Source organism: Microvirga sp. 3-52, from assembly GCF_018383585.1.
Classification (GTDB): Bacteria; Pseudomonadota; Alphaproteobacteria; order Rhizobiales; family Beijerinckiaceae; genus Microvirga.
The window spans coordinates 880-113,756 of sequence record NZ_JAHAMK010000005.1 but is presented as its reverse complement, the minus strand read 5'-3'; the positions used below and the strand labels follow the sequence as shown (position 1 = coordinate 113,756).

110 protein-coding genes (1 of these 110 running past the window's edge) are annotated in these 112,877 nt (G+C 64.8%); 45 read left to right on the top strand and 65 right to left on the bottom strand.

From position 1 onward, the window contains the following. The 7 genes from KHP60_RS06245 to KHP60_RS06215 form a co-directional block, all read right to left on the bottom strand. On the bottom strand, positions 1-337 hold the 5' portion of the coding sequence (locus tag KHP60_RS06245; RefSeq protein WP_213562714.1) for a F0F1 ATP synthase subunit B'. The gene continues 212 nt to the left of window position 1, outside the view; the window shows 337 of its 549 coding nt (coding positions 1-337); the start codon lies at positions 335-337; the stop codon falls past the left edge of the window. 118 nt (positions 338-455) lie between these two features. Beyond that, complete coding sequence (locus KHP60_RS06240) at positions 456-680, bottom strand: F0F1 ATP synthase subunit C (RefSeq protein WP_099508815.1); 225 nt, start codon at positions 678-680, stop codon at positions 456-458. 57 nt (positions 681-737) lie between these two features. After that, positions 738-1,466 carry a F0F1 ATP synthase subunit A gene (locus KHP60_RS06235; RefSeq protein WP_213562713.1) on the bottom strand — a complete coding sequence of 243 codons (729 nt, stop codon included), beginning with the start codon at positions 1,464-1,466 and terminating at the stop codon, positions 738-740. Positions 1,467-1,520: 54 nt separating this feature from the next. Continuing rightward, positions 1,521-1,892, bottom strand: coding sequence for an AtpZ/AtpI family protein (locus tag KHP60_RS06230; RefSeq protein ID WP_213562819.1), 372 nt, complete (start codon positions 1,890-1,892; stop codon positions 1,521-1,523). A gap of 205 nt (positions 1,893-2,097) precedes the next feature. Then, on the bottom strand, positions 2,098-5,556 hold the full coding sequence (gene smc / locus KHP60_RS06225) for a chromosome segregation protein SMC (protein ID WP_213562712.1): 3,459 nt from the start codon (positions 5,554-5,556) through the stop codon (positions 2,098-2,100). Between the two features lie 45 nt (positions 5,557-5,601). Next, positions 5,602-6,240 (bottom strand): DsbA family protein, encoded by a 639-nt coding sequence (locus KHP60_RS06220; protein ID WP_213562711.1) that lies wholly within the window; start codon positions 6,238-6,240, stop codon positions 5,602-5,604. An 87-nt stretch (positions 6,241-6,327) separates the two neighbouring features. Then, entirely contained in the window at positions 6,328-6,837 is a 510-nt protein-coding gene (locus KHP60_RS06215) for a DUF721 domain-containing protein (RefSeq protein WP_213562710.1), read from the bottom strand. A 57-nt stretch (positions 6,838-6,894) separates the two neighbouring features. Here KHP60_RS06215 and mutY point away from each other — a divergent pair, with 57 nt between their 5' ends. After that, on the top strand, positions 6,895-8,013 hold the full coding sequence (gene mutY, locus KHP60_RS06210; RefSeq protein WP_213562817.1) for an A/G-specific adenine glycosylase: 1,119 nt from the start codon (positions 6,895-6,897) through the stop codon (positions 8,011-8,013). A 244-nt stretch (positions 8,014-8,257) separates the two neighbouring features. Here the strand turns inward: mutY and KHP60_RS06205 are convergent, their stop codons facing one another. The 7 genes from KHP60_RS06205 to KHP60_RS06175 form a co-directional block, all read right to left on the bottom strand. Further along, positions 8,258-9,154 carry a LysR family transcriptional regulator gene (locus KHP60_RS06205; protein ID WP_213562709.1) on the bottom strand — a complete coding sequence of 299 codons (897 nt, stop codon included), beginning with the start codon at positions 9,152-9,154 and terminating at the stop codon, positions 8,258-8,260. Between the two features lie 331 nt (positions 9,155-9,485). Then, positions 9,486-11,294, bottom strand: a complete 1,809-nt coding sequence (locus tag KHP60_RS06200; protein ID WP_213562708.1) for an iron ABC transporter permease — start codon at positions 11,292-11,294, stop codon at positions 9,486-9,488. Further along, the gene (locus KHP60_RS06195; RefSeq protein ID WP_213562707.1) at positions 11,291-12,268 is read right to left on the bottom strand and encodes an ABC transporter substrate-binding protein; all 978 of its coding nucleotides are present in this window, start codon (positions 12,266-12,268) and stop codon (positions 11,291-11,293) included. Before KHP60_RS06195 ends, KHP60_RS06200 begins: the two co-directional genes overlap by 4 nt. Positions 12,269-12,417: 149 nt before the next feature. Further along, positions 12,418-13,614, bottom strand: coding sequence for a site-specific DNA-methyltransferase (locus KHP60_RS06190; RefSeq protein ID WP_249688558.1), 1,197 nt, complete (start codon positions 13,612-13,614; stop codon positions 12,418-12,420). Positions 13,615-13,773: 159 nt separating this feature from the next. Then, entirely contained in the window at positions 13,774-14,412 is a 639-nt protein-coding gene (locus tag KHP60_RS06185) for a ribonuclease HII (protein ID WP_213562706.1), read from the bottom strand. An 11-nt stretch (positions 14,413-14,423) separates the two neighbouring features. Continuing rightward, positions 14,424-14,831 (bottom strand): GFA family protein, encoded by a 408-nt coding sequence (locus KHP60_RS06180; RefSeq protein WP_213562705.1) that lies wholly within the window; start codon positions 14,829-14,831, stop codon positions 14,424-14,426. Between the two features lie 242 nt (positions 14,832-15,073). Beyond that, a complete protein-coding gene (locus KHP60_RS06175) occupies positions 15,074-16,159 on the bottom strand; it encodes a PA0069 family radical SAM protein (protein WP_249688574.1) in 1,086 nt (361 codons plus the stop codon). Positions 16,160-16,379: 220 nt separating this feature from the next. On the opposite strand from KHP60_RS06175, the gene KHP60_RS06170 reads away from it, so the two are divergent. Continuing rightward, a complete protein-coding gene (locus KHP60_RS06170) occupies positions 16,380-16,871 on the top strand; it encodes a hypothetical protein (RefSeq protein WP_213562703.1) in 492 nt (163 codons plus the stop codon). Between the two features lie 339 nt (positions 16,872-17,210). On the opposite strand, the gene moaB is transcribed toward KHP60_RS06170, so the two are convergent. The 5 genes from moaB to KHP60_RS06145 form a co-directional block, all read right to left on the bottom strand. Continuing rightward, positions 17,211-17,765: a molybdenum cofactor biosynthesis protein B gene (gene moaB, locus KHP60_RS06165; protein ID WP_213562702.1), complete on the bottom strand. Its 555-nt coding sequence runs from the start codon at positions 17,763-17,765 to the stop codon at positions 17,211-17,213. Positions 17,766-18,047: 282 nt separating this feature from the next. Then, entirely contained in the window at positions 18,048-18,917 is an 870-nt protein-coding gene (locus tag KHP60_RS06160; protein ID WP_213562701.1) for a neutral zinc metallopeptidase, read from the bottom strand. Positions 18,918-19,008: 91 nt separating this feature from the next. Beyond that, positions 19,009-19,830, bottom strand: coding sequence for a uracil-DNA glycosylase family protein (locus KHP60_RS06155; RefSeq protein WP_213562700.1), 822 nt, complete (start codon positions 19,828-19,830; stop codon positions 19,009-19,011). Positions 19,831-19,980: 150 nt separating this feature from the next. Then, on the bottom strand, positions 19,981-20,547 hold the full coding sequence (locus KHP60_RS06150; RefSeq protein ID WP_213562699.1) for a methylated-DNA--[protein]-cysteine S-methyltransferase: 567 nt from the start codon (positions 20,545-20,547) through the stop codon (positions 19,981-19,983). Between the two features lie 82 nt (positions 20,548-20,629). Next, entirely contained in the window at positions 20,630-21,763 is a 1,134-nt protein-coding gene (locus tag KHP60_RS06145; RefSeq protein WP_213562698.1) for a transglycosylase domain-containing protein, read from the bottom strand. 478 nt (positions 21,764-22,241) lie between these two features. Here KHP60_RS06145 and KHP60_RS06140 point away from each other — a divergent pair, with 478 nt between their 5' ends. The 3 genes from KHP60_RS06140 (at position 22,242) to KHP60_RS06130 (ending at position 27,111) form a co-directional block, all read left to right on the top strand. Beyond that, on the top strand, positions 22,242-23,906 hold the full coding sequence (locus tag KHP60_RS06140; protein ID WP_213562697.1) for an electron transfer flavoprotein-ubiquinone oxidoreductase: 1,665 nt from the start codon (positions 22,242-22,244) through the stop codon (positions 23,904-23,906). Positions 23,907-24,231: 325 nt separating this feature from the next. Next, a complete protein-coding gene (locus tag KHP60_RS06135; RefSeq protein ID WP_213562696.1) occupies positions 24,232-26,022 on the top strand; it encodes a tetratricopeptide repeat protein in 1,791 nt (596 codons plus the stop codon). A 225-nt stretch (positions 26,023-26,247) separates the two neighbouring features. Further along, positions 26,248-27,111: a 4-(cytidine 5'-diphospho)-2-C-methyl-D-erythritol kinase gene (locus KHP60_RS06130; RefSeq protein ID WP_213562695.1), complete on the top strand. Its 864-nt coding sequence runs from the start codon at positions 26,248-26,250 to the stop codon at positions 27,109-27,111. A gap of 135 nt (positions 27,112-27,246) precedes the next feature. On the opposite strand, the gene KHP60_RS06125 is transcribed toward KHP60_RS06130, so the two are convergent. Next, positions 27,247-28,050 carry a MetQ/NlpA family ABC transporter substrate-binding protein gene (locus KHP60_RS06125; RefSeq protein ID WP_213562694.1) on the bottom strand — a complete coding sequence of 268 codons (804 nt, stop codon included), beginning with the start codon at positions 28,048-28,050 and terminating at the stop codon, positions 27,247-27,249. A gap of 514 nt (positions 28,051-28,564) precedes the next feature. Here KHP60_RS06125 and KHP60_RS06120 point away from each other — a divergent pair. Beyond that, the gene (locus KHP60_RS06120) at positions 28,565-30,595 is read left to right on the top strand and encodes a glycoside hydrolase family 113 (RefSeq protein ID WP_213562693.1); all 2,031 of its coding nucleotides are present in this window, start codon (positions 28,565-28,567) and stop codon (positions 30,593-30,595) included. Between the two features lie 15 nt (positions 30,596-30,610). On the opposite strand, the gene KHP60_RS06115 is transcribed toward KHP60_RS06120, so the two are convergent. After that, on the bottom strand, positions 30,611-31,630 hold the full coding sequence (locus KHP60_RS06115) for a polyprenyl synthetase family protein (RefSeq protein WP_213562692.1): 1,020 nt from the start codon (positions 31,628-31,630) through the stop codon (positions 30,611-30,613). A 114-nt stretch (positions 31,631-31,744) separates the two neighbouring features. On the opposite strand from KHP60_RS06115, the gene KHP60_RS06110 reads away from it, so the two are divergent. Both KHP60_RS06110 and KHP60_RS06105 read left to right on the top strand, forming a co-directional pair. Then, positions 31,745-31,969, top strand: coding sequence for a DUF2007 domain-containing protein (locus tag KHP60_RS06110; RefSeq protein ID WP_213562691.1), 225 nt, complete (start codon positions 31,745-31,747; stop codon positions 31,967-31,969). Beyond that, positions 31,962-32,702 (top strand): tRNA1(Val) (adenine(37)-N6)-methyltransferase, encoded by a 741-nt coding sequence (locus KHP60_RS06105; protein WP_213562690.1) that lies wholly within the window; start codon positions 31,962-31,964, stop codon positions 32,700-32,702. The genes KHP60_RS06110 and KHP60_RS06105 overlap by 8 nt, the downstream gene beginning before the upstream one ends. Positions 32,703-32,733: 31 nt before the next feature. Here the strand turns inward: KHP60_RS06105 and KHP60_RS06100 are convergent, their stop codons facing one another. Continuing rightward, positions 32,734-33,066 (bottom strand): hypothetical protein, encoded by a 333-nt coding sequence (locus KHP60_RS06100; protein WP_213562689.1) that lies wholly within the window; start codon positions 33,064-33,066, stop codon positions 32,734-32,736. A gap of 163 nt (positions 33,067-33,229) precedes the next feature. On the opposite strand from KHP60_RS06100, the gene KHP60_RS06095 reads away from it, so the two are divergent. The 5 genes from KHP60_RS06095 to KHP60_RS06075 all read left to right on the top strand — a co-directional run bounded on the left by KHP60_RS06095 (position 33,230) and on the right by KHP60_RS06075 (position 38,897). Continuing rightward, complete coding sequence (locus KHP60_RS06095) at positions 33,230-34,114, top strand: S49 family peptidase (RefSeq protein ID WP_249688557.1); 885 nt, start codon at positions 33,230-33,232, stop codon at positions 34,112-34,114. Between the two features lie 240 nt (positions 34,115-34,354). After that, positions 34,355-35,296, top strand: a complete 942-nt coding sequence (locus tag KHP60_RS06090) for a glycine--tRNA ligase subunit alpha (RefSeq protein WP_213562688.1) — start codon at positions 34,355-34,357, stop codon at positions 35,294-35,296. A gap of 134 nt (positions 35,297-35,430) precedes the next feature. Beyond that, entirely contained in the window at positions 35,431-35,796 is a 366-nt protein-coding gene (locus KHP60_RS06085; protein ID WP_249688556.1) for an endonuclease domain-containing protein, read from the top strand. Positions 35,797-35,811: 15 nt separating this feature from the next. Further along, positions 35,812-38,067 carry a glycine--tRNA ligase subunit beta gene (gene glyS / locus KHP60_RS06080; protein WP_213562686.1) on the top strand — a complete coding sequence of 752 codons (2,256 nt, stop codon included), beginning with the start codon at positions 35,812-35,814 and terminating at the stop codon, positions 38,065-38,067. 191 nt (positions 38,068-38,258) lie between these two features. Further along, the gene (locus KHP60_RS06075) at positions 38,259-38,897 is read left to right on the top strand and encodes a L,D-transpeptidase (protein WP_213562685.1); all 639 of its coding nucleotides are present in this window, start codon (positions 38,259-38,261) and stop codon (positions 38,895-38,897) included. A gap of 126 nt (positions 38,898-39,023) precedes the next feature. On the opposite strand, the gene KHP60_RS06070 is transcribed toward KHP60_RS06075, so the two are convergent. Then, entirely contained in the window at positions 39,024-41,096 is a 2,073-nt protein-coding gene (locus KHP60_RS06070) for a calcium-binding protein (protein WP_213562684.1), read from the bottom strand. A 210-nt stretch (positions 41,097-41,306) separates the two neighbouring features. Between KHP60_RS06070 and ppdK the strand changes: the two genes are divergently transcribed. From ppdK to KHP60_RS06050, 4 genes are all read left to right on the top strand, one after another. Then, on the top strand, positions 41,307-43,985 hold the full coding sequence (gene ppdK, locus KHP60_RS06065) for a pyruvate, phosphate dikinase (RefSeq protein ID WP_213562683.1): 2,679 nt from the start codon (positions 41,307-41,309) through the stop codon (positions 43,983-43,985). 2 nt (positions 43,986-43,987) lie between these two features. After that, on the top strand, positions 43,988-44,254 hold the full coding sequence (locus tag KHP60_RS06060) for a hypothetical protein (protein WP_213562682.1): 267 nt from the start codon (positions 43,988-43,990) through the stop codon (positions 44,252-44,254). A 19-nt stretch (positions 44,255-44,273) separates the two neighbouring features. Then, positions 44,274-44,624, top strand: a complete 351-nt coding sequence (locus KHP60_RS06055; RefSeq protein ID WP_213562681.1) for a GFA family protein — start codon at positions 44,274-44,276, stop codon at positions 44,622-44,624. Between the two features lie 214 nt (positions 44,625-44,838). Continuing rightward, the gene (locus tag KHP60_RS06050) at positions 44,839-47,553 is read left to right on the top strand and encodes a PAS domain-containing sensor histidine kinase (protein WP_213562680.1); all 2,715 of its coding nucleotides are present in this window, start codon (positions 44,839-44,841) and stop codon (positions 47,551-47,553) included. A 169-nt stretch (positions 47,554-47,722) separates the two neighbouring features. Here the strand turns inward: KHP60_RS06050 and KHP60_RS06045 are convergent, their stop codons facing one another. Then, positions 47,723-48,124 carry a hypothetical protein gene (locus KHP60_RS06045; RefSeq protein WP_213562679.1) on the bottom strand — a complete coding sequence of 134 codons (402 nt, stop codon included), beginning with the start codon at positions 48,122-48,124 and terminating at the stop codon, positions 47,723-47,725. Between the two features lie 149 nt (positions 48,125-48,273). On the opposite strand from KHP60_RS06045, the gene KHP60_RS06040 reads away from it, so the two are divergent. The 5 genes from KHP60_RS06040 (at position 48,274) to KHP60_RS06020 (ending at position 54,422) form a co-directional block, all read left to right on the top strand. Next, positions 48,274-49,098, top strand: coding sequence for a helix-turn-helix domain-containing protein (locus KHP60_RS06040; RefSeq protein WP_213562678.1), 825 nt, complete (start codon positions 48,274-48,276; stop codon positions 49,096-49,098). 138 nt (positions 49,099-49,236) lie between these two features. Further along, complete coding sequence (locus KHP60_RS06035; RefSeq protein WP_213562677.1) at positions 49,237-50,439, top strand: cell wall hydrolase; 1,203 nt, start codon at positions 49,237-49,239, stop codon at positions 50,437-50,439. Positions 50,440-50,526: 87 nt separating this feature from the next. Further along, positions 50,527-51,900, top strand: a complete 1,374-nt coding sequence (locus KHP60_RS06030) for a M10 family metallopeptidase C-terminal domain-containing protein (protein ID WP_213562676.1) — start codon at positions 50,527-50,529, stop codon at positions 51,898-51,900. Positions 51,901-52,106: 206 nt separating this feature from the next. Continuing rightward, positions 52,107-53,348, top strand: a complete 1,242-nt coding sequence (locus KHP60_RS06025) for an MFS transporter (protein WP_213562675.1) — start codon at positions 52,107-52,109, stop codon at positions 53,346-53,348. Between the two features lie 84 nt (positions 53,349-53,432). After that, positions 53,433-54,422 carry an MDR family oxidoreductase gene (locus KHP60_RS06020; RefSeq protein WP_213562674.1) on the top strand — a complete coding sequence of 330 codons (990 nt, stop codon included), beginning with the start codon at positions 53,433-53,435 and terminating at the stop codon, positions 54,420-54,422. A 126-nt stretch (positions 54,423-54,548) separates the two neighbouring features. Here KHP60_RS06020 and KHP60_RS06015 read toward each other — a convergent pair whose 3' ends face one another. After that, positions 54,549-55,496 (bottom strand): LysR family transcriptional regulator, encoded by a 948-nt coding sequence (locus KHP60_RS06015; protein ID WP_213562673.1) that lies wholly within the window; start codon positions 55,494-55,496, stop codon positions 54,549-54,551. A gap of 170 nt (positions 55,497-55,666) precedes the next feature. Between KHP60_RS06015 and wrbA the strand changes: the two genes are divergently transcribed. Next, the gene (gene wrbA, locus KHP60_RS06010) at positions 55,667-56,269 is read left to right on the top strand and encodes an NAD(P)H:quinone oxidoreductase (RefSeq protein WP_213562672.1); all 603 of its coding nucleotides are present in this window, start codon (positions 55,667-55,669) and stop codon (positions 56,267-56,269) included. 72 nt (positions 56,270-56,341) lie between these two features. On the opposite strand, the gene KHP60_RS06005 is transcribed toward wrbA, so the two are convergent. After that, positions 56,342-57,352 (bottom strand): L-threonylcarbamoyladenylate synthase, encoded by a 1,011-nt coding sequence (locus KHP60_RS06005; protein ID WP_213562671.1) that lies wholly within the window; start codon positions 57,350-57,352, stop codon positions 56,342-56,344. A 98-nt stretch (positions 57,353-57,450) separates the two neighbouring features. Here KHP60_RS06005 and KHP60_RS06000 point away from each other — a divergent pair, with 98 nt between their 5' ends. The 5 genes from KHP60_RS06000 to KHP60_RS05980 all read left to right on the top strand — a co-directional run bounded on the left by KHP60_RS06000 (position 57,451) and on the right by KHP60_RS05980 (position 63,028). Further along, the gene (locus tag KHP60_RS06000; RefSeq protein WP_213562670.1) at positions 57,451-59,229 is read left to right on the top strand and encodes an acyl-CoA dehydrogenase; all 1,779 of its coding nucleotides are present in this window, start codon (positions 57,451-57,453) and stop codon (positions 59,227-59,229) included. Positions 59,230-59,233: 4 nt separating this feature from the next. Continuing rightward, positions 59,234-60,085: an NAD(P)-dependent oxidoreductase gene (locus tag KHP60_RS05995; protein ID WP_213562669.1), complete on the top strand. Its 852-nt coding sequence runs from the start codon at positions 59,234-59,236 to the stop codon at positions 60,083-60,085. A gap of 275 nt (positions 60,086-60,360) precedes the next feature. Then, the gene (locus KHP60_RS05990; protein WP_213562668.1) at positions 60,361-61,356 is read left to right on the top strand and encodes a magnesium transporter CorA family protein; all 996 of its coding nucleotides are present in this window, start codon (positions 60,361-60,363) and stop codon (positions 61,354-61,356) included. Positions 61,357-61,365: 9 nt separating this feature from the next. Then, positions 61,366-62,115 carry an SOS response-associated peptidase gene (locus tag KHP60_RS05985; protein ID WP_213562667.1) on the top strand — a complete coding sequence of 250 codons (750 nt, stop codon included), beginning with the start codon at positions 61,366-61,368 and terminating at the stop codon, positions 62,113-62,115. Between the two features lie 316 nt (positions 62,116-62,431). After that, positions 62,432-63,028: a GNAT family N-acetyltransferase gene (locus KHP60_RS05980; protein WP_249688555.1), complete on the top strand. Its 597-nt coding sequence runs from the start codon at positions 62,432-62,434 to the stop codon at positions 63,026-63,028. Between the two features lie 121 nt (positions 63,029-63,149). Here the strand turns inward: KHP60_RS05980 and KHP60_RS05975 are convergent, their stop codons facing one another. Both KHP60_RS05975 and KHP60_RS05970 read right to left on the bottom strand, forming a co-directional pair. Then, positions 63,150-64,409 carry a class I SAM-dependent RNA methyltransferase gene (locus KHP60_RS05975; protein ID WP_213562665.1) on the bottom strand — a complete coding sequence of 420 codons (1,260 nt, stop codon included), beginning with the start codon at positions 64,407-64,409 and terminating at the stop codon, positions 63,150-63,152. Next, positions 64,402-65,130, bottom strand: coding sequence for a TlyA family RNA methyltransferase (locus tag KHP60_RS05970; protein ID WP_213562664.1), 729 nt, complete (start codon positions 65,128-65,130; stop codon positions 64,402-64,404). Before KHP60_RS05970 ends, KHP60_RS05975 begins: the two co-directional genes overlap by 8 nt. A 104-nt stretch (positions 65,131-65,234) precedes the next feature. Between KHP60_RS05970 and KHP60_RS05965 the strand changes: the two genes are divergently transcribed. Beyond that, positions 65,235-65,948, top strand: coding sequence for a superoxide dismutase (locus KHP60_RS05965; RefSeq protein ID WP_249688554.1), 714 nt, complete (start codon positions 65,235-65,237; stop codon positions 65,946-65,948). Positions 65,949-66,001: 53 nt separating this feature from the next. On the opposite strand, the gene dxs is transcribed toward KHP60_RS05965, so the two are convergent. From dxs to KHP60_RS05915, 10 genes are all read right to left on the bottom strand, one after another. Next, positions 66,002-67,942 carry a 1-deoxy-D-xylulose-5-phosphate synthase gene (gene dxs, locus KHP60_RS05960; protein ID WP_213562663.1) on the bottom strand — a complete coding sequence of 647 codons (1,941 nt, stop codon included), beginning with the start codon at positions 67,940-67,942 and terminating at the stop codon, positions 66,002-66,004. A gap of 67 nt (positions 67,943-68,009) precedes the next feature. After that, positions 68,010-68,258 (bottom strand): exodeoxyribonuclease VII small subunit, encoded by a 249-nt coding sequence (locus KHP60_RS05955; RefSeq protein WP_213562662.1) that lies wholly within the window; start codon positions 68,256-68,258, stop codon positions 68,010-68,012. 35 nt (positions 68,259-68,293) lie between these two features. Then, positions 68,294-70,987: a DUF2339 domain-containing protein gene (locus KHP60_RS05950; protein ID WP_249688570.1), complete on the bottom strand. Its 2,694-nt coding sequence runs from the start codon at positions 70,985-70,987 to the stop codon at positions 68,294-68,296. Positions 70,988-71,049: 62 nt separating this feature from the next. Further along, positions 71,050-71,568, bottom strand: a complete 519-nt coding sequence (locus tag KHP60_RS05945; protein WP_213562660.1) for a tyrosine phosphatase family protein — start codon at positions 71,566-71,568, stop codon at positions 71,050-71,052. A gap of 192 nt (positions 71,569-71,760) precedes the next feature. After that, complete coding sequence (locus tag KHP60_RS05940) at positions 71,761-72,354, bottom strand: HD domain-containing protein (RefSeq protein ID WP_213562659.1); 594 nt, start codon at positions 72,352-72,354, stop codon at positions 71,761-71,763. Beyond that, complete coding sequence (locus KHP60_RS05935; RefSeq protein ID WP_213562658.1) at positions 72,354-72,962, bottom strand: DNA-3-methyladenine glycosylase I; 609 nt, start codon at positions 72,960-72,962, stop codon at positions 72,354-72,356. The genes KHP60_RS05940 and KHP60_RS05935 overlap by 1 nt, the downstream gene beginning before the upstream one ends. A gap of 265 nt (positions 72,963-73,227) precedes the next feature. Beyond that, positions 73,228-73,674: an aminoglycoside 6'-N-acetyltransferase gene (gene aac(6') / locus KHP60_RS05930; protein WP_409366259.1), complete on the bottom strand. Its 447-nt coding sequence runs from the start codon at positions 73,672-73,674 to the stop codon at positions 73,228-73,230. A gap of 16 nt (positions 73,675-73,690) precedes the next feature. Then, the gene (locus KHP60_RS05925; protein WP_213562656.1) at positions 73,691-74,338 is read right to left on the bottom strand and encodes an FMN-binding negative transcriptional regulator; all 648 of its coding nucleotides are present in this window, start codon (positions 74,336-74,338) and stop codon (positions 73,691-73,693) included. 98 nt (positions 74,339-74,436) lie between these two features. After that, positions 74,437-76,383: a PAS domain-containing sensor histidine kinase gene (locus tag KHP60_RS05920; RefSeq protein WP_213562655.1), complete on the bottom strand. Its 1,947-nt coding sequence runs from the start codon at positions 76,381-76,383 to the stop codon at positions 74,437-74,439. A 108-nt stretch (positions 76,384-76,491) separates the two neighbouring features. Then, positions 76,492-77,370 (bottom strand): folate-binding protein YgfZ, encoded by an 879-nt coding sequence (locus tag KHP60_RS05915; protein WP_213562654.1) that lies wholly within the window; start codon positions 77,368-77,370, stop codon positions 76,492-76,494. A 74-nt stretch (positions 77,371-77,444) separates the two neighbouring features. Between KHP60_RS05915 and KHP60_RS05910 the strand changes: the two genes are divergently transcribed. Beyond that, positions 77,445-78,779, top strand: a complete 1,335-nt coding sequence (locus KHP60_RS05910) for a dihydroorotase (RefSeq protein WP_213562653.1) — start codon at positions 77,445-77,447, stop codon at positions 78,777-78,779. A gap of 177 nt (positions 78,780-78,956) precedes the next feature. Here the strand turns inward: KHP60_RS05910 and KHP60_RS05905 are convergent, their stop codons facing one another. The 6 genes from KHP60_RS05905 to KHP60_RS05880 all read right to left on the bottom strand — a co-directional run bounded on the left by KHP60_RS05905 (position 78,957) and on the right by KHP60_RS05880 (position 82,629). After that, a complete protein-coding gene (locus KHP60_RS05905) occupies positions 78,957-79,574 on the bottom strand; it encodes a hypothetical protein (RefSeq protein ID WP_213562652.1) in 618 nt (205 codons plus the stop codon). 12 nt (positions 79,575-79,586) lie between these two features. After that, positions 79,587-79,796 (bottom strand): hypothetical protein, encoded by a 210-nt coding sequence (locus KHP60_RS05900; protein ID WP_213562651.1) that lies wholly within the window; start codon positions 79,794-79,796, stop codon positions 79,587-79,589. Between the two features lie 182 nt (positions 79,797-79,978). Beyond that, positions 79,979-80,242 (bottom strand): hypothetical protein, encoded by a 264-nt coding sequence (locus KHP60_RS05895; protein WP_152714631.1) that lies wholly within the window; start codon positions 80,240-80,242, stop codon positions 79,979-79,981. A gap of 226 nt (positions 80,243-80,468) precedes the next feature. Then, complete coding sequence (locus KHP60_RS05890; RefSeq protein ID WP_213562650.1) at positions 80,469-81,053, bottom strand: TIGR02301 family protein; 585 nt, start codon at positions 81,051-81,053, stop codon at positions 80,469-80,471. Continuing rightward, positions 81,050-81,499, bottom strand: coding sequence for an NUDIX hydrolase (locus tag KHP60_RS05885; RefSeq protein ID WP_213562649.1), 450 nt, complete (start codon positions 81,497-81,499; stop codon positions 81,050-81,052). Before KHP60_RS05885 ends, KHP60_RS05890 begins: the two co-directional genes overlap by 4 nt. Next, positions 81,499-82,629: a citrate synthase family protein gene (locus KHP60_RS05880; protein WP_213562648.1), complete on the bottom strand. Its 1,131-nt coding sequence runs from the start codon at positions 82,627-82,629 to the stop codon at positions 81,499-81,501. The genes KHP60_RS05885 and KHP60_RS05880 overlap by 1 nt, the downstream gene beginning before the upstream one ends. A gap of 76 nt (positions 82,630-82,705) precedes the next feature. Between KHP60_RS05880 and KHP60_RS05875 the strand changes: the two genes are divergently transcribed. Continuing rightward, entirely contained in the window at positions 82,706-83,776 is a 1,071-nt protein-coding gene (locus tag KHP60_RS05875; protein ID WP_213562647.1) for a citrate synthase/methylcitrate synthase, read from the top strand. A gap of 7 nt (positions 83,777-83,783) precedes the next feature. Here the strand turns inward: KHP60_RS05875 and KHP60_RS05870 are convergent, their stop codons facing one another. The 3 genes from KHP60_RS05870 to pdxH form a co-directional block, all read right to left on the bottom strand. Next, entirely contained in the window at positions 83,784-84,185 is a 402-nt protein-coding gene (locus tag KHP60_RS05870; RefSeq protein ID WP_213562646.1) for a hypothetical protein, read from the bottom strand. A gap of 40 nt (positions 84,186-84,225) precedes the next feature. Next, entirely contained in the window at positions 84,226-84,948 is a 723-nt protein-coding gene (locus KHP60_RS05865) for an SDR family NAD(P)-dependent oxidoreductase (RefSeq protein ID WP_213562808.1), read from the bottom strand. 123 nt (positions 84,949-85,071) lie between these two features. Further along, positions 85,072-85,680: a pyridoxamine 5'-phosphate oxidase gene (gene pdxH, locus KHP60_RS05860; protein ID WP_213562645.1), complete on the bottom strand. Its 609-nt coding sequence runs from the start codon at positions 85,678-85,680 to the stop codon at positions 85,072-85,074. 99 nt (positions 85,681-85,779) lie between these two features. On the opposite strand from pdxH, the gene KHP60_RS05855 reads away from it, so the two are divergent. The 8 genes from KHP60_RS05855 (at position 85,780) to ribB (ending at position 93,285) form a co-directional block, all read left to right on the top strand. Beyond that, positions 85,780-86,205: an RT0821/Lpp0805 family surface protein gene (locus tag KHP60_RS05855; RefSeq protein ID WP_213562644.1), complete on the top strand. Its 426-nt coding sequence runs from the start codon at positions 85,780-85,782 to the stop codon at positions 86,203-86,205. A gap of 258 nt (positions 86,206-86,463) precedes the next feature. Next, entirely contained in the window at positions 86,464-87,399 is a 936-nt protein-coding gene (locus KHP60_RS05850) for a DnaJ C-terminal domain-containing protein (RefSeq protein ID WP_213562643.1), read from the top strand. A gap of 237 nt (positions 87,400-87,636) precedes the next feature. Continuing rightward, on the top strand, positions 87,637-88,461 hold the full coding sequence (gene fabI, locus KHP60_RS05845) for an enoyl-ACP reductase FabI (protein ID WP_213562642.1): 825 nt from the start codon (positions 87,637-87,639) through the stop codon (positions 88,459-88,461). 42 nt (positions 88,462-88,503) lie between these two features. Next, on the top strand, positions 88,504-89,097 hold the full coding sequence (locus KHP60_RS05840; protein ID WP_213562641.1) for a histidine phosphatase family protein: 594 nt from the start codon (positions 88,504-88,506) through the stop codon (positions 89,095-89,097). Positions 89,098-89,146: 49 nt separating this feature from the next. Then, positions 89,147-89,566, top strand: coding sequence for a hypothetical protein (locus KHP60_RS05835; protein ID WP_213562640.1), 420 nt, complete (start codon positions 89,147-89,149; stop codon positions 89,564-89,566). A 367-nt stretch (positions 89,567-89,933) separates the two neighbouring features. Beyond that, a complete protein-coding gene (locus tag KHP60_RS05830; RefSeq protein ID WP_213562639.1) occupies positions 89,934-90,326 on the top strand; it encodes a hypothetical protein in 393 nt (130 codons plus the stop codon). 110 nt (positions 90,327-90,436) lie between these two features. Further along, positions 90,437-91,552 (top strand): chorismate synthase, encoded by a 1,116-nt coding sequence (gene aroC, locus KHP60_RS05825; RefSeq protein ID WP_213562638.1) that lies wholly within the window; start codon positions 90,437-90,439, stop codon positions 91,550-91,552. A 443-nt stretch (positions 91,553-91,995) separates the two neighbouring features. Then, positions 91,996-93,285, top strand: coding sequence for a 3,4-dihydroxy-2-butanone-4-phosphate synthase (gene ribB / locus KHP60_RS05820; RefSeq protein ID WP_213562637.1), 1,290 nt, complete (start codon positions 91,996-91,998; stop codon positions 93,283-93,285). A gap of 189 nt (positions 93,286-93,474) precedes the next feature. Here the strand turns inward: ribB and KHP60_RS05815 are convergent, their stop codons facing one another. Next, complete coding sequence (locus KHP60_RS05815; protein ID WP_213562636.1) at positions 93,475-94,416, bottom strand: histone deacetylase family protein; 942 nt, start codon at positions 94,414-94,416, stop codon at positions 93,475-93,477. A 195-nt stretch (positions 94,417-94,611) separates the two neighbouring features. Between KHP60_RS05815 and KHP60_RS05810 the strand changes: the two genes are divergently transcribed. Beyond that, positions 94,612-95,199, top strand: coding sequence for a L,D-transpeptidase (locus tag KHP60_RS05810; RefSeq protein ID WP_213562635.1), 588 nt, complete (start codon positions 94,612-94,614; stop codon positions 95,197-95,199). Between the two features lie 687 nt (positions 95,200-95,886). After that, the gene (locus KHP60_RS05805; protein ID WP_213562634.1) at positions 95,887-99,138 is read left to right on the top strand and encodes a peroxidase family protein; all 3,252 of its coding nucleotides are present in this window, start codon (positions 95,887-95,889) and stop codon (positions 99,136-99,138) included. 289 nt (positions 99,139-99,427) lie between these two features. Here KHP60_RS05805 and KHP60_RS05800 read toward each other — a convergent pair whose 3' ends face one another. The 4 genes from KHP60_RS05800 to KHP60_RS05785 form a co-directional block, all read right to left on the bottom strand. Beyond that, complete coding sequence (locus KHP60_RS05800) at positions 99,428-99,616, bottom strand: hypothetical protein (protein WP_213562633.1); 189 nt, start codon at positions 99,614-99,616, stop codon at positions 99,428-99,430. Positions 99,617-99,747: 131 nt separating this feature from the next. After that, a complete protein-coding gene (locus KHP60_RS05795; RefSeq protein WP_213562632.1) occupies positions 99,748-100,218 on the bottom strand; it encodes a DoxX family protein in 471 nt (156 codons plus the stop codon). A 55-nt stretch (positions 100,219-100,273) separates the two neighbouring features. Continuing rightward, positions 100,274-101,119, bottom strand: a complete 846-nt coding sequence (locus tag KHP60_RS05790; protein ID WP_213562631.1) for a patatin-like phospholipase family protein — start codon at positions 101,117-101,119, stop codon at positions 100,274-100,276. A gap of 8 nt (positions 101,120-101,127) precedes the next feature. Then, on the bottom strand, positions 101,128-101,616 hold the full coding sequence (locus KHP60_RS05785; protein ID WP_213562630.1) for a MarR family winged helix-turn-helix transcriptional regulator: 489 nt from the start codon (positions 101,614-101,616) through the stop codon (positions 101,128-101,130). Positions 101,617-101,874: 258 nt separating this feature from the next. On the opposite strand from KHP60_RS05785, the gene KHP60_RS05780 reads away from it, so the two are divergent. Continuing rightward, a complete protein-coding gene (locus tag KHP60_RS05780) occupies positions 101,875-102,654 on the top strand; it encodes a DUF1499 domain-containing protein (protein ID WP_213562629.1) in 780 nt (259 codons plus the stop codon). 145 nt (positions 102,655-102,799) lie between these two features. Here the strand turns inward: KHP60_RS05780 and KHP60_RS05775 are convergent, their stop codons facing one another. After that, a complete protein-coding gene (locus KHP60_RS05775) occupies positions 102,800-103,711 on the bottom strand; it encodes an MBL fold metallo-hydrolase (RefSeq protein WP_213562628.1) in 912 nt (303 codons plus the stop codon). A gap of 220 nt (positions 103,712-103,931) precedes the next feature. On the opposite strand from KHP60_RS05775, the gene KHP60_RS05770 reads away from it, so the two are divergent. Next, positions 103,932-104,540 (top strand): biotin transporter BioY, encoded by a 609-nt coding sequence (locus KHP60_RS05770; protein WP_213562627.1) that lies wholly within the window; start codon positions 103,932-103,934, stop codon positions 104,538-104,540. Between the two features lie 78 nt (positions 104,541-104,618). On the opposite strand, the gene KHP60_RS05765 is transcribed toward KHP60_RS05770, so the two are convergent. Then, positions 104,619-104,909, bottom strand: coding sequence for a hypothetical protein (locus KHP60_RS05765; protein WP_213562626.1), 291 nt, complete (start codon positions 104,907-104,909; stop codon positions 104,619-104,621). 174 nt (positions 104,910-105,083) lie between these two features. On the opposite strand from KHP60_RS05765, the gene KHP60_RS05760 reads away from it, so the two are divergent. After that, the gene (locus tag KHP60_RS05760; RefSeq protein WP_213562625.1) at positions 105,084-105,782 is read left to right on the top strand and encodes a hypothetical protein; all 699 of its coding nucleotides are present in this window, start codon (positions 105,084-105,086) and stop codon (positions 105,780-105,782) included. A 55-nt stretch (positions 105,783-105,837) separates the two neighbouring features. On the opposite strand, the gene KHP60_RS05755 is transcribed toward KHP60_RS05760, so the two are convergent. Next, positions 105,838-106,245, bottom strand: a complete 408-nt coding sequence (locus tag KHP60_RS05755) for a DoxX family protein (RefSeq protein ID WP_152712643.1) — start codon at positions 106,243-106,245, stop codon at positions 105,838-105,840. Between the two features lie 610 nt (positions 106,246-106,855). Here KHP60_RS05755 and KHP60_RS05750 point away from each other — a divergent pair. Beyond that, positions 106,856-107,179: a hypothetical protein gene (locus tag KHP60_RS05750; protein WP_213562624.1), complete on the top strand. Its 324-nt coding sequence runs from the start codon at positions 106,856-106,858 to the stop codon at positions 107,177-107,179. A gap of 15 nt (positions 107,180-107,194) precedes the next feature. Here the strand turns inward: KHP60_RS05750 and KHP60_RS05745 are convergent, their stop codons facing one another. From KHP60_RS05745 to KHP60_RS25055, 10 genes are all read right to left on the bottom strand, one after another. Next, a complete protein-coding gene (locus tag KHP60_RS05745; protein WP_213562623.1) occupies positions 107,195-107,527 on the bottom strand; it encodes a hypothetical protein in 333 nt (110 codons plus the stop codon). A 530-nt stretch (positions 107,528-108,057) separates the two neighbouring features. After that, on the bottom strand, positions 108,058-108,381 hold the full coding sequence (locus tag KHP60_RS25060) for a tyrosine-type recombinase/integrase (RefSeq protein WP_311924681.1): 324 nt from the start codon (positions 108,379-108,381) through the stop codon (positions 108,058-108,060). 22 nt (positions 108,382-108,403) lie between these two features. Continuing rightward, positions 108,404-109,105, bottom strand: a complete 702-nt coding sequence (locus KHP60_RS05740; RefSeq protein ID WP_249688553.1) for a hypothetical protein — start codon at positions 109,103-109,105, stop codon at positions 108,404-108,406. A 281-nt stretch (positions 109,106-109,386) separates the two neighbouring features. Then, positions 109,387-109,887 carry a DUF1643 domain-containing protein gene (locus KHP60_RS05735; protein WP_213562622.1) on the bottom strand — a complete coding sequence of 167 codons (501 nt, stop codon included), beginning with the start codon at positions 109,885-109,887 and terminating at the stop codon, positions 109,387-109,389. Between the two features lie 1,076 nt (positions 109,888-110,963). Then, positions 110,964-111,173 carry a hypothetical protein gene (locus KHP60_RS05730; protein ID WP_213562621.1) on the bottom strand — a complete coding sequence of 70 codons (210 nt, stop codon included), beginning with the start codon at positions 111,171-111,173 and terminating at the stop codon, positions 110,964-110,966. Beyond that, a complete protein-coding gene (locus tag KHP60_RS05725; RefSeq protein WP_213562620.1) occupies positions 111,170-111,382 on the bottom strand; it encodes a hypothetical protein in 213 nt (70 codons plus the stop codon). Before KHP60_RS05725 ends, KHP60_RS05730 begins: the two co-directional genes overlap by 4 nt. After that, positions 111,379-111,750: an HNH endonuclease gene (locus KHP60_RS05720; protein WP_213562619.1), complete on the bottom strand. Its 372-nt coding sequence runs from the start codon at positions 111,748-111,750 to the stop codon at positions 111,379-111,381. The genes KHP60_RS05725 and KHP60_RS05720 overlap by 4 nt, the downstream gene beginning before the upstream one ends. After that, positions 111,750-112,265: a hypothetical protein gene (locus KHP60_RS05715; protein WP_213562618.1), complete on the bottom strand. Its 516-nt coding sequence runs from the start codon at positions 112,263-112,265 to the stop codon at positions 111,750-111,752. The genes KHP60_RS05720 and KHP60_RS05715 overlap by 1 nt, the downstream gene beginning before the upstream one ends. Next, entirely contained in the window at positions 112,262-112,567 is a 306-nt protein-coding gene (locus tag KHP60_RS05710) for a YqaJ viral recombinase family protein (RefSeq protein ID WP_213562617.1), read from the bottom strand. Before KHP60_RS05710 ends, KHP60_RS05715 begins: the two co-directional genes overlap by 4 nt. Next, positions 112,568-112,877, bottom strand: a 310-nt coding sequence (locus KHP60_RS25055) for a transposase (protein ID WP_249688551.1), incomplete at its 5' end; no start/stop codon positions are given.

The window sequence follows — 112,877 nt, the reverse complement described above, 5'->3', positions numbered from 1 at the left end:
CGGAGAGCTTGGCGCGGGTTTCTTGCGCGAGAGCCTGTGCGCGGCCCTTGGCTTCGGCGAGAGCCTTCTCGTAGGCGGCTCCGGCTTCTTCCGCGCGGGATTTCATGGCAGCCGCGTCATCCAGATCGTTGGAGATCATCGCGCGGCGGTTCTCGATGATTCCGCCCAGACGCGGCAGGACCAGCCGTGAGAGCAGGGTGTAGAGCACCACGAAGGTGATCGCCAGCCAGAGGAGCTGACCACCGAAAGTCTCCGTCATGAAGGGCGGAAAGCCGACCTCCTCATGAGTGCCGCCGTGGGCCTCTGTTGTGGCATGGGTCGTCTGAGCCTGAGCCATGGAGCAGATCCTAAAGGATAAGGAATCCTACAAACATGAATGACGGCGGTGGATCCGCCGTCACCCTTGTCGAGGCGAAGCGTTCGCACGCCTCGACCTCCCGATCACCGTCTTGAGATTAGGTGAAGAGCAGAACGAGAGCGACGACGAGGCAGAAGATGCCGAGACCTTCTGCGAGCGCCGCACCGATGAAGGCGCGGGCGAACTGGCCGTCGGCGGCCGACGGGTTGCGCAGAGCGCCGGAGAGGAAGTTACCGAAGATGTTGCCGACGCCCATAGCGGCGAGACCCATGCCAATGCAGGCGAGGCCCGCGCCGAGGTACTTGAAAGCAATCGGATCCATTGTGATCTCCTTGGGAAAACTGTGATCGGGAGGGAGGGGAGGTAACTCGGCGCAGACCTAGTGGCCCGGGTGCAGCGCGTCGTTGAGGTAGATGCAGGTCAACACCGTGAAGACATAGGCCTGCAGAGCGGCGACGAGGAACTCGAGCGCCATGAGAGCAACCGCCATGAGAAGCGGCAGCGGAGCGAGGATCGTCAGGGCACCGCCGGCAGCCAGGAGGCTGACGACGAAGCCTGCGAAGACCTTCAGCGCGATGTGTCCCGCGAGCATGTTCGCGAAGAGACGCAGGCTGAGCGAAATCGGGCGGGACAGGAACGAGATGAGCTCGATCACCACGATGAAGGGCAAAAGCCATCCCGGCACGCCCGACGGCACGAAGAGGCCGAGGAAGTGGGTGCCATGCTTCATGAAACCGTAGATCACCACCGTGCCGATGACGAGCATGGCCAGGGCGAAGGTGACGATGATGTGGCTGGTGACCGTGAAGAAGCCCGGGATCATGCCGAGCAGGTTAGCCGTCAGCACGAACATGAAGAGGGAGAAGACGAGGGGGAAGAACTTCATTCCCTCCTTGCCTGTGGCATCGACCAGCGTGTTCGCGACGAAATCGTGCAGGACCTCGGCCACCGACTGGGCGCGGCCCGGAACGACGGCGCGCTTGCGGGTCGCCAGCAGCAGGCCGCCCACGATCACGGCGGCTGCGCCGATCATGAACAGGGACGAATTGGTGAAGTTGATGACCGGAATGATGGGCTTGATCTGGAATTGTTCGATCGGGCTCGCCATGATCCGCTCTCAAAGTTCGATGTTATCAAATGCCGTTCGGCGTTCGAAGGTCCGTCACCGCTTGTCGTCATACCGGGCGGATTTCACCATCCCGGCTGCTCGCATCAGGTTGAGCATCCCGGCGCAGAAGCCGAGTATCAGACAAACGATCAGGCCCCAAGGGGACGTCCCGGCCAGACGGTCGACAATCCAACCCAGAATTCCACCGGCCGCGACCCCTGCGACGAATTCTGCCGAGAGCCTGAAGGCTTGGCCGAGAGCGCTGGAATCTGACGTCGGACGGGCACGAGGTTCTGACTCGGCTCGATGCGCGGAAGCTTGGGAGATCCGTGCGTCGAGAGACTTCAGTCTCGCTGACAGGTCGGCATCGTCGGCGCTGCCCGGTTTCCGCTCATTTTCACCGTTCCGCTCGTGAGGGTCCGCCATTGCGATCTCCTTTGAAGCGTTGCGGGAAAATGCTTGGAAGCCAGCCCCGAAAGCCGGGCGCACCATATGAGCGGGGGTCCCCCCTGTCAAGAACAGTCTGAAAAGATCTAAGTCTTTGAAAAGGCTTTAATATCAGTGTTTTCGAGCAGCCCTGGGTTGAAAGCGCACATGTTTTTGAGGCTGAAGCAAGGCAGGGCTGAAAGCCTTAGGCTACCTCAAGAATGCGCTCCGCGCTCTGCAGGTCGACGGAGACGAGCTGCGAGACACCTCGTTCGGCCATGGTGACGCCGAAGAGACGGTCCATCCTGGCCATGGTGATCGGGTTGTGGGTGATGACCACGAACCGGGTCTCCGTCTGGCTGGCCATGTCCTCGAGAAGCGCGCAGTAGCGCTCCACATTGGCGTCGTCGAGAGGCGCGTCCACCTCGTCGAGCACGCAGATCGGAGAGGGATTCGTGAGGAACACGGCGAAGATCAGCGCGGTGGCCGTCAGGGCCTGCTCGCCGCCGGAGAGCAGGGTCATGCTCTGAGGCTTCTTGCCGGGCGGCCGGGCGAGGATTTCGAGACCCGCTTCCAGCGGATCGTCCGAATCGACCAGGGTCAGCTCCGCCGTGCCGCCGCCGAAAAGGGTCGTGAAAAGACGCTGGAAATGGCTGTTCACCACGTCGAAGGCGGCCAGCAGGCGCTCGCGACCCTCGCGGTTGAGGCTGCCGATGGCCTGGCGAAGGCGCTTGATGGCCTCGACGAGGTCGTCGCGCTCGCCCGCGATGCTGTTGTACTTGGTCTCGAGCTCGGTGAGCTCCTCGTCGGCCCGCAGGTTGACGGCGCCGAGGCGCTCGCGGTCGGATTTCAACGCGTGAAGCTTGGATTCGATCTCCCCGTGGGAGGGCAGCTCGACGCCCTCCTTCAGGCCTGCGAGCTCGATGAGCCCCGCCGGGGTCGTCTCCAGGTTTTCCGCAATGTTGCGGGTGATCTCGGCAAGACGCGCAACAGCCGCCTCGTGGCGCGCCTGGGAGCCCGCACGGGCCTCGCGGGCGGCGGACAAGGCTTCCAGGGCGGCGCGGGCGGCGCGGTCCGACTCCGCCAGGCTCGTCTCGGCATCGGCCAGATGGTCGGCGGCTTCCTTGCGCTTCGCCTCGGCCTCTTCCACCTCGGCGATGAGGGCGCGGCGGCGCATGAGATAGGTGTCGGGTGCTTCCAGAAGCCGCTGGTGCTCGTCCTGCGCCCGCTCGAGGCGCTCGCCCAGATCCTCGAACGCCCTGGTGGCGCGCGCGGCGCGCTCGGTCCAGAGGCGGGTATCGGCGGCAATCGCCTCCTGCCGGCGGCGGCGGAGTTCCGCCTCGTGCATGAGAGATTGCAGGGCAGCCCGCGCCTCGGAGGCCGCAGCCCGACGTTCAGCCACGCGGGTGCGCTCTTCGAGCAGGCGGCTTTCGAGATCGGGCGCGGGGGCGAGGTCCTGCAGGGCGCTCTCGGCATCCTGCACGCGCTCCAGGGCTTCCGCCTCGCTCTCGGAGAGGCGGGTCAGGCCTTCCTGTAGGGCCGAGCGGCGCTGGCCAAGTTCGGCCTCCTTGCGCTCGGCCATGCTAAGCCGCATGCGGCCGGCGTCGAGCGCCTGACGGGTCTGCCGGGCGGCCTCGATGGCCTGCATCTCGCGGGAGGCCGCCTTGCGGACGGCTTCACCGGCCGCTTCCGCCTCGTGACGCAGGTGCTCGGCCTGCTCGCGGGCTTCCGCTGCTTCGCGCTCCAGATCACCGAGGCGGTTCTTTTCCACCAGCCGGCGGGCGGCCGGGGAGGGCGCTTCGGCCGCGGCCGTAAAGCCGTCCCAGCGCCACAGGTCGCCCTCCTGGGTGACGAGCCGCTGGCCGGGCTTCAGGAGGCCGCGCAGGCGCAAGCCGTCGACCTTGCTCACCACGCCGATCTGGCGCAGGCGGCGCTGCAGGGCGGCCGGTGCCTGGGCGAGATCCGCCAGGGACCGGACGCCTTCTGGCAGCGCCGGATCACTCTCGCCGGCATGGGTTTCGGCCCAGTGATGCGGCGCCGAAGGATTGACCGAGGCCTCGAGATCGTCGCCGAGGGCTGCGCCAAGGGCCGTCTCATAGCCCTTCTGGACCGTGATCTGGTCGACGGCCGGGGGCCAGAGGTCGCCGGTCGCGGACGTCACGAGCTTGGCGAGGGTGCGCGCCTCGGTCTCCAGGCGCTGCGCCTTGCGCTCTGCCTCGTTGAGGGGCTGGCGCAGGCGGTTCTCGGACTCGCGGGCGGCAGACAAGGTCTCGCGCGCCTCGATCACCGCCTCTTCGGCGCCTTGCGCCGTTTCCTCGGCGATGGCCGCTTCCTCGCGCAGGTCGTCGAGAGAGGGGCCATCTTCTGGCGAAGCGGAAAGCGCCGCGATCTCGCGCTCGAGCCGCTCCTTCTCGGATCGGAAACGGGAGGCGCGCTCCATCTCCTCGCGCACGGCACGCTCCAGGGCGGCGCGGCGGGCATTGAGGTCGGAGGTCTGGGCCTGCAGCGCGCTTAAGGTTGCTTCGGCTTCCGCAAGCTCGGCCTCGGCGGTCTGCAGGCGCTCCTCGGCCTCGGCGCGAACATCGTCCGCCCCGTCGGTGGTGAGCGATATCTCGGCGGCTTCCGATTGGAGGCGCTCGATGGTGGCCTCGGCGTCCGTGCGCTGCGCCGCCTCGCGGGCGATGTCGCGATTCAGGTCGCCGATATGGCGTTCCAGCTCGACGACGCGCTCCTTGGAGCGGCGCTCTTCCGATTCGAGCTCGTTGCGGGCATGGGTCAGACGCTGCAGGGCCGCCGCGGCGGCGGCTTCGGCCTGGCGCAGGGCCGGAATGCCATGAGCGGAGACGGCCTGGGCGGTGGCGGCCCGGGTCTGCTCCTCGGTGGCGTCGGCGACCGCCTTGAGGTCTTCGGCGACCTGACGCTCGGCGGTGGCGGCCTGCTCGCGGGCCTCGGCGAAGCTGATGGCGTACATCAGGGCTTCCAGCCGGCGGATCTCGGCCGAGAGGTTCTTGTAGCGGGAAGCCTGACGGCCCTGGCGCTTCAGGCTCTCGATCTGGCTTTCCAGCTCGCGGATCACGTCCTCGACGCGAACGAGGTTGTCCTCGGCGGCCTTGAGGCGCAGCTCCGCCTCGTGCCGGCGGGCATGAAGGCCCGCGATTCCGGCGGCATCTTCCAGGATGCGGCGGCGAGCCTGGGGCTTGGCGGAGATGATCTCACTGATCTGGCCCTGGCGGACGAGGGCGGGAGAGCGAGCGCCGGTGGCGGCATCCGCGAACAGGATCTGCACGTCGCGGGCGCGGACTTCCTTGCCGTTGACCCGGTAGGTCGAGCCTTCCTCGCGCTCGATCTTGCGCGAGATTTCCAGGAGATCCGTGTCGTTGAAGGCGGCAGGGGCCGTGCGCTCCCCGTTGTCGATGGTGAGCATCACCTCGGCCCAGTTGCGAGCCGGACGGCCGCCGGAGCCGGAGAAGATGACGTCGTCCATCCCCGTGGCGCGCATGTTCTTGAAGGAGTTCTCCCCCATAACCCAGCGCAGGGCTTCGACGAGGTTGGACTTGCCGCAGCCGTTCGGCCCGACCACGCCGGTCAGGCCCGGCTCGATCAGGAAATCGGTGGGCTCGACGAAGGTCTTGAAGCCTGCGATGCGAAGGCGCGTCAGCTTCATGGACGCGCCTTCCCGTCCCGCCCCTCAAGGGCAGGCTGAGGGAGCTTATTCTCCCAGGATAGGCTTGATGACCTTTTCAATCTCATCGATCGACAGGCTTCCAGGCTGACGCTGACCATTGATGAAGAAAGTCGGCGTGGAGTCCACACGGAACTGCTCCATACCCCGGTTCTTCACCGCGTTGACTGCGTCATATAGTTTCTGGTCCTTGAGGCAAGCGTCAAATTTTTCCTGTGAAAAACCGGCCTGGCGCATGAGCCCGCGCAGGGCATCGAGCGGCTTGTCCACAAAGGCCCAGTTCCGCTGCTGCTCGAAGAGCAGGTCCGTGATCGGATAATATTTGTCGTTGCCGTCGCAGCGGGCGAGCATGAAGCCGGCCGTGGCGAGCGGATCGAGGGGAAACTCGCGCAGGACGAAGCGCACCTTGCCGGTGTCGATGTAGCGCTTCTTCAGCTCAGGCCAGGTGGTCTTGTGGAAATTGGCGCAGTGCGAGCAGGTCAGCGAGGCGTACTCGATGATCGTCACCTTGGCGTTTTCCGGGCCGAGGGCCACGTCCCCGAGGGGACCCTGGACCGCAAGGTCCTGAACGGCCACGTTCTGGGCCCAGGCCGGCAGGCTCGCGGCGAGATAGGCGGCTGCGGCTGCGGTTCCGAGAAGCTGAAGCGTCTGACGCCGGGTGATCATCGTGGGGAGGCTCCTGAAGAGATTTCGTCCTGCGGTAGAATGACTTGCGGTAGAATGACTTGGCCTGCGAGGCAAGCGCCAGCCATCTCACGCTTTCGTGCGTGAACCGGAGCTGACGATGGCCTGCCCCAGCCGGTCGAGCGCCGCCTTCAAGGATTCCTCCTCGATGGGCTGCACGGCCCTGTCGACCTTCTCCCGGTCCGCCGGGGTGAGAACGGGCGCTGTCGGGCGCTTCTTCTCAACCCGCCGCACGGGCCCTTGTTTCAGCACCAGCTTCCCGATGCAGCGCCAGCCGTAATAGGTGTTCACCCGGTCGATGACCGTGGGCGCAAGGTGCTGGAGTTCGAGGGCGAAGGCGCTCTCGACCCGGATCACGAGGGTTGCCGGGTCCGGCCGCGTCTCGGGATCGGCATGGGGGCCTTTTCGCTTCCATTCGATCTTGAGTGGCTGCGTGAAGGCGGCGAGCCGATCGCCGACGATGTCAGGCCAGGCCATGATGATGTCGGAGGTGGCAAAGCCTTGCGCCGCCAGGCTGGGGGACAGGCAGACGTCGAGAAACTCGGCAAGCGGGCGGGCGAGAGGTCTCGGTCGTCTCATGTTGAATGTCCAAAAGCCGCGTTGGAATATGCGATGAGGATCGTTATTCCACATCACATGTTAACGCCCGCTTCGAGCGCGACCAAGCCCGATCCGCAGGATCTCCTCGTCTGGTACGACCGTCACCGGCGGGACCTGCCGTGGCGCGCCAAGCCCGGCGTGACCGCGAATCCTTACCGCGTCTGGCTCTCCGAGATCATGCTGCAGCAGACGACGGTCGCGGCGGTCAAACCCTATTACCTGAATTTTCTCGCGCGTTTCCCCACTGTCGAGGCCCTGGCCGAGGCGCCCTCCGAGGCGGTGATGCAGGCCTGGGCGGGGCTGGGCTATTATTCCCGTGCCCGCAACCTCCACGCCTGCGCCAAGGCGGTTGTGGATAAGCATGGCGGGTGCTTTCCGGGGACGGAAGCGGAGCTCCTGAAGCTCCCGGGCATCGGCGCCTATACGGCCGCTGCCGTGGCGGCGATCGCCTTCAACGAGAAGGCGGCGGCGGTGGACGGCAACGTGGAGCGGGTGATGTCCCGCGTCTTCATGGTCGAGGAGCCGCTGCCGAAATCCAAGCCCCTCATCCGCGCCTTGACCGAAGCCCTGGTGCCCGGGGACCGCCCCGGCGACTTCGCTCAGGCCGTGATGGATCTCGGCGCCACCATCTGCACGCCCAGGCGCCCGGCCTGTGCGCTCTGCCCCTGGATGGTGCCCTGCCGCGCTCGCGCCGAGGGTCTGCAGGAGACCTTCCCGAAAAAGCAGAAGAAGGAGAGCGGGCAGCTGCGGAAAGGGGCGGCCTTCGTGGTTCTGCGGGCCGACGACACGATCCTGCTCCGCACCCGTCCGCCGACAGGCCTGCTCGGCGGCATGGCCGAACCGCCGACGAGCGAGTGGGTTCCGGATTACGAGCCCTCCCGCGCCGTGCTCGACGCGCCCATCGAGGCACGCTGGCAGCGACTGCCGGGCACGGTGAAGCACGTCTTTACCCATTTTCCTCTGGAGCTGACGGTGCTCTTCGCCAAAGTGGCGAAGGGCACGCCCGCCCCGGAGGACATGCGCTGGACGCCGCGCCTGGCCCTGAACGAGGAGGCGCTGCCCGGCGCCATGAAGAAGGTGCTGGTGCATGCGCTGGGGGAGTTGCCGGGCGGGAAGGCCAAGACCTCGGGTCAAAAGCCGGCGAAGAGCGTGTGAAGCCCTTTCAGCACCGGGCGCTGTCTCCCTCCCCCTTGTGGGGCAGGGGAGGTCCGACCGGGCGACACCTTTCCCGTCATGGCCGTCCCCGGACTCGATCCGGGGATCGGTCCCGGTCATCCCGATCCGGTGAGGCTCGGCATTCCGCATGATCGGGATCACCGGCACCAGGCCGGTGATGACGGGGCGGTGTGGGCCTCGAAGATATCCATCGTGCGCAGAGTTCCGACTCTCCGACGCGCCTTCATCCGCCCGCCAGCGCCTTCTGGTTCTTCTTGAACAACGCGGCCAGCGCATTCGCTACCCGCGTCACGTTCGGACGGTTGCGGCTGCGCCGGTGCATGACGAGGAAGACATCCTCGACCAGGTCGCCCTCCGGCTTCGTCACCTGGATGAGGTCCGGATCCGAATCACCGAGCCAGCAAGGCAGGAAGGCGGCGCCCAATCCGGCTTTCGCCGCCTGGTAGCGGATCGGCATGTCGCCGATGCGCGCCGCGATGGTGCGCCCCTGCGCGAACTCTGCCACATAGGCCGCCTGACGGGAGAGGGTCGGGTCCTCCGGTGGCGCGATGACGGCTTCGGGATTTTCCGTACGGGCATAGATGGCAAAGGCGATCTGGCCGATCTTGCGTGCGACGAGATCGTCGCTGCCCTCCGGCAGGTGGCGCATTCGCAGGCCGATATCGGCCTCGCCCGAGGCGAGATCGAGCCGGCGGCGGGTCGGGATATAGGCGATCTCCACGGGAGCCGCGGCTTCATGCAGTTCCGCCGCGTAGAGGGACAGGAAGAGCGTTACCGAGGCCGTCGCCGTGATCCGCACCGGCGCATCGGGGTCGGGCCGATAGGCCGCGGCCGTGCGCGACACGATGGCGGCGGCCTCACCCATGGGAGCGGCGGCTTCGAGAACGGCCTGCCCGGCTTCCGTCAGTTCGAGGTTGTTGGGCCCGCGCTGGAACAGCGTGAGGCCCACCGTCTCCTCCAGCACCTTGATGCGCCGCGCAATGGTCGGCTGGCTCTGGCCCAATGCCTTCGCGGCGCTGTTCATCGATCCATGAGCCACCACGGCCAGGAAGATCCGTACGTCGTCCCAGGACGGTTCGGTGAAGGCGAGGCGGAAGGGATCGAGAGACGAAGAAGCCATGACAGGATGCTAAAGCGTTGAACCGGGTTCGGCATAGGGGAATGTTCCGGCCTTGAGGAAGAGCCGCACCATCGCGCAAAGACCGTTCTCCCGCAGCCCGCCAGGAGCATGTGAGACCTGTTCAGTTTTGATGAGGGGTTGGGTGCGTGCGTTGGCCCGTGACCGATCCTCCCACGTCATCACCGGCCTGGTGCCGGTGATCCCGATCGTGTGAAACGCAGCGCCTTCCAATCGGGATGGCTGGGACCGATCCCGGATCAAGTCCGGGGACGGCCATGACGAAGAGGGTGGTATTCCCGGCCGAAGCGTCGGCGAAGGGGAGGGGAATCCATCAGCTCAATGCCGGCTTCGGCTTTAGCAGGCCGATCGCCGGAACGCGGTCGGGTGCATGAACCGCCTTTGCATTCGTGTGTACCGCGTCTTCCGTCTCGCATTGCCAGGGCAAGGCTCCGGCCGGCAGATACCTGCCCAGCGCGTCAAGGAAGAGCATGGCGATTGTCACGACGCCGATGATGACGACCGCGACGGCGGAGGCTTGGCTCGCGAGGCCCGCCTCTTCCAGGTTATAGAGCACCACCCCGATGGTTTCCGTTCCAGCCGACCAGAGCAGGGCCGAGACGGTGAGCTCGCTGAAGGCGAGCAGGAACGCCATCAATCCACCGGCAACAGCGGCGGGGAGCAGGGAGGGGAGCACGATGCCGAAGAGCCTCCGTGCCAGGCGCGCGCCGTCGATGGCGGCGGCTTCCTCCTGGGCCACATCGATCTGCACCATTCCCGCCAGCACGGGTTTCAGCGCCACCGCGAGGAAACGGGCGAGATAGGCGAAGACGATGATCCACGGTGTCGCATAGAGCGAGAATCCCACGAGCGGCATCGGCTTCAGGAAGAGCAGAATGCACGCGATGGCGAGCACGATGCCCGGCAGCACATAGGAGATTTCGAGGAGGGACACCGCGAGTATTCTCCATCGCCCCATCAGGCGGATCAGCCCGTAGGCCACAGGCACGACGAGCGATGCCAGCAGGAAGGCTGCTCCGCCGGCATAGATGAGCGAGTTCGTGAAGGCACGGATCGTCACGTCCTGGCGCGCCAGCACCTCGACGAAGTTGTCGAGGGTGATCGTCGCAGGCGAGAGAGGCATGCCGTAGGACGGCACGAGGGCTGCCGCCAGCAGCGACAGGATCGGCAGGACGAGGGTCACGGCCAGGACGAGGCCGACGAAGAACTCCGTCGCGATGCGCGCACGGCCGAGAGGCCAGAACGGCTTCAGGGACGTGTCGTCCTCCAGATGGACCCCATCCTTCCGCGTCATGTACTGGCTTGCGGCGACGCAGACGATCGCGATGGCCGCGACGAGAAGGCCGAGAGCCGACACATCGCCGATCATGCCGGTGCCGAAACTCGACAGCCGACGATAGATGAGGACGGGCAGAGTCAGGTAATTCACGGGCGCGCCGAGCAGCGCCGGAATGCCGAAATTGCCGATTCCGGCCACGAAGGCGAGCAGGGCCGCGCTGACGACATGCGGGCGCAGCAGCGGCATCAGGTGGTCGACAAGGATGCCCGAGGGCCGGGCGCCGTCGATGCGGGCGGCTTCGACGACGGCCAGCGGGATGCGCTTCAACCCGGCGCTCATCACCACATAGACGAGCGGCGCGTGGTGCAGGCCCAGCACCAGGATGATGCCGCCGCGCCCGAGCATCGGATTGGCGCTGCCCGCTTCCGGCGCGAGGCTTAAACTGTTCAGGATGGGCGAGGCCGGGCCCGCCAGATGCAGAAAGGCGAGGGCGATCACCTGGGGCGAGATCATCACCGACAGGACGAAGAGGAACGACGCGATGCGCCGCCTGCGGACATCGGTGACGCCGAGGACGAGGGCCATGGCGGTGCCCAGCGGCAAGGCCAGGAGCGTCGACAGCAGCGCCGTTTCCAGCGTTGCGCGGGCCGCCTTCATGGCCGAGCGGCTGGAGAGCGCCGAGAGCATGGCATCGGGATTGAAGACACCGCCGGGAAACAGGGCTGCCAGCAGCAGCCGGACGGCGGGCAGGACATCGAAGGCGAAGACGATCAAAGCGACGAGAGCGAGAAGGCCGAAACCTCCCCGCTCCAGGAATGATCGGGTCTGATTGGGATGTCTCACTGTCCGAAGATGTCGGCGAAGGCCGCCTTGTTCCTGGTTTCATCCGCGAGCGCTTTCGCCGCGTCGAAGCCCATGATCCTGATCTGATCGCGCGCCGGATAGCCGGCCGGCAAAGCGACGGCGGGATGGGCCGCGATATAGCCCTGCTTCAGGGCCAGCTCCTGGCCCTCCTTCGAGAGCAGGAAATCCACGAAGGCGCGGGCGGCGTCCGGGTTCTTCGTGCTCTTGAGAATGGCGACGGGCTCCGACACGGCCGACACGCCTTCCTTCGGGAACACGAACTCCACCGGCGCGCCCTTGGCCTTTTCGCGGATCGGCATGTAGTCGACGATCACGCCGTAGAGCTTCTGGCCGCCGGCCACCTGCTTCAGCACATCGCCGTTGCCGCCGCCGGCGATGGCATCGTTGTCCTTGAGCGCCTCGTAATATTTCCAGCCGCCCTCCATGGTGCCGGTCAGGGTTGCGGCATGGATGAGGGCCGCTCCCGAGGTGAGGGGGCTCGGCATGACGAGCTGGCCCCTGACCTCCGGCCTGGTGAGATCCTGCCAGGAGGAGGGCTTGAAGGTCGCCTTCGTGTTATAGGCGATGCCCGTGGTAATCAGCTTGGTGGCGAACCAGAATTTCTGAGCATCGTGCGTGCCGGCGGGATAGGCCGAGACGTCGGCCTTCTCGTGCGCCAGAAGGCGGTCCTCCTTCTTCAGACCCTCCATGGTGACGCTGTCGGCGATGAGCAGCACGTCGGCCTGGGGCTGCCCGGCCTCGAACTCGGCGCTGAGCTTGGCAAGGATCTTCGGGGTGCCGTCGCGAACGAAGGTGACGTTGACGCCCGGGTGCTTCGCCGTGAAGGCATCGAGCGTCTGCTGGGCGTCGGTGTTGGGCTGACTGGTATAAAGGATGAGGTTGCCGGACAGCCCTTGCGCCTGAGCGAAGGCGGGCACGAGGGCGGCGAGCATGGGAAGAAGAATCCGCTTCATGGGCACGGGGCAGTTCCTCGCTAATGATAAGGCTGTCCCGCGCTAACGGTCCTGGATGACGCCTCTGTGACGAAAAGCTTAGTGCGGCAAACGAAAAGGGCCAGCGCACGGCCGGCCCTTTAACAGATTTGCGAGGTCGCAGTGAAGCCTCAGGCGGCCATTTGCGCCCGCACCTTGGACCGGAACTCGTCGATGGAGACGAGCTTGCCCTGCCGCTCCACGTGCCAGAATGTCCAGCCGTTGCAGGAGGGGAAGCCTTGCGTGAGCGCGCCGATCTTGTGGATCGAGCCGACGATGGCGCCGAGCGCCAGGGTGCCGTCGGCACGGACCACCGCCTTATGCCGGCGGCGTTCGTCCACCAGCGTCTCGCCCGCCTTCACGTGGCCGCTCTCGAGGAGCGACAGGAAGGGCACGCGCACTTCCGTGCGCTTTTCCGGCGCAGCCGCGATCGACACGTCGGAGAGAGGCTCGACCGCGTCGATTCGCGCCCGGGCCGCCTTGGCATAGGTCGAATCGCGCTCGAGACCGATGAAGTTGCGCCCGAGCATCTTGGCGACCGCGCCCGTCGTGCCCGAGCCGAAGAAGGGGTCGAGCACCACGTCGCCGGGATTGGAGGACGAGAGCAGGATGCGCGCGAGCAGTGCCTCGGGCTTCTGCGTCGGGTGGACCTTGCGGCCCTGAGCGTCCTTCAGGCGTTCGTCGCCTGTGCAGATGGGGAGGAACCAGTCCGAGCGCACCTGCACGTCTTCGTTGCCGGCTTTGAGCGCATCGTAATGGAAGGTGTAGCCCTTCGAGTCGGCGCTCTTCGAGGCCCAGATCATGGTCTCGTGCGCATTGGTGAAGCGGCGGCCCTTGAAGTTCGGCATCGGGTTGGCCTTGCGCCACACGATGTCGTTCAGGATCCAGAAGTCGAGATCCTGCAGGGCGGCGCCCACACGGAAGATGTTGTGATAGGAGCCGATGACCCAGAGCGTCGCGTTCTTCTTCATCACGCGGCGCACGGCGGAGAGCCAGGCGCGGGTGAACGCGTCGTAATCGGCAAAGCTCGCGAACTTGTCCCAGTCGTCGTCGACCGCGTCGACGAGGCTCTGGTCCGGGCGCGTCAGCGCCTGCTCGAGCTGGAGATTGTAGGGCGGATCCGCGAAGATCACGTCCACGCTCTCAGGGGGAAGCTTCTCGAGATTGGCGATGCAGTCGCCGAGAAGAATCTCATTGAGAGGAAGAGATTTCGGCAGGACGGAGAGGGGCGGTTTACGCCCCGTCCGAGGTGCCGGCGCAGACCGCCCGGTACGCGAGACATGGATCCGGGAGGCGGCGCCGGCAGCCCCGGTACGCAAGGTACCCATGGGTGATCACCGGTTACGCAACTGACACTCCGGATCATGGTCCGTTAGGGTAAAGATGAAGTTTCCAAGTGGAAAAAAGCGCGTCTTATTTTGGGTCGGCAAATCTTGCCGACTTATTGAAAAGATTGAGCTTTTCAGGTTAACGGGCGTTAAGCTCGGTTACAGGTCCAGTAACCCTTGGCGCAGGGGTGAAAAACTCAGGCGATGGAACGGGCAGGGACCCTCGCTCGCGATCACCGTGAGATGCGCCTTCGTGCTGTAGCCCGCGTTGCTGGCAAAACCATAGGCAGGATAAGCTTGTCCGAGCCTCGCCATCATGCGGTCGCGGACCACCTTCGCCACGATCGACGCCGCCGCGATCGAGGCGATTCGCGAATCACCCTTGATGACTGCTTCCGTCGAACAGGGGAGGCCGGGGGGATCGTTGCCGTCGACGAAGGCCATGTCGGGCTTGCAGGGAAGCGCGGCGAGCGCCCGGCACATGGCGAGCAGGGAGGCCTGCCGAATATTGATGGTGTCGATCTCCTGATGCGACACCGAGGCGATGCCGACATGGGACGTCGCGAGGATTTCCGGAAACAGCGCCTCGCGCCGGGCCGCCGTCAGAGCCTTCGAATCAGCCAGCCCCTGCGGCACGTTGCCGAGATCGAGCACGACTGCCGCCGACACCACCGGTCCCGCCAGCGGCCCGCGCCCGACTTCGTCGAGGCCGGCAATGCAGGTGAAACCCTGTGCACGGGCGGAAAGCTCATGCTCGAGTCCGAGGCCGGATTTGGGAGGGCGAATCAGGAAGGTCATGGTTCGCAGGCTTATAGGCGATCTGCTTCTTCCCGGGGACCGGGCCATTCCGCGCGGGCCACCGGGTCGACGATCGACATGCTTATCCCCTCCGTGGCCCGGGTCGGGATCGTCGAGGGATCGAAGCCGTCGAGGCAGAAGATGTTCACACCGTAATGGTCGGGCGCCGATCGCTTGCGGTGAAAGGTGTAGATGCCGCAGCGCGAGCAGAAGTAGTGCTTCGCTCGCCTCGTATTCCACCGATAGAGCGACAGGACTTCCTCGCCTGACAGGATGGTCAGGGCGCTCTCGTGGACTTTTGTCATCAGGGCGTTCTTCTTGACGCAGAGCGAGCAGTCACAAGTCGTCAATTCGACGATCTCCGCGTCGATGCAGAAGCGGACGGAGCCGCAATGGCATGACCCTGTATGGTGATCCATGGTGCACTCCGGCGGTTAGGCTTATAAGGAGAAGGGCAATATACTGATCGGCCGTCGCGTGACCAGAGCGATACTGGGTGAGACCTCCCCGTCATGGCCGGGCCTGTCCCGGCCATCTCGATACGGTGAAGTGCAGTGCTTCAATCCATCGGGATCACCGGCACAAGGCCGGTGATGACGTGGAGAGATAACTCGTTGTCTGCATCAGGTGCCGCGCTCCGTCCAGGACGATGCTCAAGGCGTCAAAACAAACTCAGCTGCCCCGTCTCCTTCGGCGGGACCGTGAACAGATCCTTGCGCAGCTTCAGGTTCCGCTTGTTCAGCCCGAGCCGTTCGGCAGCGGTCTCGAATCGGCGGCCGAGCATCCAGGCATAGGGGCCGATGCCGGACTGGCGGGTGCTCCATTCGGCATCGTAATCCTTGCCGCCGCGCGCCTCCTGCAGCAGCGTGAAGACGTGTTTGAGCTTGTCCGGGTAATGCTCGGCGAGCCAGTCGCGCATCAGGTCCTTGAGATCGTGCGGCAGGCGCAGAAGCACATAGCCTGCCTCCTGTGCGCCGGCTGCGGCGCAGGCCTTCAGGATCGCCTCGATCTCGTGATCGTTGATCGCCGGGATGATCGGAGCGACCAGAACCGATACCGGAATGCCCGCCTCCGTCAGCTTCCTGATCGTCTCCAGGCGCTTGGCCGGAGCGGCGGCGCGGGGCTCCATGCGTCGCGCGAGCTTCGGGTCGAGAGTCGTGACCGAGATCGCCACCTTGGCGAGCTGCCGTTCGGCCATCCTGCTCAAGATGTCGATATCGCGGGTGACCAGGGCCGACTTCGTCACGATGCCGACGGGATGGTTCATCCGGTTCAGCACCTCCAGAATGGACCGGGTGATGCGGAAGCGCCGCTCCACCGGCTGGTAGGGATCGGTGTTGGAGCCGAGCGCGATCGTCGTCGGCTGATAGTTCGAGGCCCGCAGTTCCTTCTCTAAGAGTTCCGCCGCATTGGGCTTGGCGAAGATCTTGGTCTCGAAATCGAGCCCCGAGGACAGCCCCTGGAAGGCATGGGTCGGCCTGGCGAAGCAATAGGCGCAGCCGTGCTCGCAGCCGCGATAGGGATTGATCGATTTCTCGAAGAGGATGTCCGGCGAATCGTTCTTGGTGATGATCGTGCGCGGCTTCTCGACGATCACTTCGGTGGGCAGGGAGGGAAGCTCCTCCTCGATCTCCCAGCCGTCGTCGAAGCCTTCGCGCTGCGCCGGCTCGTAGCGTCCGGACGGGTTCGCGGATGCGCCCCGGCCACGGCGGCGGTCCACCTCGACGCGGTACGCGGGATCGTCCATCCGCCGCCGCGCAGCCTCCGCCGCTTCCAGCGGGGTGCGCTTCGCAGGCCGGCTGCGGAAGGGATCGCGGACGGGATCTTTAGCGCGAACACTCATGGCGGCCTCGAACGAATCTGTCAGTGGAGGCCACAAGCTTAAGAACAAAACAGGAACAAAATCAAGAGGGCATCGGCAAGAATGTCCTAGCGACGGCAGGACGCGAAGAAGCTATAGTGTTCAGATGATTACTGTTCTCGTTCGCGTCACGCACGGGCCCGAGGCTCTGGCCGCCACCTTGAGCGCCCTCGTTCCGGCCGTCGCCGCCGGACTGGTCGGCGATGCCGTCATCCTGACGGACGAGCAGGATGACATCCTGACAAAGGTAGCCGATGCCGCCGGGGCGACCCTGGTGACGGCGCAAAGAGGTTCCTGGATCGAAGGAGCGAAAGCCGCGCGGCGCGACTGGCTCTTGTGCCTCGACGACGGCGACATTCCGCAGGAGGGCTGGATCCGCGTGCTCGACCGGTTCGTCGCTCTATCCAAGCCCGAACGCGGACTGGCCCGGATGCGGCGCCAGCGGGCCGGCATGGTCAACGCCCTGGTCAACCTGTTCGCACCCTCCTCGGTGCGGGGAGGGGATCTGGTCCATCGCCGCGTGCTCATGAACGAGGTGAAGGCCCGCATGCCCGTGCGGCTCTCGGCCACCATCGAGCGCGATCCGGTGTTTGGCTGAACATCCTCGGGGGTTAACTCATCGGCCTCCCACCTCATCCTGAAAGCCCGGCACCTAAAGATGTTGCGCGGGCAGGCCCTCCTCTCCCACAAGCCTCGGCTTGCCCGAGACGCGCTTTTTGTCTGCCGCCCGTTGGAAAGACAGAGCACAAGGAACTCTCCTCCCCCTTGTGGGGAGGAGTGGGAGGTGGGGGTGTGAGCGCTAGCCTATGAAGGTCAGGCGCCGACACCCCCACCCTTAATCCCTCCCCACAAGGGGGAGGGAAAACCGTGCCTTTCCTTCACGAGTCAGACACTCAGGATGAGGGCTTGGAGAAGTGCTGAATTCCGGGCCAGATTTTCACCCCTTCAACTTTCCCCGCTTCAGGTGCTCATCGAGGCGCGGCATGATCTCGACGAAATTGCACGGTCGGTGCCGGTAGTCGAGTTGGGTTGCAAGGATGCCGTCCCAGGCATCCTTGCAGGCGCCGGGCGAGCCCGGCAGCACGAAGATGAATGTCGTGCCGGCCACGCCAGCCGTCGCCCGGGACTGGATCGTCGAGGTGCCGATCTTGTCGTAGGAAATGCGGTGGAAGACGGCGGAGAAGCCCTCCATCCGCTTGTCGAACAGGGGCTCGATGGCCTCCGGCGTCACGTCGCGGCCGGTGAAGCCCGTGCCGCCCGTGGTGATGACCACGTCGATGGCGGGATCGGCGATCCAGCCCTGCACCGCGCCGCGGATCGCCTCGATGTCATCCGGCACGATGGCCCGATCCGCGAGCCGGTGGCCTGCGTTGGTGATCCGCTCGGCGAGCGTCGTGCCCGACCTGTCGTCCTCCAGCGAGCGCGTGTCGGAGATCGTCAGGACCGCGATGCCGAGGGATATGAAAGGGAGCGTGTCGTCGATGCCGGGCATGGGAGACTCTGGAATGCGAGTTCTTCATGTAACGCAGGAAAGCCTGCGCTTCCACAAGCATTCATCCCGAGCCTCTGCCGACACTCTGCCGGAACTGATCACCTCCACGTCATCACCGGCCTTGTGCCGGTGATCCCGATTGGGTGAAGCGCCGCGCTTTTCCGCATCGGGATGGCCGGGACCGATCCCCGGAACAAGTCCGGGGACGGCCATGACGAAGAGACTTTGCGAACGACTTCGGGTTCCGCTCTGCAGCCCCGGAATGACATCAGACGGTTTGCCTTAAAGCCGGCTTGCCCGGAACGTATCGCAGGCCTGGACCTGGCCGGTTTTCAGGCCCGTGGTGAGCCAGCGCATGCGCTGCTCGGAGGAGCCGTGGGTGAAGCTGTCGGGCACCACGCGACCTTGGCTCTGCTTCTGCAGGCGGTCGTCGCCGATGGCTTCGGCCGCGCGGATCGCCTCCTCGATGTCGCCCTGCTCGAGCGATTTCCAGCGCTGGTTGGAATGATGCGCCCAGACGCCGGCGAGGCAATCGGCCATCAGCTCGACACGCACGGAGAGCTGGTTGGCTTCCGCACGTCCGACCTGCTGCTGCCGCTCCTGAACGCGGGGCAGGATGCCGAGCTGGTTTTCGACGTGGTGGCCGACCTCGTGGGCCAGCACATAGGCATAGGCGAAATCGCCGCCGGCGCGGAAGCGGCGCTGCATCTCTTCGAAGAACGACAGGTCGATGTAAACGGTCTGGTCGAGCGGGCAGTAGAACGGCCCCATGGCCGATTGCGCGCCGCCGCAGCCGGAGCGGGTGGCATCCGAGAAGAGAACGAGCTTCGGCGCCTGATACTGCCGGTTGGCCTGCTGGGGCAGCACCGTGTTCCACACGTCCTCCGTGTTGCCGAGAATGGCGGCGGCGAAGCGGCCGGCCTCGTCCTGCGGCGCGCCCTGGCGGCCCTGCTGTTGCTGCTGGTAGCCGGAACCGCCGCCCGTCATCATCTCGGCGCCGCCGATCAGGATGCGCGGATCGATGCCGAGCGCCCAGCCGACGAGGCCGAGGATTACGATGGTTCCGATGCCGAGCCCGCCAGCGCCTCCCGGCAGCCCCATGCCGCGGCGGTCTTCCACATTGGACGAGGTTCGAAAGTCTTGCCAGCGCATGATCCACCTTCCAGCCGCGGTATCTTAGCTCCGCAGGATCTTAAGGCGTAAGCATATGGACCGGTTCCGGAGCGAGGCGGCGAGAGCCGCCTTACTCCCGGCCGTCGAGAGCCCGCCGCAGAGCCTGGAAATCCCGCCAGCCGAGCCGCTTCTGCAGCGGCTGGCGCAGGAGGTAGGCCGGGTGCAGGGTCGGCAGCGCCCTGATCTCCCGCCCGTCCTCGGTCTTGTAGGTGAACCAGCGGCCGCGGGTGCGCAAGATCCCGTCCTTGAGGCCGAGCAGGTTCTGGGCCGCGGGACCGCCGAGGCAGAGCACGAATTCCGGGCTCGCCAGCTCGATCTGCCGCGCGATGAACGGCTTGCAGATGGCGATCTCCTGCGGGGTCGGCGTGCGGTTGCCCGGCGGGCGCCAGGGGACGATGTTGGCCACGTAGACCTGGCTACGGTCGAGCCCGATGGTCGCGAGCATCCGGTCGAGCAACTGACCGGAGCGGCCCATGAAGGGCTTGCCGATCCGGTCCTCGTCCGCGCCGGGCGCTTCGCCGACCAGCATGACGCGGCCTTCCGGATTGCCGTCGGCGAAAGCGAGGTTCTTGGCGGAGAATTTCAGAGCGCAGCCGTCGAAGCCGGCCAGGATGGCCTCGAGCTCCTCAAGTGATTGCGCATGGCGGGCCTGCTCGCGGGCCATGCTCGCCACCTCTTCCGGCGCAGCAGCGGCCGCTTTCGGCAAGGCCCGGGGAGGGGGGGCGGACGCCGTGGCGGATGCGGGAGCCGCGGCCTTGGCCGGAGCGCGCTCGGCCTTGGGTTCGGCAAAGCGGTTATGCGGCGTCTCGTCGAGTGCAAGATCCACCCCCGCCTCGACATGGAAGTCGAGCAGCGCCTGGAGAGCATCGCGGTCGGAAGGGGCATCCTGCATGGATCTTATGTAAGCATTCCGAGGGCTGTGGACAACTCAGGCCTGAGAAGGACCCGACAGATTCCGTTCTCTCGTCATCACCGGCCCTGACGTCCGAGATATATCCATGGAACGCTTGGCGAGCAGTCGTCTCCTGTGTTTTGCCGGGCGCTAAGAAATCAGGTCGAAGAGCGTCGGGCTCTCGTCGCGTCTGGCGCCTTCGATGGCCAGGAGGCGGCGCTTGGTCGTCGCCCCGCCATTGGCCGAGAAGCCTCCGAGCTTGCCGTCCGCCGCGACGACCCGGTGGCAAGGCACGATGACGGCGAACGGATTGCGCCCGAGGGCCTGCCCGACGGCCCGGGCGTTGTCGATGCCGAGCCGGGAGGCAATCTCACCGTAGGTCAGCACCCGGCCCGGTGGAATGCTGCGGGCCACCTCGTAGACCCGGCGGTCGAAATCCGGCACGCCGTCCATGTCCACCGGCACGGTGGACAGATCGCGCGCCTCACCCTGCAGCAGGGCCGTGACATCTCCGATGACGCTTTGGATAGGCTGCGGTGGCGGGGCTTCGCAGATCCCGGGAAAGCGCTTGGCCATGCGGTTGCGCATCGCCAATGTATCGTCCTCGGGGAGCTGGAAGCCCACGACCCCGCGCTCGTTCCACGCCAGCCCGCAGAGGCCGACGGGTGTCTCGAAGAGCGTGTAGAACGCGGTCTGGCCGGGCGGACGATCCTGCATGCTCTGTTTGTAAACCGCTTGGAGATGTCGAACAACTCGGGATGGACTTGAGCGGCACCAGGATCGCCCGGATCGTCATGGGTCAATTGGGGATCACCAGGGGTTCTCCCGCCGCGAGATGGGCTGCATTGGGTGAGATGAGCCCATCGTCCGCCATGCGGGCCAGAACCCAATCCCTCCGGACCTTCGCCCGGCCCCGGTTCTCGGCCATGTCGAGGCGGTAATGGTTGGGAGCCTTCGGCAGAGCCGCCAGATAGGCCGCGTCCGCAAGAGTGAGATCGCGCGGCTCCTTGCCGAAATAGGATTGCGCCGCCGCGGCGATGCCGTAGGCGCTGCCGCCAAAGTAGATCTGGTTCAGATAGATTTCGAGGATCTGGTCCTTGGTCAGATTAGCCTCGATCCTGCGAGCCAGAAGCACCTCCTTGACCTTGCGCTCGAGGGAACGCGGCTGGCCCGGCAGCAGCACGTTCTTGGCGACCTGCTGGCTGATCGTGCTGCCGCCCGCGGGATTGTTGCCGAGACTCACGAGGTTCTGCACAGACGCGCGCAGGATCGCCCGCGCGCTCACACCGCTATGGTCGTAGAAGTCCTGATCCTCGGCCGCGAGAAAGGCCTTCACCACGTGAGGCGGGATCTCGCCGAGGGGGACGAAGCTGCGCTGCTCCACCGGGCGCCCGTTGCTGTCGGTCCGCATCAGGCTGGGCGGCTGATAGCTTGCGAGCGAAGCTGCATCCGGCAGGTCCTGGCCATAGCGCCAGAGGAGCAGGCCGGTTCCGGCCCCCATGAGGCCCAGAACGACAGCCGTCGCGGCCGCGCCGCCGACGAGGATTCGGCGCAGGCGCCCCGTGGCGACCTCATAGGGCGCCGCCAGAAGATGGGCCGGGATGGCGAAGGCCCGGGACAGCTTTTCGATCATGTCGGCCGACAGGTGGCGCTTCCGGCTCAGGATCTCCGAGGCGCGGGAGCGCGAGCCGAGCGTTGCGGCGACGTCCTTCTGCCCCTTGCCTTGAGCGCGAAGGGCGAGTTGAAGCACGCTGATCGGATCGGCCGAGGCCGTCACGCCCTGCTTCGTCTCGTAGGCGGCCACGAGAGCCGCCAGAACGTCCAGCCGGTCTTCCTCAGGAGAGTTCGGCTCGGCATTCATGAGCGTTTCGATCTCACGCAGGGCTTGCTCGTAATCCGCCTGGGACCTGATCGGCTGTACACTGACGGTCATCGCTCGTTGCTCCATGGGGCGTAAGGGCATTCACGGCTTGGATCTGGGCGATCTCGCGGGCAAAGTTGATTCGAACCAGGACCTCGCATCCCTCGTCGGCGAGGGTGAGCCTGATGCAGCCCCTCTCCTCGTGGGCCATGGCGGACCAATGCCGAACCATCTCGGCTGGACTGCCCCAGGAGGCAGCGGACAGCAGAGCGTGGAGAGCCCTGAGAGAGGGCCCCGTTTCCGGATGAAGGGTCCAATAGGCTTCAAGCCTTGAAGTGCCGATCACAAGCATGAAGAATCGATACATGTTCCCAAACTTGGGAGCAAGTTGAATTTTCCGCATAACCTTATGCGGAAAGAGAACTTTGAGCAGGGCTTCAATGAAGCTAGGAAGGTGTCTTGGTTAGAACGACTTGAGAATTCGAATACATCGTTCATATGTAAACCATATGTCCACTCAAGCGTTGAAGCCGCGTACCAGGAGGAAGCCATGGCTGATCTGCCCGCCCGTGAATCGATGGAATTCGACGTCGTCGTCGTAGGCGCGGGTCCGGCCGGCTTGGCCACCGCCATCCGCCTCAAGCAACAGGCGGCTGAAGCCGGCGCGGACATCTCCGTGGTCGTGGTGGAGAAGGGCTCCGAGGTCGGCGCACACATCCTGTCCGGCGCCGTGATCGACCCCATTGGCCTCGACGGTCTCCTTCCGGAATGGCGCTCGGATCCGGATCGTCCGCTCAAGACCGAAGTGACAGCCGACGAGTTCATGTATCTGGGCCATGCCGGCGGCGTGAAGATGCCCAACGTGTTCATGCCCAAGCTCATGAACAACCATGGTAATTTCGTCGGCTCGCTCGGCAACGTCGCCCGCTATCTCGGCCGCAAGGCGGAGGAGCTCGGTGTCGAGATCTATCCGGGCTTTCCGGCATCCGAGGTGCTGGTCGAGGACGGCAAGGTGGTGGGTGTGGCCACCGGCGACATGGGCATCAGCCGCAACGGCGAGCCCAACGCCAACTTCACCCGCGGCATGGAGCTGCGCGCCAAGTACACGATCTTCGGCGAAGGCGCCCGCGGTTCACTCACCAAGCAGATGGTCGAGCGCTTCGGCCTGAATGCGGGCAAGGATCACCAGAAATACGGCATCGGCATCAAGGAGCTCTGGCAGGTCAAGCCGGAGCACTTCCAGCCCGGCCTCGTGCGCCATTCCATGGGCTGGCCGCTGCCCAACAATGCCGGCGGCGGATCCTGGCTCTACCACTTCGACGACCATCTCGTGTCCGTCGGCTTCGTGGTGCATCTCAACTACAAGAACCCGACGCTGTCGCCCTTCGACGAGTTTCAGCGCTTCAAGACGCATCCGATGGTGCGCGACGTGTTCGAGGGCGGCAAGCGCATCGGCTATGGGGCGCGGGCCATCATGGAAGGCGGCTGGCAGTCGGTGCCGCGCCTGTCCTTCCCCGGCGGCTGCCTGGTGGGCGACTCGGCCGGCTTCGTCAACGTGCCGCGCATCAAGGGCAGCCACAACGCCATCCTGTCGGGCATGCTCTGCGCCGATCACGTGTTCGCGGCCCTGCAGGCGGGCCGGGCCCACGACGAGGTCGCTGCTTACGAGGAAGCCTGGCGCTCCTCGCCGATCGGCTACGATCTCAAGCGCGTGCGCAACGTGAAGCCGCTCTGGTCGCGCTACGGCACGGCGGCCGGGGTGGCGCTCGGCGGCCTCGACATGTGGCTCACCGAGATCTTCGGCTGGTCGCCCTTCGGCACGATGAAGCACGGCAAGCCGGACCACGAGTGCCTGCTGCCGCTCTCGTCCGTGAAGCCGATCCAATACGACAGGCCGGACGGGGTGCTGACCTTCGACAAGCTGTCCTCGGTGTTTCTGTCCAACACCAACCACGAGGAGGACCAGCCGGTCCATCTCAAGGTCAAGGACATGGGGCTGCAGAAGGGCTCGGAGCACGATGTCTATGGCGGACCCTCGCAGCGCTACTGCCCGGCGGGCGTCTATGAGTGGGTCGAGGGCGAGGGCGGGGTGCGCTACCAGATCAACGCCCAGAACTGCGTCCACTGCAAGACCTGTGACATCAAGGACCCGAACCAGAACATCAACTGGGTCACCCCCGAAGGCGGCGGCGGGCCGAACTACGTGAACATGTGAGGGCGTTGCCGCTCCTTATCCTCCCCCTTGCGGGGAGGGCAGGGAGGGGGTGGCTCGATTGGATAAGGCCGTCCCATCACACCCACCGCGTCATGGCCGGGCTTGTCCCGGCCATCCCGATTTGGAGAGCGTTGTGCCTCAGCCATCGGGATCACCGGCACGAGGCCGGTGATGACGTAGCGGTGTATCCGCGCCCTCACGCGGCTTTTACGTCCCCAGCGGCAATTGTCCCCTTGCGGCCATCAGAGGGAGACGCCATTCTCCGGCCTGATTTGGCGCACATCTCAACCGTCAAGAGATGCTGCGATGATTGGAGCCGCGCTTCGTGCCCATTTTGAAACTGCCTTTGGCCCATAAGGGCCTGCCTGCATTGATGTTTCTCGCCGCCGGCCTCATGACGGCCCCGGCCGTGGCGGCCAATACGGCCGAGGACGAGATTCTGCGGCCTGCCCAGAGTCTCGAGGGCAACTTCCTGTCGGCCTATGTGGCCGGCTCCGCGCGGGACACTGAGGCTGCAACCATCTTCTTCCGCGAGGCGATCCAGGAAGACCCCCGCAATCAGGAGCTTCTCGAGCGGGCCTTCGTGGCTTTCCTGGCCAACGGCTCCATGCCCGAGGCCGTTCGCGCGGCCGAGCGCCTCTCCGCCCAGGATCCGTCGAACAACCTGGCGCAGTTCGCTCTCGCGGTCCGCTCCATGAAGAGCCAGAAATACGCCGATGCCCGCGCCCGCCTTTCGAAGGGCACCCGTGGGCGTCAGGCGGACCTGACGGCAACGCTTCTCACCGCCTGGACCCTTGCCGGCTCCAAGGACGGCAAACAGGCGCTCGCCACCGTCGACAAGCTCAAGAACGAGCGCGCCTTCGACCAGTTCCGCGAATACCACGCCGCCCTCATCGCCGATGTGGTGGGCAACCCGACCGAGGCCGAGAAGCGCTTCAAGGCGGCCTATGAGGGCGAGCGCAACACCCTGCAGGTGGTCGACGCCTATGGCCGCTTCCTCGCCAAGCGCGGGCGCAAGGACGAAGCCCTGAAGATCTACAAGGCCTTCGACGAGGTGGCGCCGCGCCACCCGATCGTTCGCGCGGCCATGAAGGCGCTGGAAGAAGACAAGCCGCTCATGCCGCTCGTCGTCAATGCGCAGGACGGCGCGGCGGAGCTGCTTTACGGCCTCGGCGTCGTCGGCAACACGCAGGGCGACGAGCTCACCGCGATCATCTACCTGCGGCTCGGCCTCGACCTGAAGGGCGATCATCCGCTCGCCCTCGTCACGCTGGGCGACGTCTACGAGCGCCTGAAGCAGTACGACAAGGCCAACGCGATCTTCGAGCGCATCCCGAAGGACTCGCCCGTGCGGCCGAGCGCCGATATCTCCATCGGCCACAACTACGAGCTGATGGGCCGTGGCGACGACGCCATCTCCCATCTCGAGACGCTCATGAAGGAGCGCCCGGACGACGTTGAAGTGGTCATGGCGCTGGGCAACGTGCAGCGCTCGCGCAAGAAGTTCGCCGAGGCAGCCGAGACCTACGACAAGGCCATCAAGCTGATCGGCCAGCCGGAGCGCGGCCACTGGATCCTCTACTTCTATCGCGGCACGTCCTACGAGCGCTCGAAGCAGTGGGACAAGGCGGAGGTCGATCTCAAGAAGGCGCTCGAGCTCGTTCCCGAGGGGCTTCCGGCCGGGCGGGCGCAGGTGATGAACTACCTCGCCTATTCCTGGGTTGACCAGAACATGAACATCGACGAGGCCTTCAAGATGCTCACGAAGGCCGTGGAGCTCGCGCCCCGCGACGGCATGATCATCGACTCCCTCGGCTGGGCCTATTACCGCATGGGCCGCTATGACGACGCCGTGCGCGAACTGGAAAAGGCCGTGGAGCTGAAGCCGGGCGATCCGACCATCAACGACCATCTGGGCGATGCCTATTGGAAGGTCGGCCGCAAGCTCGAAGCCAAGTTCCAGTGGGACCACGCCAAGAACTCGGATCCGGAGCACGAGGACCTCGTGAAGATCCTCAAGAAGATCGACAACGGTCTGGACGAGGAGCCGAAGCCGGCCGCCGCCGAGAATGCGCCGCCGCCGGAGCCTGAGATGCCGAAGCACAACGGCGGGTAAGGCAGGTCCAAATTTCGCTTCTCCACGTCATGGCCGGGCTTGACCCGGCCATCCCGATGCTGTGAAGCGCTGTGCTTTACCAATCGGGATCACCGGCACAAGGCCGGTGATGACGGAAGGAGGGCGTCGATCCTTCGGGAGCCGGATTCCCGGGATGACGTTTGAGAGGGGCGGCTATGACGAGGCGCACTTCCCAACGGCTCCGCTCTCGGGCATGGAAGCGCCATGCCTCAGCCGCTCGCCACCCGCGCTCCCGCCAAGATCAACCTGACGCTCCACGTGCTCGGGCGCCGAGCGGACGGCTATCATGAGCTGGAGAGTCTCGTGGCGTTCGCCGGCACGGGCGACGATCTGCGGCTCGAGTCCGGGGCAGGGCTAGGCCTCCAGGCCAGCGGCCCGACCGCCTCTTTTGCCGGAAGCGGTGCCGACAATCTCGTCCTGAAGGCCGCGCGGCTTCTGGCAGACCGTGTGGAAGGCCTGCAGCTCGGCATCTTTCATTTGACGAAGCGCCTTCCGGTGGCCGCCGGGATCGGGGGTGGATCCTCGGACGCGGCGGCGGCCTTGCGGCTCCTGGCCCGTCTCAACGGCCTGCCGCTGTCTCATCCTGCCCTGCGCGAGGCAGCCCGCCTGACGGGCGCGGACGTGCCCGTCTGCCTGGAACCGAGCGCCCGCATGATGCGGGGAGCGGGCGAGGAACTCGGACCTCCAGTGAATTTGCCGCGCCTGTTCGCCGTGCTGGTCAATCCGCGCGTGCCTGTCGAGACGCCGGCGGTGTTCAAGGCTCTCGGGTTGCAGCCCGGGCAGGCTCTGGCGCGAGGGAGCCATCCGGCCATCGAGCGAAGCACGCTGGTCGATAGGCTCCTGGCTGCGCGCAACGATCTTGAACTTCCGGCGCTGCACATTCAGCCGCTGATCGGCGATGCGCTCGGCCTGCTCCGGCGGACGCGAGGCTGCCGCCTCGCTCGCATGTCGGGGTCGGGCGCGACGGTGTTCGGCCTCTACGACGATTGCGAGGCAGCGGCCGCCGCCGCGAAGGCGGTCGGGCGCGCACGGCCGGATTGGTGGGTGAAGGCGACGAGCCTTCGGTAAAACCAACCCGCCCTCGTCATCACCGGCCTTGTGCCGGTGATGACGAGGGCAGGGAGCGCCACGCCTCACTGAGTCGAGATGGCCGGCACAAGGCCGGCCATGACATGAGGAGTTGTCAGAGCTTCTCGGAGCCCCTTACCACGCCGGGATGATGGCGCCCTTGAAGCGCTCTTCCAGGAACTTCGCGACCTCGGGGGACTGGTAGGATTCCACGAAGGTCTTGATCTCCGGGCGATCGTCCCCCTGACGGGCGGCGATGAAGTTGGCGTAAGGATTGCCCTCGCGCTTCTCGACCGCGATCGTGTCCTTGCGGATGTCGAGGCCCGCATTGAGCGCGTGATCGGTGTTGATCACGGCCGCGTCGAGATCGGGCAGGGCGCGGGGCAGCTGCGCGGCGTCGAGCTCGGAGAATTTTATGCCTTTCGGGTTCTCGGCGATGTCGAGGAGGCTCGGCGACAGGCCCTGGCCCTCCTTGATCTTGATCACGCCTTCGGCGGCGAGAAGGTTGAGCGCGCGGCCGCCGTTGCTCGGATCGTTCGGGATGCCGATCTTGGCGCCCTTGGGCAGGTCGGCGACGGATTTCACCTTGGTGGAGTACAGGCCGATGGGCTGGACGAAGGTGAAGCCCACCGGGACGATCCTGTAGCCGCGGGCCGCGATCTGCGCATCGAGATAGGGCTTGTGCTGGAAGGCATTGGCGTCGAGATCCTTGCGCTCCAGGGCCTCGTTGACCAAGGCGTAGTCGGAGAAGGGTACGAGCTCGACGTTCAGGCCCTTGCTGGCCGCGACCTTCTTGACGACCTGCGCCACCTCTTCCTCGGCGCCGGACATGACGCCGACCTTGATGCTCTTCTGCTGGGCGGATGCCGGCAGCACGGCGGTCAGAGCGGCGAGCGCGAGGGTCGCGGACAGGAGAGCGCGGCGGGTGAAAACGGACATGGAAGTACCTTTCGGGCAAAGTGCATCCGGCCTTCAACTCGAAGCCGGATAGGTGGTTCGGTGGTAAGGAAGGATCAGGCCGGGAAGCGGCGACACCGCTCAGCCAGCAGGGGCCGAAGGGTGGGCATGGATGCCATCATGGTAGTCAGGCGCGTCATAGCCGATCGATCCTCGTGAACCACGAGGCGGAAGCCGCTCGTGGCGCTTTAGCCTTTGATCACGCGGGGCAAGCTGCTCGTCTCAAATCGCCGCGGCCTTGAGGGGGTGGAAGCCACCTCGAGACGGAATCTTTCTATACCGGCTGATTTTTATGTCAATCGATCTGTTCTGTAAAAAGAACAAGCCTGGCATGCCTGGAAGACGTACCCGGTTGCACCTTGATGCTTCGGCTGCGCCATGGCGACACTCGGCCATTCGGCCTAACGACAGATCGATGATAAACGTTATAAAATAATAAACGATTCGGCTGATATCCTTCGGGCAAATTGTCAGCCAGTGAGAGCAGGGGCCAGCTATGAGTGCTTCCGGTCAGATCTTCGAGTGGGAAAGCATTACCCAGCCTTCATATTGGGGCGGACAAATTCTCGACCCCAACGGCTTGAAAGCCATGAGCCAGATCGTGGCCACCGGCGCCAATACGGTCACGATCATTCCGAACTTCTTCCAAGCGGATAAATTCAGCAGCTCGATGGGATTGAGGCTCGGCGATCCAACCAATCCCTGGGACAACGAGAGCGACACCTTCGAGCAGGTCAGGCAATCCATTCTCGAGGCCAAGGCACGCGGCCTCAAGGTTGTGGTCAAGCCGCATCTGGAAACGAACAATCGCATCTGGCGCGCCGAACTCGCACCAACGGACCCCAAGGCTTGGTTCGACAGCTACAAGGCCATGATGGTCGACTATGCCAAGGTGGCGCAGGAAGCCGGTGCGGAAATGATCTGCGTCGGCACCGAGATGAACAGCATGATCGATCCGACCAAGACCTGCAGCGACGGCAAGACCTATACCCAGAAATGGATTGAGATCATCGAGGCCGTGCGCGCCGTCTATTCCGGCAAGGTCACCTATGCGGCAACCTATGACACGGTGCAGAAGGTCGGCTTCTGGGACAAGGTCGATTTCATCGGCGTCGACGCCTACATCCCGTCCTCGACCGTGAACAATCCCACTGTCGACCAGATCGTGGATGCCTGGGTCAAGCCGCATTTCAATTCCTGGGTTCGCGATACCCTACACAGGGGCAAATCCGTCGTCGAATATTACAAGGCGCTCTCGGAGCAATACGGCAAGAAGGTCATCTTCACCGAGGTCGGCTACAAGAGCATGGACGGGGCAAACAAGGACCCGGGTGTTTTCGGCGGTAGTGGGACCTATGACCCTCAGGAGCAGGTCGACTGCTATGAGGCTCTCTTCAAGGTGATGGAAAACTACGGCGGGCAATGGCTCGCCGGGTCGTTCCTCTGGAGCTATTACTCCTTCGAAAATCCCATGGCGCCGGTCGCTGAAGGTGGACGGGACGTCAAGTGGACGGACTACACCACGCAGCACAAGCCCGCCAACGCCGTGGTGACCAATCATTATTCGGGACCGGCCCATGTAACGGGCCTCGTCTGGAATGGCACAACCGGCGCCGACAAGCTCGATGGCGGCTATCACAACGATACGCTGAACGGCGCTGCCGGCAACGACGTGCTCTGGGGCGGCGCGGGCAATGACGTCCTCTCGGGCGGTGACGGGGTCGATGCGATGACGGGCGGAGACGGAGATGACGTCTATTCCGTCGACGCGAGCGGCGACACGGCGATGGAAGCCGCCACCGGCGGCACCGACCAGGTGATGTCCGGCATCAGTCATGCACTGGGCGCAAATGTCGAGAACCTCGTGCTGACCGGCACGGGCGCCCTTGCCGGTACCGGCAACGAGCTCGCCAACACACTTGCTGGCAACAGCGGCGCCAACCTGCTCGTCGGCGGGCTTGGTGACGACCAGCTCTTCGGCTGGGCCGGTAACGACCCGCTGTCCGGCGGAGCAGGCAGCGACCGGTTGTTCGGCGGGGTGGGCAATGACACGCTCAAGGGCGATGGCGGCGACGACATCCTCGTCGGCGGCGCCGGCAAGGACACGCTCACCGGCGGCAAGTGGAGTCGGGCGGACGCCAACAAGGACGCGTTCCTGTTCGACTTCAAGGTGACCAAGAGCAACGCCAGGAGCCACGCCGACACGGTGAAGGACGCCCAGTTCAAGTACGATGCGTTCTATTTCGACGATGCGGCCTTCGGCAACGCGACCATCGCCCGATACCTGAAGGGCAAGAACGCCGCGCTCGACCACGCGGTCACCATCAAGAAGGGCTGGTTCGCCTTCGACCAGGCCAAGGACCGGGACGACTTCTTCATCGCGAAGAAGATCAATGCCAAGACCTACAAGCTGTTCTTCGATGCCGACGGTTCGGGGGCGAAGCACAGGGCCCTGGAAGTCGCCACCGTCACCTACGACAAGAAGGTCGGCGGCGAGGTCAGCTACAAGGACTTCCTCTTCGTCTGACGAAGGAGCGCCTGTTCAATAGGCGCGGGCGATGCAGAAATCGACCGCGTCGAGCAGGGCCTGCTTCATCGGGCCCGACGGGAAGAGGGCGAGGGCATCGCGGGCCATGGCGCCGTAATGGCGGGCGCGCTCGACCGTGTCCTCCAGCGCCCGGTGACGGCGCATGATGGCGATGGCCTGTTCGAGATCCGCATCCTCGATCTCGCCCTGTTCGAGCACGCGCTTCCAGAAGGCGCGCTCCTCGTCCCTCCCGCGCCGGAAGGACAGGACCACGGGAAGGGTGATCTTTCCTTCCCGGAAGTCGTCGCCCACGTTCTTGCCGAGCGTCGCGGCCTTGCCGCCGTAATCGAGGGCGTCGTCCACGAGCTGGAAGGCGATGCCCAGGTTCATGCCGTAGGAGCGGCAGGCAGCCTGTTCCGCCTTGGGACGGTTGGCGATGACGGGCCCGACCTCGCAGGCGGCGGCGAAGAGTTCCGCCGTCTTGCCGCGGATCACGGCGAGGTATTCGTCCTCGGTGGTTTCGGTGTTCTTGGCGGCGGCGAGCTGCATCACCTCGCCCTCGGCGATCACGGTCGCGGCGGCCGACAGGATGTCCAGGGCGCGCAGCGAGCCCACTTCCACCATCATGCGGAAGGCCTGGCCGAGCAGGAAATCGCCGACGAGCACGCTCGCCTCGTTGCCCCACTTGATTCGGGCGGCGATCTTGCCGCGCCGCATGTCGCTCTCGTCCACCACGTCGTCGTGGAGGAGGGTGGCGGTGTGCATGAACTCGACGGAGGCCGCGAGCTTCACATGCCCGTCGCCCTGGTAGCCGGACAGGCCGGCGGTCGCCAGCGTCAGCATAGGCCGCAGGCGCTTGCCGCCTGAGGAGATCAGGTGGTTCGCCACCTCCGGGATCATCGTGACCTCGGAACCCGTGCGCGACAGAATCATCGCATTGACCCGTTCCATGTCGGAGGCCACAAGGGACACGAGCTTCTCGATGCTCGCATTCTTCTCGGGATGCTTGTCTTCGAACGGAACGACGACGCCCACGTCTTACTACCCGGGTTGCCGGCCGGCTTGGCCGGTAGGAATATCAGTCACCGTGGCATGGCACTTTCCATGCTGCAATGCAAACGCTTACCGCACGGGAAGGATCTAAGGCCGATGGTCGAAATCGTCCGCACCAACGATCTCGTTCTGATCGGCTTCCTACAATCTCTCCTGGAAAACGCCAAGATCCCCGTTCTGATCGCCGACATGCACATGAGCGCTCTGGAGGGCATGATCGGCGCCTTTCCGCGTCGGATCCTCGTGCCCGAGGATCATCGGGCCCAGGCGCGCCGCCTGATTGCCGAGGCCGGGCTCGAAGCCGAGTTGCGGCATGAATGAGGTCACGGAAGATCTCCTCCTGGGCGGGCGCGTCCGCCTCGTTCAGCCGGAAAAGGGGCACCGGGCCGGTACCGATGCGGTGCTGCTCGCGGCCTCGGCGCCGGTGAAGCCCGGCGACGTCGTGGTCGATGTGGGGGCGGCGACGGGGGCTGTCGGGCTCATAGCGGCGGCCCGGGAGAAGGGCGCCCGCTTCGTCTTCGTGGAGCGGGATTCTCACCTTGCGGAACTCTGCCGCCGGAACTGCCGCGACAACGGCGTTGAGGGCGAGGTTGCCGTCGCGGACGTGCTGGACAAGGCCTCGCGCGAGGCTGCGGGGCTGAACCCGGAGAGCGCCGATCTCGTCCTCACCAATCCCCCCTTCCTGGAAGAGGGGCAGGCCCGGATCTCGCCCGACCGGCGTCGGGCGGCAGCCCATGCCCTCCCGGCGGGCGGGCTGGAGGACTGGCTCAAGGCCTGCACGGGGCTTCTCAAGCCCAAGGGCCGCCTCGTCCTGATCCACCGGGCCGACCGGGTGGCCGAATGCCTTGCGATTCTGGAAAAACGGCTTGGCGGCCTGGAACTCCGCTTCGTCCATCCGAGCGCGGAACGGCCTGCGATCCGCTTTCTCGTGTCCGGCATGAAAGGCAGCCGGGCCCCGTTAAGCATCCTGCCGCCGCTGATCCTGAACGGGCCCGATGGACGCTTCACCCCGCAGGCCGAAGCCCTGCACCGAGGGGAAGCGAACCTTTCATGAAAAAGGGCGCCTGAGGCGCCCCTTCTCAGAATTACCAGCGATAGCCGGGTCGGCCGACCGAGCGGCAGACCTCGATCGGACGGCGCACCCACCGGTAGCCGTTCCAGACCCGCCGCGGCTCGACCCAGCAGCGGCGCGCCGTGCGGACCGGGCGATAGGCTCCGTAAGGACGTCCATAATAGGGACGACGTCCATAATAGGGACGACGTCCATAATCGGGGCGCCCGTACTGGACGCTCACGACCGGGGCAGGGCCGCCATAGCCGTAACCGCGATAATAGGGCTGCGCCTCGGCCGGCTGTACGGACAGAGCACCAAAGCCAAGAGCTGCAAAACCAAGAAGACCGAAAACAAGCTTGCGCATCAATATCTCCTCAACTCCGCCCGGACACCGGGTTGCAACGGTGTCACGACCGGGCTGTTGTCCATGATGAAGGTTTAAACGATCTTAACTGAACGCAGCCCGACAATTTCCCTAACGGTATGTTCATCTTGGGAAGCCGGGCCGTGCACCCTACATAACCGCCATGGCTCAAACATCGTTCTCCTCCATGCTCCCGGCACGTCTCCAATTCCTCCTCCCGAGCAAATATCGCACCTATGCTCATCCCATCGTGTCCGTGGTGCGCCTGTCGGGCCCCATCGGGGCCGTGCTGCCCCTGCGCCAAGGGCTCGCCATGCAAAACGTGGCGCCCCTGCTGGAGCGCGCCTTCTCGGTGCCGGGCGCGAAGGCTGTGGCGCTGGTCATCAACTCGCCGGGCGGCTCGGCCGCGCAGTCGCACCTGATCTTCAAGCGCATCCGGGCCTTTGCCGAGGAAAAAAAGCTTCCCGTCATCGCCTTCGTGGAGGACGCGGCGGCCTCCGGCGGCTACATGATCGCCTGCGCGGCGGACGAGATCTATGCGGATCCGGCCTCCATCGTCGGCTCCATCGGGGTCGTCTCGGCGAGCTTCGGCTTCCATGAGCTGATCGAGCGCATCGGCATCGAGCGCCGCGTGCATACCGCCGGCAAGAGCAAGGCGATGCTCGATCCGTTCCGGCCCGAGAATCCGGACGATGTGGTGCGCCTGAAGGGGCTCCAGCGCCAGATCCACGACGTGTTCGTCGGCCTTGTGAAGGAACGCCGGGGCGAAAAGCTCAACGATTCCTACGACGATCTCTTCTCCGGCGCCTTCTGGGTCGGGGCGGAGGCCCTCGATCTCGGCCTCATCGACGGGCTCGGCGACATCCGCACCATCCTGCGCCAGCGCTTCGGCGAGAAGGTGCGATTTCGCATGATCGAGCCCGCCCGCCCGCCGCTGCTGGGACGCCTGCTCGGCCGGCGCTCGCTCGGGCAGAGCAGCCTGATCGACCCTGGCGAGATCGTCGGCGCGCTCGAGGAGCGGGCCGCCTGGGCGCGGCTGGGGTTGTAAGCGCTCCCGTGTCATCCCCGGCGGTCCGCAGGACCGGGAAGGGGATCCGCTCCCATCCACACCTCACGTCATCACCGGCCTTGTGCCGGTGATCCCGACTGGAAGGGCGCTGCGCTCCACCGCATCGGGATGGCCGGGTCAAGCCCGGCCATGACGGCGAGTATACCCCCGACGCTTGACTTGGGCCGCCCGTCATCACAAGGGTTCGCCTGACATTTTCGAGACAAACCGGACGCCGATATGACGAGCGAACCCGCGCACATGAACCCTGCGCGCTCTTTCCAGGGCCTGATTCTCACGCTCCAGCGCTATTGGGCCGAACAGGGCTGCGTCATCCTCCAGCCATACGACATGGAGGTCGGCGCGGGCACCTTCCACCCGGCCACCACCTTGCGGGCTCTGGGTCCCAAGCCCTGGCGCGCGGCCTATGTGCAGCCCTCCCGGCGCCCGAAGGACGGGCGCTACGGCGAGAACCCGAACCGGCTCCAGCACTATTACCAGTTCCAGGTGATCCTGAAGCCGAACCCGCCGAACCTGCAGGAGCTTTACCTCGGCTCGCTCAAGGCCATCGGCATCGACACCTCCGTCCACGACATCCGGTTCGTCGAGGACGATTGGGAGAGCCCGACGCTCGGCGCATGGGGCCTCGGCTGGGAATGCTGGTGCGACGGCATGGAAGTGTCGCAGTTCACTTATTTTCAGCAGGTGGCAGGCTTCGAGTGCTCGCCGGTCGCTGGCGAGCTGACCTACGGCCTCGAGCGCCTCGCCATGTATCTGCAGGGCGTGGAATCGATCTACGATCTCAACTTCAACGGTCTCGAAGGCGACCGGAAGGTCACCTACGGCGACGTCTTCCTGCAGGCCGAGCAGGAATATTCGCGCCACAACTTCGAATACGCCGACACGGAGATGCTGTTCCGGCACTTCCGCGACGCGGAGGCAGCCTGCCGCAAGTATCTCGCGGACGGCGAGCCGAAGCCCGGCTCCAACGACAACCGCCATCTGATGGCGCTGCCGGCCTACGACCAGTGCATCAAGGCCAGCCACGTGTTCAACCTGCTCGACGCCCGCGGCGTGATCTCCGTCACCGAGCGCCAGAGCTACATCCTGCGCGTCCGCGAACTGGCGAAGGCCTGCGGCGCGGCCTGGCTGAAGACCGAGGGCGGGGGCGTGGCGGCGTGAAGCACCACCGTGTTCCCTCCCCCTTGAGGGGAGGGCTAGGGTGGGGGTGTCGACTCCGCAGGGCCGAGTTCCAAAGTCCCATGTCCCGAACGACGAAAGTAGGAACACTTCACTCCCGAGTCCTCCGCAGGCGGATGACCGATGCCGAGAAGCGTCTCTGGTGGCATCTGGAGCGTATTCCGCTTGCCGATACTCATTTCCGCAAGCAGGCCCCAATCGGCCCTTACGTCGCGGACTTCGTCTGTCATAAGGCCAAGTTGATTCTGGAAGTCGATGGAGGCCAGCACGGCCTCGAAAACGGCCTCCAAGCCGATGCGGCACGAACCGCTTGGCTAAGGATGCAAGGTTATAGGATTCTTCGATTTTGGAACCATGAAGTGTGGAGCCAGATCGATGTCGTGCTCGACACGATCTATGCGGCTCTTTACACCGCACCTTCGAACGGCGCTGGCGCCGACACCCCCACCCCTAACCCCTCCCCACAAGGGGGAGGGGAATAGAGCGGCGAACCAATTATGCCCGATCTTCTCCTCGAACTGTTCTCCGAAGAAATTCCTGCCCGCATGCAGCGTCGTGCGGCGGAGGATTTGAAGAAGCTTGTGACCGACGCGCTCGTGGAGCGCGGGTTCCTCTATGAGGGCGCCAAGGCCTTCGCCACGCCGCGGCGGCTGGCGCTGCAGGTCGCGGGCCTGCCCGTGAAGGGGCAGGACGTGCGCGAGGAGCGCAAAGGCCCGCGCGTCGGCTCACCGGAGGCTGCGATTCAGGGTTTCCTGAAAGGAGCGGGGCTGTCCTCCATCGAGCAGGCGAAGATCGAGAGCGATCCGAAGAAGGGCGAGTTCTACGTCGCCGTCATCGAGAAGCCCGGCCGCTCGACGCCGGACGTGCTGGCCGAGATCCTGCCCGGCATCGTCAAGAATTTCCCCTGGCCGAAATCCATGCGCTGGGGTGCGGCCTCGAAGGAGCCCGGTTCGCTTCGCTGGGTGCGTCCGCTCCATTCCATCGTCTGCACCTTCGGACCCGAGACCGAGGATCCGGACGTGGTGCGCTTCGAGGTCGACGGCATCGCCTCGGGGAATACGACCCGCGGCCACCGCTTCCTTGTTCCTGATTTGTTCCACGTGAAACATTTCGGCGATTATGTGCAGGGGCTGGAGCGCGCCAAGGTCGTGCTCGATGCCGACCGCCGCAAGGACATGATCCTGCACGACGCGAAGGATCTCGCCTTCGCGCAGGGCCTTGAACTCGTCGAGGACGAAGGCCTGCTCGAAGAGGTCGCCGGCCTCGTGGAATGGCCCGTGGTGCTCATGGGCTCCTTCGACGAAGCCTTTCTCGACATTCCGCCCGAGGTGATCCGCACCACCATCCGGGCGAACCAGAAATGCTTCGTCGTGCACGATCCCAGGACCGGCAAGCTCGCGAACAGGTTCCTGCTCACCTCGAACCTCGTCGCCGGCGACGGCGGCAAGACGATCGTCGGCGGCAACGAGCGCGTCGTGCGCGCCCGTCTCTCCGATGCGAAGTTCTTCTGGGAGACGGACCAGAAGGTGAAGCTGGAAGACCGGCTGGAGAAGCTGAAATCCATCGTCTTCCACGAGAAGCTCGGGACGCAATACGAACGCGTGGAACGCATCGCGGCGCTCGCCAGGGAACTGGCGCCCGTCGTCGGCGCCGATCCAGTGTTGGCGGAGCGTGCAGCCCGTCTCGCCAAGGCCGATCTCGTCACCGAGATGGTGGGCGAGTTCCCCGAACTGCAGGGCCTCATGGGGCGCTACTACGCGACCCTGCAGGGCGAGCACGCGTCCGTCGCGGCCGCCCTCGAGGAGCATTACAAGCCCCTCGGCCCCTCCGACCGCGTGCCGACCGATCCGGTCTCGGTCGCGGTGGCGCTCGCCGACAAGATCGACACCCTCGTGGGCTTCTGGGCCATCGACGAGAAGCCGACGGGCTCGAAGGATCCCTACGCGCTGCGCCGTGCGGCCCTGGGCGTGATCCGGCTGGTGCTGGAGAACGACCTCAAGCTGCCGCTGATCTCCCGGCTGGCGAAGCCCTTCGCGCGCGACGCGAAGGACGTTCTCTTCGAGGAGTTCCTGCAGGCCAAGAAGCTCGTCGAAGCCATCGAGGACAGCGCAATCGCCGGGCTCGTCAATCATCCGACCCTGCCGGATCTCGAGTCCATCTTCCGGCAGCGGCAACTGGGGAATTCGGAAAGCCTTGCGCGCATCATGTATGTGCGTGCGCTCGATCTCCTCTCCTTCTTCGCCGACCGCCTGAAGGTCTATCTGCGCGACCAGGGCGCGCGTCACGATCTCATCGACGCGGTGTTCGCGCTCGAAGGCCAGGACGACCTGCTCATGATCGTCCGCCGCGTGGAAGCGCTCGGGCGCTTCCTCGACACCGAGGACGGCAGGAACCTGCTTGCCGGCTATCGCCGCGCGGCCAACATCCTGCGCATCGAGGAGAAGAAGGACGGGCGTGCCTACAACGAGGCTCCGGATCTTCAGATCGTGAACGATCACGGACAGATCGAGGAGAAGGCGCTTGCCGTGGTCCTTCACGGGGCGAAGGAAGAGGCGCAGAAAGCCATCGAAGCGGAGGATTTCGAGGGCGCGATGCGCGCCTTGTCCCGTCTGCGCCAGCCCGTGGACGCGTTCTTCGACAAGGTGACGGTGAATGCGGAGGATGCCGCCCTTCGGGCCAACCGCCTGCGGCTCCTGAACGACATCCGTGAGGCGACCCGCACGGTGGCGGATTTCTCCCGCATCGAGGGATAAGGTGTCCGGCGACATGGCTCCCGCCCGTCGCCGGAAGTACGGCACACCCGGAACAGGCTGTTTCCACCCTGTTGGAGGCACTCCCCGGAGAGCCCCAAGGGTTAATTCATGTTAAGGTGTGGCGTGAGGGGCACAGCCAATCGGCCACCTAGGCTCTAGGTAGGCGGCAACCAATTCAATTCAGAAGACCGATGATGATTCGACGCCTCCTGATTGCCGCTCTTCTGAGCGCCCCCCTTGCTGCCTGCCAGACCGCCCAGCAGCCGGTCGCCACGGCGGACGATTCCGCCTGGTATGTCGGCATGATGCCGGACAAGCCCCACAACATCCCGCTGGTCGACCGCCGCAAGATGGACCCGAAATACGCCCGCCAGACGGTGGAGTACAAGGGCCCCGAGAAGCCGGGCTCCATCGTGGTCGATATCGACGAGCGCATGCTCTACCTCGTCCAGCCCGAGGGCAGGGCGATCCGCTACGGCGTCGGCGTCGGCAAGCAGGGCTTCTCCTGGAGGGGCATTGCGTCCGTTGGCCGCAAGGGCGTCTGGCCCAACTGGTCGCCCACCAAGACCATGGTCGGCATCAAGCCCGAGTTGCCGCGCTACATGGAGGCCGGTCTCGACAACCCGCTCGGCGCCCGCGCGCTCTATCTGCACCAGAACGGCGCCGACACGCTCTTCCGCATCCACGGCACCAACGAGCCCTGGAGCATCGGCGAACAGGTCTCCTCCGGCTGCGTCCGCATGCTCAACGAGGACGTCGCCGACCTCTACGAGCGCGTCCCCGTCGGTACGACGGTCTATGTGAAGCGCAACGGGCGGTACCGGGTCTGAGGACACGGGCAGCCGCAGGTTTTGGCCCGCCGGAGCGGAGGCTCCGGCGGGCTTTTCTTTATGGGCCGGGTTCGCCGGGCATCTTCCCAATCGTTCTGAACGGAGGCCTAGTGGCCGCCTCCGTTCTCAGACGAAGAAGACGTCCTTGTAGGCAAGGGCGGTGCCTTCTCCGGTCTGGAGCTTCACGGTGGCGATCTCCAGGGCCTTCTTCGTGCCCGAGCCGTCGGCATCGAAGAACAGCTTGTACGTCTTCGCGTTCACCTTCTTGGCGATGAAGAAGTCGTCCCGGTCCTTGGCCTGATTGAAGGCAAGCCACCCCCTCTTGATCGCAATCGCGTGGTCGAGCGCGGCGTTCTTGCCCTTCAGGTATCGGGCGATGGTCGTGTTGCCGAAAGCCGCATCGTCGAAATAGAGCGAGTCATAGAGCGGTCCGAAGTCGACGATCGTGTCCTTGTTCTTCACCGCAGTTCGGGCCGTGAGCTTGCTGTCGAACACAAAAGCGTCCTGGCCCGAGCCGCCCGTCAGAGCATCCCTGCCGGCCTTGCCGAAGAGAGTGTCGTTGCCCGTGCCGCCTGTAAGACGGTCGGCCCCGCTCGTGCCGCGCAGCACGAGGGGCGTGGGCTGCGGATTCGGAGGAGGCGTGACGGGAGGCTCGAGAGGCGGCGTCAGGCTCGCAAGATCGAGTGCCTCGCCGGTGAGCGTGAATCGGACGGCTTCGACATTGCGCAGCACATCCGCGCCGTCCCTATTCGCGACCAGATCCGTGACGGTGAACGTGCCGTCCGCATTCGCCACGATGGTGTAGCTGCTGCGTGCGCCGACAAACACCGCTGTGTCGCGTCCCGCGCCGCCATCCAGGACATCGTTGCCTGCTCCGCCGGTCAAGCCGTCGTCGCCGCCTTCGCCGGACAGCAGGTCTATCCCACCGCCGCCCGCCAGCACATTGGCTGCCGCGCTGCCCGTGAGCCTGTCGCTTGCGGATCCGCCGATGAGATTCTCGATCCCCAGGAGGATGTCGTTGCCCATCCCGGTGTCTTGCGGGAATTCGAGCCTCAGATCCACGATCGCGCTGGTCCCGCCGCTGAAATCCGCGGTATCGATGCCGCTGCCTCCATCCAGGACGTCGTTCCCGCCGCCGCCGCCGATCTGCGTGTCGTTCCCGTCTCTGCCGCTCAGGTTGTCCGCACCGGCGAGGCCTTTCAGGACGTTGTCGGCATCACTGCCCTTGATCGTGTCGTTGCCAACGGCGCCGGTCACGTTCTCGAAGTTCAGAAAGACGTCGGTTCCCCAGGCATTGACCTGGGCCGTCGTCAGGCTCAGATCGACCGACACCGCGACGCCGGGATCCGTCGACAGGTCGTAGGTCAGCGTGTCGATGCCGCCTCCGGCGTCGATCATGTCGTTGCCAAGACCGTCGGAAAACGTCTCGTTTCCGGAGCCTCCGAATGCTCTGTCGTTTCCGGAACTCAGCAGGACCGTTCCGGCGATCGTTCCCGAACGGCTGTCGAACACGTCGTCGCCGCCGCGCATGTCCATGTTGCCCGTGATGGCGCCGCGGTTGACGAAGACGTTGCCGGCTGCGTTGCCCACGAAGGCCAAGATATCAGCTTGAATTACCCCTATATTGGTCACCACCGTGGAGACGCCGGTCCCTTCGGGCAGTATGATTCCGTATCCGAGAGCCTTGATGGTGCCGCTATTGGTGATCGTACAATCGTTTCCGATGATCACCATCCCGTTCTTCGTCTGGAGCTCCCCGGCATTCTCGATGACTGCACCGTTCCCAAAGGTCCTGATACCGTCCTCCGCCGTGATCGAGCCGGTATTGACCACCACGCTGCTGCCGTCGCCGATACTGATGCCGACCTTCGAGGCGGTGATCGTGCCATGATTGACGACAGTGGCCTGTTTCTGCAGGGCGATGCCGTAACCGTTAATCGCGTCGATGGAGCCGGTGCGGGAGACCATGACGTTATAGGAATTTCGCGCGGTCGACGGATCGTAGATGCCGCCGCCGGCGGTCAGCGTCCCGTGAACCGTGATGGTCCCGCCGGCGCCTGCACTGGCATCGAGAGCGAAGCCCGTGCTGGTATAAGGGCCCGCGATGGTGATCCCCGGATTGACGGTGACCGAGCTGTGATCGGTAAGCAGGGTTAAGGTCGTAAACTGGTCGGTCGTGATGACGATTGGGGAGGGCACGCTCGTATCCTTTGAAACTACCTTTCTCCTAATAAAGTTGCAGACGCCGTGGAACTCTCGCTTTCGAGGGTAACGTAGCGCGACTGTTCCCTGAGCGTTCATGAACCGGGAGGCCGGAACCGTGGCTGTTCAGCTTGCGTTTGGGCTCTACATGCTTCAAGCCAACACCTGCGCGGCAGCAGGGCGTATTCAGAGCCAAGGGATCGAGCGATGACGCAGTGGGTCTATACCTTCGGGGACGGTAAGGCCGAGGGCCAGGCGGGGATGAAGAACCTGCTGGGCGGCAAGGGGGCCAATCTCGCCGAGATGTCCAATCTGGGCCTGCCGGTCCCTCCGGGCTTCACCATCACGACGGAAGTCTGCACCTATTACTACGACCACGGCCGCTCTTATCCTGAGGAGCTGAAGGCCCAGGTCGCGAACGCCCTGACCTATGTCGGACGCCTCACGGGCCGCACCTTTGGTGACGCCGAGAATCCGCTGCTCGTCTCCGTCCGCTCCGGCGCCCGGGCGTCCATGCCGGGCATGATGGACACGGTGCTCAATCTCGGGCTCAACGACGTCACCGTAGGCGCCCTGGCTACGGGCGCGGGCGACGAGCGCTTCGCCTATGACAGCTACCGCCGCTTCATCACCATGTATTCCAACGTGGTGCTGGACATCGAGCATCACCATTTCGAGGAGATCCTCGACGAGCTCAAGGACCGCAAGGGCTACTCGCTCGACACGGATATGACCGCCGAGGACTGGAAGTCCCTGATCCCGCGCTACAAGGCACTGGTCGAGAAGGAGCTGGGCAAGCCCTTCCCGCAGGACCCGCAGGAGCAGCTCTGGGGCGCCATTGGGGCCGTGTTCGGCTCCTGGATGAACAACCGCGCCATCAAGTACCGCGAGCTGCACGCCATCCCGGCGAGCTGGGGCACGGCGGTGAACGTGCAGGCCATGGTGTTCGGCAACATGGGCGAGACCTCCGCCACCGGCGTGGCGTTTACCCGCAACCCCTCCACCGGCGAGAGCGAGCTCTACGGCGAGTTCCTGATCAATGCGCAGGGCGAGGACGTGGTGGCGGGCATCCGCACCCCGCAGGACATCACCGAAAAGGCGCGTCTTGCGTCGGGCTCCGACAAGCCTTCGATGGAAGGCGCGATGCCCGAGGCTTACAACGAGCTGGTGCGCATCTACGGCATCCTGGAGAAGCACTACCGTGACATGCAGGACATGGAGTTCACGGTGGAGAAGGGCAAGCTCTGGATGCTCCAGACCCGCAACGGCAAGCGCACGGCGAAAGCGGCCTTGCGCATCGCGGTGGAGCTCGCCTCCGAGGGTCTGATCACCCAGGAAGAGGCCATCACCCGCGTCGAGCCCGCGGCCCTCGATCAGCTGCTGCATCCCACCATCGACCCCAAGGCAGAACGCAAGATCTTAGGCACTGGCCTGCCGGCCTCTCCGGGTGCCGCGTCGGGCGAGATCGTGTTCAACTCGGACGACGCTGAAGCGGCCAAGAAGGCCGGCCACAAGGTCATCCTGGTGCGGGTCGAGACCTCGCCTGAAGACATCCACGGGATGCATGCGGCCGAAGGCATTCTGACCACCCGCGGCGGCATGACCTCGCACGCGGCGGTGGTCGCCCGCGGCATGGGCAAGCCCTGCGTGTCCGGTGCGGGCTCGATCCGCGTCGATTACACGGCGCAGACGCTCACCGTCGCTGGCCAGACGCTGAAGAAGGGCGAGATCATCACCATCGACGGCTCGAACGGCCAGGTGCTGCTGGGCCGGGTGGAGATGCTGCAGCCGGAACTGTCCGGCGAGTTCGCCACCCTCATGGGCTGGGCCGACAAGGTGCGCCACATGAAGGTGCGCGCCAATGCGGAAACGCCGCTCGATGCCAAGACCGCGCGCAACTTCGGCGCGGAGGGCATCGGCCTGTGCCGCACGGAGCACATGTTCTTCGAAGGCGACCGCATCGTGGCCGTGCGCGAGATGATCCTCTCCGACGACGAGGCGGGACGTCGCGCGGCGCTCGCCAAGCTGCTGCCGATGCAGCGCAAGGATTTCGTCGAGCTGTTCACGATCATGAGCGGCCTGCCGGTCACGATCCGCCTGCTCGATCCGCCGCTGCACGAGTTCCTGCCGCATTCGGAGGAGGAGATGCAGGAAGTGGCGAAGGCGATGAACGCCTCCGTCGACAAGCTCAGGCACCGCGCCCGCGAGCTGCACGAGTTCAACCCGATGCTCGGCTTCCGCGGCTGCCGTCTCGCGGTGGCTTATCCGGAGATCGCCGAGATGCAGGCGCGTGCCATTTTCGAGGCGGCGGTGGAAGCCGGCAAGACGACCGGCCAGCCCGTCGTGCCGGAGGTCATGGTGCCGCTCGTGATGACGAAGCCGGAACTCGACTGGGTGAAGGCGCGCATCGTCGCCATGGCGGAGGCCGTGAAGGCCGAGAGCGGCGTTGCCATCGAGTATCAGGTCGGCACGATGATCGAGCTGCCGCGGGCGGCTCTGCGCGCTGGCGAGATCGCGGAATCGGCGGAATTCTTCTCGTTCGGCACCAACGATCTCACGCAGACGACCCTCGGCATCTCGCGCGACGACGCAGCTTCGTTCCTGGGCCCTTACACCCAGAAGGGGCTGCTGCCGGCCGATCCCTTCGTCACCATCGACCAGGAGGGCGTGGGCGAGCTGGTGAAGCTCGCGGTGGAGCGGGGCAAGAAGACGCGGCCGAACATCAAGCTCGGGATCTGCGGCGAGCATGGCGGCGATCCGGCGTCGATCCATTTCTGCCAGTCGGTCGGGCTCGATTACGTGTCCTGCTCGCCCTACCGGGTGCCGATCGCACGTCTCGCGGCCGCGCAGGCGGCGCTCGGCAACAAGGCCGCGAGTCAGGCATAAAAATGGCCCTGTCGCGCATCCGCTTGTTCTACATCATCGCGGTGCTGATCTCCGGCATCGCGGCGGGACTTCTCATATTGCAGCAGCCTCACCTGCAGCAGGCGGCCGTTCCGCCGGCGGCTTGGCCCTTTGCCGTTTCGCTGGTGCTCGATCTTGCTATCGGGCAACTGGCAGCCCAGGGTAGAGTTCAGCCGCTTACCATGGGAGATCGATTTGTCGCCGTAATCGGTGCAGGTTTGATCGTCACGGTGATGGTGGCTTTGGGATAAGAACGTCGGAGCGGGGAAAATGGCGCTGCACAAGGGTTCATGTCATTGCGGCAAGGTGGCGTACGAGGTTGAAACGGATCTCGAGCAGGCCTTCGAGTGCAATTGTTCCCATTGCAGCCGGAAGGGATATCTCCTGACCTTCGTGCCTCGGGAATCCCTGACCATTCTTCGTGGAGAGGAGAGCCTTTCCACCTATACTTTCAACACGCATACGATCCGGCATCGCTTCTGTGCCATCTGCGGCAGCGCGCCTTTCGGTCTGGGTCAGAAACCCACGGGAGAGGCGACGGCGGCGATCAACATCCGCTGCCTTGAGGATGTGGAGCCGTCCCAGATCAAGGCCATTCCGGTGGACGGCCGGAGTTTCTGACGCGGACCTGCCGGCGCCCAGGGATGGCCGAATCTGACCCAAGGGCAATTGAAACGATATTAAATATCAACTATAATGATCCTTCTCGCTGGGGCGGGCAGCTTTTACTTGGTCAGAACAGAAGGGGCAGGTCGGTGGAAGACCGACGCTGCATCGTCGAAAGCTCAGGATGCCGGACGGTCTAAGTGTTACGAAGGATGACGTCATTCGTGACTTGCGCGGCGCCCATGCTGCAGCCAACGGCTTTGATGCACCCGACGCGTCAAGCTCACAGCTTCTCTCCATCCTTCAGCAAGTCCCTGGATTCTTCTGCTTTCTGCGGTGCCCTGACGATGTCATCGCACTGGCGAACGATGCCTTTCGGCAGCTGACCGGGGGCAGGGACATCGCCAATCGTGCTCTGGAGGAGGTGCCGCTGGCCGGTTGGCCGGGCTTCAAGGAGTGTCTCACCCAGGCTCGTGCCGGCATCGCGCCCTCAGGCCCTCTTCGGGTGACCATCCAATCTCGAGCGGATCCCGAGAGCACGGCCGAGGAGCGGATTGTTGAATTCTCGTTTCAGCCCGTCCGGGGAGGGAGCAGGACCCTTCTCGGAGTCGCCGTTCATGGCAGCGACGTGACCGAGCACGTTCGGCGCGAGCGGGAATTGAGCGTCAGCAACGAGCGAGCGGAGGCCATCCTCGAAGTGCTCGGGGATGGCTTCGTCGCGTTCGATGAGGAATTCCGGGTCGTCAAGCTGAACCCCGCCGCTCTCAAGTATGACGGGCGTCGGGCCGATGAGATCATCGGCAAGATCCAGTGGGACGCGTGGCCCACATCGGCGGGCTCCGCTCTGGAGGCCGCGTATCGAAAGTGCCTCGCGGAACAGGTGCAGGTCTCACTCGAGCGCCGCTATCTCGGCTTCGGAAAGGACCGCTGGCTCGAGCTGCGGGCCTGCCCGGTGCCGGGCGGCATCGTCAGCTTCTATCGGGACATTACTGAGCGTAAGGCTTCGGAGGAGGCGCTGCGTGCCAGCGAGGAACGGTTCAGGGCTCTGGTCGAGGCCGTTCCCCATCAGGTGTGGGAAGCCGGCCCGAACGGATCGGTGGAGTGGTCCAACGGGCGCCTTCCCGAATACCTGGGCATCACTCTCGACAATCTCGCGAACGGCGCATGGGAGCGCATCGTCCATCCGGACGATTATCCGGTTGTGGTTCAGGCCTGGCGGCAGGCTTTGCAGGGCGGGACAGTCTTCGAGAGCGAGATCCGGCTGAGAAGGGCACGCGACAAGGCCTACCGCTGGTTCCTGTCGAAAGCCGTGCCGGTTCGGGATCCCGCCGGGAGCGTCATCCGATGGATCGGCACGAACACCGATATCCATGATCGGAAAAGGGCCGCGGAGGAGCTGGCCCATCTGAACGCCCGCCTGGAAAAGCGCGTCGAGGAAAGCACGCGGGACCGGGACCGCCTCTGGCATCTCTCGACGGACCTCATGCTCGTTGCGGACTTCAAGGGAACGATCATGGCGGCCAATCCGGCGTGGAGCCGCATGCTCGACTGGAAGAACGGCGATCTCGTCCGGGCATCCGTCCTCGATTTCGTTCATCCGGAGGACCAGGTGGACACTCATCAGGCTCTCAGGCGACTTTCCCGCGATCAGACCACGTGCAGCGTCCAGAGCAGGCTTCGCCACCGGGACGGGACTTATCGCTGGATAGCCTGGACGGCCGTGTCGGATGAACATTTCATCCATGCGGTCGGCCGCGACATCACCGCCGAGGAGGAGGCGGCCCAGGCGCTGAAACAGGCCGAGGAAGCCCTGCGGCAATCGCAGAAGATGGAGGCCGTAGGTCAGCTGACCGGCGGAATCGCTCACGACTTCAACAATCTGCTGACCGGCGTGATCGGCAGCCTGGATCTCATCCAGACCCGCATCGCGCAGGGGCGTGCAGGCGATGTGGGACGCTATGTCGAGGCCGCCATGTCCTCCGCGAACCGGGCTGCGGCGCTCACGCATCGCCTTCTTGCATTTTCGAGGCGCCAGCCGCTCGATGCGAAGACCCTCGTGGCGTCGATGGACGAACTGTTCCGGCGCACGGTGCGCGAGACGATCCGGGTCGAGCTGCAGTCCGGCCAGGATCTCTGGCTGACCCTCTGCGATCCCAACCAGCTCGAAAGTGCGCTTCTCAATCTCGTCATCAACGCCCGCGATGCCATGCCGGACGGAGGGTCCATCGTGATCGAGACGGCGAATGTCGAGCTGGATCATGCCTATGCCGCCACGCAGCAGGATGTGAAGCCCGGCCAATATGTTGCGCTGTCGGTGTCCGATACGGGTTCCGGCATGTCCGACGATGTGCTCGCGAGGGTCTTCGAACCGTTTTTCACGACGAAACCGATCGGCCAGGGCACGGGTCTCGGTCTCTCCATGGTATACGGATTCGTCAGGCAATCCGGCGGCCATGTCAGGATCTATTCGGCCATAGGCCAAGGCACGACCGTCAAGATCTTCCTTCCTCGATATCTTGGAGACGCCGAGCCTCAGGGCCCGTCCGCCACGAATGCCGTTGCGGCTCGCCCCAGGGCTCACGAGACCGTGCTCGTGGTCGAGGATGAGCGCGTCGTGCGGGAGCTCATCGTGGAAATGCTCGAGGAGCAGGGATATCGCGTTCTTCAGGCCGAGGATGGGCCGAAGGGGCTCGCGGTTCTCCAAACCGGGCAGCCGCTCGATCTCCTCGTGACCGATGTGGGCCTGCCGGGCCTGAACGGGCGGCAGCTTGCCGATGCGGCACGTGCAGAACAGCCGAATTTGAAGGTGCTCTTCATGACGGGCTACGTGGAGAGCAATCTTCTCTCTGCCGGATTTTTGGGGCCGGGCATGGAAGTCATCGCCAAACCTTTTCCCCTTGAAACCCTCGCGGCCAGGATCGAAGCCATCATTCACGGTTCTTAGAGGCGGCCCGTATCGGGACCCAAGAGCTTGCTGGCCTTGCGCGAGCAAACTGACGCTGTCATGGCCGGCCTTGCGCCGGCCATCCCGATACGGAAAAGCGCGGCGCCTCACACAGCTGAGATCACCGGGACAAGCCCGGTGATGACGTGGGCGGGAAGGGCGGCCGGATTCAGACGGCAACCGCTCGCGACCGGCGCAGTCCGACAAACTGAAACTCCGCGTACATCAGGACGACGAGCGCCTGAGCGATCACGAAGGCATAGCCTGCGCTGGTCGGCGCAACCCAACCGCTGACGAACAGCAGGAGGCTGTCAGCGGCCCAAAGGACATTGCCCAGAACCACCGCCCACCCGATGGGCTTCAGGATTTCCTCGCGCAGGCCGAGCCAGCCGATGAAGGCCGCGTAGGGCAGGAGAACCAGGCCTGCGAGGCGCAGGAGCATCTCCGGCAACCCGAAGACCGCGCTCAATGCTCCGGCGCCGATCAGCATCATGAGGCCGAAGGCCGCGCTGGTGGTGGCATCGGCCACGAGAGCCTGGCGAAGAAGCGGGGAGGATTGGATCGTCATCATGGCTGTCTCCTGTGGTTCGTCGGTTGAGAGCCTCAACCTGGCGTCAAGGATTCCGCAGGCCGTGAGCGCAGTCGATTACCTCCGAGGTCATGGAAGATCGGTCGGCATCAGGCTATGGTCCGCCCATGAAATCCGCGAGCACCCTATCCATGACCCCCGAACGACATGTCGGCGATTTCCTGCGCGAATGGCGCCAGCGCCGTCGCCTCAGCCAAATGGATCTCGCTCTCGAAGCCGAGATCTCCACCCGGCATTTGAGCTTTCTCGAAACCGGCCGCTCGCAGCCGAGCCGCGAGATGGTGCTGCTCCTGGCGGAGAAGCTCGACATGCCCTTACGCGAGCGCAACATCATGCTGGTCTCGGCGGGCTTCGCGCCGGTCTACTCGCAGCGCTCCCTCGACGATCCGGCTCTCGCGAGCATGCGTCAGGCGGTGGATCTCGTGCTGAAAGGGCACGATCCTTATCCTGCACTCGCCGTCGACCGGCACTGGTCGCTCGTATCTGCGAACGATGCTCTCGTGTCGCTCATCGGCGATGTCGATCCGGCGCTGATGAAGCCTCCCGTCAACGTGCTGCGCCTGAGCATCCATCCTGCAGGCCTTGCACGGCGTATCGTGAATTTCACCGAGTGGCGCAATCATCTGGTCCACCGACTGCACCGTCAGGTGGATGCGACGGGCGACGCGGTTCTGGCCAATCTGATCGAGGAGCTCCGCTCCTACCCGACGCCCGATGCGGCCGCGCGGGCGTCCAAGTCGAACCATGATTATGCCGGCATCGTCGTGCCGCTCCAGCTCATGACCGGGGAGGGGGTGCTCACCCTGTTCAGCACGACGACGATCTTCGGGACACCGGTGGACGTGACCCTGTCGGAGCTCGCCATAGAAGCCTTCTTCCCGGCCGATCCCGAGACCGGCCTTGCATTGAGGCGATTGGCCGAGAGGCGTCAGGCTGCCGCAGCAGCGATTACGTAAAGGGAGACCGGCCTTAACCACCCATCAACCTTAACCCGCGATAACTTTACGACATCGGAGCCCTCCTGCTGGATGCTCCGGATTGTTCGAGTTTTTTGCAGGGTGTAGCGCGTGCGTCTTCCGTATCGTCGATCTCGAGTGAAATGGATCTGCGCCACGACGGCTCCCTGGGCGCTGGCGACAGGTCTCCTGATCTCGTTCACGGCTTCGGCCAGCAACGACCTGCATTCCGGCGTGAGCTTCGCGCCGCGCAGCGCGACCGCCCGTCTCGTCGACACCGCGCTCATTCCGCCCACGGGGGCCTCAATCACCGATGGAAAGCTTGGAATCGAACGCGACATCCTTCGTTCCATGCCACGTTACGATCTGCCCGATGAAGCGGCCGCCTCCACGCCCCTCAAGGCCGACCGGAAGGCCGATGCGAGCGCCGATCCCATCGTCGACCGGTCTCTGAAGGGGAACCCGCTGGTGGCGCCGCATGCCACCCTGTCCCGCCGCGCCAAGCAGCTGCGTCCGACCCTCAATCAGGTAGGCAGCGCGCGGCTGCTCTACAGCCGCGACGAGCGGCTCCTGCCGCCCACCGTCCTCATGGAGGGCCAGCTCGAAGCGACGGACACGGAGCAGGTGTTCGAGCCCTGGCAGGCGCCGGAATACACCACGACCCGCCAAGCCACTTCCGTGCAATCGCCGGCGGCCGCCGCAGCAGGCTCCACCGGAGCCGCCGCGAGCCCGACGACGCCCATGGTGAAGCGTGCCATCACCCTGTCCTCGGCGACGCCGGCTCCCGTCGAGGCGACGCCCATCGAGATCGCGGCCGCTCCCGTGTCCCTGCAATCGCCGCGCCTCGACCGCGGTGACATCGACATGTCGATCCTGCCCAAAAGTGACGATCCCGACCGACCGCGCTATGCCGACCTGATCGATCCGGACAACCTGGGCAAGGAGCAGCGCTGCCTCGCCGAGGCCGTCTACTACGAGGCCCGCAGCGAATCCGTGGAGGGACAGGCGGCTGTGGCCCAGGTGGTGCTCAACCGTGTGAAGAGCGGGCTTTATCCCTCGTCGATCTGCGGGGTGGTCTACCAGAACCGTCACCGCCACCTCGCCTGCCAGTTCACCTTCGCCTGCGAAGGCAAGGCCCTGCGCATCCGCGACACCGAGTCGTGGGAGCGCGCCAAGAGTGTCGCGAGCGCCGTGCTCGAGGGCAAGACCTACCTCGCCGACGTGGGCGGAGCGACCCACTACCATGCCGACTATGTCCGCCCGTACTGGGCTCGCCGCCTGAAGAAGATGGACGTGATCGGACGGCACATCTTCTACAAATTGAAGCCTGGCCAGACCTGAGAAAAATTCACCAGGCGTGCGCTCCGGCACTTTGAAAAGCGTAATATTGTACTAAGAACGTTCAGGAGCGATGTTGAAGGCAAAGAAATGGTGGCGAGCATCCGAGGGTCTGTTCCGGGTTCCGGTTATGGCAATGCCTATCTGGATGCCCTCATCTGGGGCGGCTCGGCCTGGAATGCCGCGAGCGGGCCGATCAAGGTCTGGTTCGGCCAAAGCGGAGATTTCGCGACAGCCAATGCCCTTCACGACCCTGGCGATATCCTGACGAGCGGCGCGTCGGCTCAGACGTGGACCGCCGCCGAGAAGTCGGCCTTCGATTATGCGACGCAGGTTTACGAAAGCGTCTGCGGGCTGAAATTCGAACTCGCTGGTTCCGTCGCACAGGCCGATATCGTCTGGTGGAAGACCGCCCTGGGCAGCAACACGCTCGGCCTGCACGAATTGCCGGACAGTGACCAGATCTGGGGGTATTTCGACCCTGCGGTGCCCTCGTGGAGCAGCCTTTATTTCGGCGGCGACGGACTCAACACCGTGCTGCACGAACTGGGCCACGGCATGGGCTTGGCGCATCCACACGATGGCGGGACACGCGAGGACGCAACGACCTTTCCGGGCGTTGCGGATCCCTTTTCAACCGGGCCGAACGGTTTGAACCAGGGCATCTGGACGATCATGTCCTACAACCCTGGATGGGATCGTGTCGGCTATGACATGGCCTACGGCAACCAGGCGGGGCTCGGGGCTTTCGATATCGCCGCGTTGCAGGCTCTCTACGGGAAGAACGTGGAAACCGGCCGGGGAGGCGATGTCTACGCGTTGCCGACCTGGAACCTGAAAGTCGATGAGCGGGGATGGTTCTGCCTCTGGGATGCGGGCGGACGGGATACGATCACCGCAGCGCAGGCATCCGCAGGCGTCCTCATCGATCTGCGCGCCGCGACCCTTCGCCAGGACGACTCCTATGCGGGCGGCTTCGCCTCCTACGAAAAAGGGGTTGCCGGCGGCTACACGATCGCCAATGGCGTGACGATCGAGAACGCCACCGGCGGACGCTTTGCCGACAGGCTTCAAGGCAATTCCGCCGCCAACAGCCTCAAGGGCAACGCCGGGGCCGACACGCTCCTCGGGGATGACGGCAACGACATCCTCCATGGGGGGCAGGCAACGACAAGCTCTATGGCGGCGCGGGCCGGGACGCCTTCGTGTTCGACAGCAAGCCGAGCAAGGCGAGCAATCTCGACCGGATCTACGACATCGATCCGACCTACGATTCGATCCGGCTCGACGACAGGATCTTCACCGAACTGGGTTCGGGCAGTGCGTCCCGTCCGAAGGCGTTCACGGCCGACATGTTCATCAAGGCTTCGAGGGCGCAGGACCGGGAGGACCGGATCGTCTACGACAGGAAGACCGGTGCGCTCTCCTACGATGCGGACGGCACCGGCGCCGCCGCCCCGGTGAAGATCGCCACCCTCGGCAGGAACCTGAAACTCGGACACCAGGATTTCTTCGTCGTCTGAGCCAAGGGTCCGAGGTGAGAAAACCGGGGCCTTCTCGCAGCCATATCCATCACAAAGCGTCATACCAAAGCCTACAAACTTTCAATGTTGCTGATGCGAGACTTCGGTTAGGCTGCGCACCCCTGCTTCCCTCGAAGGGCCGTGAGCATGTCCGCTTCCCCCGCTCAATCCCGCGTCTCGCCGGAACTCATTGTCGTCTGCGGCTGCCTGATCGCCCTGATCACCTTCGGGCCGCGAGCTTCGGCCGGCCTGTTTCAGCTCCCCATGATCACCGAATTCGGCTGGGGCCGGGATACGTTCGGCTTCGCCATCGCGATCCAGAATCTGCTCTGGGGCTTGGGGCAGCCCTTCGCCGGGGCCGTGGCGGACCGATTCGGGGCGTTCCGGGTGCTCTGCGTGGGTGCGCTTCTCTATGCCCTCGGTCTCGTCGTCATGGCTTATGCGACCACGCCGGGCGTTCTGCATATCGGCGCGGGCGTGCTCATCGGCTTCGGTCTGTCCGGCTGCTCGTTCAACCTGGTGCTCGGCGCCTTCGGCAAGCTTCTGCCCGAGAAGTGGCGGCCCATGGCTTTCGGCGCTGGGACGGCGGCAGGCTCCTTCGGCCAGTTCCTGTTCCCGCCCATCGGCAACGTGCTGATTGATTCCTTCGGCTGGCAGCAGGCCCTGCTGGTCTTCGCCGCGAGCGTGCTGCTCGTCATGCCTCTGGCTCTCGCGCTCGCCACGCGGCCGACCGCTGATGCCGCCCAGGCAGGGGCGGCTGCGCTCCCGAACCAATCGATCCGCCAGGCGCTGACGGAGGCGTTCCAGCACCGCTCCTATGTGCTGCTCGTGCTCGGCTTCTTCACCTGCGGCTTCCAGCTCGCCTTCATCACCGTGCACCTGCCGGCCTACCTGAAGGATGCCGGCCTCTCGGCCGCCGTCGGCGGATGGACGCTCGCGGTCATCGGCCTTGCCAATGCGGTCGGCTCCCTCGGCTCGGGCTGGCTCTCCACCCGCATGTCGAAGCGCTGGCTCCTCGCCTGGATCTATCTCGGCCGCTCGGTGGCGATCGCCGCCTTCATCCTGGTCCCGGCCACGCCCCTGACGTCGATCCTGTTCGGCATCTCCATCGGCCTGCTCTGGCTCTCCACCGTGCCGCCCACGTCCTCCCTCGTGATGCTGATGTTCGGCACCCGCTACATGGCCATGCTCTACGGCTTCGCCTTCTTCTCGCACCAGGTCGGAGGCTTCCTCGGCGTGTGGCTCGGCGGGCTGCTCTACGAGATCAATGGCAATTACAGCGCAGTCTGGTGGCTCTCGGTTCTGCTGGGCCTCGCCTCCGCGTTGATCAACCTGCCGATCAAGGAGCAACCGGTCGTGCGCGGACCGGCCCTTCAGCCTGCGGAGTGAGCCAGCCTCTGCTGCGAAGGACTAAGGCCTTCGAGCTTGCCGTGATCCTCCTCCGCGCCACAAATGGGCAGGGGAGGAATCGGCATGAGCACGTTCAAGGCCATTGTCATCGACAGGAACGAATCAGGTCAGAGCGTCGGAATCCGCGCGTTCGACGAGGCGGAGCTCATGGACGGCGACGTGACCGTGCGCGTGTCGCATTCGACGCTGAACTACAAGGACGGTCTCGCGATCACCGGCAAGGCGCCGGTGGTGCGCCGCTTCCCGATGATTCCCGGCGTCGATCTCGTCGGCACCGTGGAAGCCTCCTCAAACCCCGAGTACAAGCCTGGCGACGCGGTGGTGCTCAACGGGTGGGGCTTAGGGGAAACCCATCTCGGCGCCTATGCCGAGAAGGTGCGTGTCAAAGGCGACTGGCTGATCCCGCTGCCGCAGGGTCTGTCGCCGCTTCAGGCCATGGCCATCGGTACGGCGGGCTACACGGCGATGCTCTGTATGATGGCGTTGGAACGCCACGGGCTGCGCCCCGATCGCGGTCCCGCCATCGTCACGGGCGCGGTCGGCGGTGTCGGGTCGGTCGCCGTGGCGCTTCTCGCCGGGGTCGGATGGCATGTGATCGCCTCGACCGGGCGGCCGGAGGAGGCCGATTATCTGAAAGGTCTCGGAGCGGCCGAGATCCTCGACCGCAGCGAACTCGCCGGCCCATCTCGACCGCTCGCAAAGGAGCGCTGGGCGGCGGGCGTCGACACGGTCGGTTCCGCGACGCTTGCCAATGTCCTGTCGATGACGAAGTACGGCGGTGCGATTGCCGCCTGCGGCTTGGCGGGCGGAATGGATCTTCCCACTACGGTCGCGCCGTTCATCCTGCGCAACGTGGCTCTGCTCGGGGTCGACTCGGTGATGGCTCCGAAGTCGCTGCGGATCGAAGCCTGGAGCCGGATCGCCCGCGAACTCGACCACGACAGGCTCGCGGCCATGACCTCGACGATCCCGCTCGATCGGGTACTCGAGGCCGGGCGCGAGATCGTCGAGGGCAGGATCAGGGGCCGCGTCGTGGTGGAGATCGCGGGCTGACAACTCCCCACGTCATGGCCGGGCTTGTCCCGGCCATCCCGCTGCGGAGAAACGCGGCGCTTCATGCATCGGGATCACCGGCACAAGGCCGGTGATGACGCGAGCCGGGATGCTGAGAATCGACAATCAAGCCGCTGGAGCAGGAGCCGCAACTTTCCTCCCGGCCCCCTCGATCCATCTCTTCTGCTTGGCGATCTCAGCCGCCATGAAATCCATGAAGGCGCGCACGCGTGCCGATTGGCGCAGGTCCGGATGGGTCAGGAGCCAGAGGCCCGCCGAGAAATCCTGGTTGATGTCCGACAGTCGGACGAGGTCGGGATTCGAATCCGCGATGAAGCAGGGCAGGGGACCGATGCCGGTTCCGGCCTGAACGGCCTCGGAGAGGCCGAGCACCGTGTTGACCTTGTAGACGACATTCTCCGGCGTCACGTGCTCGCGCACGAAACGGGAGACCTTCATGGTCGCCAGATTGTCGCCGAGCGCGACCCAGTGACGGTCGAACAGGTCGGCGAGGCTGACATCGCCGGGCCCCCGAACAGCGGGAAAATCCGCCACCCGTCCGTAGATCGCCCAGGCAATCGTCGCGACGCGGCGCCCGACCAACGTCTCCGGCGGATCATCGGTCGCGCGGATCGCCACGTCCGCGTCGCGCTTCGACAGATTGAGCGCCTGATTGGCGAGCACCACGTCGAGCCGCATCTCGGGGCAGGCCGTGATGAAGCGCGCGAAGATCGGGGTCAGAAGGTGGACGAGCAGCGTGTCGTTGGTGGTGACCCGCAACTCTCCGGTGGGAGCCACGGCCTGGCCGGCGAGCTTGCGCGTGAAGGTGGTGACGTTCTCGTCCATCTGCTCGGCGAGCGCCGACATCTCTTCGCCGGCAGGCGTGAGGACATATCCCGTCCGGTGACGCTCGAAGAGCTTGACCCCGAGATTGTCTTCCATCTGGCCGAGCCGGCGGAATACCGTCGAATGATTGACGCCAAGCCGCTCGGCGGCACCGGCAAGGCCATGGGCTTCGGCGATGATCTTCACCAGCCTGAAATCGTCCCAGTCGAGATGCTGCTGTTTGGTCATCGGTTTGCATTCGCGCAAGAGAGGTCCTGCAAATCTAACACTGGTTTTGCAGCAGGGAAAGCTTATCCTCCATTTCGCCCAACAACAGCAGGCGACGCTCTTCCGGTCCAAGGCAACACGAGGCCGGAAGCCAGCCGCCCTGCGTTCCATTTCAACCGATCGGAGTTCACATGACCAAGGTTCTGGTTCTGTATTATTCGTCCTGGGGGCACATCGAGCAGATGGCCTATGCCGCCGCCGAAGGTGCCCGCGAGACCGGGGCCGAGGTCGTGGTGAAGCGCGTGCCGGAGCTCGTCCCGACCGAGGTGGCTCAGGCCGCCCATTACAAGACCGACCAGAAGGCTCCCATCGCCACCGTCGAGGAACTGCCTGAATACGACGCGATCATCTTCGGCACACCGACCCGCTACGGCACCATGGCGGCGCAGATGAAGAACTTCCTCGATCAGACGGGCGCTCTGTGGGCGCAGGGGAAGCTGATCGGCAAGGTCGGCTCGGTCTTCACCTCCACGGCCACCCAGCACGGCGGCCAGGAGGCTACCATCCTCACCACGCTGCCGGTGCTCCTGCATCACGGCATGGTGGTCGTCGGCCTGCCTTACTCCTTCCAGGGCCAGATGGGCGTCGACCAGATCCGCGGCGGCTCGCCCTACGGTGCCTCGACCGTCGCGGGCGGCGACGGCTCGCGCCAGCCGAGCGAGATCGACCTCGACGGCGCCCGCTTCCAGGGCCGGCACGTGGCTCAGATCGCCGCGAAGCTCGCCGCGAAGTAGGAACTCCTCACGTCATGGCCGGCCTTGTGCCGGCGATGACATGTTGCGGTTCGATAAAACCCTCAGAGCACATCACCGCTCCGCTGCGGCGCGCCTCAGGCGGTCGTTGATGGCCTCACCCAGGCCGGTTTCCGGCATGGGGCTTACCGCAATGGTCGCGACACCCGACGCGTCGAGCTGCCTGAGATAGGAAAACAGATGAGCGGCGGCCTCCACGAGGTCGCCGTTTTTGCTGAGATTCAGGGTGGCATGCGCCATTTCCGCTCCTGGAAGAGTCTCGGCACCGAATAGGAGCGCGGCCTCGCCAGGCCGGATGTTCGTCGCGTTCAGACGCACCTGAGCGCGCGGCGCGTAATGGGAGGCCAGCATGCCCGGGGCAAGCGGATTGGAGCCTGCCTCCGGTCCGTCCTCAAGCCGCCTTCCAATCAGAGCCTCGATGGCTTCGCGGGGAACGCCGCCGGGCCTGAGCAGGTGGGGCACGCCACCCAGACACGACACGATGGTCGATTCGACGCCGACTTGCGCCGCGCCGCCGTCGAGCACCGCATCGATGCGCCCGTCGAGATCGCCCAGGACATGGTCCGCATCGGTCGGGCTCACGCGGCCCGAGCGGTTGGCCGAGGGTGCTGCCACCGGACGGCCTGTCTGTTCCAGAAGCGCATGGGCGAGGGGATGGGCCGGGACGCGCAGGCCGATGCTGTCGAGGCCGGCCCGGGCGAGATCGGAGATGGTGCAGGTCGGGGCCACGGGCACCACAAGGGTCAGGGGGCCGGGCCAGAGGGCCTCCGCCAGACGCGTCGCCGTCTCGTCGAACATGCCCTGGCTGCGGGCGGTCCGGAAGCTGTCCACATGGGCGATCAGGGGGTTGAAGCTCGGGCGTTCCTTGGCGGCATAGATCCGGGCCACGGCTTCCGCGTCGGTCGCATCGGCACCGAGGCCGTAGACGGTCTCGGTCGGAAACGCCACGAGGCCGCCGCGCCGCAGAATGGTGGCCGCCCGGACAAGGCCCGCCTTATCAGCCGTCAGACGCTCCGTTTGGCCCATTGACCCGTGATCGTTCACGTCTAAACTATCCCTGCCCATTGGGCATTTGCCCATCTGCATTTACCCTTGCCGGGCGGGTTTAACGGCGCGAGAACACGCGTCAACATGAAAAGCCCCGTGTTTGAGAGGAAACGTTGATGACCTACCGCGCGCCTGTCCCGGACATCGTGTTTACCATGCGGCATGTGGCGGGCCTTGACCGCGCCGTGGCCGACGGGGTCTACGGCGACCTGTCCGCCGATCTGGCCGAGACCATCCTGGGGGAGGCGGGCCGCTTCGCCAATGACGTCATTGCGCCCCTCAACCGGGAAGGCGACCGGGTTGGCGCGACCTTCAAGGATGGCGTGGTGACCACAGCGCCGGGCTGGAAAGAAACTTACAAAGCCTGGACCGACGCGGGATGGAACGCACTGCCCGGTCCGGTGGAATACGGCGGCCAGGGCCTGCCGACGCTGCTCAATTCTGCCTGTGTCGAGATGTGGAACTCGGCCTCCATGGCCTTCGGCATCGGCCCCGTCCTGACCATGGGCGCCATCGAGGCGCTCGCCTCCCATGCTTCGGACGACCTGAAGAGCCGCTATCTCGAAAAGCTCGTCTCCGGCGAATGGACCGCCACCATGAACCTCACCGAGCCGCAGGCGGGTTCCGATCTCGCGGCGATCCGCTCCCGTGCCGAGCCTGCGGGCGACGGCACCTATCGGATCACGGGCCAGAAGATCTTCATCACCTACGGCGAGCACGATCTCACCGACAACATCGTCCACCTCGTGCTTGCGCGCTTGCCTGACGCGCCGGCCGGCACGCGCGGCATCTCGCTCTTCCTGGTGCCGAAATTCCTGCCCGACGGCACGCGCAACGACGTGCGCTGCCATTCCATCGAGCACAAGCTCGGCATCCATGCCTCCCCCACCTGCACCATGATCTTCGGCGACAGCGGCGGCGCCGTCGGCTGGCTCGTCGGCGAAGAGAACCGCGGCCTCGCCTGCATGTTCACGATGATGAACAACGCCCGCCTCGCAGTCGGCCTGCAGGGCGTGGCGATTGCCGAGCGCGCCTATCAGCAGGCGCTGGGCTACGCCAACGAGCGCAGGCAGGGCCGTGCCATCGGGGCCGCGGAGGGCATGAGCCCGATTGCCGTTCATCCGGACGTGCAGCGCAACCTGCTCACCATGAAGGCGCTGACCGCTTCGGCGCGGGCGATCTGCTACATGACGGCGGAAGCCATCGATCGCGCGCATCTCGAAGAGGATCCGGCGCGCCGGAAGAAGGCCAACGAGCGTGCCTCCCTTTTGACCCCCGTGGCGAAAGCCTTTTCGACCGATATCGGCATGGAGGTGGCCTCATTGGGCGTGCAGGTCCATGGCGGCATGGGCTTCATCGAGGAGACGGGCGCCGCGCAGCATTTCCGCGATGCGCGCATCGCCCCGATCTACGAGGGCACCAACGGCATCCAGGCCATCGATCTCGTGATCCGCAAGCTGCCGCTCTCGGGCGGCGAGACGGTGCGGGCGCAGATCGCTTCCATGCGCGCTACCGTGACGCGCCTGCTGAAGGAGAGCACGCCCGCCTTCGGGGCCACCGCACCGCGCCTGCGCGATGCCATCGAGAGCCTCGACCGGGCGACCGGCTACCTGCTGCAGGCGGTTTCGTCCAATGCGCAGAGCGAGGCGCTGGCCGGGGCAACGCCCTATTTAAGGCTCTTCGCGCTGGCGCAGGGCGGGGCGGCTCTGGCCGAGATGGCGCTGGCGGCCAACGCGCAGGCGGCCGCGGGCGATGCGGATCCGGCCCATACGGGCCGCATCGCGCTCTGCCGCTTCTTTGCCGAGAACATCGCCGTGGGGGCGAAAGGCCTGGAGGAAACGGTGATGGGCGGTGCAGGCTTCCTGCAGGATGCAACCCTGGCGCTGGCGAGCTGATCCCATGAGTCTCAAAGGTAAAACACTCTTCATCACCGGCGCCTCGCGCGGCATCGGCCTTGCCATCGGTCTTCGCGCCGCGAGGGACGGTGCCAACGTGGTCATTGCCGCGAAGACCGCCGAGCCCCATCCGAAGCTGCCCGGCACGATCTACACGGCGGCGGAAGAAATCGAGGCGGTAGGCGGCAAGGCCCTGCCGCTCGTGGTCGACGTGCGCGACGAGGAGGCGGTGAAAGGCGCGATCGAAAAAACGGTCGCGACCTTCGGCGGTCTCGACATCGTGGTCAACAACGCGAGCGCCATCAGCCTCACGCCGACGCCGCAGACCGACATGAAGCGCTTCGATCTGATGCACCAGATCAACACGCGCGGCACCTACATGGTCTCCAAATACGCCATTCCGCATCTGGAAAAGGCCGAGAATCCGCACATCCTCATGCTCTCGCCGCCTCTCGACATGAGCGAGAAGTGGTTTGCGCCGCATCTGGCCTATTCGCTGGCCAAATATGGCATGAGCATCTGCGTCCTGGGTCTCGCCGGCGAGCTGCGGGGCAGGGCGATTGCCGTCAACGCGCTGTGGCCGCGCACGACCATTGCCACCAGCGCAGTCAGGAACCTGCTCGGCGGCGACGCGCTCGCGCAAGCAAGCCGGACGCCGGAGATCCTGTCCGATGCGGCCTATGCGGTCTTCCAGAAACCTTCGAAGAGCTTCTCGGGCCATTTCCTCATCGACGATGTCTTCCTGCATGGCGAGGGCGTAACCGATTTCGAGAAGTACCGGGTCGACCCGAGCCAGCCCCTCGCTCCCGATTTCTTCGTGCCAGACGACACGCCGCCCCTGTCATCCTTGCGTTGAGTGGACCGGCTTCACTTCGGCCGGGAATGAAACCTTCCCCCGTCATGGCCGGCCTTGTGCCGGCCATCCCGCTTCTGTGAAGCGCCGCGCTCAACGGATTGAGATCGCCGGCACGAGTCCGGTGATGCCGTGGCGGATGGTGCCCCCGCCGTAGGTCGGTCGTCGATTCCCTTTCCGTCCGCTGTGCTCCGACCGGGAATGACACGGAGGTCTTGTGGGATTACAAGACCTGCATCGACCTGAAATGGCATGACTTCCAAGGGGCGGAAACGCGTATGATTGTGATCCACAGGCCGGCGCAGGTGACGAGACCGATGGGGGAGTCCCTCGACCGAACCGTTCTCCCGCCGGGCGAGCCGATCCCGCATGACGCCCTGTGGATCGACCTGATCGATCCGACCAAGGAGGAGGACAGGCTTGTCGAGGGGCATCTCAACATCCAGATCCCGACCAAGGAGGAGATGGCCGACATCGAGCCCTCCGAAATCCTCTATCACGAGAACAACGCGCGCTACATGACCGCGCGCGTCCTGTGCAGTTCGGATACGGACAATCCGAAGCTCATCGACGTCTCGTTCATTCTCACGGAGCGGGCGCTGGTGACTGTGCGCTATGGCGAGCCGCGCTCCTTCAGCATGTTCATGGCCCGCGCCGTGAAGCCGGGCGGATGCCGGCATCAGCCCGAAGCCGTGCTCGACGGTCTGCTCGAAACCATCATCGACCGCGCGGCCGAGATTCTCGGAACCGTCGGGACACGCATCGACCGCCTCTCGCAGGCGATCTTCGAGAACGAGAAGCAAGGTGCGCGCCGGGCGGCGTCCTATCGCGTTGCTCTGAGATCCATCGGCCGCAAGGGCGACATCATCTCCAACGTGCGCGAGAGCATGGTATCGGTGGAACGCATGCTGCTCTTCCTGTCCGCCAGCATGCCGCGACCGCAGAAGACGGCGGGCTACCAGTCGGAATGGCGCACTGCGTTGCGCGACGTGCAATCCATCGAGGAGCACGCGACCTTTCTCTCGAGCAAGGTTCAGTTCCTGCTCGATGCAACGCTCGGCTTCGTCACCATGGAGCAGAACGACATCATCAAGATCTTCTCGGTCATGTCGGTGATCTTCCTGCCCCCGACCCTGGTGTCGTCGCTCTACGGCATGAATTTCAAGCTCATGCCGGAACTCGAATGGGAGTTCGGCTACCTCTGGGCGATCACTCTGATGGTGCTCGCGGCCGTGCTGCCCTATCTCTTCTTCCGCTGGAAGCGGTGGCTTTAGGAGAGTGCCATGTGCGGGCGTTATGCGATCACGCTCCCTCCCGAGTCCTATCGGGACTTCTTCGGATATCCCGAGCAGCCGAACTTTCCGCCGCGCTACAACGTGGCGCCCACGCAGCCCGTGCCGATCGTGCTGGAAGACCGGGGCGAGCGGCATTTCATGCTGGTGCGCTGGGGGTTCGTTCCGTCCTGGGTGAAGGACCCGAAGGAATTTCCGCTCGTCATCAACGCACGTGGCGAGACTCTGGAAACCAAGCCGACCTTCAAGGCAGCCTTGAAGCGCCGGCGCTGCATCTTTCTCGCCGACGGATTTTATGAATGGCGGCGCGAGGGACGGGAGAAGACGCCGTTCCTGATTCGCCCGCGCAGCCGCAAGCCCATGCCGCTGGCGGGCCTGTGGGAGACCTACAGCAGTCCGGACGGCGGCGAAATCGACACCGCGGCCATCGTGACGACGGACGCCAACGGCACCCTCTCGGCCGTGCATGACCGCATGCCGGTCATCCTTTCAGAGGACGACATCGCCGCATGGCTCGACGTGCGCGACGAGCGCGCCGACGTGATGCGCCTGGTCCGCCCCTGTCCCGACGACTGGCTCGACCTGGTGCCGGTCTCAAGCCGCGTGAACAAGGTCGAGAATGACGACCCAGGCCTGATGGAGCCGCTCGCCCGGCCGGAGCCGGCACCGGTCAAGGAGAAGAAGCCGAAAGCGAAGAAGCCGCTCTCCAGCGACGAGGACGAGCAGGGCAGCTTGTTCTAGGCAGGGTGCATCGCCTCCCTTCACATCGTCATGGGCGCCTGCGGGCTTGATCCGGGAATCGGTTCCGGCCTCGTGCCGGTGATGACGTGTGGTAGAGTATAACCGGGGCAGATCGGGGGCGAGATGCCTCTGGTTGGACATGCGCTCAGACACACCGGATACTCGTCTCATGCGTGATAAGGTGTTTCCCGGTTGATCTTTGACTGTTGTCTTGATGGAGAGACCGATGCCAGGCCAGGCGAATACATCTGGGAACCTATCCTCGCCTGAGACTCGGACGAGCGACCTGAACAGAGGCGCGTCCCGCAAATCCACTTTGGCGGATGCTGCTGGAGAGATTGACGTCAAGACGGCAGGCATCGGCGATCAGTCCCGCCTCGTCGCTGCGATCGTTCTCGCTTTCAGTGTGGACCCTGCCGCTCGCTGGACCTATCCGGCCCCTGAGAGCTATCTGAAGCACTTCCCTGATCTTGTCCGGATCTTTGGGCGCAGGGCCTTTGAGTCCGGCACGGCCCATTTCATCGACGATGCCCAAGCCGCCGCGTTGTGGCTGCCACCGGGCGTGCAGCCTGACGAAGAGGCTTTGATGGCCCACTTTCAGCGCACCGTCCCAGAGCAGGACCAGGACACCCTGTTCGCCGTGTTCGAGCAGATGGGGCAGTATCATCCCGATGAGCCGCACTGGTACTTGCCATTGATCGGAGTTGATCCGGCCCAGCAGGGCGAGGGGTACGGCTCAGCCCTGTTGGTGCATGCTCTCAGGCGTTGTGACGAGGACGGAACGCCGGCCTACTTGGAATCTTCGAACCCCAAGAACATCCCGCTCTACCAGCGGCATGGTTTCGAGGTACTGGGGACCATCCAGGTTGGGAGCTCGCCGCCGATCACCCCCATGCTCCGTCACGCCGGTTGAGAGCCGCGCCTCAACGGCGCGTTCGCACTCCTCGTTTCTGTATGTGCTGAATCACTCCTTGGCGGCTGTTGCCATCTGTAAAGCATAGTATTTGGAATCTATGCCCCGTCCTAGTCACATCCTATGTGCGACGCGACAACTTCTTCGCCATATCCCGCCTCAGGATTCCGACCACTTCAAGATGCGGCGAGTGCTTGAACTGGTCGACGGGGATCACGCGCTCGAGACGGTAGCCGCTGCCGATCAGGATGGCGGCGTCGCGGGCGAAGGTGGCGGCATCGCAGGAGACGCTGACGACGAGCGGGACTTTCGACGCGGCGAGCTGCTTCGCCTGCGCCTCGGCGCCCGCGCGGGGTGGATCGAGCACGACGGCGTCGAAGGCGTTGAGTTCAGGCGTCAGCAGCGGCCGGCGGAAGAGGTCGCGCGCCTCGGTCGTGACCCGACGCAGCCCAGGCGTCGCGCGCACGGCCTTGTCGAGGGCCACCATCGAGCCCTTGTCGAATTCGACGGCATGCACATCCGACTTCTCCGCAAGCCGCAATGAAAAGGGGCCCGTTCCGGCAAAGAGGTCGGCGATACGCTTGGCGCGCGCGCAGGCTCCGGTGACGAAGCCGGCAAGGGTCTCTTCGCCGAGCTTGGTCGCCTGCAGGAACGAACCTGCGGGCGGGACGACGGCAGCGCGGCCCATGACGATCGCGGGAGGACGCCGCTCCACGATCACGTCACCGTGGATCGACAGGCGCGAGAGATCGAGGCCGGCTGCGAGATCGATGAGGCGAAGACGGTCCGGATCCTTCAGGGGGCCATAGCCGCGGACATCCACGTCGAAGCCGGTCTGCGTTGCCGTGATCTGAATGTCGAGCGGCTTGCGGGGGCCCTTCAGATGCTCGCCGACGGCGCGTGCGATGGCCGGCGCCTGCTCCTTCAATGCGGGCTCCGTGATGGGGCAGAAGGCGATCTCGACGATCTGGTGGCTGCGCGGGGCCATGAAGCCCACCTGCATGGCGCGATCCGGAAAACGCACGTGCAGCGTGACGCGCCGGCGCCCATCGCCATGGGCGTCGATAAGGGGCTCGACGGGCGCCTCGATCCGCGCCTGCCTCAGGGTATGGACGAGTGTCTCCTGCTTCCATGCCTGGTAGAAGCCGTGTTTCATGTGCTGCGTCGCGCAGCCGCCGCATTCGTCGAAATACGGGCAGAACGGCGTCTCGCGCTCGGGCGAGGCCACATCGACGCTGACGAGGCGTGCATGCGATCCGTCGCGCTCGATGCTCACGGTCTCGCCCGGCAGGACCTTCGGCACGAAGACGGGTCCGGAAGATGTGTCGGCGATTCCGTCGCCCTTTGCGCCGAGGCGCCTGATCGTTACCTGTTCAGCCACGGCGGGCTCCCAACAAAAATTCGCGATTGCCGTCCCCGCCTTCGATCGGCGAGGGGACGAGCCCGATGATGGAAAAGCCGAGCGAGGCGACGAAGGCCGTCATGTCCTCGCACACGGCACGGTGTACGGCCTCGTCGCGCACGATACCCTTCTTGACGTGATCACGGCCGGCCTCGAACTGCGGCTTCACGAGGAGGGCGAGTTCCGCCCGGGGCTTCAGCAGGGCGATGACAGGAGGCAGAACGAGTTTGAGCGAAATGAAGCTCACATCCGAGACGAGGAGATCGGCGGCTCGCGGGATGAGATCAGAATTCAGCGAGCGGGCATCCGTGCCCTCGAAATTCGTCACCCGCGCATTGCCGACGATGGTCGGGTGCAGCTGGCCATGCCCGACATCCACCGCATAGACATGCGCCGCGCCCCGCGTGAGCAATACCTCGGTAAACCCTCCGGTCGAGGCGCCGACATCGAGGCAGATCTTGTCTCTCGGGTCGATATGGAACGCCTCGAGCGCCGCTGCCAGCTTCACGCCGCCGCGGGACACATAGGGATGCGGCTGCTCGGCCGTGATGACGGCCTCCTCGGGAACCGCATCGGACGCCTTGCGGATGACGGCCCCGTTCACGGTCACGAGGCCGGCGGCTATGGCCTCCTGCGCCCGGGCACGGCTTGCGAAGAAGCCGCGCTCGACAAGAACCACATCGGCGCGCTTGCGGGTCATTGGAGCCTCAATTCCATCGGCATTCACGATCTCTTCATGGGCCAGAACCAAGTCCTGCCCTAGAATATCTCCGTTCTCGATTCCTACAGGCCAACGGAGGTCCCATGCTCAGCCGTCGACATCTTCTGACAGGTGCAACCCTGCTGGCCGCCAGCGCTGCCATTCCCCGCGCCTGGGCGCAAGCCCCGACGGGGCCCTTCAAGCTTGATCCCCTGCCTTATGCGCCCTCCAAGAACGAGCCGCATATCGATGCCCAGACCATGGAGATCCACCATGGCAAGCACCATGCCGCCTATGTCAACAATCTCAACACGGCCCTGGGCCAGAATGCCGAGGTGGCCAAGATGCCGCTCCAGGACATGCTGGCGAACCTGAACAAGGTCCCTGAGTCGATTCGCACAGCCGTGCGCAACAATGGCGGGGGGCACGCCAACCATACCATGTTCTGGCAGATCATGGGCGGGTCGGGCGGCGAGCCTTCGGGCGATCTGAAGGCGGCCGTCGACCGGGATCTCGGTGGATTTCAGAAATTCCAGGAGGATTTCAACGCCGCCGGGGCGCGGCAGTTCGGCTCCGGCTGGGTTTTCGTGACCGTCTCCCGCGACGGTAAGCTCGCCCTCGTGACGAGGCCGAACCAGGACACGCCCCTCATGGACGGTCAGCGGGTCCTGATGGGCAACGACGTGTGGGAGCACGCCTACTACCTGAAATACCAGAACCGCCGCCCGGATTATCTCAAGGCCTGGTGGAACGTGCTTGACTGGAACCGGATCGGCCAGCGTTATGCCGCCGCCAAGGCGGGGACGCTGACGGTTTAAGTCTATGTCATCACCGGCCTTGTGCCGGTGATGACGGAGTGGGAACTGGTCCGTTAAGCCCTGACCTTGCGGGTTTCTTCCTGCCCCAATGCCTCGAACACCTTGGTCACGATGCCCGCGGAATCGAGCCCGGCCTTGGCGTACATGCGCTCGGGCTTGTCCTGGTCCTGGTAGATGTCGGGCAGGACCATGGAACGCACCTTGAGGCTGCCGCGGTCGAGCGCGCCCTTGTCGGCGAGAAGCTGCAGCACGTACGAGCCGAAGCCGCCGACCGAGCCTTCCTCAACGGTCACGAGAACCTCGTGGTCGCGGGCAAGCCGCAGGATCAGCTCCTCGTCGAGCGGCTTGGCGAAGCGGGCATCCGCCACGGTGGTGGAGAGGCCGCGAGCCTCCAGCTCCTCCGCCGCCTTCAGAGCTTCGGACAGGCGGGTGCCGAGAGACAGGATCGCAATGCGGCTGCCCTCCTTGACGATCCGGCCCTTGCCGATGACAAGCGGGATGCCCTTCTCGGGCATGTCGATGCCCACACCCTCTCCGCGCGGATAACGGAAGGCGATAGGGCCTGAATCGTAAGCCGCGGCGGTCGCCACCATATGGACCAGCTCCGCTTCGTCGGCGGCCGCCATCACCACCATGTTGGGCAGGCAGCCGAGATAGGCGACGTCGAAGGAGCCGGCATGGGTCGGCCCGTCGGCGCCCACGAGGCCGGCCCGGTCGAGGGCGAAGCGCACGGGCAGATTCTGGATCGCCACGTCGTGCACCACCTGGTCGTAGGCGCGCTGCAGGAAGGTGGAATAGATGGCGCAGAAGGGCTTGTAGCCTTCCGTCGCCATGCCGGCCGCGAAGGTCACGGCGTGCTGCTCGGCGATGCCCACGTCGAAGGTCCGGGCGGGGAATTCCTTGCCGAAGAGGTCGATGCCCGTCCCCGATGGCATGGCGGCCGTGACGGCGACGATCTTGTCGTCCTGGCGTGCTTCCTTGATCAGGCTCTCGCCGAAGACCTTGGTGTAGGAGGGGGCGTTGGCCTTGGCCTTCGTCTGCGCGCCCGTCACCACGTCGAAGGTGACGACGCCGTGGTACTTGTCGGCCGCCGCCTCCGCGGGCGCGTAGCCCTTGCCCTTCTTCGTGACCACATGGACCAGGACCGGGCCGGTCTCGGTGTCGCGGACGTTCTTCAGGATCGGCAGCAGGTGATCGAGGTTGTGCCCGTCGATGGGACCGACATAGTAGAAGCCCAGTTCCTCGAACATGGTGCCGCCGGTCCAGAAGCCGCGGGCGAATTCCTCGGCGCGCTGCGCCTTCTCGTAGATGAATTTCGGCAGCTTCTTCGCCAGCTGCTTGGCCGTCTCGCGGATGCCGCGATAGGTGCCGCCGGACACGAGGCGGGCGAGATAGGACGACATGGCGCCGGTGGGCGGCGCGATCGACATGTCGTTGTCGTTGAGAATGACGATGAGGCGCGAATGCATGGCCCCGGCGTTGTTCATGGCCTCATAGGCCATGCCGGCCGACATGGCCCCATCGCCGATCACGGCGATCACGTTGTTGCGTTTGCCGTCGAGATCCCGCGCCACGGCCATGCCGAGGCCGGCCGAGATCGACGTGGAGGAATGGGCCGCGCCGAAGGGGTCGTATTCGCTCTCCGAACGCTTGGTGAAGCCCGACAGGCCGCCCGCCTGGCGCAAGGTCCGGATCCGATCCCGACGGCCCGTGAGGATCTTGTGCGGATAGGCTTGGTGGCCCACGTCCCAGATCAGCCGGTCACCTGGGGTGTCGAACACGTAATGCAGCGCCACCGTCAGCTCGACCACGCCCAGGCCTGCGCCGAGATGCCCGCCGGTGACGGACACGGCGCTGATCATCTCGGTCCGCACCTCGTCTGCCACCTGCCGGAGCTGGTTTTCGGGCAGACGACGCAGATCGTCCGGGGTCTTGAGGGTGTCGAGGAGCGGTGTGGACAACGTTATACTCGCCAAGCTTCGGCCAGCGGCCATCTCAAGGAGATAAGGTCAGGGAGGACCTTGGTCAAACGCGACACTCAGGCATTCCCTGCCGAGCCGATTACTCCGCCACGTCCAGCGGAGCCGCGCCGGAGGCGGCACCGTCGGGGCCGATGGTGATCTTTTCGATGCGGGCCTCGGCTTTCTTGAGGAGCTGCTCGCAATGCTTCTTCAGGGCCTCGCCGCGCTCATAGATCGCGATCGAGTCCTCCAGAGGCACATCGCCGCGCTCGAGGCGCCGGACGATATCCTCCAGCTCGGCCAGGGCCTTTTCGAAGGGGAGGGTCTTGAGGGAAGCGGTGTCTGTCATGCGGTTATCCGTCAAATCTCTGTCCTTGCGCCATCTCACGATGGAATTGCGGCATCGCTTGGTCGGCGTGCGAGGAGTCTCTGATAGACGAGACCGATGCCGATGAGAACAAGCCCGAGCCCGATAAATGACAGGGCGCGCATCACGCCCTCTAGATTGGCGAGGTCGACGATGAAGACCTTCAGGACGGCCAGCACGAGGTAGATCGCCGACACGAGGCGGGCAGGGCGGTTGTTGAAGACGAGCCCGAGGCCGAGCAGGAGAATGCCGATGAGAAGCAGGGCCAGGGAATAGCTCCATTGCTCGCCCTGGGTGAATCCCTGCCACAGCGCCAGTTGAGGCCCTGCGGCGATCCGGCGGATCGCCAAGCCGACATAGGCCGAGAACAGGAGCAGGCTCAAGATGGCCGAGGACAGGCTGTAGAGGCGGGGCCGGGCGCGCCGCTCGAGAAGGGCCAGTGCGGCGGCCAGGACGGACGGCAGCAGATAGGCCGGGATCAGGGCGTTGAAGAGCGGCCCGCCCGGGATTTCTTCCTCCGTCAGAAGGGGATTGGCGACGAGAAGCAGCCCGCCCGCGCAGAGAACGAGGGACAGGGTCTTGAAGATCAGGGAGCCCCAGCGGTAGACCGGGTCGGATTGCCGGATATCAAGGCGCGTGAGGACAATCGCGAAGACGAGGCTTTCTGTCGCAACGAGCCCGATCTCCAGAAGATCGGTGGTTGCCGCCAGCGGATCCCCGGCGCGGAGCGCGTGGCGGATCTCGAAGAAGACCAGGAAGGCCGCGAACGCGATGCCCAGGCTCTCCGTCAGCCGCACGGTCCAGTCGCGGCCCGATCGCTGGAGCAGGCGGCCGGCGGCGAGGAAGGCCAGGGCCGGAACGCCATAGCCCCAGAGGAGCCAGTTGACCAGGATCAGACCGGGATCTCCCCCCACGATTGTCGGGTCCCAGATCAGCCTCCCGAAAATGATGATCCCGATGGCGCCCACGGCGTAGCGCAGGGCCGGAACGGCGATCCTGTCGGCCACCCAGGCGGTGCCCAGGGCCGTCAGGGCGAAGGCGACGGTGAGCATGCCCTTGTCGAGGGCGAAGGTCAGGCCCAGGGCCAGGGCCGCAAGCGCCGCCGAGGCGGCCGCGCCGAGCGTCAGGCGAATCGGGCCCGCCTGTCCAGAGGGCTGGCGATTGAGCCAGCGGGCGGCGGCGATGAAGGCCAGGGCGAGCCCGCCCGCCACCAGGGCGAAAGGCAGGCTCCGCTCGAATTCCGCAACCCGCCAATAGGCCGCGATGAGCGCCAGAAGCGGGCCGATGGCAGCCGCTCCCGCATACCAGGCGGCAGTGGAAAGGCGAAGCTCCGGTGAACGCGCCAGCCTGACCAGCGAAGCGCCCGCGATGGCGGCCGGAGCCAGAAGGGCGAGCGCGAGATAGGCTTCGATGGCATGGGGCCGCACGGCGAAGGCATCGCCGCTTTGGTAGAAGAGGTTCTCGGGCGTACCGCCGATCTCCGCCGCAATGGGCCAAACGAGAAGGGCGCCGGCGGCGGTCAGGGCGGCCCAGGCGGAGGCCGGAGCAGCCGACGGGAAACGGATGCCCGTTGCGAGCAGGACGAGCGCGATCGCGGCGACGAAGACCGGGCGTGCGTCCCCGGCCGCGACCGAGCCGGAGACGGCGATGCCGGCGAGGGCGAAGGCGAGAAGAATGCCGCTGGCGGGCCGGTCGACGCGGGCTTGCGCATCCGGGACATGGCGGTAGGGGACGACCACCAGGAAGACTGCCGCAAGGCCGGTCTGGATGACGAGATGCACCATGGCCGGCAGGGCATCCGTGGCGTCCATGATGAAGATCAGGAACGTCCAGGCGAGCACCCCGATGGGTGCGGCGAGCGCAAGCCAGCGCCAGAGGCGCAAACGCGCGACGCCGTAGGCGGGCAGCACCACGAAGGCGAGATAGATCACCAGGGCCCAAGGCTGAGGCCTGTCCGAGGAAACGAGAAGGGGGCTGCCGATCGCGCCGAGCAGACCGAGGGCCGCGAGGATGGGGCCGTGCAGCGTTGCCGCGATCATGGTCAGGACGGCCACGACGCCTAGAAGCACGAAGGTCACGCCGGGGCCGATCAGGCCGTAAAGGGCATAGGCCGCATAGGCCGAGGCAAAGGCCGTGCAGGTGCCCGCCGCCGTCAGAATAGCCGGCACGTTCGCGCCCGGAACGCCCGGCAGGCTGACGCGCTCCTCCCGGCGGCGCAGCCATTCGCCCGCACCGATCAGGAGGAGGGCGAAGAGCCCACCCAGGGCGACGCGGGTTCCAGGACTGAGCAGGTTCTGCTCAATGGAATAGCGCACGAGGAGGATCCCGCCGAGGGCCAGCGCGACCCCTCCGACCCAGACGGCCCAGCGCGAGCCGAGCTTCTCTTCGAAATCCCGCGTCTTCGCGCCTGGCTGCGCCGCCGCCGCGACCGGGATGGCCGGAACGGGCGCCGTCGCACGACCGGGCTCGAGGGGCGTTGCAGGCTCCGGTGCCGGTTCGGCGGGTTGCTCGATGGGCGTTTCCGGGAGCGGAGCGCGATCGACGGAGGGCGCCGGCGCGACCTCTTGAACCCTGATCCCGCGCAACTCACCCTCGAGGGTCGCGACGCGCCGCTGCAGGATGTCGAGCTTGCTGCGCGCCGACAGGCCGAGAGCCAGGCCCGCGATGGCGCAGACCGGGATGCTGATGACCAGCAGGGCGAGCAGGATCATGTCCAAGAGAGTGGGCCCCCGGGAATTGCACGGTTCGCCGCGACCGTCCCGTTTGGAATCGGTTAGCAGCCGTTAAGATGTAACATGAAGGGCGTGCCCTCCATAGCCTCGGTTCCCCGGCCGATGGTACGGATGGCGTCCACCATGCGCCCGCGCCTGTTCAGGATGTCGTCTGCGAGGGCGACGAAGCGGGCGTTCGGCGTCGCGCTGGGAGAGGCTTCCCTTAGGGAGGTGGCGATCGTCGTCTCGTCGCGCTCCGGCGCCAGGGCGCAGGCGGCGATGTAGGCGGCGGCCGTGGAGCGGCTGATTCCGGCCCAGCAATGGAACACGAGGGGACTTTCCCGTCCCCAGGCCCGGACGAAGGCGAGAAGCTGCTCGATATGCTCCGTGGCCGGCAGGACATAGCCCTCTAGGGGCTCCACGATGTCGCTGACGCCGATGAAGAGGTGGCGCTGGGCCGCGATCGTCTCCGGGCGCCGGACCTCGGCTCCGGCTCCCATGAGGCTCACCACATGGCTGGCGCGTGTCTCGGCGACAGTCTCGTGCAGGCGGGAGAGGGGGCAGACGTGAAGGGTCGGCATGGGCTGGATCTCATTACGGCTGGATCGTCTTACACGATTCGGTTCGACAACATGCCCTTGCCAAGTCACTCCAACCTCATCCTGAGGAGCCGCGCAGCGGCGTCTCGAAGGAGGCTCCAGTGCGTGCTGGAATCTCCTTCGAGACGGATTGCCGGTGCAATCCTCCTCAGGATGAGGTCGGTGTTTTAATTTTCACCGTTTCAGCGCCGCCGTCACCTTTTCCCGATAGCGGTCCTCGGCCTCCGCCACGGGCCAGGGCTCGAGAAGGGCGAGTACGGTTCGGGGCAGGGGCTCCGGCCGTCCGAAGATCTTGATCGCCTCCTCGCGGGAAAAGCCGGCGAGATGGGTCGCCTCCAGAAAGGCCGCCTGGCGGTCCGCCTGCTTGATGAAGCGCTTGAGCGCTGCGGCCGGCTGGGCGGGCAGGCCGAAATGCAGATGGATGGCCCCGAGCAGCCCCGCCTCGATGCTCTTGTAGGCATCGCCGATCACCGCCTTGAAGGGCGAGATGATGTCCCCGATCACGTATTCGGGCGCATCGTGCAGCAGCACGGCGAGATGCCATTCGCGTGACATCTCCGGATCGATGTGGCTCGCAATCGCCTCCACGAGCAGGCTGTGCTGCGCCACGGAGAAGATGTGCCCACCGACCGTCTGGCCGTTCCAGCGGGCGACGCGGGCGAGACCGTGGGCGATGTCGTCGAGTTCGACATCGAGCGGCGAGGGGTCGAGCAGGTTGAGGCGGCGGCCGGAGAGCATCCGCTGCCAGACGCGGGGTTCCTTGGCCATCAGCGGTTCTCGGCGAGTGCCCTGCATTCCGCGTGGCGGTAGCAGCCGGTGAGGTGGTCGTTCACCATGCCGACCGCCTGCATGAAGGCATAGACGATGGTGGGACCGACGAAGTTGAAACCCTCGGCCTTCAGCGCCTTCGAGATCCTGCGGGAAACCTCCGTTTCCGTCGGCACGTCGCGGCGGGTTTTCGCATCGGTCTGGACCGGCCGCCCGTCGACGAAATCCCACAGGAACCGCGAGAAGCCGCCGCGCTCCTGAATGACGAGCCAGGCACGGGCACCGGCGATCGTCGCCTCGATCTTGGCGCGGTTGCGCACGATGCCGGTGTCGAGCATCAGCGCCTCGACCTGCGCCTGATCGAAACGGGCGATCACCGCCGGTTCGAACCCGGCGAAGGCGCGGCGGAAGTTCTCGCGCTTTCGCAGGATCGTGATCCAGGAGAGGCCCGCCTGAAAGCCGTCGAGAATGAGCTTCTCGAACAGGGCGCGGTCGTCGAATTCCGGCACGCCCCATTCCGTGTCGTGATATTCGACGTAGAAGGGATCGGTGCCGGGCCACCAGCAGCGGGTCTTGTGGTCGGGATGAAGGATCAGTCCGTCGGTCATGAGACGTGTGTAGCGGGACTGCAGGGAAACGGGAAGGTACGGGCCTGGATGTCCGGCGCATAAATTCTCCCCTTCATCATGGCGTCCGACCGGGCTCTCAACTCCTTCGTCATCACCGGCCTTGTGCCGGTGATCCCGATTGTTCGGAGCGCAGCGCTTTTCCCATCGGGATGGCCGGGACAAGCCCGGCCATGACGTGCAGAGGCTTTCCACGGAAATCTGGTGAGTTCCTGGTTCCTTCTGCCGGCCAGACTTTAAGCACTGGTCAGAAGGACGACAGCGGCTTGCGGTAATAGACGACCCGCTCCGTTTCCTCGAAGCCCAGGGCCTTGTGCATGCTCTGCGAGGCGGCATTGTCGAGGAGGACGTCGGACGCGAATTCGCTGCAGCCGAGACGCCTCGCCCAATTCTCGACAGCCCTGCACAGCAGGCGTGAGAGCCCCCGGTTGCGGTGCTCCGGCTCCACATAGATCCCTTCGAGAAAGGCCACCGGGGACGTGCTGCAGCCGTTCACGTAGTCATGACGCAGCGCGGCTTCCGCGAAACCGGCTGCCGTGCCGTCGGGAAGGCGGACAAGGAAGGCGGCAGCCTTCTTCTGCTCCCAGAGCATGGCCTGCGCTTCGGAGCGATGCTCCTGCACCGGAGCCTCCGGCCAGAGGGCGTGGCGCAGGTCGGCCCATTCCTCCAGCGACTGGAGGGTGCAGGGCTCGATCCTCGGGCAATGTCCATCATTCACGGGGCAGGGCTCCCCGCGCGTCGACCAGATCGGCCATCCGGTGCGAGGCGTCGTCCTGAGAGAGACGCAGGCCTGCCGCCACACCGAGCCGGTCGGCCTCGGGGCGGTTCTGGCTCACCTTCCACTTGCCCTCGACCCGGGTGATCTCGATCTCGATGCCCACGATGCCCTTGAGCTGCGCGGCAACGAAGGGCGCGGGCGCATCGCTCACATTCCAGGGTTCCGGCCGCGGGGCTTCCTGCGTCTCCGTCATGGCGGCGATCTGCTGTCGCAGCCAGTCCGGATCGTCCCTGATCGTCAGGCGGCCGCGGGCCTGGACGATGGCGTAGTTCCAGGTCGGCACGACCTTGCCGTGCTCGCGCTTCGCCGCGTACCAGGACGGCGTGATGTAGGTCGCTGGCCCCTGGAAGACCACGAGAGCCTCCTGCGCGGGGTCGAAATTCCGCCATTGGGGATTGGCCCGGGAGAGATGGGCCTTGAGGGTTCCCAAGGCCGAGGCGCCGGCGTCCAGCACGAAGGGGATGGGGTTGGCCTCAAGTCCGGCACTGCCGAACGTCACCAGCAGCCCGAGCGGGTGGGCCTTGATGAGGGCGTGTTGAACCGCGAGGTCGTCCTCGCGAAAGTGCGGCGGCTGATACATGGCATTCCCGGTGTAACAGGGCGGGAATGCTAGCGAGTCACACGTGTTCGGACCAATCAAAAATCCCGATGCTCTGCATCACGTGAGGCGATGGCTTGTCAGGCTCCGGTTCGGAGCCCCCGCAGCTTTTCGGCCAGTTCCGTCCAGCGATAGGGCTTGCTGATGAAGGAGACGCCTGCGCCCAGGCCTTCGGAGGGCAGGGACGACATGGGATAGCCCGAGGCGAGCAGGATCTTGAGATTGGGCCGCATCTCGCGGGCTTTCCGGGACAGCTCGACCCCGTTCATGCCGTTGGGCATGATCACGTCGCTGAACAGGACATCGATGGAAGGATTGCCATCGAGGACCTCAACCGCCTCGTTGGCATCGGTCGCCGTCACGACGTCATACCCCAGGCTGTCGAAGATATCGCTTGCGACCTCCAGAACGGCAGGTTCGTCCTCGACGATCAGGACGGTCCCGGCGCTGTCCCGGACGGGGCGCTCCGTCTCGCCGTCCTCCTCGGCCGCCTCGTCTCCGGTTTCCTGGGCTGGCAGCAGCATCGTCACCTTGGTGCCTTGGCCCGGGGTGCTGTCGATCTTGATGTGCCCGCCCGACTGGGTGACGAAACCATAGACCTGGCTCAAGCCCAGGCCCGTTCCCTTGCCGAGTTCCTTGGTGGTGAAGAAGGGCTCGAAGACCCGGCTCACCGTCTCCGGCGCCATGCCGGTGCCTGTATCCTGCACCGTGATCGAGACATACTGGCCCGGCTGCAGGTTGGCGGCGGCGGAGTCCTTCTCGTTCAGAATCACGTTTCCCGTCATGATTTTGAGGGAGCCGCCATTCGGCATCGCGTCGCGCGCATTGACGATCAGATTGAGCAGGGCCGATTCGAATTGCGGTGCGTCGACGGACACCCACCGGATTCGCGGCGAAAGCGAAAGCTGCAGCCTGATCATCTCGCCGCAGGCCCGGCGCAGAACCGACTCGAAGCCTTCGATGAGCGTGTTCGGGCTATGTGTATCGGGCTGCAGGGGCTGACGGCGCGAGAAGGCGAGGAGCTGCTGCGTCAGCTTCGCGCCGCGTTCGGCCGCGCGCTGCGCGCTCTCGATCAGCTTGACGTCGCGGGGTTCGCGCACATTGCGCGTCAAAAGATCCAGGTTGTTGACGATGATCGTCAGCAGGTTGTTGAAATCGTGCGCGACACCGCCGGTAAGCTGTCCCACCGCTTCCATCTTCTGCGCTTGAAAAAGAGCCGCCTGTGCCTCTTCGAGCGCCTCCTGGGTCTTTCGGCGTTCGGTGATGTCGCGGGTGATCTTGGCGAAGCCGATCAGCTCGCCCATGTCGTTGCGAATCGGATCGATGACGACGCTGGCCCAGAACCGTGAGCCGTCCTTGCGCAGGCGCCAGCCTTCGGCCTCGAACTTGCCTTCGCGCGCTGCCGTGTCGAGGGCGCGCCGCGGCAGGTTCGTCGCAAGATCCTCTTCGGTGTAGAACTGCGAGAAGTGGTGTCCGATGATCTCGCTTTCGGCATAGCCCTTGATGCGCTGGGCGCCGGCATTCCAGTTCGTCACATGGCCTTGCGGATCGAGCATGTAAATGGCGTAATCCGTGACGCCCTGCACCAGCAGGCGAAAGCGCTCCTCGCTCTCCTTCAAGGCCTGCTGAGTCTTCTTTCTCTCGGTGAGATCTCGAGTGATCTTGGCATAGCCGAGCAAGTTGCCCTGACGGTCGCGGATCGGATCGATGACCACATGCGCCCAGAAGCGCGTGCCGTCCTTGCGGACCCGCCAGCCTTCGGCCTCGAACTTGCCTTCGCGCGCTGCCGTGTCGAGGGCGCGCTGCGGCAGGTTCGTCGCAAGATCCTCTTCGGTGTAGAAGCGGGAGAAATGTTCGCCGAGGATTTCGCTTTCCACATATCCCTTGAAGCGCTGGGCTCCTGCGTTCCAGCTGACGATCACGCCGGTCGGGTCGAGCATGTAGATGGCATAATCGGTGACCGCATCGACGAGGAGCTGGAAGCGTCCCTCCTGCGATGGTGTCGTTTCCCTTGGCACTACATTCATCCAGAAATTCCCCAGCCGGACCGTCTGTGCGTTTCTTCGGCATATAATCCGGCCCAGTGGATTATAACCCCGACCGGGTTCCGATGGTTCCTCAAGCCCGACTAGAACTTAAGACGGAGGCCCCGTCTCCCCGGGAAACGGAAAACCGATCCAGGAGGGCTTCTCGAGCGTCACCGGGATGCCTCCGGCCCGGATCGTCTCGCCGGCCTTGAGCGCATCGGCCGCCCGGTCGAGGCGGATCATCAGGAGCCCTCTGCCTTCGGCGCCGGTTCCGGTCTGGCCCAGGGCCTTTGCCCCGGCGGTGACCTCGACACCGACATCCGCCGCGAAGCCGCCTTCGTAAACGGCCGGCACGATGCGGGTGCGGGCCGTGCCTCGATGCTGCATGCGCGACACGACCTCCTGGCCGACATAGCAGCCCTTGTCGAAATCGACCCCGTTGAGCTGGTCCATCAGGGCCTCGTGGGGGAAGGCGTCGCCGAACAGGAAATCGCGGCCGCCCTCCGGCACGCCGAGCGCGATCCGATGAGCGTGGTACGCCTCGGCCGGATCCCCGCCGAATTCCGCAGCGTCCTGGGCCGCCACGAGGGCGCGCCAGCCGAGTGCGGGCAGGCGCGGGTCCTCGACCACGAGGCCCGCTTCGTCATCCGGTCTCTGCCCGTCCCAGCCGGCCACGACGGCGAGGGATTCGGACAGGTCCTCGACCGTCACCTTCGCCCGCAGCTTGTAGAAGCCGAGCCGCTTGGCGAGGTCGGGGGCGAAGACCTTGAGAACGTCGAGATAATAGGCTCCGCCGATCTCCTGCGGAGCCTGGAAGACGATGAAGTCGAACAGGATCTTGCCCTGTGGGGTCAGGAGAGCGCCGAGGCGCGCGGTGTGCGCAGACACACGATCCAGATCGCAGGTGATGAGGTTGTCGAGAAAAGTCTTGGCGTCCTCGCCCGAAACCCTTACCACCCCCCGGTCGGCCAGATGGACTGACGGCATGTGCCCGCTCTCCTTATCCTGATACGAGCGTGACATATGCCCGATCCGCAGCGGCCTCAAGGGATAGGATTGCCATGCCCCAGACCTTCGACCTGATCCTCAAAGGCGGCATCGTCGTGAACCACGACGGGCGCGTGGAGCGCGACATCGGCGTGCGTGGCGGCCGGATCGCCGCCATCGGCGATCTGTCTCAGGCCTTCGCCGGGCGGGAGATCGAGTGCCGGGGCCTTCACATCCTGCCGGGCGTCATCGACACCCAGGTGCATTTCCGCGAGCCCGGCCTCGACCACAAGGAGGATCTCGAATCGGGCTCCCGCGCGGCCGTCATGGGCGGCGTCACGGCCGTGTTCGAGATGCCCAACACCGACCCTCAGACCACGACGCCCGAGGCGCTCGCCGACAAGGTGCGGCGCGGCCATCACCGCATGCATTGCGACTTCGCCTTCTGGGTCGGCGGCACCCATGAGAATGCGAACGACGTGCCGGAACTGGAGCGTCTGCCGGGTGCTGCCGGCATCAAGGTGTTCATGGGCTCGTCCACCGGATCGCTCCTCGTGGAGGATGACGAGGGCATCGCCGATATCCTGCGCCGCACCCGCCGCCGCGCCGCCTTCCATTCCGAGGACGAGGCGATGCTGCGCGAGCGGAAGAATCTGCGCGTCGAGGGCGATCCGCGCTCGCATCCGGTCTGGCGCTCGCCCGAAGTGGCGCTCGCCTGCACGCAGCGCCTCGTGCGCATTGCCCGTGACACCAGCGCGCGCATTCACGTGCTTCACATCACCACCGCTGAGGAGATGGCGTTGCTGAAGGAGCACAAGGATCTCGTGTCGGTGGAGGTCACGCCGCATCACCTGACGCTGGCAGGACCCGAGGATTACGAGCGCCTCGGCACCTACATCCAGATGAACCCGCCCGTGCGCGACGAACTGCATCGCGCGGCGCTCTGGCAGGGCCTCGACGAGGGCGTCGCCGACATTCTCGGCTCCGACCACGCGCCGCATACGCGCCAGGAGAAGGACAAGACCTATCCCAACACGCCCTCCGGCATGACCGGCGTGCAGACCCTCGTGCCCGTGATGCTCGACCATGTGAATGCGAGCAGGCTGACGCTCGAGCGCTTCGTCGATCTCACGAGCGCTGGACCCAAGCGCCTCTTCGGCATCGCCAACAAGGGCCGCATCGCGGTCGGCTACGACGCGGATTTCACCGTGGTCGATCTGAAGCGCACCGAGACCATCACCAACGACTGGATCGCCTCGAAATCTCAGTGGACGCCCTACGACGGCAAAAAGGTGACCGGCTGGCCCATCGGCACGATCGTGCGCGGCAACGTGGTGATGTGGGACGGTTCGCTCGAGGCTTCGTCACAGGGCGAGGTGGTGCGGTTCGAAGAGACGCTTCGTCCGTGAAGAGGCGAGCCGCCTGATCCCCATTCGGCGCCGAGTCATGAAGCAACATGAACGACCCCGGCGTTCTTCCCAGGCGGTTCGTTACGGCGCGCCAGTGGATCAGATACCTTACGCAAATGCATAAGCCTGTTTATGGAGCACAATCCAGGAATAGGGGATCGGTCTTGATGCTATCTCTTACACGTCATCCCAGAGATTGATCCGAAAGGCTGTCTCGTAGCCGGCTCGATCTAAACGGTACCAGCCGCCACCGACTTTGGCGTCGACTTCGGATAATATCATTCCCTTATCGTGGAACTGAACTTTCCCATTGCCGTCGTGATTGAAGTACAGCGCTCCGGTGTCCTTATCGCGGACTTCGAAGACGCCCCAGCTCCACGTGCCGTCTTCGTATTTAACGAAGATGTCCCCTGTGACATCGGTGTTTTCGCCGATCGCAGAGACCGCAGCCTTCAATGTCTTCTCGAAGGTCTGGATTTCCCGCAATTCGGCGGGATGCATCTCGGCGGCCCTTCCGGGTCGAATGTTGGCCGACCCGCTGGCATCGTAGGACCAGTAATTGAGGATGCCCTTGTTTTCGAGCCTCATGATCTCGCCAAGGTGATGGGCAGCCTGGCTATTCCAGTTGTGGGTGCCGGCCACTGTCGCCAGTTTAGCCATTTCGGCCTCATGCTGAGCCTGGGCTCTGGCAGCGCTTTCCCGCATGTACGATGGCATGTCCTCGATGCTGTCATACGCCTCGACGCCCCAACTCGATCCGGTGGCGTAGGCCTTTTGCCTTGCGGCGTCGCGCAAAGCCTCATCGCGTCACGAGCCGTTCTGCTCGCTCATGCTCAACATTGCGCCGCCGATGGTGGCGGAGGCCTGCTTGAGAGAGTTGCCGGCTTGGCCTGAGATCCCGTTGGCGGTCTTGACGAAGTTGTCGGAGGCCGCGGTGGTCTTGGTGGTAGTGGCCTGGTCCGAGGTGAAGGTCGTCAAGACTTGAAGACCCTGCTTCAGAGTGGGATTGACGTGCATGGTGCCGGTCCTGGAAGGCTGCTGCCCGCGTCATGCCGGGGAGAGGACATGGCCGCATCATGCGCCACCGATAGGATTCGGCCGCTAGAATAGGCCTAAAAGGTTACCACAATTCAAACAGCTCCTTCGAGCCGCCGATATGTGCTGATCGCAAAGCCTCCTTTGTGGAAGCCCCGCCAACCTCAATGCTTCAGCGACATCGCCATCGAGAACGCACCCGTGCGGATCTTGTCCGGCAGGGTGGCCGCATATTCCGCAACGGCATCTTCGCCATAGGTGGCGACGAGTTCGGTGAAGGCCGCGAAAAGGGCCGCCTGGGCCATGCAATCGCCGTCGAGCCCATCGAGCTCGGCCTCGGCGAAGGCCTCGGTCACATAGCTCAGGGCCGCCTGCTTGAGGGCGCTGAGTTCGGGCAGCTCGTCGAGAGGGACGTCGTTTTCGTTCATGATCCATGCCCCTTTGAGGGGCGGCGCGCGAGTTCGGTTGAATCATTCTTAGACTTCGCGCCGACCCACCGCCAGCATCACCTTGCAAGGAGGTTAACGCGAGAGGGGTGGGATCGAAAAATGTGGATAAGAGGCGCCAGTGCAACACCGACGGCAGCCTGCGGATCAGAGACGGCCGTATGATGCACCGACGGCTCAGTGTCCGCTGAACACGAGCGTCCGATCGTCACCCGCCGTAGCGCCCGGTGATGTTGCGGGCGAGCTGCTCCCCTTCCGCCAGGAACCGCACGGAAGCCTCCTGGGCGGACGGAGTGCAGATCCGGTAGGTGAGGGCATAGGCCCGATAGCCCTTGTTGTAGGCGCCGGCGAGACGCTCGCGGCGCCCGGGCGTCGTCCCTTCCGCGTCGAGCAGGACCTGCATGCGCCGGCCCCATTCGGTGCTGTCGGGGGCGCTGCAGAGGGGGCGCAGCATGGCGAGAGATCCCATGATTTCGGCGAGCCGCAGCAACTCCTTTTCGTACGGCGCCGGCGGTGGCTCGACTGCCGGAGCCGGTTCCGCCTGCTGCTGCGGCGGCTGCTGCTGCTGAGCAGCCGGTTTCTGCTGCTGTTGCTGAGGGCGCCGCTGCTGGGGTGACTGCTGCTGCGGTCGGTACTGCGGCTGAGGGCGATACTGCTGCTGCGGAACCGGTTGGCCGGGCTGCGGCCTCGGGGGCACGCCGAACAACCGCTCGAAGAAGCTCTGAGCCGCCGCGGGCTCTGGCACGGCCAGCAAAAGGGCGGGAAGGACGAGGAGCAGGCGCGCACGCGTCATGACCCTAGGTCCTGATGCGCGAGCCGGAAGGCCTGTTCCAGAATCCCGGTGAGCCCTGCCGTCATCGGCAGATCGGTGATGTCCCGTTCCGTGACCCAACGGATTTCCTTTGCTTCCGGACCTGTCTGGGGTTCGCCCGAAACCCAGCGGGCGGCGTGGGCGGCGATGACGACGTGATGCTTTATATGGCCTTTCTCGTCCCTTTCAATGAATTCCACCGGGGCGATGAGGCCGATAAGCTTGGCCTCAACCCCGACCTCCTCGCGAAGTTCCCGAAGAGCGGCCTCGCCCAGGGTTTCGCCGGTCTCGACCATGCCGCCGGGCAGCGAGAACAGACCCTCGCTCGGCGGCTTGCCCCGGGCGGCGAGCAGGATGTGCCCGTCCCGCAGCACGGCGACAGAGGCTGCGAGGATCGGACGGGAGGGATAGAGGCGGTCGCTGGTCATCAGGAAGACTTCCGGGCAGATGGGTCGTCCGCCGCCACATAGCGGGCCCGCGGCCGGATGAGGGCCGCCTGGCTGCGCTGCTCGATGGCATGGGCGAGCCATCCCGCCGTGCGTCCGACGGCAAAGACCGTAAACGCAGCCCCCACGGGCAGTCCATAGGCCCGCTCCATCATCACGAGAGCCACATCGACGCTGGGAGAGCCGCCGGAGGCGGTTGCGATCGTCTTCAGGGTCGTGGCGTCCGAGGCGAGCAGCGGCACATTCTCCAGAAGAGCCTCGGCCCGCGGATCGCCGTCCGGATAGAGGCGATGCCGAAAGCCGGGATGTGGCGCCGCCCTGGGATCGTCCAGAAAGGCTCTGACCCGCTCCGTCATTCCCCCATGGTAGGGGCCACTCAGAGCCACGAGGCCCGCAATCGTCGCATAACGCAGGGATGCGCCGGTCGAGGCCGTGACCCGCACCGCGAAGGACGATGAGCTGAGTTCATGGTCGGCACAGAGGACAAGGGCGCGGCGGATCGCGTCCGTCGCCTGCGAAGAAGCCTTCCAGGTCCGGGCCAGGTGCTCATGCAGCGGCACGGTACCCGGATCGTCCCCGCCGGCAGCGGCGGCCATCAGGCGAAGGATCGCCGCCACCTCGGCCGCCCGGGTTTCCTTGAGCGCCGGCTCCGACAGGAGCCGGACCGCCTGTGCCACGAAGGCATGAGGGCCGAGGACCGGGCCGGGCAGGGGCCCCGGGATCCGGGACGGGCGGAGGAAGGCTTCCTCATCCAGGCCGCCGATCAGCAGGCGAGCGGCGTCCTCGAGGCTGGCGTTGCGGGCCAGGGCGACGGCATCCTGACCGCGATAGAACAGGCGCCCATCCTTGATCTGGGTGATGCTGGTTTCCAGCACGGGCAGCCCCCAGTCGAGCGCGGTGGCGGCCGCGACGGCGGGGCGGCGGAAGCGGGCCTTGCGCTCCACCAGCGTCTCTACGTCCTTCACGGCATAGAGCCGCTGGCGCGGATCGTGCGGCGAGGAAAAGGAGCGGATGAGGCCGCGGCTCACATAGGCATAGAGGCTCGCGCGGCTGATGCCGAGGCGGGACGAGGCTTCTTCGGCCGATGCGAGATCGAGGGATGCGGTGCTCATATGTTGATATGTTGATTCAAGATTGACGGTCCGGCAAGTCCGGCATGAAGCTCTCCCGCAAAGAAGGAGAGAGCGCATGACCATTGGACTTGACGACGTCGTGGCGGCCGAGACCGCCCTCAGCCATGTGGATGGCGAGGCCGGGCGCCTGATCATTGGCGGACACGATCTCGAGGAACTCGCCGGCCGCGTCGCCTTCGAGGATGTCGTGGCAATGCTCTGGAGCGGCCTTGTTCCGGAGGGGATCGCTGATCCCCAGGCGCTTCTCGGCAATGCCCGGGTGAGGGTCTATGGGCACCTTGCGCCGCTAGCGGTTCGGTTGGCCGGCCTCACGCCCGTCGAGGGCATGCGGCTGCTCCTGTCGAGCCTGCCCGATGCGGAGGACGACCATCCCGCTCTGGCCGTCGGGGCCGCCGGCGTCGCGGCCGCCGTGGCGGTGCGGGGCGCGCAGGGTCTAGGACCCGTGGAGCCCGATGCCGGCGCAGGTCATGCAGCCGACATTCTGCGCATGATGCGCAACGGGCCCGTTGCTGCGGACGAGGTGCAGGGTCTCGACACCTATCTCGTGACGGTGATCGACCATGGGCTCAACGCCTCGACGTTCACGGCGCGCGTGGTCGCCTCGACGCAGGCCGGCATCCTGTCCTCCGTCGTGGCGGGGCTCTGCGCCCTGAAGGGACCGCTGCACGGCGGCGCGCCGGGCCCCGTGCTCGACATGTTGGACGCGATCGGCCGTGTCGAGAATGCGGAGATCTGGCTCGATGATGCCATCGCACGGGGCGAGCGCCTCATGGGTTTCGGTCACCGCATCTACCGGGTGCGCGATCCGCGGGCGGATGTGCTCAAGGCGGCCGTCGGACGGCTGAAAGGGAAGGACAACCGCATCGCCTTCGCGGAGGCCGTCGAGGCCGCGGCCCTGAAAGTGCTGGAGCGCCGCAAGCCCGGACGGCGGCTCGACACCAATGTGGAGTTCTATACCGCCGTTCTGCTCGACGCCCTCGGTGTTCCCCGGGAGGGTTTCACGCCGCTGTTCGCTGCAGGGCGCACGGCGGGCTGGGTGGCCCATGCCATCGAGCAGAGTCGCACCGGCCGCATCATCCGGCCTCAGTCGCGCTATGTGGGAGCGTGGCCCGCTCAGGCGGCCTGACGGTGTCCTACTCGGCCGTCTCGTCCGGCCGCCGCGCCAGACAGGGATCGAGGACGATGTAGTCGGGATTGGGCCGGCTGTAGCCGCCGGTGACCGTCACCACCTCGCCGACCTTCATGTCGTTGGTCTGGTAGGTCACGCAGAGCACCTTCGGGTCCGGCGCGGTGCCGCACACGCCGAGATAGGCCAGCGTGCCGTCGAAATGCACGAGGGCGAGGGGGCCGGTCACGCTGAAATCAATCCGGGTCGCGCCGGTTTCGCGATCCTTGGTCAGCTCCCGCACCTCATGGCACTGCGCCCTGTAGGAGGGCGTCATGTCCGGGTCGGCGAACGGGTTCTTCCCGGGCTGTTCCTGGCCGCGCGCGTCCGGCATCGAGCCGATGACCAGCACGGCCGTGAACGCGAGCATGAGGCTTCGTGCCGGGTGCCGGAGCGGCATCATCCACCGCCTAGACGTGCTGGCCGCCGTTGATGTGGAGCTCCGCGCCGGTGACGTAGGAACTCGCATCCGTGCAGAGGAAGTAGATGGCCTTGGCGACCTCGTCCGGAGTGCCGAGGCGGCGCATCGGCAATTGCTCGACGATCTTCTCCGTCCCTGGCGAGAGGATCGCCGTGTCGATCTCTCCCGGCGAGATGGCGTTCACGCGCACGCCCAGCGGCCCGAAATCGCCGGCCATCTCGCGGGTGAGGGCTGCGAGCGCCGCCTTGGAGGTGGCATAGGCCGCGCCCGCGAAGGGGTGGACGCGGGAGCCCGCGATGGAGGTCACGTTGACCACCGAGCCCTTGGCCTTCGTGAGTTCGTCCTGCAGGCCGCGGGCCAGCATGATCGAGGCGAAGAAATTGACCTGGAAGACCCGCAGCCAGTCCTCGTAGCTGGTGTCGAGGGTTCCCAGCCGTGAGCCGCCCGAACCTTTGGGGGAGATCCCCGCATTGTTCACGAGCGCGTGCAGGCAGCCGCCCTCGGCGGCGAGCCGCTCCTTGACCTCTTCGATGGCGCGGCGGGTGTCCTGGGCATCCGCAAGATCGACCTGGAGGTGATCCTCCGGTCCCATCTCCCACGGGCAGTTTTCCGGAAAACCGTGCCGCGAGCAGGTGATGACCCGCCACCCGGCCGCCGAGAAACGCTTGACGGTGGCATGCCCGATTCCCCGGCTGGCGCCGGTGAGCAGCATGATGCGGCGGGAATTGCTGGCGGAGGACGACATCTGGGTTTCTCAGGTGAGAGGGCGCAGACCTTTAGAGCATCGGACCCGAAAGTGGAATGCACTTTCGGGTCCGATGCCGGGGAATGCATGTCAGGGATACAACCGCACCTTCCGCCAGCCTTCGCCCTCGCGGGTGAAGGCGACCCGGTCGTGGAGGCGGAACGGCTTGTCCTGCCAGAACTCGATGGACACTGGCGCGATGCGGAAACCCGTCCAGTGGGGCGGGCGCGGCACCTCGCCGATGGCGTATTTCGCGGTGTGCACGGCCACCGCCTTCTCCAGGGCGAAGCGGCTTTCCAGCGGGCGCGACTGCTGGCTCGCCCAGGCGCCGATGCGGCTGTCGCGGGGGCGGCTCTGGAAATAGGCGTCGGCTTCCGCGTCGCTGACGATGGTCACCGGGCCCCGGGCGCGGACCTGCCGGCGCAGGCTCTTCCAGTGCAGGACGAGCGCGGCCTTCCTCTGGCCCAGAAGCTCCTGGCCCTTGTTGGATTCCGTGTTGGTGTAGAACACGAAGCCGTTCTCGTCGAAGCCCTTGAGCAGCACCATGCGGACATTGGGCAGCCCGGTCTCGTCGACGGTCGCCAGCGCCATGGCGTTGGGATCGTTGGGCTCGGAGGCCTCGGCTTCCGTCATCCAGGCCTTGAAGAGCGCGAAGGGCTCCTGCGATTCCGTGAAGTCACCGGTTGTTAACGGGTTCAATGTCTTATCTCGTTCTGTGACTTTTGGTTCTGGGGGATCCGACGCGTGACGTGGATCAATGCGCGCCGTTATAGATCAGATGCTGTCCGGAGCGAAGCCATGAAGCTGTTGGCGGTCGGGCTGATTGCCCTGTCCACGGGCGCATGCAGCTTCTCCTTCGGTCTCTCCGCCTTGGACGATGACGAACCCAAGTCGACCGGCGCCATCGGCACCAAGGCGGTCACCCCCCTGTCGGCCGATCTCGACGACGAGGACTGGCGCCGGGCCAAGGCGGCGCTCGCAGTGGCCCTCGATCCTCAGGGTCCCGGCACCCAGGTGTCGTGGGACAATCCCGCCACGACCATGAAGGGCACCTTCACGCCGGTGGGGGCGCCTTTCGTGAAGAACGACGAAATCTGCCGCAGCTTCTCGGCCCAACTGAGCGGCCCTTCCACGGCCTCCCTGCACGGAACGGCGTGCCGGCCTTCTGGGGGCGAATGGGCGATCAAGGACGTCAAGCCACAGAAGGGCCAAGCCAAAGTCTAACTCTTGCAATGTCCAGCTTTAGCCGGTTGCGGCGTTGCAAACGGGCAACACTTCGCCCATATGACCGTCAAACCCGTTGAGCTCTGGCGCATCGTGCGGAAAAGTGGACCCGGTTTTCGCTGACGCGGCCCTCTGGGTCCGCTCCGAACGGTGCGCCAGAGCTCAGAAGATGAGCATCGGATGGATCCCAAAAGTGCATGTCCACTTTTGGGTCCGATGCTCTAGAGGCTCCCATTCCGACGGTTCATGGATCCCACGATGCGAAACCCTTACGACGTTCTAGGCGTATCCCGCTCCGCGAGCGAAGCGGAGATCAAGAAGGCGTTCCGCAAGCTCGCCAAGACCTATCACCCGGACAGCAACAAGGACGATCCCAAGGCGAAGGACAAATTCGCCGAGGCGAACTCCGCCTATGAGATCCTGGGCGATGCGGGCAAGCGTGCCCAGTTCGACCGGGGCGAGATCGATGCGGAAGGCAAGCCGCGCTTCCAGGGCTTCGAAGGCTTCGGCGGCGGGCGGGGCGGTGCGCGGCCCGAGGACTTTTCCGGGTTCAGCGGATTCGGCGGCTCCCGCCGCTCGAGCCGGAGCGGCTTCGGGGCCGATCTCGGGGACGACATCTTCTCCCAGTTCTTCGCCGACGCCTTCCGCCAGGGTGGCGAGAGCCCGCGGCAGAGCCGCTCTCGCTCCCAGAAGGGCGAGGACGTATCCGCGACCCTGACCGTGACACTGGAAGAGGTGGCGCAGGAGGCCAAGAAGCGCATCAGGCTCTCCACCGGCCGCGACGTGGACGTGGTGATCCCCAAGGGCGTGAGCGACGGCCAGGTGATCCGCCTGCGGGGGCTGGGCCAGGGAGCTCCCGGGATCGATCCCGGCGACGCGCTGCTCACCATCAATTTCGCCCGCCATGAGCGCTTCACGCCCGATGGATCCGATCTGCGCCTGCGGCTGCCAGTCGAGATCGAGGAGGCGATCCTCGGCGGCTCGATCCGCGTCCCGACCCTGACCGGCACGGTGGAGATGGCGATCCCGCCCATGACCAATTCCGGCCGCACCTTCCGCCTGCGCGGCAAGGGCCTGCCCACCAAGACCGGGCACGGCGACCTCTTCGTGACCACGGAGATCAGGCTGCCCGAGGTCGTGGACGAGGAGCTGATCGACTATGCCCGCAAGCGGCGCTCGGCCAAGGCGAAGTAGGATAGATAATGTCCTCCGCACATCATGGCCGGGCCTGTCCCGGCCATCCCGATCCTGTGGAACGCAGCGCCTTTCCCATCGGGATCACCGGCACAAGGCCGGTGATGACGTGGCGGGGATTGTCGCTCCAGGCGGCCGGATCGGATAAACGACTGCCAAGAGGGCTTCCCCGGGGTCGCCGGGTCGGCTAAAGAGGCCGTTCTTTATTGACCTGTCCAGCGACGATCTAGGTGAATCATGGCGGAGACGAAGGCCACCGGCATCCTGGCCGGTAAGCGTGGCTTGGTGATGGGCGTGGCGAACAACCGTTCGATCGCCTGGGGCATTGCGCAGGCTGCTCGCCAGCACGGAGCGGAACTCGCCTTCACCTATCAGGGCGATGCCCTGAAGAAGCGCGTCGAGCCCCTGGCGAAGGAACTCGACGCCGCGGTCGTCGGCCATTGCGACGTGACGGACGGCGCCACCATCGATGCGGTGTTCGAGGAAGTGAAGAGCCTCTGGGGCTCGATCGACTTCGTGATCCACTGCATCGCGTTCTCGGACAAGGACGAACTCACCGGCCGCTATGTGGAGACCTCCGAGGGCAACTTCACCAAGTCGCTCCTGATTTCCTGCTATTCCTTCACGGCCATCGCCCAGCGGGCCGAGAAGCTGATGAACGACGGCGGCTCGCTGCTGACGCTGACCTATTACGGCGCCGAGAAGTGGATGCCGCACTACAACGTCATGGGCGTGGCCAAGGCGGCGCTCGAGGCTTCGGTGCGCTATCTGGCGGCCGATCTCGGGCCGAAGAACATCCGCGTCAACGCCATCTCGGCCGGCCCGATCAAGACGCTCGCCGCCTCCGGCATCGGCGACTTCCGGTACATCCTGAAGTGGAACGAATACAACTCGCCGCTCCGCCGCACGGTCACCATCGAGGAGGTCGGCGAGACGGCCGCCTATCTCGTGTCGGACATGTCCCGCGGCATGACCGGCGAGATCCTGCACGTGGATGCCGGCTACCACGTGGTCGGCATGAAGAACCCGGACGCGCCGGATCTCTCCCTCGATAAAGAGTAACGTCAGCGTATCCCGTCACCTAAGCGTATCGGATTTGAAGCCGTGACCCCGTCCCGCCCCAAGATCTACTTCATTCGCCATGGCGAGACGGACTGGAATCTGGAGGGACGGCTCCAGGGCCAGAAGGACATCCCGCTCAACGATGTCGGCCGCGTCCAGGCCGAAGAGGCGGCGCGCAAGCTCCAGGGTCTCGTGCCGCATGTCGAAGACCTCGCCTATGTGGCGAGCCCCATGATCCGCACCCGCGAGACCATGGAGATCCTGCGCAAGACCCTGGGTCTGCATCCCGAGAGCTACAGGCTCGACGAGCGCCTGGTCGAACTGACCTTCGGCGTCTGGGAGGGCATGACCTGGAAGGAGGTCCGCAAGGCCGAGCCGGCGCTGGCGGCGCTTCGCGAGCAGGACAAGTGGCATTACGCTCCGCCCGGCGGCGGCGAGAGCTACGCCATGCTGGTCGACCGCATCCGCCCGATTCTGGACGATCTCACCCGCGATACGGTGATCGTCGCCCATGGCGGTGTCGCCCGGGCCTTCCTGTCGATCTGCTGCGGTGTCTCGTCCCGTCAGGCCGCCAGCATGGATATCTGGCAGGGCAGGGTGCTCGTCATCGAGGGACGCAATTACCGCTGGGCGTGACGGGCAGGCACCGAGACAACTTATCCCGGGCCTCCCGCGTTGACGGGGTATGCAATACATCTGCGATGCCCCGGGGGCGAAGACGTGGTTCCGGATCGAGACCGAGGGCGAGGCGGCTCTTGAATCGGACACGATGGGCCACGCGGTCGAGAAGCACTTCCGCCACGCCTGGGAGGCGGCTGCCAATGGCTACCAGGCGACCTCCAGCCCCTTCATCGAGCGGGACATCGGTCTCAGGGCGCATGTGCAGCGTTCCATGCCCCTGTTCCTGACCCTGCGGGACGAGGAGGGGAAGGCGCTCGTCACGGCGATGCTGCCGCCGGGCGGCGAGGACGATCCGGGTTTCAGAAGCATCGTCGTCGGCCCCGAGAACCACGATCCCTATCCGGAGCATGGCGACGCCATTCTGGGACTGGCCAGGCATTTCGGCCTCACCCTCGACCGCGCCCGTTGCTATCCCTATCGGTGAGCGCGAGACCGTCCTCCCTCCGCCTTGGAGGGATGACTGGTCCGGGACGCCGAGGCACCCGCGGACCGTTTATGCATCCCGGCGGATATCGGCCGGGGCGCGGATCCGCTGAGACGCGCTGTGCGATGCATGCCCGACCCGTGCGGGGGCTTTCGCGCTCTCCGGTCCGGAAATACTGTCCTTGGTCATACTGTCCTTAGTCCCGCACCGGCCTTGGTCCCACGCTCCCTCGTCATGGCCGGGCTTGACCCGGCCATCCCGATTCGTGAGGCGCGGCGCTTCTCCACGTCGGGATACCGCCTATTGTTGAGCTTCGCCTGAGAATATGCTCTTAATTGATACTCAATTACATTTTTGGAGGGCCGCCATGTATCGCATCATTGCCGTCGCAGCAGGGTTGGCCCTGCTGACGGGCGCAGCATCCGCCGAGACCATCGAGCGAACCGTCAAGGCGAACACCGTCTCCGCGATCGGCGGCTTCCTCGGTTACGAGGTGGACACCTGTTATCCCTCGAACATTCCCGACGTGAAGGTTCGTCAGGCACCGACCAACGGAACCTTTCAGATCCGCCCGCACGAACAGGCGCTGGGGAAGGACACGCGCTGCCCCGGCACGAAGGTCCGGGGGCTCGCCTACGTCTATACGCCCAAGAAGGGTTTCAAAGGGATGGACGAAGTCGTTCTCGACATTCCATGGAGCTGGAACGAGGTCAGTCCCCAGGCGATCATGACCCATACCTACCGGATCCGCGTGGAATGACGCGGCTCAAGCCGCAGCAGGAGTTCACCTGCCGGTCGAAGAGCAGGTTGCATCGCGCGTGACACCCGGGCGCTTTGGTTTTAAGACGCCCTGAACATCGAAGAAGCGCCATGTCCCACAACACCTTCGGCCACCTGTTCCGCGTCACCACCTTCGGCGAGAGCCACGGACCTGCCCTGGGCTGCGTGGTCGACGGCTGTCCGCCCATGATCCCGCTCGAGGCCGCCGAGATCCAGGCGGAGCTCGACCGGCGCCGGCCGGGCCAGTCGCGCTTCACCACCCAGCGCCAGGAGCCGGACCAGGTGAAGATCCTCTCCGGCGTGTTCACCGACGAGCGCACGGGACGGCAGGTGACGACCGGAACGCCGATCGCGCTCCTGATCGAGAACGTCGATCAGCGCTCCAAGGATTACTCCGAAATCAAGGAGACCTACCGCCCGGGGCACGCGGATTTCACCTACGACGTGAAATACGGCATCCGCGACTATCGCGGCGGCGGCCGCTCCTCGGCCCGCGAGACCGCGGCGCGCGTGGCGGCCGGCGCCATCGCCCGCAAGGTGCTTCCCGGAATCACCATCCGCGGGGCTCTCGTGCAGATGGGGCCGCACGCCATCGACCGCGGCAACTGGGACTGGGACGAGGTGGCGCGCAATCCGTTCTTCTGCCCGGACGCGAAGGCGGCCCAGTTCTACGAGGAGTATCTCGACGGCCTGCGCAAGGACGGCTCCTCCATCGGGGCGGTCCTCGAGATCGTGGCCGAGGGTGTGCCGGCGGGTCTCGGCGCGCCGATCTACGGCAAGCTCGATTCCGACCTCGCCTCGGCGCTCATGTCGATCAACGCGGTCAAGGGCGTGGAGATCGGGGACGGCTTCGCGGCGGCCGCCCTGCGCGGCGAGGAGAATGCGGACGAGATGCGCCCCGGCAACCAGGGCGCGCCCACCTTCCTGTCGAACCATGCCGGCGGCGTGCTCGGCGGCATCTCCACGGGCCAGCCGGTGGTGTGCCGCTTTGCCGTGAAGCCGACCTCGTCGATCCTCACGCCGAGGGCCAGCGTCACCCGCGCCGGCACCGAGGCGGAGGTCCGGACCAAGGGCCGGCACGACCCCTGCGTCGGCATCCGGGCGGTGCCGGTAGGAGAGGCGATGGTCGCCTGCGTCGTGGCGGACCACCTTCTGCGCCACCGGGGGCAGGTCGGCGAGAGACCGTCCTGGCCATTCGACGCTTGAGATCACCCAGGCGTCATCAGCCTCATCTGCAGGTTGAAGGAAGAGGAAAGAGCGTGGGCACAACCTGAACGTCATGGCCGGCCTTGTGCCGGCCATTCCGATGCTGAGAGGTGCTGTACCTTTCCGATCGGGATCACCGGGACAAGCCCGGTGATGACGTGGAGGAGGTGACGACGTGGAGGGAGAAGTGAAAGGCTGCGGCTCGTCCGGCGTCGTCCATCATCCGCCCGCAGACGTCATCACACCCTCACACGTCATGGCCGGGCTTGACCCGGCCATCCCGATCCGTGAGGCGCGGCGCTTCTCCACATCGGGAGCACCGGCACAAGGCCGGTGATCTCGACGGAACTGGACCCGGCGCCCTCGGCCCTCCAGCGAATTTGCAAAGGCCGAATTGCAGATTTTAGTTTTACTAAAATCTCTTCATCCGCTAAGCCACCGGCATGAAACTGGCTGAATGGTTGTCGCGCAATGGTGTGTCACGCGTCGCGTTCGCGCGGCGGATCGGCGTCACCCCTGGCGCCGTCACCCAGCTGTGCAATTACGATCAGGCTTGGCTCTCCCGGGACACCGCCGAATTGATCGCCCGTGAAACCCGGGGGGCTGTCACGCCCAATGATTTTCTTCCCCAGTCCGCCAAGGAGGCCTTGATGCCCCATTCCGTAAACGAAGCCATCGAGGCTTTCGCCCGCGGTGAAATCGTCATTGTCACGGATGACGACGATCGCGAGAACGAGGGCGATCTTATCGTCGCCGCCTCCCTCTGCACGCCGGAGAAGATGGCCTTCATCATCCGCAACACCTGCGGTATCGTCTGCGCGCCGCTCACGGTCGCGGAGGCCCGCCGCCTCCGGCTTGACCCGATGGTGCAGTCAAACGACGCGCCGCTCGGCACCGCATTCACGGTCACCGTAGACGTGAAGCACGGGCTGACCACGGGGATCTCCGCCGAGCAGCGCTCGAACACCGTGCGGGCGCTCGCCAACAACAACATGGGCGCGGCCGATTTCGTGCGTCCCGGCCATGTCTTTCCGCTCATCGCCAAGGATGGCGGTGTACTCATGCGCTCCGGCCACACGGAGGCCGCGGTCGACCTCTGCAAGCTCGCGAACCTGCCGCCGGTGGGCGTGATCTGCGAACTCGCCAACGACGACGGCACGGTGATGAAGGGGCCGCAGATCGACGCCTTCTCCGAGAAGCACAACCTCAAGCGCATCTCGGTCGCGGATCTCATCGCCTACCGCCAGGCGCGGGAAAAGCTCGTCGAGCGCATCGGGACGTTCCCGGTGGAGACCCAATGGGGGCCGTTCACGGGCTATGCGTATTCGACGCCCTTCGACAGCGTGCAGCACATCGCCCTCGTCCATGGCCGCATCGGCGACGGCACGAACATTCCGGTGCGCCTGCATCGCGCCAATGCCCTCACCGACGTGTTCGAGGGCGGCAGGACGGTGAATGCCGCCCTGCAGCTTTTCGTCAAGGAGGGCAGGGGCGTGCTCGTCTATCTGCGCGACGGCACCGCCGGCGTACCGACCACGTCCTTCTCGGACACCGAAGACACGGGATCGGAAGCCATGCGCTCGAGCCAGTGGCGCGAGATCGGCCTCGGTGCGCAGATCCTGCGGGATCTCGGCGTCGCGTCGATCCGCAATCTCGCCACCTCGAGCCGTTCCTATGTGGGCCTGAGCGGCTTCGGCATCGAGCTGCTGGGGGACGAGCCGATCGAGTGTTGAGGTCAGTTGCCCGGACAGGCAGTGTGACAACTCCTCACGTCATCACCGGCCTTGTGCCGGTGATCCCGATGAATTGAAGCTCGGCGCTTTTTCCGTATCGGGATGGCCGGGACTGATCCCCGGATCAAGTCCAGGGACGGCCATGACGGGAGAGGGTGTCATTGACGGGTGCGCTAGGCTCGATCTCGCTCAAGCCCCCGTCTCGCGCCCCATGAGGGCGTCGAGGTGGAAGGCGGTCGATCTCGCCAGGCCTTCGAGGTCGTAGCCGCCTTCGAGAACGGAGACGATCCGTTGGCCGCAATGGCGATCGGCGAGATCCATAAGCCTCTGGGTCGCCCAGGCGAAGTCCGATTCCGTGAGGTTCAGGCTGGCGAGCGGGTCGCGCCAATGGGCGTCGAATCCCGCCGAGATGACGATCAGATCCGGCGCGAAGGCATCGATGCGCGGCAGGATGACGGTATCCAGCGCGTCCCGGAACGCCTCGCTGCCGTCGCCCGCGTTCAAGGGCGCGTTGACGATGGTGCCGTGCTCGCCCGTTTCGGAGAGCTTGCCGGTCCCCGGGTACAGGGGCGCTTCGTGGGTCGAACAATAGAGCACGCTCGGATCCGACCAGAAGATGTCCTGCGTGCCGTTGCCGTGGTGGACGTCCCAGTCGAAGATCGCCACCCGTTCGGCGCCATGGCGTTTCTGGGCATGACGCGCGGCGATGGCTGCGTTGTTGAAGAAGCAGAAGCCCATGGCCCGGATGCGTTCGGCGTGGTGCCCCGGCGGGCGCATGGCCACGAAGGAGTTGGCCGCCCGGCCGGACATGACCTCGTCCACCGCCATCACCGCGCCGCCGGCGCCGCGCAGGGCCGCCTCGTAGGTGCCCGGCGACATCACCGTATCCTCGTCGATTCGGACTAACCCTTCTCGGGGGCTGATGTCCCGGAGCCGGACGATGTAGTCTTGCGGATGGGCGAGGGCGAGGCTCTCCATCTCGGCCATCGGCGCCTGCTCGCGGACGAGCGAGGTGAACCGCTCTTTCTCGAGTGCGCGCTCGATGGCGCGGATGCGGTCGGGCCGTTCGGGATGCCCAAGAGGTGTCTGGTGATCAAGGCTGGCCGGATGGGCAATGTAGAGCGTGGACATGAGCGTTCTTGAATAAGGACCGCCGCGAGTGTCGCAGCGTCACGAGCGGCTGTCTATGTTGTTGCGATGCAACACTTCTCGGTGCGGAGCCGTGCCATGGTGTGTTTCGATTCGACTCAACGACGTCACGGCCTATAACCCGGCCTGAAACGAAATTTTGTCTCGCCCCCGCTTAAGACTGCAGAGCTTTACACGATGCGCCTTTTCCGTCTGCCCCTTCTTTTGGCAATGCTCACGGCTCTGGCCGGGTGCAACTTCAAAGGCGTCCCGGACCCCCAGGTCTCGGCCCGCGACTCCGAGTGGATGGCGCAGGTGCCGAAGGCCGAGGACGATCCGCGCTTCGGGCGCTACCTGATCGACGATCCCACGGGCGAGGCGCCGGGCACCATCGTGGTCGATACCAAGGAACGCCAGCTCTACTACGTTCAGGCCAACAAGAAGGCGATCCGCTACGGCGTCGCCGTCGGCGACGAGGCCTATGGCTGGACCGGCACGGCCACCATCGCCCGCAAAGCGGAGTGGCCGGATTGGCACCCCCCGGCCGAGATGAAGGCCCGCTGGCCGCACGTCCAATATACCAAGGGCGGTCCCGACAACCCGCTCGGCGCGCGAGCGCTCTACCTGTATGAGGGCAACAAGGACACGCTCTATCGCATCCACGGCACGAACGAGCCGGAGAAGATCGGCCACGCGGTGTCCTCGGGCTGCATCCGGATGCGCAACATCGATGTGGTCGACCTCTATAACCGCGTTGCCCTGAACACGAAGGTCATCGTCCGCTAAGGGATCCGGCCCAGAAGCGCATCCCGCTTTTGGGCTTCCCCGATCGCGTTCCTGAAGCGGCGCCTCCGTCGTAGGAATCGTTCTTCAAGCACGACAGGCCAGATTCGCGATCTCGCCGGCTTAGCTGTTCCGGTGTCGAGCGGAATGCCGCCGTCCTGCGCTCCGGTGCCTTTGCTGTACTTCCACCTATGATCCGGCGCCGGGCCCGGGCGAAATACTGGGGATGAGCAGGACATTGCTTGGACCCCGGGACCGGCCATGTCTCCAGCTTGGCCACGCGCCGGCTTTTATTGGGTCAAAGCACATTTCATTGGTTGAGCCGGCCGATGACGGCGCATTTCTTCACCAAAGGGTCAGCCCGCCCTCCGTCAAAGCTGAGTTATCGCCTGCTCGAGTCTGAAGCTCTGATTATTTCATGTTGCTATAGCTTCGTTTCGACCTGAACGATCGAGCGAGGCTGTCGCTGTTCCATTGGATTTCTAAAGTAAATAACATATAGTACTTGTGATAAAGCTTGAAACCTTTGAATCGAAGAATGGATTGAATTCGTATAATGTGCCGAATTGCGTCAAGTGAAAAGTAATCGAGCGGCGATTACGCTATTTTTGGCAAGCTTTAAACTTACGATCGCCACAAATCATGATCCTACTCCTCCGTCCCGCCGGACCAATTCAGAGGAGACATGTCATGTTGCTCATTCGGTCCGATCTCGACTTCATTCTCTCCCAGATTCTCCAGAGCGAGGCGCACACGCCGATCGACGATCCCTCCCTGCCGTTCGGCCTTCGCGCGGTCGACGGCACCGGCAACAGCCTCGTGTCCGGCCGATACGGCTATGGCGCCGCAGATCATGTCTTTCCTCGCCTGACGGATCCCGAATTCCGAGCGGCGGGGAACGGGACGTCTTACGAACAGGTTCGTAAGGATTTGAAGGTGATGGATCCGCAGCCGCGGATCATCAGCAACCTGATCGTGGATCAGAACGGGGACACCAATCCTGCCGCACGCGCGGCCGACGGGAACGGGGACGGTCTGATCGTGAACGTGGCGCCCGATGCCAATGCTGCGCCGTTCAATCAATGGTTCACCCTGTTCGGCCAGTTCTTCGATCATGGGCTCGATCTCGTGAACAAGGGCAACAGCGGATCGGTCATCATTCCCTTGCAGCCGGACGATCCGCTCTACGTCGCCGGCAGCCATGAAAACTTCATGGTGCTGACGCGGGCGACCAATCAGCCGGGACCGGATGGAGTTATCGGAACGGACGATGACGTCCACGAGCATATGAACCAGACCACGCCGCTCATCGACCAGAACCAGACGTATACATCGCATCCCTCGCATCAGGTGTTCCTGCGTGAATACGCGCGCGATGCGAGCGGCAAGCCGGTCGCCACCGGTGCTCTGCTCGATCATGCCGGCGGTGGCCTGCCGACCTGGGGCGACATCAAAGCCCAGGCGAGGGCCATGCTCGGGATAAACCTCACCGACGAGGACGTGACCAACATCCCGTTGCTGGCGACGGACGAATATGGCCGGTTCATCCGCGGCCCGAACGGCTTCGCGCAGCTTGTCCTGCCGGGTCCCGACGGGCAGGCAGGCACCGACGACGACGTTCTCGTCGAAGGCGATCCGTCGGCTCCCGTCGTCACGACGGGCGCGGCCCATACCGGCCATGCCTTTCTCGACGACATCGCGCACGACGCCGTCCCGACCGGCAAGGTCGCCGACGGCGACCTCGAGGTCAGTCTCGCCAATCTCGACGGCTCGGATACGAGCGGCAACTATGACAACGAGCTTCTCGATGCGCATTTCATCACGGGCGATGGGCGCGGAAACGAGAATATCGGCCTGACGGCGGTGCATCACATCTTCCATGCCGAGCACAACCGGCTGCTCGGCCACATGAAGGATCTGATCCGCGCCGAACTTCCCTCCGATCCCGAATTCGTTCGCCAGTGGCTGCAGCCGGGAGCGGAGCTGGCCGACGGCGTCCAGGAGAGCGAATGGAACGGCGAGCGGCTGTTCCAGGCCGCGCGCTTCGGCACCGAGATGCAGTATCAGCACCTGGTGTTCGAGAATTTCGCGCGGCGTATCCAGCCCAATATCGACGAGTTCGAAGCGCACGACGTCACGATCGATCCTGCCGTCGCGGCGGAGTTCGCGCACACGGTCTATCGCTTCGGGCATTCTCTTCTGCGGGAGACCGTCGACCGCTTCGATACGAGCGGCAAGGTCGTTGATGGAGATCCCGACACGGCGGGCGATCAGCAACTGAGCCTCGTCGACGCGTTCCTGAATCCGACGGCATATGCCCAACGAGGCGTGTCCGGCGCCGCGGCAGGAGAGATCGTGCGCGGAGCAACCGGCCAGGCGGGCAATGAGATCGATGAATTCGTGACCGGTGCCCTGCGCAACAGCGTCCTTGGATTGCCGCTCGACCTCGCAGCCCTCAACCTCGCCCGTGGGCGGGACACGGGCATCGCCTCGCTCAACAAGGTGCGCGAGCAATTCTTCGACGGAACCGGAGACGCCGATCTCAAGCCTTATGAGAACTGGGCGGAATTCGGCGGCAACATCCGTCATCCCGAGTCGCTGATCAACTTCATCGCGGCCTATGGCATCCATCCCCTGCTCGACACTGCGACGACGTCGGCGGAAAAGCGCGCTGCCGCGTCCACGATCGTGGAAGGACGGGACGACGACCCGAACACGCCGGAGAACGAGAGTGCCGCTCCGGACAGACACTTCCTGAACGGCACCGGCGACTTCGCAGGACGCGGGACAGGCCTGGACGACGTCGACCTGTGGATCGGAGGGCTCGCCGAAAAGCCCCTGGCATCCGGCGGCCTTCTCGGTTCGACGTTCAACTTCGTGTTCGAGACGCAGATGGAGAAGCTGCAGAGCGGAGACCGTTTCTATTACCTGTCGCGCCTGGAAGGCACGAACTTCCTGACCCAGCTCGAGGGAACGTCCTTCTCCGAACTGGTGATGCGCAATACCGGGACGAAGCATCTTCCCTTCGATGTGTTCTCGGTGCCTGCCCATACGATCGAAATCGACAATCCATCGACCGACCCGATAGGCGCTTCAGGGAAGGTCGTCCGAAGCGACGGCTGGGTGTCCTATCAGGGCGCGGCCCATGTGGTCATGGGCGGAACCGGGCAGGGCGACCGGATCCGCTCCGGCGCCGGCGACGACACGCTCTGGGGCGATGCCGGCAGCGACGTGCTCGTCTCGGGCGCCGGGAACGACGCGCTCATCGGCGGCGACGGCGACGACCGGATGTCGGGCGAGGACGGCGACGATTTCTTCAAGGGCGCCGGCGGCAACGACAGCATGGACGGTGGGCGCGGGGCCGACCTGCTCGTCGGCCTCGAGGGCCGTGATCGCATCCGGGCCGGTGATGGCGACGATGAGGTCTTCGGCGGTCTCGACAACGACCGGATCGACGGGGGCAGCGGCAGCGACGAACTGCTCGGAAACGAAGGCGACGACTGGATCAGGGGCGGCGCAGGCGACGACCATCTGGTCGGCGACAACGGCAATCCGTTCGGTGAGCCGCTGGCCGACATCGACACGGCCGCCTTCTCCGGACGCCTGCGCAATTACACCATCAAGCACAATGCCGACGGCACGTTGACCGTCACCGACAAGGTGGGACAGGACGGGACCGATACTCTCCTGAACGTCGAGAGACTGCAGTTCTCCGATCGGACGATCCTCGTCGATGACGGAATGGCCTTGAAAGGGCCGTCGCCCGCACGTTCCGGGGCGCGGGACTCCGCTGCGGATCTCGCGAACGTCAGCGCTGGATCGCAGGAGGTGCGGCCGATCTCGGACCTTGCGGGTGCTGAAGCCGCTGCTCCGGATCCGTCGCACTTGGAGCCCAGGCCGCAACCGCTGTCCTTCGGTCAGGGCGATGTCATTCTGGCTTGAGCGGAATCTCTGGCATTGCGGAAGGATAGCGACGGAACTGACGTTGCGCCGATAGGAGGGGGACCGCTTTGCTCCAACCCCTTTCCGTCATCACCGGCCCTGTGCCGGTGATATCGATCCTGTGGAGCGCGGCGCCTCACCGCATCGGGATGGCCGGGTCAAGCCCGGCCATGACGGCGGAGGGTGTCATCCCCGACGGCCGCAGGCCGGTATGACACCAAGGTTTCCGATCCCGGAGCCGAGGCGGCACGGGAAGGCGGAGCGACGATTCGATGAAAGGAGAACGGTTCTAGCCCAGCATGGCTTCCTTGCGCAGGAACGCGGGAAGCTCGGTGGTCTTCGGGCGGCTCTGCTGCAGCTTAGCGGCCTGAACGGCTGCCGCGAGAGCGGGCAGGGCGACGGCCTTGAAAGCCGGGATGGAGCGGGCAGCACTCTGCTCGCCCGGTCGGATATCGCGGTCTGAAGCTTGCTGGGTCATGGATCCTCCCTGGACATCAGGCTGTCATTGCAACCTGCCCCTATGATCCGGCTGCCTGTGACTGCTTTGGGGCAGACCTGTGATCATGTGCTGGCTTGGCTGCAGATGAACCACTCAAGGTGAATGAAACCTTAACGCTGCAACATTCCCGTCGAAGCCGCGGTCAGGGCTTGCGAGTCCGCTGCAGATCGGAATTCAGACCTCGGCCGCAGGGCCAGGATCGAGACCAGGATGAGCGCCCCGATCATGCCCACGTGCTCTCCAGCCGTATGGAGCGCGGTGATCGCCCGCTCGCCTTCGAGACGCCAGAAGGCGTGGACGATCAGGATGGTGAGGAAGGTGAACACTCCCAGGGCTCCGGCGCCGAGCCAGGTCCAGCGCTTCGCGATGATGAGGGCGGACCCGGTCAATTGGACGAAGATCGTGAGGCCGTTGAAAAGCCAGGCCGGCTCCAGGCCGAACTGACGCATCTCCGCCATGCCGCCAGGGAAATCCAGCAGCTTGACGAGCCCGCTGGCCCAGAATGGAAAGGTGAGCAGAACCCGGGCGGTGATTTCCGTTCCCCGGCTCGAGAGCAATGCGTCGATCAAGCGTGGCGTCATGATGGCTTCCCCTTGTTGACGTTAGGACAGGAAGGCCTTCTAGGGCCAAGCTTCGCTACAAGCTGTGCGCCCCCGCACGTTTTGCAAAAGCCTCGCCGTCCCTCAATCCCATCTCGTAAGCCTTCCGAATGCCGGCCGGATTGGTGATATCGAACTGCCCGATGGGAACGGGCGCGGAGGGCTGGACGTAGGTGCGACCCTTCACGTCCGGAAACGCACGATAGAGGCGCGAGAGAATGACGAGGGTTTTGCCGCCCTGCTCTTCGACGGGGAGGAGGGGCTCCGTCGGCACGTTGTCGACGAGCCCGCCGTCGAGCGCCACCATGCCGCCGATGAGGCCGACCGGCATGAAGGGCGGTACGCTGGCGCTCGCCATCAGGGCGGCGGACAAGTCCGCGGGCGTGTCCAGGTCCTGCAACTGGACGAATTCCGGGCGAAACCCGAGGGCGCGCCCGCCGCGCGGATGAACAGGGGAGCGCCACTTCTTCTCGATCTGATACGTCGCGATGCCGAGCGGAACGGCGAGCAAGAGCGGGAGGCGGCGCGGCTTGCGGGCCAGCCCGATCAGGATGCTCGGGCCTTGCTTCAAACGCTCCAGGGCATCCTCGTCGATGATGGCCTCGATCAGGCTGCGATACATGAGCGAGACCGGCCAGGGCGAGCCTTCGCTGCGCCAGGCGCGCCATTCGAAATTGCGGCGCCCGAGGCTGCAGCCCTCCGCCACCATCTCGTTGACCCGCCGTCCGAGCCCCAGGAGACTGTAGCAGGCGGACCAGGCGCCGGCGCTCACGCCGACGATCCTGCCGGGCTTCAATCCGAGCAGCGGGGCCGCGGCTTCCCAGAAGCCGCCCTGCCAGTAGCAGCGGTTTCCGCCGCCTGCGAATGCCACCGCGTCGAACATCGAGGACCCTATCGGGATTTGGACGCTGGGCTTTCCTCCTCCGCCCGCGCCCGTTCCCGCCAGGCGAGGACGATGCGCTCGAGATCGGCCAGATCCTGGGCCGGGAGGGTTCCGAGCGTGCGCATGACATAGGCGCGCTGCGCGGCAATTCCGCGGTTCGCTAGGTCGCGGCCCTTCGCGGTCAGGTACAGGGCATTGGAACGCCGGTCGCCGGGGATCGAACGCCGCTCGACGAGCTCGGATTCGACCATGCGGTCGAGAAGCCCCGAGACGTTGCCCTTTGTCACGTAAAGCCGCTCCGCCAGCTCCTGCTGGCTCATGCCCTCACGTTCCGTGAGCGTGGAGAGGAGGTCGAATTGGGGGATCGACAGACCCAGCTCTTTCAACTCCGCAGCGACCGCATTGGTCGCCCGGCGATTCAAGCGGATGAACCGAAACCAGATCCTCAGGGGATCAACGGACTCGACCGGGGAGGAGGCTGGCGAGAGAGATTTCAAAGGTTCTTGGCTCCTGTGCGGCTCGATAGTTTACATTGAAACCGTTCGTCCCGTCACCCCTGGCCGGAAGAGGGAAAGGCCCCGTGCGCAGTTTTCTCGGCGGGGGGTGGAACGAAAGGCAAAGCTTCCGCTTTCCTGACCATCCCGTCCTGACGGCCGGCCGAGATCCTTAAAAAAGCCGGTGACATCCCACCAAGGCGAGCCGCTTCCCATCCAAGAGGAGTGGCGCGCGCTCAAAGAGGTTTGTAAGACGACCTGATGCGCCGTCTCATCATCGAAGAACCGGTCTCCCGCCCGGCGAAGTGGTCTCCCACGCTGGCATGGTTTGCGCTCGTCGTGACCGTGTTGGCCGTGCTGCTGATCCGCTTCAACCGGATCGACTACCAATCGGGCTTCATCGCCCTCGGTGCAGGAATCGCCATTGCGCTCCTGGCCGTGGGCATGTCGTTCCTCGGTTTCGTCCGCATCTGGCAGGAGGGGCGTCAGGGGCTGGGCAGCGCCATCAAGGGGCTTCTCATCGCGGCGCTCGTTCTCGCCTATCCGGGCTTCATGGCGCTCAGGGCCGCGACCCTGCCGCCGATCGCCGACATCAGCACCGACACGGACGACCCGCCGGCCTTTTCCCGCTCCCGGGCCGCACTCCAGGCCCGTGACGGCCGCGTCCCTCCCGACGTCTCTCAGGAGGCGCGCGAGATGCAGCGGGCCTCCTACGTGCAGATCGCGCCGCTCACCCTCGATATCGGTCCTGAGGAAGCCTTCGCCATCGTGCAGAAGGCGGCCCAGAATCTCGGCTGGCAGGTGATCGAGGCCGCGCCGCCCGGTGGACGCATCGGCCTGGGACGGCTGGAGGCGATCGACCGTTCGCTCCTGCTCAAGATGCCGAGCGACATCACGGTGCGGGTCCGCCCGCGCGTCGACGGCACCCGCATCGACATCCGCTCCGCCTCCCGCTTCGGCAGCCATGATCTCGGCGCCAATGCGGGGCATATCCGCGACTTCCTCGAGGAAGCCTCGAACCTGGCGATTGCGGTGCGCTGAGCGACGATCCGTTGCCGCTCTCACGGCATGGCGGGCATGCCCCGACATCCCGAAGAGCGCCGCGCCTCAGGGAATCGGCATCACCGGCACGAGGCCCGTGATGCCGGGAGATGGAGCGGCTCTTCAGGGCCGCACGATGCGCAGGTCAGGCGAGCCGGTACTCGCTGTCCAGGGCAGGGATACCGTCGACGATCACCCGTCCCTTGGCGGCCAGATCCTCCAGATGCGCGAAGACCGACAGCCCTGCGGCTCCGACGAGGGCCGGGTTCAAGCCCTGATAGATCGCGGCCACGATTTCGGGGATCGTCCGGTCGCCGGCCTTCAGCCGGTTGAGGATCGAGGCCTCGCGCTGGCGCCGATGATGGATGAGGGCCCGCACGAAACGCCGGGGCTCCTGCACCGGGCCGCCATGACCGGGCCAATAGAGCTTCTCGTCGCGGCCCTTCAGCTTGTCGAGGGAAGCCATGAAGGCGCTCATCGATCCGTCGGGCGGCGCGACCACGGTCGTGGACCAAGCCATGACGTGATCGCCCGAGAACAAGGCCTTCTCCTCCGGCAGCACGAAAGCGAGGTGGTTGGCCATGTGCCCGGGTGTGGCGAGCGCCTCCAGGGTCCAGCCGGGGCCCTCGACGGCATCGCCCTCGCGCAGTTCTCGGTCGGGCGCATAATCCTTGTCGGAACTGGCCTCGAGGGAGTTGACCTCGCCGGAAAACAGCGGCCGGGCGCTATGATGGCGCGCGCAGCCGACGATCTCGGCTCCCGTGGCGGCCTTGATGGCGCGGGCGGCGGGCGAGTGGTCCTTGTGAGTGTGGGTGACGAGGATGTGGGTCACCGTTTCGCCCCGGACCGCGTCGAGAAGCGTCTCGATCTGGCCGCGTGTGTCGGGGCCCGGATCGACGATGGCGACGTTTCCCGAGCCGACGATATAGCTGCAGGTGCCCGTAAAGGTGATCGGCCCGGGGTTGTCGGCGACGATTCGGCGGACGAGAGGGCTCACGCGCACGCATTCGCCCGACCGAGCCGGAGGGCGAGTGTCGAAGGTGAGGTCGTCGGCCATGCGGGAATCCTCGAGGATGCGGGTGGGAGCATCCGGCGCTTCCTACAGGAGCACATCCCGCCCGCAAGGCTTTTTCCTGAATCGCCCGTGCCATTGGACTAATAGGGTGTCCACAGCACCCGGAAATGCCTGAATGCGCAGCTTGAGGCTCGCACCGGACCTCCCTATAAGGCTTCATGAGCCGCCGCGCGAATGGCGGAACGATCTGGAGATTCAATTCATGACGACCGGCGTCTCTTCGCTGTCTTCTCCGTCGACCCTCGTCGGCCTCCTCTGGCCGTCCCGGGACGATGCTCGCTTCGCTGCCCTTCGCGCCATCGTCCTGATGGTCGCCGGCACGGCGCTTCTCACCGTATCGGCCAAGGTCCAGGTGCCGCTGCCTTACGTTCCCATGACGCTGCAGACCCTGGTCGTGCTGCTCATCGGCGCGTCCTACGGCTGGCGCCTCGGCGGGGCGACCGTGGCTCTCTACCTCGCTGAGGGCGCTATGGGCATGCCGGTCTTCGCAGGCCCGACCGCCGGTATCGGCTATCTGATGGGGCCGACCGGCGGTTTCCTCTTGGGCTTCCTGGCAGCCGCCATCGTGATGGGCTTCATGGCCGAGCGCGGCTGGGACCGTTCTCTCGTTCGTGTCATCATCATGATGAGCATCGGCCACGCCGTGATCTTCGCCTTCGGCCTCGCTCAGCTGTCCCTGGTCGTGCCCTTCGCGAAGGCTTGGACCGTGGGCGTCGCTCCTTTCGTGGCAGCGACCCTCGTGAAGACCGCTTTGGCCGTGGCCCTGATGCAGGCGGCCTGGTCCGTGACCCGCCGCGGCAGCAAGGCCTGATCCGGCCTTCAAGAGCAAGCCTTTCAGAAGCCGCCTTCGGGCGGCTTCTTCGTTTTCAGGATCGGACCGGACGTTCGATCAGCCGACCGAATGCACCAGCTTCAGCTTGGGCTTCGACTTCGCAGTGCCATAGAGGAAGGTGAGGTCGACCCATTCCTCATCGCCGCCGGCTTCCTCGATGCGATACCCCATCTGCCGGGCGATGGCCTCGACCTGACTGAGGTTTGACCGCGCGATCCAGCGGGAGAATTCGCCCAGCCCCTGGTCCATCAGAACGGCAATCATGCCGATCTCGACGCCTTGATCGAAGTCCTCGCTGCGGCCGGGAAAACGCAGCCGCAAACCGTCATCCAGATGGATATGTCTCATGATGGGAAGCCCCCAAATCGCCCTTTCCGGGCACCTTTTGTTTGAATGTATCAACAAACGCCCGCAGCCGGAAGGCGTCATGGACGCGCATCTCGAGCATCCACCGGACGCAAGGGGAACTCGCCCGGCGAGCCGCTCATTAGCCCTGCGATCAGTCCGAACAGGAGAGTTCCCATGGCCGAACGCAGGATCACCGCCTTCTTCGACACTTACGACGAAGCCGCGCGGGCCGTGACGCGGCTGGAGGCAGCTCACGTTCCGAATTTCGAGATCAGCCTCGTCTCCAACAACTTCGACGACGCCCATACGCATCACACGACACGCGCCTTCGACAACGAGGGATCGTCTCACGAATTCGCTGGAGCAACGGCCGCAGCTGGGACGGTCGCCGGCGCCGGAGCCGGGCTCCTGGCGGGGCTCGGCACGGTGGCCGTTCCGGGCTTCGGGCCAGTGATCGCAGCGGGATGGATCGTCTCGACCCTCGTGGGCGCCGGCGCCGGTGCCGCCGTGGGCGGTCTCGCGGGCGCGCTGGCGGATGCCGGTCTCAGCGATGAGGATGCTCAGAACTACGCGGAAGGCGTTCGCCGTGGCGGAGCGCTCGTGACCGTGAAGGCCGACGAGGCGCAGATCGACAGGGTGGTGAAGATCCTCGACGACGAGGGCGAGATCGAGCCGAGCGAACAGGAGGGGGAGGCCACGAGGGCAGCGGATGAGGCCCCGGCGCCTCCGATCGGGGCGGCGGCTTCCACCACCACCGGACTGACGACGGATCTCATGCCGATTCCCCTCGACGAGGATGCCGACGATCACACGCTCCACGTCGAACTGCAGGATGAGCGCCTTCGCCGTCCCATGGGAACGAGATCTGAATAGGTAGGAGCGAAAGGCATGAGATGCCTCTCGCCTTCCACCTGATCACTTCACTCGATTAGGCGGTGCGGCCGTTGCGCAGAAAGCGATCCAGGCTCCATGCGCCGCCGCCGGCCGCTGCGATGAACAGGAAGACGAAGCAATAGAGAATGGCCGCATCGCCGCCATTCAGCACGGGATAGACGCTGCGCGGAGCATGGGCGATCCAATAGGCGGCAGCCATCAGGCCCGAGAGAACGAAGGCGACCGGACGCACGAACAATCCGGGGACCAGAAGCGCTCCACCCACGATTTCGAGAACACCTGCGATCCAGGGAAGGCTGAAGGCTGCCGGTCCAGGATTGGGGGAGACCGGGAAGCCGAGAAGCTTCTGCGTGCCATGCGCCATGAAGATCAGCGCGGCAACGATGCGCAGGATGCTGAGAAGGCGCGGCGCCCAAACGGTCTCGAGCTGAGTGGTGTTCATCAAAGGGTCTCCAGGTTGGGAAATCTCGGCGGATGGCTTGGCCGATCCGCTCATGGGCGCCACCTCGATACAAGTTCGGCCTGCATCTTCCCATCCCTCAAAGCGCAGCTTCCGGTAACGAATTGCTTACCACGTCCCCAACACGGTTTGATCCTCCGCAAGGCTCAGGCGTTTCTCCTCCGCCAACAGAACAGGAGGCTTTCATGACCATCCTCGATCCGAAAACCGGGCAGCTCGTCACCATCGATCTCACCTCCAAGCCGCGGCGCGCGTGAGGCGGCTCGAGGTCGCTGCCGGCCAGCAGTGAAAACCCATCCCAAATCGTCACAGATACTGTCCTCCTCCCACTTATTTGATCATTCCCTCCGCTGAACAGATGCGCAAAGCGCCTTATTTAATCTTCAGCGGCACGGGCACGTGACCCAACGCACATCGCGGAAGCGACATCCTGTCGATAGTCGAAGGGCCGGAACCCTTGCTCCGCAAAGGCATTGGCTAGCAGGAATGGATTCATTCGGGCGCCAAGCCGAGATTTGTTGGTTGATCGATCAGCAACCGGAGCTGTGGCGCTCTACGTTTTTTGAAGAGATCGAATGGTGAGGAGAGTCGAATGGCTCTGACGGGACGTTTTAATCTTCGCAAAACTTTCACCGGCCGCATCGTCCTGCAGGTGGAGGAGGAGGTGACGGGCTTCTGGGGGCGCATGTTCGGCAAGGCCAAGCTGCACCGGCGCTGGCGCGACGCGAACGTGCTCGATCTGGCCGCGCCCGAACTGCGAAGCCTCGTCGACCTGCGCTTCCGCCCCCGCTACATGCCTCAGACCAATGAGACCCCACAGGAATGGCCCAAGTCTCCGCGCCAGCTCGAGGCGATCCCGGCCCAGACCCTTCATTATGAAACCTACCCGGAAGACGGGCGCTTCTCGACGCATTGAGGAGCGCTGAACAGGTTAGTTTGCCGAGGCAGATCCCGGCCCTGGTTTGCCAGAAGGCGTTCCATCGGGATTCATGCCGTACTTCCTGTAGGTCGCCTGCAGGTCCTCTTCCTCCGCGGCCTTCATGCGGGCGTGGCTCTTGGCGCGGAAGGCTTCATTGGAAACATTCACGCCGACCAGGAGCGGAATGGACGACAGGCCCGTCTTGTCCATGGATGCCGCCATCGCGCCAGCGCCCTGGACGGTGCCGAGAGCGCGTGCGTCGGCCTCCAGTTCAGCGTGAACCCTAGCCGAAGCGGATCCCGGCTCACCAATGCCCGCACTTTGAGGAGACGCTGCCGTGGCCATCGGACCGGCGCTTTGACACCCAGCGAGCGCCATGAGGAATGCCACGGCAATTGCGGATTTTCGTGCTGCACAAGATGGCATGATCCCGGACCTGTTATGACGTAGCGGTATTCTGCCACTTAACACGGCTCCGGCTTTGCCTTCCCCATCCAAACAGAGAGGATCGGGCATATTTGTTGGCGCATCGCCTGCACATCCGATGGGAAGACCTTGCGGCTGCCGTGTCCGCAACAGAGGGCGCCGCGCCAAGTGAAGAGCAGAGGGCCCTGTGGCGGCTCGGTCTCCATTGCCGGGGTGAAAGGCATGCCGATCATGCGCAATCGGAAGGTAGAGATGCTTCTCTCGAAGGAGAATTACGATCTTCGGCTAAGAAATGGTCGGAGTGGCAGGATTTGAACCTGCGACCCCCACGTCCCGAACGTGGTGCGCGACGCTCAAACCCTTTATTTTCCGGGCTTTTTCAGTTGCGGTCGACACTGAATGTTCACGTTCTGTCATCGTGAACCTGTCTACTGCTTGTCTACCGCCCATCAGGCTTTTCTCACAATGTTAACAGCCGCTTGCCTCTGGAAGTCGGCATGATGGTGGCCGTAGGTCTTTTCGAGTGTCTCAACGGTCATTCCGAGGAAGCCTGCCGCCTCCCAGAGATCTGTGCCGCGCTGCATCAGCCAAGTGGCAGCCGTGTGCCTCAAAGTGTGCGGCGTAACTCCCTCGAGGCCCGCATCCTCGCAGGCTCGGCGGAATGCTTTCTCAAGGCCCGTCCCAATCGGCTTGCCATTCCACTCGACGGCATACAGCTGCCCCTGAGCTCTCCAGCGCCTGAGGTGAGCAAGCAGACGATCGGGCAGCCTCACCGGCGGCCGGCGCTTCTTGGTCTCAACCTCGCCAGCAGCCTTCCGGTAGAAGACACCCCGCTCGAGATCCGGTATAGAGCGCCACCAGGACGAACCGCGCCACGTGGCGCCGGCTGTAGCGTCCGGTCATGTGGCCCTTCTGCGTCTCCCGATAGCGCCAGGCTGCCCAAATCAGGCGGGCAGCCTCCGAGCGGGTCAGCCAGCGCTCCCGAGGCGGGGACCGCTCCGGCAACACAACCTCCACAATCTCATTACAGAGCCCCTCGGCGCGGTGATACTTGATCGCTGCCCTCAGATCCTCCAGCTCCCGCCGTGCCACCTTCTTGGCTCGCCAAGTGACATAGGCACGGCAGTTCCGGCCGTTCACGTCGGCCAGGGTCTTACCGGTCCAAAATTTGAGGAGGGGGATGGCCCGCTGGGCAACTTCCTCAGGGCGAGCCTGGGTGGGGGCTTTGTCCGTCAGGTAGATGTTGATGACATCCGCTACCGGGATCGAAGCGGCACCACGGCCGCGCTCTCGCGAGGGGCGATATTTTTCTGCGATGTAGTTAGCGAGGGCTTGCTCTGCCTCTGGCGGAGCCTTTCGGCGGTTCGTAACGCGGATGCCTGTGCTTCGCTTAGCCGATCCGTCTCGGATGACCCAGACGCCCTCTCTCTTGCGCCCGTCCGTTCCTTCGAAGGCCGGTTGCGCCCAGAGGCGGGGACCTTTGTGGTGTTGCGGCATAGTTCCCTCATGCTCTCAATAGCCGCCAGGGTTGTGTAGTCCTTCCCGGCAATCCGTTCGATCATCAAGTTTCCTCTGGCGGCTTCCTTGCGCAAGCCGCTGACCCCTATGGAGCCATCGGGAAAGGCGAGGCGAGCTGCCGTCTCCAGACGGAGCGGCGTCGTCGGAGTGACGTTCGCAAGGGTGAGTTCCGGCCTCATTGGATGCTCATCTTCCTCAATCATTCATGACCGTAGTGACGGCCACAATAAATTCTGGTCTCTCGGCAACCCCGTGTTGGCTCAATTGCTTAGCTTTGGCTGGTGCCAGTCAGATATTGCGGTGTCGTAGCTCAGCATCAGCGGGTGGCGCGGATGCTGATCCTGGGCTGTGCCGAGGCACATAAAGCGGCATCCGACCCGATCCGCGATCCGAATAACTTCTTGCCAGCGGCTTCGCAGGTGGAGTGGCAGCTTTGCCAACGGACCCCATGCAACGATATACAAGTCTGCATCCCGCATGATTTGCTCAAGGTGACGGTCATTGTCTGGTCCGACTGGATCGGGAGCAATGCGTAGCGCTTTGATGTCCGGTGACCTGAAGGCGAACTTGTTGCCGACGATAATTCGTCCGACGCCGTGCCGCTCAGCAAAGCCAATAACCTTGCGGATCGTAGCGTCATTCTGTTCCGCATCTGCCGTCGATGGATTGACCATGATGAAGGCAGCGACGCGAGGGTTGGTCGAGATGCCTCGCTCAAGGCGATAGCGGTAGAGGCCACATGGAGAAATGACTGCGCTCATCATCGGGGCTCCCTGTCGATAGCTTTGAGCGCGGCGGTTTCAAGGCCAGACGGATGCGTACGGCACATAGCAGCTTGGCAGAGACAGGGGTGACGAACGCGAGTTGGCCTAACCACCTGTAGAACGACGCGATCATACCTCCCGCTCGCGTCGTTCCCTCTGGAAGGGCCGAGGCCCCACCTTCGGGCTGCTGGAAACGGCAGCCCTTTTTGTTGCCTGCTCATGGCCGGATGTCATCTCGGTAAGGCCTCGTTAAGCATGTCGGCCTAGAACGGCCCGACCGAAGGCCGATGCATTGCCCCATCTTGTCCTCGGCTTTCGGAGAGAGGGTCGCTGTCTGGACAGCGGCCCTTTTCGCATTTGATTGAGCTTTGACCACAGGCGCATCTCAGTGTGTCAGGACGGCTATAGCCAGCACGAAGCATGCGGCTGCGAAGAACCAGAGGAACCACGCGGGGTAGGGGCGGTAACCGTCTTCGGGGATCATGCCACTCATCCGTTCTTTCCCGCGTTAATCACTTGGAAGCCACGCCACCGCACTCTATCGACGAGGCGTGGGTATCCGCCGCTGTCTCGGAAAGGTGGACCTCTAGTGGAGTGGGCTCTGGTCGTACTAGCCATGGCGACCTTCGCAGCTTTGGTCATTCCATCGCTTGTGGGCGTATTCCTTGATCTGTAGAATCTTGGACTTGATTTGACGGACAGTGTCAGAGCCAGTTGCCCTCTNCTGTAGAATCTTGGACTTGATTTGACGGACAGTGTCAGAGCCAGTTGCCCTCTGGCAGCTTGAATGATGGCTTGGGGCTCCGGCGGGCCCTCAAGCCCTGCGCCTGCGGCGCACCGCCAAGCGGCTATGGGGCTTGACCGCCCACCTTGCCCAAGCTGAGAGCAACCATGCCAGAATGGCGGGCTCTGCACTCCACTTCCTCGTGCAGAACACGACTTGGTTCGACACTGTCTGATGGGTCAAGTCCTAACTTTCACACTTGATCCCCACGGGTTCAAGGATCGTCCGATGCCGCCGAGCCTTGCTCCTCCCAAGGCGCGCAACCGATTTGGATTGACGAACTGGCTGCTCATACCGCACCTCCGAAAAGGTCGCCCTTCGCAGCCTCAGCATCAGCCTTCGCCCTATAGTCCCGAGCGATCTGCTCCATCATTGCCAATTGGTCGTCCGCAAACGCCTGAGTCATTCGGTGATCCTCGATCCAGCGCGAATAAACGCGGCGTCGTTGCTTCACTTCCCGTTCGGCGCAAGTAGCCAGTTGCTCTAGCGTGAAGGTCATGGGTGCACCTCAATCACAGATCCACCGTGCTCGGTCACCGGTACGCGTGACAGGTTCTCAGCGGCCGGCACAGTGGAAGCGGAGAAGGGGCGGCAGTTGCTGCCCTTGGTGAGCCAGATGCGCTCGACCCGAGCGTTGTGCTCTGCGATGCGCTGCGTGAGGTCCTTGCCAATGAGGACAGGCGGCGGGATGTAGATGGGTTCGCTCATCGGGTGCCGCTGATGACTGCACCGGTGCGACGGTCGACAATTGTGCCGTCCATCTTCACCTTGAGATTGGATTTTCTCCCGAAGGGCATGGGCTTACGAGCCGTGTGCACGCCTTGAGCAATGCTCTTCCGCTGACGATCCGCCCTCTGCATGATCGGATTATCCTGAAGACGGGTCTTGTCCTTATGGCAGGGCAGACACAGAACCATGCAGTTCTCGAGCGTCGGCTCGCCGCCTAACCCATCAGGGACGATGTGATCGTAATGGAATTCGCCTACCCGGAGCTTCTTGTTGCACTGCTCGCAATGGCCGTTGGCTCTCTCAGCAGCCTTGCTCTTTATGCGCTTGGAAAACTCCTGGCGGGCCATCAGGCAGCCCTCCCGACATTCCGGGTAAGCGTCTCTGGCTGAGTGCCGATCATCTCGGCCAGCACGTCGAGAACTTTGTTTTTGCTCTCTTGGAAGACCTGCTTGCCCATGGCTGCCTTGGACTGGCTCTTGGCTGTCCAGACGGTCACGACGGCTTCGAAGGTGGTGACGACTGCGAACTCATCCATCGGCTTGATGAAGGCTGCGATGCGCTGAGCCTCAGCCTTGGAGTTGCAGACGATCGAGCGCTCGTCCCGATAGCCGGCCTTAATCAGAGCATACTTGCGGAGGTGCTCTTCTGTTGGGAAGCGGTCGGCCTGGCTCTCGGGCAGGTTCATCCATGCGAGATGGATGGCAGCGAAGTAGTGAGAGTGACTTGCTTGAGAACGGTGCTCCTGAACGGCAAGGCGGTATTCCTCCCCGACCACGAAAGACCTATCACACTCTTTCTGGAAGCGACGGTGCGGAACCATCGCCTCTCCCGTCCAGTGGAATAGGATTGGGGCCGTGCTCATGCCGCCTCCCGCTCATAAAGGGCGACGAGCTGGCTCACCTTGTGCTCGACCTCTGCGAGGAACTCGGCAACATCCTTTTCAAGTTCCTTGATGCGGAGTTCGTCCCGCTCAAGGCGTTTCACGAAGAGGCGCATAGAAGGCGGCAAGCGCGGGTCGAACGAGACAAAGTCGCACCACTGCCGGCCAGTGCAGGCCATCTGCCAAAGCATCTGCGTGACGTACTTGCCGGGGATGTTCTGGCTGATCAGTGTGTCAATGTGCGTGGCCGTGTTTGGGCATTTCACCTCTAGAGCACCGGTCATTCAGACGAATCCGTATCCGGCTGCGGTGAAGTAGTTACGGCATGCCTCGGGCTCGACGAGATCACAGATGTCGCCGATGGCCCGCCAGAGCGCCTCGACGGTCCGGGCTTCGGCTTTGCGCAAATGTGCTTTGATCTGTGAGAAGACCTGCTCAATCGGGTTCAAATCCGGACTGTAGGGTGGCAGGAACAGAAACCAGGCGCCCTTTTGCTTGAGACACTGCGCGGCTTTCTCGCTTTTGTGCGCCGGCAGGTTATCGAGGATCACCACGTCGCCTTGCGACAGCGTCGGGGCAAGCTGGGTCTCCACA

Coding starts and splice junctions, on each gene's coding strand:
- KHP60_RS05755 (WP_152712643.1), bottom strand. CDS start 106,245: ATGAACACCACTCAGCTCGAGACCGTTTGGGCGCCGCGCCTTCTCAGC.
- KHP60_RS06120 (WP_213562693.1), top strand. CDS start 28,565: ATGAGTGCTTCCGGTCAGATCTTCGAGTGGGAAAGCATTACCCAGCCT.
- KHP60_RS05800 (WP_213562633.1), bottom strand. CDS start 99,616: ATGACCCAGCAAGCTTCAGACCGCGATATCCGACCGGGCGAGCAGAGT.
- KHP60_RS05730 (WP_213562621.1), bottom strand. CDS start 111,173: ATGACCTTCACGCTAGAGCAACTGGCTACTTGCGCCGAACGGGAAGTG.
- KHP60_RS05880 (WP_213562648.1), bottom strand. CDS start 82,629: ATGAGCACCGCATCCCTCGATCTCGCATCGGCCGAAGAAGCCTCGTCC.
- KHP60_RS06015 (WP_213562673.1), bottom strand. CDS start 55,496: ATGACCAAACAGCAGCATCTCGACTGGGACGATTTCAGGCTGGTGAAG.
- KHP60_RS06000 (WP_213562670.1), top strand. CDS start 57,451: ATGACCTACCGCGCGCCTGTCCCGGACATCGTGTTTACCATGCGGCAT.
- KHP60_RS05870 (WP_213562646.1), bottom strand. CDS start 84,185: ATGCTCGCGTTCACGGCCGTGCTGGTCATCGGCTCGATGCCGGACGCG.
- smc (WP_213562712.1), bottom strand. CDS start 5,556: ATGAAGCTGACGCGCCTTCGCATCGCAGGCTTCAAGACCTTCGTCGAG.
- KHP60_RS05710 (WP_213562617.1), bottom strand. CDS start 112,567: ATGACCGGTGCTCTAGAGGTGAAATGCCCAAACACGGCCACGCACATT.
- KHP60_RS05995 (WP_213562669.1), top strand. CDS start 59,234: ATGAGTCTCAAAGGTAAAACACTCTTCATCACCGGCGCCTCGCGCGGC.
- KHP60_RS06230 (WP_213562819.1), bottom strand. CDS start 1,892: ATGGCGGACCCTCACGAGCGGAACGGTGAAAATGAGCGGAAACCGGGC.
- KHP60_RS06105 (WP_213562690.1), top strand. CDS start 31,962: ATGAATGAGGTCACGGAAGATCTCCTCCTGGGCGGGCGCGTCCGCCTC.
- KHP60_RS06045 (WP_213562679.1), bottom strand. CDS start 48,124: ATGATGACGATCCAATCCTCCCCGCTTCTTCGCCAGGCTCTCGTGGCC.
- KHP60_RS05780 (WP_213562629.1), top strand. CDS start 101,875: ATGCGCCGTCTCATCATCGAAGAACCGGTCTCCCGCCCGGCGAAGTGG.
- KHP60_RS05790 (WP_213562631.1), bottom strand. CDS start 101,119: ATGTTCGACGCGGTGGCATTCGCAGGCGGCGGAAACCGCTGCTACTGG.
- KHP60_RS05765 (WP_213562626.1), bottom strand. CDS start 104,909: ATGAGACATATCCATCTGGATGACGGTTTGCGGCTGCGTTTTCCCGGC.
- KHP60_RS06085 (WP_249688556.1), top strand. CDS start 35,431: ATGACCGATGCCGAGAAGCGTCTCTGGTGGCATCTGGAGCGTATTCCG.
- KHP60_RS05855 (WP_213562644.1), top strand. CDS start 85,780: ATGAAGCTGTTGGCGGTCGGGCTGATTGCCCTGTCCACGGGCGCATGC.
- KHP60_RS05795 (WP_213562632.1), bottom strand. CDS start 100,218: ATGACGCCACGCTTGATCGACGCATTGCTCTCGAGCCGGGGAACGGAA.
- KHP60_RS06020 (WP_213562674.1), top strand. CDS start 53,433: ATGAGCACGTTCAAGGCCATTGTCATCGACAGGAACGAATCAGGTCAG.
- KHP60_RS05850 (WP_213562643.1), top strand. CDS start 86,464: ATGCGAAACCCTTACGACGTTCTAGGCGTATCCCGCTCCGCGAGCGAA.
- KHP60_RS05830 (WP_213562639.1), top strand. CDS start 89,934: ATGTATCGCATCATTGCCGTCGCAGCAGGGTTGGCCCTGCTGACGGGC.
- KHP60_RS06175 (WP_249688574.1), bottom strand. CDS start 16,159: ATGGACGATCCCGCGTACCGCGTCGAGGTGGACCGCCGCCGTGGCCGG.
- KHP60_RS06180 (WP_213562705.1), bottom strand. CDS start 14,831: ATGGATCACCATACAGGGTCATGCCATTGCGGCTCCGTCCGCTTCTGC.
- mutY (WP_213562817.1), top strand. CDS start 6,895: ATGTTAACGCCCGCTTCGAGCGCGACCAAGCCCGATCCGCAGGATCTC.
- KHP60_RS06215 (WP_213562710.1), bottom strand. CDS start 6,837: ATGAGACGACCGAGACCTCTCGCCCGCCCGCTTGCCGAGTTTCTCGAC.
- KHP60_RS05720 (WP_213562619.1), bottom strand. CDS start 111,750: ATGGCCCGCCAGGAGTTTTCCAAGCGCATAAAGAGCAAGGCTGCTGAG.
- KHP60_RS05895 (WP_152714631.1), bottom strand. CDS start 80,242: ATGAACGAAAACGACGTCCCTCTCGACGAGCTGCCCGAACTCAGCGCC.
- KHP60_RS05715 (WP_213562618.1), bottom strand. CDS start 112,265: ATGAGCACGGCCCCAATCCTATTCCACTGGACGGGAGAGGCGATGGTT.
- KHP60_RS06235 (WP_213562713.1), bottom strand. CDS start 1,466: ATGGCGAGCCCGATCGAACAATTCCAGATCAAGCCCATCATTCCGGTC.
- KHP60_RS06150 (WP_213562699.1), bottom strand. CDS start 20,547: ATGCAGGATCGTCCGCCCGGCCAGACCGCGTTCTACACGCTCTTCGAG.
- KHP60_RS06055 (WP_213562681.1), top strand. CDS start 44,274: ATGGCGCTGCACAAGGGTTCATGTCATTGCGGCAAGGTGGCGTACGAG.
- KHP60_RS06075 (WP_213562685.1), top strand. CDS start 38,259: ATGATGATTCGACGCCTCCTGATTGCCGCTCTTCTGAGCGCCCCCCTT.
- KHP60_RS05865 (WP_213562808.1), bottom strand. CDS start 84,948: ATGCTGCTCACCGGCGCCAGCCGGGGAATCGGGCATGCCACCGTCAAG.
- KHP60_RS06220 (WP_213562711.1), bottom strand. CDS start 6,240: ATGATCACCCGGCGTCAGACGCTTCAGCTTCTCGGAACCGCAGCCGCA.
- KHP60_RS06190 (WP_249688558.1), bottom strand. CDS start 13,614: ATGGGTACCTTGCGTACCGGGGCTGCCGGCGCCGCCTCCCGGATCCAT.
- KHP60_RS06110 (WP_213562691.1), top strand. CDS start 31,745: ATGGTCGAAATCGTCCGCACCAACGATCTCGTTCTGATCGGCTTCCTA.
- KHP60_RS05925 (WP_213562656.1), bottom strand. CDS start 74,338: ATGTATCAGCCGCCGCACTTTCGCGAGGACGACCTCGCGGTTCAACAC.
- KHP60_RS05950 (WP_249688570.1), bottom strand. CDS start 70,987: ATGATCCTGCTCGCCCTGCTGGTCATCAGCATCCCGGTCTGCGCCATC.
- aroC (WP_213562638.1), top strand. CDS start 90,437: ATGTCCCACAACACCTTCGGCCACCTGTTCCGCGTCACCACCTTCGGC.
- KHP60_RS05835 (WP_213562640.1), top strand. CDS start 89,147: ATGCAATACATCTGCGATGCCCCGGGGGCGAAGACGTGGTTCCGGATC.
- KHP60_RS05935 (WP_213562658.1), bottom strand. CDS start 72,962: ATGACCGACGGACTGATCCTTCATCCCGACCACAAGACCCGCTGCTGG.
- KHP60_RS06240 (WP_099508815.1), bottom strand. CDS start 680: ATGGATCCGATTGCTTTCAAGTACCTCGGCGCGGGCCTCGCCTGCATT.
- KHP60_RS05890 (WP_213562650.1), bottom strand. CDS start 81,053: ATGACGCGTGCGCGCCTGCTCCTCGTCCTTCCCGCCCTTTTGCTGGCC.
- KHP60_RS06005 (WP_213562671.1), bottom strand. CDS start 57,352: ATGGGCAGGGATAGTTTAGACGTGAACGATCACGGGTCAATGGGCCAA.
- moaB (WP_213562702.1), bottom strand. CDS start 17,765: ATGCCCGGCATCGACGACACGCTCCCTTTCATATCCCTCGGCATCGCG.
- KHP60_RS05740 (WP_249688553.1), bottom strand. CDS start 109,105: ATGCCGCAACACCACAAAGGTCCCCGCCTCTGGGCGCAACCGGCCTTC.
- glyS (WP_213562686.1), top strand. CDS start 35,812: ATGCCCGATCTTCTCCTCGAACTGTTCTCCGAAGAAATTCCTGCCCGC.
- KHP60_RS05900 (WP_213562651.1), bottom strand. CDS start 79,796: ATGCACGTCAATCCCACTCTGAAGCAGGGTCTTCAAGTCTTGACGACC.
- KHP60_RS05970 (WP_213562664.1), bottom strand. CDS start 65,130: ATGACCCGCAAGCGCGCCGATGTGGTTCTTGTCGAGCGCGGCTTCTTC.
- KHP60_RS05735 (WP_213562622.1), bottom strand. CDS start 109,887: ATGAGCGCAGTCATTTCTCCATGTGGCCTCTACCGCTATCGCCTTGAG.
- KHP60_RS06040 (WP_213562678.1), top strand. CDS start 48,274: ATGACCCCCGAACGACATGTCGGCGATTTCCTGCGCGAATGGCGCCAG.
- wrbA (WP_213562672.1), top strand. CDS start 55,667: ATGACCAAGGTTCTGGTTCTGTATTATTCGTCCTGGGGGCACATCGAG.
- KHP60_RS05940 (WP_213562659.1), bottom strand. CDS start 72,354: ATGGCCAAGGAACCCCGCGTCTGGCAGCGGATGCTCTCCGGCCGCCGC.
- KHP60_RS06140 (WP_213562697.1), top strand. CDS start 22,242: ATGGCTGATCTGCCCGCCCGTGAATCGATGGAATTCGACGTCGTCGTC.
- KHP60_RS05760 (WP_213562625.1), top strand. CDS start 105,084: ATGGCCGAACGCAGGATCACCGCCTTCTTCGACACTTACGACGAAGCC.
- KHP60_RS06160 (WP_213562701.1), bottom strand. CDS start 18,917: ATGCGCTGGCAAGACTTTCGAACCTCGTCCAATGTGGAAGACCGCCGC.
- KHP60_RS05775 (WP_213562628.1), bottom strand. CDS start 103,711: ATGGCCGACGACCTCACCTTCGACACTCGCCCTCCGGCTCGGTCGGGC.
- KHP60_RS05885 (WP_213562649.1), bottom strand. CDS start 81,499: ATGACCAGCGACCGCCTCTATCCCTCCCGTCCGATCCTCGCAGCCTCT.
- KHP60_RS06205 (WP_213562709.1), bottom strand. CDS start 9,154: ATGGCTTCTTCGTCTCTCGATCCCTTCCGCCTCGCCTTCACCGAACCG.
- KHP60_RS06125 (WP_213562694.1), bottom strand. CDS start 28,050: ATGTCCGTTTTCACCCGCCGCGCTCTCCTGTCCGCGACCCTCGCGCTC.
- KHP60_RS06090 (WP_213562688.1), top strand. CDS start 34,355: ATGACGAGCGAACCCGCGCACATGAACCCTGCGCGCTCTTTCCAGGGC.
- ribB (WP_213562637.1), top strand. CDS start 91,996: ATGAAACTGGCTGAATGGTTGTCGCGCAATGGTGTGTCACGCGTCGCG.
- KHP60_RS05990 (WP_213562668.1), top strand. CDS start 60,361: ATGATTGTGATCCACAGGCCGGCGCAGGTGACGAGACCGATGGGGGAG.
- KHP60_RS06185 (WP_213562706.1), bottom strand. CDS start 14,412: ATGACCTTCCTGATTCGCCCTCCCAAATCCGGCCTCGGACTCGAGCAT.
- fabI (WP_213562642.1), top strand. CDS start 87,637: ATGGCGGAGACGAAGGCCACCGGCATCCTGGCCGGTAAGCGTGGCTTG.
- KHP60_RS05965 (WP_249688554.1), top strand. CDS start 65,235: ATGCTCAGCCGTCGACATCTTCTGACAGGTGCAACCCTGCTGGCCGCC.
- KHP60_RS05985 (WP_213562667.1), top strand. CDS start 61,366: ATGTGCGGGCGTTATGCGATCACGCTCCCTCCCGAGTCCTATCGGGAC.
- KHP60_RS06170 (WP_213562703.1), top strand. CDS start 16,380: ATGATTACTGTTCTCGTTCGCGTCACGCACGGGCCCGAGGCTCTGGCC.
- KHP60_RS05910 (WP_213562653.1), top strand. CDS start 77,445: ATGCCCCAGACCTTCGACCTGATCCTCAAAGGCGGCATCGTCGTGAAC.
- KHP60_RS05745 (WP_213562623.1), bottom strand. CDS start 107,527: ATGGCCACGGCAGCGTCTCCTCAAAGTGCGGGCATTGGTGAGCCGGGA.
- KHP60_RS06095 (WP_249688557.1), top strand. CDS start 33,230: ATGGCTCAAACATCGTTCTCCTCCATGCTCCCGGCACGTCTCCAATTC.
- dxs (WP_213562663.1), bottom strand. CDS start 67,942: ATGGCCGCTGGCCGAAGCTTGGCGAGTATAACGTTGTCCACACCGCTC.
- ppdK (WP_213562683.1), top strand. CDS start 41,307: ATGACGCAGTGGGTCTATACCTTCGGGGACGGTAAGGCCGAGGGCCAG.
- KHP60_RS06195 (WP_213562707.1), bottom strand. CDS start 12,268: ATGAAGCGGATTCTTCTTCCCATGCTCGCCGCCCTCGTGCCCGCCTTC.
- KHP60_RS05915 (WP_213562654.1), bottom strand. CDS start 77,370: ATGCCGTCAGTCCATCTGGCCGACCGGGGGGTGGTAAGGGTTTCGGGC.
- KHP60_RS06030 (WP_213562676.1), top strand. CDS start 50,527: ATGGTGGCGAGCATCCGAGGGTCTGTTCCGGGTTCCGGTTATGGCAAT.
- KHP60_RS05920 (WP_213562655.1), bottom strand. CDS start 76,383: ATGAATGTAGTGCCAAGGGAAACGACACCATCGCAGGAGGGACGCTTC.
- KHP60_RS05805 (WP_213562634.1), top strand. CDS start 95,887: ATGTTGCTCATTCGGTCCGATCTCGACTTCATTCTCTCCCAGATTCTC.
- KHP60_RS05875 (WP_213562647.1), top strand. CDS start 82,706: ATGACCATTGGACTTGACGACGTCGTGGCGGCCGAGACCGCCCTCAGC.
- KHP60_RS06130 (WP_213562695.1), top strand. CDS start 26,248: ATGCCTCAGCCGCTCGCCACCCGCGCTCCCGCCAAGATCAACCTGACG.
- KHP60_RS06100 (WP_213562689.1), bottom strand. CDS start 33,066: ATGCGCAAGCTTGTTTTCGGTCTTCTTGGTTTTGCAGCTCTTGGCTTT.
- KHP60_RS05810 (WP_213562635.1), top strand. CDS start 94,612: ATGCGCCTTTTCCGTCTGCCCCTTCTTTTGGCAATGCTCACGGCTCTG.
- KHP60_RS05815 (WP_213562636.1), bottom strand. CDS start 94,416: ATGTCCACGCTCTACATTGCCCATCCGGCCAGCCTTGATCACCAGACA.
- KHP60_RS05725 (WP_213562620.1), bottom strand. CDS start 111,382: ATGAGCGAACCCATCTACATCCCGCCGCCTGTCCTCATTGGCAAGGAC.
- KHP60_RS05945 (WP_213562660.1), bottom strand. CDS start 71,568: ATGCCGACCCTTCACGTCTGCCCCCTCTCCCGCCTGCACGAGACTGTC.
- KHP60_RS05750 (WP_213562624.1), top strand. CDS start 106,856: ATGGCTCTGACGGGACGTTTTAATCTTCGCAAAACTTTCACCGGCCGC.
- KHP60_RS05770 (WP_213562627.1), top strand. CDS start 103,932: ATGACGACCGGCGTCTCTTCGCTGTCTTCTCCGTCGACCCTCGTCGGC.
- KHP60_RS06155 (WP_213562700.1), bottom strand. CDS start 19,830: ATGCAGGATGCCCCTTCCGACCGCGATGCTCTCCAGGCGCTGCTCGAC.
- KHP60_RS06145 (WP_213562698.1), bottom strand. CDS start 21,763: ATGACCGTCAGTGTACAGCCGATCAGGTCCCAGGCGGATTACGAGCAA.
- KHP60_RS05955 (WP_213562662.1), bottom strand. CDS start 68,258: ATGACAGACACCGCTTCCCTCAAGACCCTCCCCTTCGAAAAGGCCCTG.
- KHP60_RS06025 (WP_213562675.1), top strand. CDS start 52,107: ATGTCCGCTTCCCCCGCTCAATCCCGCGTCTCGCCGGAACTCATTGTC.
- KHP60_RS06060 (WP_213562682.1), top strand. CDS start 43,988: ATGGCCCTGTCGCGCATCCGCTTGTTCTACATCATCGCGGTGCTGATC.